Source organism: Streptomyces sp. NPDC006294 (genome assembly GCF_042870895.1).
GTDB lineage: Bacteria > Actinomycetota > Actinomycetes > Streptomycetales > Streptomycetaceae > Streptomyces.
Window position 1 is genome coordinate 279,969 of record NZ_JBIAHV010000009.1, and the last position, 88,173, is coordinate 368,141.

Below are 88,173 nucleotides of genomic sequence, written 5' to 3' on the forward strand. Positions count from 1 at the left end.
GGGCTGCACATTGGTGGCGTCGACGACGGTGAGCCGTCCGGCCGCGAGCCGCTTGCCCGCGATGTAGTGCAGGACGTCGAAGGCGTCGCCGCTGGCGCTCTGGTCGTTCTCGTCGTCCGCGACGAGTCCGCGGCAGAAGTCGGAGGAGATCACCTCGGTCGGCCTGAAGTGCCTGCGCGCGAAGGTGGACTTGCCCGAGCCGGTGGCGCCGACGAGGACGACAAGAGACAGGTCGGTCACCGGGAGCCGGCGGCCGGGGGTGGTGACCACGGCTGCTTCGGTACTGGTCATGCGGCCTTCGCCTCCTTCGAGGTCATCTCGAACACTGCCATCTGGGTGGGCGGCCCGACTTCGGGGTCCTCGGGTCCGACGGGCACGAACCGCACCGCGTACCCGTGGCGTCCGGCGACGCCCTCCGCCCACTGCCGGAACTCTTCCCGGCTCCATTCGAACCGGTGGTCGCCGTGGCGCGCATGGCCCGCGGGCAGCGTCTCCCAGCGGACGTTGTACTCGACGTTCGGCGTCGTCACGAGCACCGTGTGCGGCCTGGCCGCGCCGAACACCGCGTACTCCAGGGACGGCAGCCGGGGCAGGTCGACGTGCTCGACGACCTCGCTGAGCACCGCGGCGTCGTAGCCGGTGAGCCGCTTGTCGGTGTACGTGAGCGATCCCTGCATCAGCTTGACCCGGGCGGCCTGGCGCTCGCCGAGCCGGTCCAGCTTCAGGCGCCGGCCGGCGATCGTCAGGGCCCGTACGGACACGTCGACACCGACGATCTCGGTGAACCGGACGTCCTTCAGCAGCGCCTGCACCAACTGGCCCTGTCCGCAGCCCAGGTCGAGCACGCGGCTCGCGCCCGCGTCGCGCAGTGCGCTCAGGATGGCGTCCCTGCGCTGCTCGGCGAGCGGCACGGGGCGTTCCTCGGTGTCGGTGGTCTCGTCCACGGCGTTGTCCACGTCCTCGATCCGGAGGTCGTCGGCCTCGGCGAGGCGCACGAGTTCGAGGCGCTCCATGGCCTGGCGGGTCAGGCCCCAGCGGCGCGCGAGGTAGCGGCTGGTGATCAGCTTCTGCTCGGGGTGCTCGGCCAGCCAGCCCTCGCCGGCCCGCAGCAGCTTGTCGACCTCGTCCGGCGCGACCCAGTAGTGCTTGGCGTCGTCGAGGACGGGAAGCAGCACATAGAGCTGGCGCAGCGCGTCGGCCAGCCGCAACTCGCCCTCCAGGACCAGCTGGACATAGCGGGAGTCGCCCCACTCGGGGAACTGGGGGTCCAGCGGGACGGGTGCGGCGGTGACGGAGCTCCAGCCGAGCGGTCCGAAGAGTTTGCGGACCAGCTCGGCGCCGCCCCGCGCGGGCAGCGCGGGCACCTCGACACGCAGCGGCAGCGGGGCCTCCGCCCGCCCGGGCAGGGCGTCGCACACCCCGCGCAACGCGCTCTTGAACACCGCGCTCAGCGCTACGGCCAGCAGAGACGACGCCGCGTACGGGCGGTCGTTGACGTACTGGGCGAGTGCCGAGTCGGGCGCGCCGCCGCGGCCCTTGCCCTTGCCGCGCCGCACCAGAGCCACCGGATCCACCTCCAGGAGCAGCGCGGCCGTGCACCGCTCGGCGGACGCCTCGGGGTAGAAGACGTGCGCCGTGCCGTGCGAGGTGGAGAACGCCTGCGCGTTGTCGGGATGCTTGTGCAGCAGGAAGCCCAGATCGGTCGCGGGTCGCTCAGGGGTGCCGGTGGTACTGATCGTCAAGAACACGCGTTTGAGTATCGTCTCCCCCGGCCACGCCGACCATGGGTTTTCCTCAGGACCTGGTGCCGGTTCCGCTTTCCTGCCCCTCGTCATGCGCCAGCAGCCCGCCGAGTTCGCCGATCTCCCGCGGACCGACCCGGCAGCAGCCGCCGACCAGGCGCGCGCCCGCCGCGCGCCACTCCCGCACCCGGGCCAGGTCGTACGCGGAGCCGCCCCGCCAGGCCCGGGCCGCGGCGTCCCACCGCTCGCCGCTGTTGGGATAGACGACGGCGGGCTTGCCGGTGACGCGGGACGCGAGCGCCACCGCTCCGGCGGCCTCCCGCGGATCGCAGCAGTTGACCCCGACGGCGATCACCTCGTCCCGGCCGGCGGCGAGCCGGAACGCCCCGGCAGCGTCCTGACCGGCGCGCGTCCGGCCGCCGGCCAGGGTGTACGACAGCCACACCGGCACCCCGCATCCTTCGGCCGCCCTCAGCAGCGCCTCCGCCTCGTCGGTGTCCGGCACGGTCTCCAGCGCGAGCACGTCCGGGCCGGCCGCGGCGAGCGCCTCGATCCGCGGCCGGTGGAAGCGCTCCAGCTCCCGCACACCGAGCCCGTACCGGCCGCGGTACTCGCTGCCGTCCGCGAGCATCGCGCCGTACGGCCCGACGGAGGCGGCGACCCACACCTCGTGGCCGGCCGCCAGAGCCGCCGACCTGGCGAGGTCCACACTGCGCCCGAGCAGCCGGGCGGTCTCCGCCCGGCCGAGGCCCCGCCGGGCGAAGCCCTCGAACGTGGCCTGGTAGCTCGAGGTGATGAGCACCTGCGCCCCCGCCCGTACGTACGCGGTGTGCGCCGCCGCGATCCGGTGCGGTTCGTCAGCGAGCAGCCGGGCGGACCAGAGGCTGCCGGTCAGGTCGCAGCCCTGCGCCTGGAGCTGGTTGGACAGCCCGCCGTCGAGGACGACGGGCCCGGCGGCGAGGGCGGCGGCAAGCGTACGTACGGGTTTCACGGCGGCTCCGGGTGGATCAGCTCAGCTGGGAGCCGACCTGGGACGAGATCAGCTCCAGGTGGTCGAGATCGTCGAGGTCCAGCAGTTGCAGATAGACCCGGGAGGCGCCGGTCGCCGCGTAGCGTCCGATCTTGTCGACGACCTCGGCGGGCGAGCCCGCCAGGCCGTTGGCCTTCAGCTCCTCGACCTCGCGGCCGATCGCGGCGGCGCGGCGTGCCACCTCCGCGTCGTCCTTGCCCACGCAGACGACCAGCGCGTTGGAGTAGATCAGGTCGTCCGGGGCGCGGCCGGCCTTCTCCGCGGCGGCGCGCACCCGGCCGAACTGCCGCTCGGTGTCCTCGATCGAGGCGAAGGGGAGGTTGAACTCGTCCGCGTACTGCGCGGCGAGGCGCGGTGTGCGGGTCGCTCCGTGGCCGCCGATCAGCATGGGGACCTTGGTCTGGGCGGGCTTCGGCAGGGCGGGCGAGTCGGTCAGCCGGTAGTGGGTGCCCTCGTAGGAGAAGGTCTTGCCCACCTCCGTCGCCCACAGCCCGGTGACGATCGCCAGCTGCTCCTCGAGCCGCGCGAACTTCTCCTTGGGGAACGGGATGCCGTAGGCCTTGTGCTCGTCCTCGAACCAGCCCGCGCCCAGGCCCAGTTCGACGCGGCCGCCCGACATCTGGTCGACCTGGGCGACCTGGATGGCCAGCACGCCGGGCAGCCGGAAGGTGCCCGCGGTCATCAGCGTGCCGAGGCGGATACGGCTGGTCTCACGCGCCAGTCCCGCGAGGGTGATCCAGGCGTCGGTCGGTCCGGGCAGCCCGTCGGCGGACCCCATGCTCAGATAGTGGTCGGAGCGGAAGAAGGCGTCGAAGCCGAGGTCCTCGGCGGCCTTGGCGACGGCCAGCAGGGTGTCGTAGCTCGCCCCTTGCTGGGGCTCGGTGAAGATTCGAAGATCCATGGTTCCATCCTGCACCTTCGGCCACCGGCCCGCCGCGGTCCGAAACGGCCCCGACGGCCGTCAGGGCCCGGCACGGCCGCGGACCGTTTCGGGCGGCCGGTCCGGCTCGCGCTCCGCGAGCCGGCGCAGCATCCCCCGGACGCGGTCGCTCGACTCGTCGGCCGTGTCTATCGTCTCGATGCACTGCCAGTACAGACCCTCGTCGTCCGTGGCGCAGGCGACACCCACCAGCGCGATGCCGACGTCCCCGAGAAGCACATTCAGCGCCAGTAACGCTGCTTCCGGGTCGGTCACTTGGGACAGCTGCGCCGCCCGCACGCCACCGCTGCGCACCATGGGGTGGTCGAGCACCCCGCACCCGCGGCCCCCGATCTCGCTCAGTCCCGCGGCCTCCCCTCTGATCTCCGTCGGACCCACGATCGCCAGCCGCGCGCCGATCGCCTGCGCCAGCGCCTGGGCCTGCCAGGCCTCCGCGACGATCTCCGGCACCGCACGGCTCTGGGCCAGCGCATGGCGGCACACCTTCACGAGTCGTTCCGCATCCATCTGCACGCCCCCGCTCGTACGACTTTCTTCTTACTGAGTTCATTACCCAGAGTGAAGCTCATTGAGCCGGAAAGCCAGGGGAATTCGGAAATCTGTGGACAGCAAGGCAGTTGTGGATAACTCGGCAACTCCATAGAGTGACGAAACGCCGTTGTGCACCTCGTGGAAGGCGTCCATCGGCCTCCGGTTCCCACTTCGGGCACGTGTACCGGGCTGCCGTACCGGGCTGCCGCACCAGGCGCTCACTTCGCGGGGAAACGGATCTCGTTCCGGTCGATCTTCTCCGACAGCGCCTGGAGGACGTCGATCCCGAGCACCTCGCAGAACTGGAGCAGATACGCCAGCACGTCCGCGACCTCGTCCCGCACCCGGTGCGCGTCCCCGGCGTCGTCCATCACCCGCGCCGACTCCTCCGGCGTCAACCACTGGAAGATCTCCACCAGTTCGGCCGTCTCCACGCTCAGCGCCACGGCCAGGTTCTTCGGCGTGTGGTACGGCTCCCAGCCGCGCGCCGCCGCGAACGACGCCAGCCGGCGCTGCAACCCCTCGACATCCAGCCCGTCATCTCTCGTCACGGCACCAGGTCTACCACCGTCACGCCGCCGATCCCCCGCGCGCACGACGCGTCGGTGACCGTCCCCACCAGCCTGATGTGCCCCCGCGCGCACATCTCCGCCCCGAGCGCCACCAGCTGGCGGGCCTGCTGCGGATCGAGGCAGCGGTCGAAGCCGTCGGCGATCACCGTGAGCGACTGGTACGCCACCGGCACCTCCGCCACCTGGTCCATGGCCAGCACGCCCGGCCCGGTGAGCAGCACGAGGGCGAGCCCCAGATATCTGAGCTCGCCCTCGCCGAGCCGCCCGAGCGGCGTCGCCCCACCGGCGGCGCCGCGGTCGAGCAGGGCGCGTACCCGGCCGTTCGCCAGCTCCTCGACGGTCAGGTCGTCCACGGCTCCCGCGCACCCGGTCCGGGCCGCCGCGGCGAGCCTGGCGTGCCGCCTGGCGCATTCGCTGCGGGTGCGGTGCAGCACCTCCGCGAGGTTGTCGCAGCCGCGGCGCAGCCGCCCCGATCCGGCGGGCACCGGCGCCCGCATCCGCTCCGGCCGGGGGTCGCAGGCGAAGACCGACCGCAGTGCGACCACGACCTGTTCGGCCGCGGCGAGCACCTGTAACTGGGCGTCGGTGCTGCCCGCGACACGCAGCGGCAGCAGCGCCGTGCCGAGCCTGTCGTCGGGGAGCGGGCCACGGGTGACGATCGCCGAGCCGGCGGTGTGCCAGGCGGCCTCGAGCACGGAGCGGGAGGGGTCGCGCAGCGCCGTGGTCAGCAGGGTCCGGCCGCCGCCGGTGAGCCGTTCGCCGACCACCCGCAGTCGCGGCTCGGCCTGTACGGCGACATCGAGACGCACGGGACCGGCGGGCCCGTCGACGGTGCAGCCGATCCGGAAGCCCCGCCGCCCCTGCCGGTCGGCCACGGCCCGCTCCGGGACGCACTCGAGCGGCTGGGGGAAGGCGGTGGCCAGGTCGCGGCCGGAGCCCAGCAGCGCCAGTGCCTCGTACGCCTGCAGCGCGTTCGACTTGCCGCTGCCGCTCGCTCCGGCGAGCAGGGTCATGGGGCCGATGGGGAAGACGGCGGAGCGGTGCGACCGGAAGGCGGAGAGCCGCAGTTCGGTGACGGCGGGCCGGTCCCTGCCGCCACCGGGCGGGGTGTCCGCGGCCTGGGGGTCACTCCCTCGGCCCGGCGATGTGTCCGCGGCGAGGGCGTCGCTCCCCCGCCCCGCTGATGCGCCCCCGGCCGGAGTGTCGCTACAGGTCGATGCGTCCCGGTCGATGACCAGCGTGTTCGCGTCCATGGGCGGGACGGTACGCAGCAGCGAACACGCCGAACCGTTCCGCCTCGAGGAGCTTCCTACGAATGAGGGACGGCGGCGGCCGCGATCCCTTCGACCTCCGTGCCGACCGGCGCCAGCAGGAAGACGTTCCGGTCGACCCGGTGCATCCCGCAGCCGAGTCCGAAGACGACGCCGCTGCTGAAGTCCAGGATGCGCTTGGCGACATCGGTGTCGGCGCCGGTGAGGTCGAGCAGCACCGGCATCCCGGCGATGAGGTACTCGGCGACCTCGCGCGCGTCGGCGAAGACCTGTACCCGCAGGACGATGAAGCGGCGGTGCTCGGCCGCCTCGTACTCCCGTGGGACCGTGACGTGGTCGACCCGCGACGGCCACTCGTTGCGGCCGCGCAGCGGAACCACCTGGGCCAGGCCCTCCCACTGCTCGTCGGTGACGTCGTACCTCTCGTACCTGCTCATGGGTCCATCCTCGCTCCCCTCACCCGTTCGGCCCAACAGCGACACGGGTGAGGGGGCGGGGAACCTCAGGTGACGAACGCGGCGGTCAGCCCCGCTCGAACACGGCGACCGTACGGGCGGGAACCGTGAGGCTGCCCGAACTCCGCTCGTACTCGGACGACTTGACGGCCTTGTCCGCGCCCGCGCGCTGGACCGGGTGGAGGGCGTATCCCTTGCCGGCGAGCGCCTCGATCCGCTGCGTCTGCCGCTCCGGCGTGGCGTTGAACACCACGACCAGGTCGTCCAGGCGCATCGTGATCACTCCGGGTGTCTCGTCCTTGCCCGACAGCGGGAAGGACAGCGCCGACTGGACCTGCTCCGCGGTGGACAGGCCGAAGGCCGGCTCCCCGGTGCGGATCTTCAGCAGGTCGCGGTAGGCGGCGGACGTGCCGTTGATCTCCGCGCAGCCCGCGGTCAGCGTGGGCGCGGTGAGCAGCGGCTTCGCGAAGCCCCACTTGGGCTTGTTGTCGGCCTCCGGCGGCAGTCCGCGGCCGAAGCCGTTGCCGTCGCGGCAGTCCCAGTGGATCGCGTTGAACCAGTCGCCGCTGTCGTACGAGTTGCGGTCCAGGGACTTGGAGCGCAGCAGGTCCGACCCGGCCTGGGAGAGCGCCGGGCCCTGCGACAGCGCGGAGACGGCCATCGACAGCACCTGCATCCGTGCCCGGTCGGCCGGGGAGGTGCGGGCCGGCAGCTTGAACGCGAGGGCGTCGTACAGCGATTCGTTGTCGTGGGCGTCCGAGTAGGCGAGGGCGTCACCGGGTGCGGCGGCGTAGCCGGCCGGTGCGCCGTTGTAGTCGACCTCGGAGCCCTTGACGGTCCGGCCGGCCGTGTCGGTGAAGGAGTAGGAGGCGAGGTTGCCGGACAGCCCGACCTTGATCAGGTCCTGGTAGTGCAGCAGTCGTGCCTTCTGCTCGGCCTCGGTGCCGTTGGCCTTCTCGCCGACCGCAGGGTTGGGGTCGGTGAACAGGCCGGAGCCGAAGCCCTGCACGCCCGGGTCCTCGTCGAACGGGCCGCCGCCGCGGACGGCGTCGCGCGCCCGGTCGGAGAAGGTGGCGATGCCGGTGCCCGCCATGTGCTTCTGGGTGGCCTGGACGAAGCGGGCGTCGTCGGCGACCTCGCCGAAGTTCCAGCCCTCGCCGTAGAGAATGATCTTCTTGCCGTCCACGCCGTCCCGCTCGAGCGTCAGCTCGTCGAGCGCGGCGCGCACCGCGAGGATGTTCTCCTTCGGGTGGTGGCCCATCAGGTCGAACCGGAAGCCGTCGACCTTGTAGTCACGCGCCCAGGTCACGACCGAGTCGACGACGAGCTTGCCCATCATCGCGTTCTCCGGCGCGGTGTTGGCGCAGCAGGTGGAGGTGGCGACGCTGCCGTCGGCCAGCAGCCGCTGGTAGTAGCCGGGCACGACCTTGTCGAGCACGGACTTGTCCGACTGGCCGGCGGCCACGGTGTGGTTGTAGACCACGTCCATGACGGTGCGCAGCCCGTCCTCGTTCAGCGACTTGACCATCTGCCGGAACTCGACGGTGCGCCGGGTGCCGTCCGGATCGGTGGAGTACGAGCCCTCCGGCACGGTGTAGTGCAGTGGGTCGTAGCCCCAGTTGAACGCGTCCTTCGCCGCGGCCTTCGCGATGCACGCCTGCTGCTCGGCCGAGTCGGGCGCGAGGATCAACAGGTCGCACTCCGGCTGCTGCTGCTCCGACTTCCGCTCGGGGATGGTGCCGATGTCGAAGGCGGGCAGCAGATGCACGTACGAGGTGCCGGCGGCCGCCAGCCGGCGCAGATGCCGCGAGCCCTTGCTGTCCTTGTCGGCGAAGGCGAGGTAGGTGCCCTTGTGGTCGGCCGTGGCGTCCGCGATCGAGAAGTCGCGGATGTGCAGCTCCTGGATCTGGGCGTCCCCCAGCGGCACGGCGGCGGGCTTCTTCAGCGCCGGCCAGCCGGCCGGCATGAGCGACCTGTCGGTGAGGTCGGCGACGAGGCTCCGCTCCGAGTCGGTGGTCAGCGCGAGCGAGTAGGGGTCGGTGACCTTGTTGGTGACGACCTTCTGGACGCTGGGCGCCCAGACCTTCACGTGGTACCGGTACGCGTCGCCCTTCCAGTTCTTCCTGCCCCTGACCGACCAGACGCCGCTGGCGTCGTCGCGGCGCATGGCGACACGCCTCCCGTCGAGTTCCAGGGACACGTGCTGGGCGGTCGGCGCCCACAGCCGGAGCGTCGGCACGCCCTTGCGGTCGAAGGTGGCGCCGAGGTCGGCCTGGGTGGCCTTCGCCGCGTACAGGTCGTCGAGGACTCCGGCGATCTGCACTCCGGTGGCGCTCACCGCGGCGCCGTTCGCCGCGTACTGCGCGGCCACGAGCTGGCCGCGCAGCGCCTCGCGCATCCGGTCGCGGTCGCGCGGGTCGACGGACCACGCCGGGTACGCCTTCAGGTGGGGGTAGGCGGCCTTCTGCGCGTCGGTCAGCTCCGTCCTGTCGAGCCGCAGCACCCGGCGCTCGCCGGTGAGGGCGCCGTCCTTGACGGCGATGGAGCCGTCGCGCGCGTACAGCAGGGCGCTGGAGGCCGCGGCGTCGCTGCCCTTCCAGGCGACGGTGTCCGCGTCGATCCACACCGCCTCCGCCTTGGCGAGGTCGAGTGCGGCGCCGCCGCCCTTGGGCTGCGGCAGCAGGTGCTTCTCCTGGCCCGCGAGCAGCCACACCTCGTGGCCGGCCGCCTTGAGGTCGAGCGACCGGTCGGACGGCAGGTCCTTCTGGTCGCCCTTGTGCACGATGTAGCTGAGCGAGGTCGCTCCGGCCTCGAGCGGCACCTCGAAGACCGCGCCGTACGCGTCGGTGCGCACCGGCTCCAGCGGCTTGGACCAGTCGGTCGGGTTCGCGGCGCCGGTCCAGGTGTGCAGGCCCCAGCCGGTGTAGTCACCGTCGGGGCGCTGGTAGTGGAGCACCACCTTGCTGGTGTCCTGGGGCGGGTACGCGCCCTCCGGCGCCGTGTTGCGCACCGCCGGGTCGCCCTGCTCGATCCACACCTCGCCGGTCTTCGACAGGTCGATCGCGCGGTCGGCGTCGGTGTCCTTGACGCCGTCCTTGTTCACGGCGATGAAGCCCACCGACGAGGCGCCGGGCTTGAGCTTGACGTGGGCGAACGCGCCGTAGGCGTCGCGGCCGCCGAACGGCTTGCCGGCGGGCCAGGTGGTGCCCTCGCCCTCGGCGATGTCGCCCCAGGTGTAGAGGCCCCAGTCGGCGTAGTCTCCGTCCGCGCGCTTGTAGTGGACGATCGCGTAGTCGCGCTGGGTGGCGGTCGGGGGCTGTTCCACGGCCGGAGCGCCGCTGGTGGTGGCGGCGGTGGCGCTCGCGGTGCGGCCAGCGCTGTCGACGACGACGGCCTTGTACCGCAGGGCGGTCCCGGCCGGGGCGGTGACGCGCTGGGTGACCCTGTAGGGGGCGTGGTCGGCGGAGCCGAGGACCTGCCAGTCGCCGTTGCCGGTCTGGGCGGCGAACACGACGCGGTTCAGCTGTCCGCCGTCGACGTCGGCCATGATCTCGACGGTGCCGGTGGCGCCGGCCTCGGGGGCCTTCAGGGTGAGGCTGGGCTCCGCGGCGGGCGCGCCGAGCGGCTTGGCCGCCTTCAGCACGAGGGCGCCCAGCGCCGGGACGGTGACCTCGACGCTCTTGTCCCCGCCGCTGCGGACGGTGGCGTCACCGCCGTGGAGCGCCGCGAAGTCCATGCCCGCGGAGCCGGTGGGGATCTCGGCCGTCTTCGCCTCTGCGGCGTTGTTCACGGCGACGACGTACTCGGTGCGCGTCTTCGGGTCGGTACGGGAGAAGGCGTACACCGAGCCCTCGGCGTATCGCTGCTCCTGGATGCCGTCGCGCAGCGCCGGGTGGGCCCTGGTGAGCTTCGCCAGCGCGGCGATCTGGCGGTAGAGCGGGTGGGAGGTGTCGTAGGCGTCGGCCGCGTGGGTGCGGTCGGTGCCGAGCTGGTCGTCGTCCAGGTAGTCCGCGGTCTTCGAGGCGAACAGCGTCTGGCGGGCGTCCTTGTCGCCGCCGGCGCCGGCGTAGCCCTGCTCGTCGCCGTAGTAGACGACGGGGTTGCCGCGGCTGAGGAACATCAGCTCGTTGGCGAGTTGGTACCGCGCCAGCAGTTCGGCGTCGCCGGCCTCCGGGTTGTCCTGCGCGAGGAACATGCCGAAGCGGCCCATGTCGTGGTTGCCGAGGAACGGGACCGACTCGTAGGCGTTGGCCCTGCCGGTGGTGTAGCGGTAGTCCTGCGCGAACAGGTTCGCCAGCTTCTCGGCGGAGGCGCCCTGGGAGGCGTAGGCGCGGGCGGCGTCCTGGAAGGGGAAGTCCAGGGTGGCGTCGAGGCGGCCCTCGGTCACGTACTTCGAGGTGATGGCCGGGTCGGCCGAGTAGACCTCGCCGAACATGAAGAAGTCGTCACGGCCGCGCTTCGCCGCGTACGCGTCGAGCGCGGTGGCCCACTGGGTCCAGAACTCGGTGTTGACGTGCTTGACCGTGTCGATGCGGAAGCCGTCGATGCCGAAGTCGCGGACCCAGCGCTGGTAGATCTTCGCCATGCCCTCGACGACCTCGGGACGCTCGGTCCACAGGTCGTCCAGGCCGACGAAGTCGCCGTTCTCCGAGGACTCGCCGGCGAAGGTCGAGTCACCGCGGTTGTGGTACATCGTCGGGTCGTTGAGCCAGGACGGGACCTTGAGGTCCTTCTTGTCCTCGGGCACGACGGGGGTGCGCGGGAAGGAGTCCGTGTCGACGCGCGGGAAGCGCTTCGAGCCGTCCGCGTAGTCGCTGTCGTCGAACGGCACGCCGTCCTTGGTCAGATACGGGAAGGCGCCCTCGGAGAGGTAGTCGTACGACTTCTCCTTGTAGTCCACGACGTCGGCGGTGTGGTTGGTGATGACGTCGAAGAAGACCTTCATGCCCTTGGCATGAGCCTTGTCGACCAGCTTCTCCAGGTCGGCGTTGGTGCCGAAGTGCGGGTCGACCTGGGTGAAGTCGGTGATCCAGTAGCCGTGGTAGCCGGCGCTGGCGTCCTTGCCCTCGCCCTGCACGGGCTGGTTCTTGAAGATCGGCGCCATCCAGATGGCGGTGGTGCCGAGGCCCTTGATGTAGTCCAGCTTCTCGGTGATCCCCTTGAGGTCGCCGCCCTGGTAGAAGCCCTTGTCGGTGGGGTCGTAGCCGGTCTCGAGGCGCGAACCGGTCAGTCCGCCGCGGTCGTTCTTCGGGTCGCCGTTGGCGAAACGGTCGGGCAGGACGAAGTAGAACTGCTCACGCGTCAGGTCGTGACGTGCGGGCTCGGCGGCCAGCGATCTGTCCGACGGCGGCTTCGGCGGTTTGGGCGCCGCTGCCGCCGGAAGGGCGGACACGAGCGCCGCGACCGTCGCCGTCGCCACGGCGGCGGCCACTGCGCTGCGCAGCGGGATACGGGGGCGTATCAAGGCGGGTCTCTCCTGGATGAGGGCTGGATGAGGGTGGTGTGCCATGTGTGTGGTGTGCGATGCGGGCGGTGCGTGACGGGATGGTGTGCGATGGGGATGCGCCGCCCCGCGCCCGGGGAGGGACGCGGGGCAGCGCGGCAGGGTGGCGTCAGTCGCGCCAGGTGTCGTTCAGCGTGACCTTGCCGGAGGACGGCACGGTGGCGGTGCGGTTGGCGCCGCTCTCCCAGGTGACGTTGCCGGATCCGTCCTTGCGGATGTACTTGTACTCGAACGACGTGCCGCCGGGCAGGTTCACGTCGAGCTTCCACACCGGGTAGCTCGCCGGGTCCAGCTTGAGGGCGTTGCCGGGGCTCCAGTTCCCGAGCTCGGTGCGGTTGCCGGTGACGTGGATGTTCTGGCCCACGGCGGTGGTGGCGTTGACGGCGAAGGACGCGCCCGTGCTCAACGGTTCGGGGTCGGTGGAGCCGCCGCCGCAGTCGCGGGCACCGACGTGCAGCGCGAGGGCGGTGCCGGCGCCCAGCGTCGCGGTGAACCGACCGGAGCCGTCCACCGTGACGGCGTTGCCGCTCTGTACGTCGCAGTAGGCGCCGGAGGGCAGTGACGTCTGGAAGGTGCGGGTCAGCGTGGAGCCCTCGTGGTTGATGGCCACATAGCCCTTGTCGCCGCGGCCGAAGGCGATCGCGTCGCCGCCGTTGTCCCACCAGTCGGTGACACCGGCGCCCCGGGTGGTGTTGCGGAAGGCGACCATGGAGGAGATCTCGCGCCAGGCGTGCTGGCACTTCCAGCCGTCGCTGTAGCAGGCGTTCACCTGGCCGCCGTTCGGCGGGCCGGCGTCGTGGTCGGTGAACTCGTAGCCGGAGTGGACGTCGGGCGAGCCGTACGGCCAGGCCAGCATGAAGACGTGCGCCAGGGTGTGGGCGGCGCCGTCCTTGTAGGTGAGGGTGTCACCGACGCGCTCGGTGTCGTGGTTGGTGACGAAGACGGCGGACTTCCCGGACTCCATGAAGCCCCAGCCCTCGCCGAAGTTCTTCAGGTGGGCGAGGTTCTCGTGGTTGAACACCTGCTTGAGGCCGCGTCCGTAGCGGAACTCCTGGACGTCGCCGCTGCCGAGGTACTCGCTCGGCGAGACCGCCTCGCCCGCGCCGTGGATGACCTCGTGCTTCCAGTAGACGTTCGGGTTGCTCAGCCTGGACTTGATGGCGGTCAGGTCGTCGGCCGGCATGTGCTTGGAGGCGTCGATGCGGAAGCCGTCGACGCCGAGCGACAGCAGGTCGTTGAGGTACCCGGCGATCCTGCCCCGGACGTACTCCTCGCCGGTGTCCAGGTCCGCGAGCCCGACGAGCTCGCAGTTCTGCACGTTCCCGCGGTCCTGGTAGTTGTTGACCTCGGCGGTGCAGTTGTCCATGTCGGGCGCGGAGTACACACCGGGGTAGTCGTACTTGGTGTACGCGGACCCGCCGGTGCCGGTGCCCGACCCGGCCGACATGTGGTTGATGACGGAGTCCGCGACGACCTTGACGCCGGCCGCATGGCAGGTGTTCACCATGCTCGCGAACGCGGCGCGGTCGCCGAGGCGTCCGGCGATCCGGTAGCTGACGGGCTGGTAGGAGGTCCACCACTGACTGCCCCGGATGTGCTCCTGGGGCGGGGAGACCTGGACGAAGCCGTATCCGGCGGGGCCGAGGCTGTCGGTGCACGCCTTGGCGATCGAGTCGAACTTCCACTCGAACATCACGGCGGTGACGTCCTTGCCGCCGGGTGGCGCGGCCTGTACGGGGGTGGGGGCCGTGACGACGGCGGCGGCTCCTGCCACAACGGCAAGGGCCGCGGCCACGGTTCTGCTGGCCATGATTCCTCCTGGGCTCACAGGAAGGTGCGGATGCGAGGGGTCAGCCTCGTGCGGCAACGCGCCGTGCCCGCAAGGCCTTGGGGATTTCTTGCTGCAAGAAGTCTGAAACTCGTTGCGGACGAGACCGTAAGCCCAGCCCGGCCGGTGGTCAACCCTCCGGGCACACTCCAGCAATATGCTTGAAAACTGGCCGTTTCGTGACCGCAATCTCTTTCGCAAGTCATTGCAGCGGTGCTACGTTCAACCACGACTCCGGCCCGGCCCTCACCCGCAGCGGCTGGTCCGGCAGCGGCCGTTGGCCGTCGCCCCGAGCGGGCGGCTGCCACGGGGTCTGCCCCGGCCGGGGGTCCCGGTCAGTGCCGGGCCCCACGCGCCCGGCCGGGGCAGACCGTCACCGCACCGGCCGGACACCGCCGGAGCGCCGGAGCGCCTCAACAGGCCACCGGGCCACGGGCGTCGGCATCGCCGGCCCGGCTCACCGGCCGAGGCCCAAGAGCAGGAGGCCCGGGGCCGCCGAAAGACCCCCGCCGCGCCCCGATCCGGGGCCGGCCCCGGGACTCCCGACAACCGCGCACCCCCGGTGCGTCACCGCAAACCGGACGTCAGCGCCGCGGCGCACCCGTCGAGCCACGAACCACGAGCTCCGGCTGGAAGACGAACTCCGTCCTCTGCACCGGGTTCCCGTCGATCTCCTCGACCAGCGCGTCCACCGCCGCCGTCGCCATCGCCTGTACCGGCTGGCGCACCGTCGTGAGCGGCGGGTCGGTGAACGCGATGAGCGGCGAGTCGTCGAAGCCGACCACCGACACGTCCCCGGGCACCTCGAGGCCGCGTGCCCGCACCGCCCTGATCGCGCCGAGCGCCATCAGGTCGCTGCCGCAGACGATCCCGGTGCACCCCTGGTCGAGCAGCAGGCCGGCCGCGGCCTGACCGCCCTCCACGGAGAAGAGCGTGCGCTGGATGAAGCTCCCGGCCTCGTGCTCCGACAGACCCAGCATCGATTCGAGCGCCTCGGTGAAGCCCTCCGCCTTGCGCAGCGAGGGCACATAGCGGGTCGGCCCGATGGCCAGACCGATGCGCTCGTGGCCGAGGTCGACGAGGTGCCGTACGGCCATGCGGGCCGCGGACCGGTCGTCGGGAGAGACGAACGGCGCCTGGACGGCCTCGTTGTAGCCGTTGATGAGCACGAACGGCACGCCCCGCCCCGCCAGTTTGAGATAGCGGGACGGGTCGGCCGTCGTGTCGGCGTGCAGCCCGGAGAGGAACACCATGCCCGTGACGCCGCGCTCCTCGAGCTGCTCGACGAGCTCGTCCTCCGTGGAGCCGCCCGGCATCTGGGTGCACAGCACGGGCGTGTAGCCGTGCCCCGCCAGCACCTGCTCGATGACCTGGGCGAACGCCGGGAAGATCGGGTTCGTCAGTTCGGGGATGATCAGGCCGACGAGCCCGGCGCTGCGCTGCCGCAGCCGCATCGGCCGCTCGTAGCCGAGCACGTCGAGGGCGGCCAGCACCTTGTGCCGGGTGCCGGCCGCGACGCCGGCCTTGCCGTTGAGCACCCGGCTGACCGTGGCTTCGCTGACCTTGGCCTGGAGGGCCAGGTCGGCGAGCCTCGGGGCGGCGGAACCGTCGCCGCCCCGAGGCAGGGGTACGGTCACACCGACCACCAGACAGTGGTGTCGGCGGGCACCTCTGCCATGTCGTCCACGATCATCACCGTGTCGTTGGCGAGCAGGGTCCGGCCGGGCACCGGGATACGGACCGTGGCGCCGGTGGTGTTGGCGGTGCACAGGAAACCGTCGCGGCGGAAGGCGAGCACGCCTTCGGGGGCGTCCGTCCACTCGACCGCGTCACCTGCGCCGAGCCCGGCGTGCTCACGGCGGACGGCGAGCGCGGCGCGGTACAGCTCGAGGGTGGACCCCGGGTCGCCGGTCTGCGCCTCGACGCTCAGCGCGCCCCAGTTGTCGGGCTGCGGCAGCCAGCTGCCGCCGTCGCCGAAGCCGTACGAGGAGCCCTCGACGGTCCACGGGATCGGCACCCGGCAGCCGTCGCGGAAGCCGTCCTGGCCGCTGGCCCGCCAGAACGACGGGTCCTGACGGACCTCGTCGGGCAGGTCCGTGACGTCGGGCAGGCCGAGCTCCTCGCCCTGGTAGACGTACGCGGAGCCGGGCAGCGCCAGCATCAGCAGGGTGGCGGCGCGGGCGCGGCGCAGGCCGAGCTCACGGTCGCCGGCCTCGCGGAGCTGGGTGCCGAGGCCCGCCGGGTTGGCGAAGCGGGTGGCGTGCCGGGTGACGTCGTGGTTCGAGAGCACCCAGGTGGTGGGCGCGCCCACGGGGCGCATGGCGGCGAGCGAGTCGTCGATGACCTTGCGCAGCTCCTCGGCGTCCCAGTGGGTGCCGAGGTACTGGAAGTTGAACGCCTGGTGCATCTCGTCGGGCCGGACGTAGTTGGCGGTGCGCTCGACGGTGGGCGTCCAGGCCTCCGCGACGAGGACCCGGTCGTCGCCGTACTCCTCGAGGACCTTGCGCCAGGAGCGGTAGACGTCGTGGACGCCGTCCTGGTCGAAGAACGGCATGACGTCGTTGCCGAGCAGCTTCAGCTGGTCGTGCTCGCCGAGGTCGGGCAGGCCCGGGGCCTTGATGAGGCCGTGGGCGACGTCGACGCGGAAGCCGTCGACGCCCATGTCGAGCCAGAACCGCAGGATCGAGCGGAACTCGTCCCGGACGGCGGGGTGCTCCCAGTTGAAGTCGGGCTGCTCGGGGGCGAACAGGTGGAGGTACCACTCTCCGTCGGCGGCACGGGTCCAGGCGGGCCCGCCGAAGATGGACTCCCAGTCGTTGGGGGGCAGTTCGCCGTTCACGCCCTTGCCGGCGCGGAAGTGGTAGCGCTCCCTCAGCGGCGAGCCGGGGCCCTCGCCCAGGGCTCGCTGGAACCACTCGTGCCGGTCGGAGGAGTGGTTGGGCACGAGGTCCACGATGATGCGCAGGCCGAGCTCGTGGGCGTCGCGGATCAGCGCGTCGGCGTCGAGCAGCGAGCCGAACATGGGGTCGATGGCGCGGTAGTCGGCCACGTCGTAGCCGGCGTCGGCCTGCGGGGACGCGTAGAACGGGCTCAGCCAGACGGCGTCGACGCCGAGGTCCCGCAGATACGGCAGGCGGCCGCGGATGCCTTCCAGATCTCCCATGCCGTCGCCGTTGCCGTCGGCGAAGCTGCGCGGGTACACCTGGTAGATCACCGCGTCACGCCACCAGCCCGTGTGCGTGCCGGTGGTGGGGGCGGCGGGGGCAGCGAGGTGCTGGGTCATGTCATCCCTGGAGGTGATGGGGTGGGGTGCGGCGCCGGGCCGGGAGTCGGGCACGGACCGGCGCCGCCGCTTCATACGGCTTCTCAGCCCTTGACGGCGCCGGCGGACATGCCGGTCACCAGATGCCGCTGGGCGAAGAGGAAGACGAGCCCCGCGGGAATGGCGATGAGCACGGAGGCCGCGGTCATCGGGCCCCACTGGGCGCCGTACTGGTTGACGAACTTCTGCAGTCCGCCGGCGAGGGTCAGGTTCTCGTCGCCGATCATGAAGGCGGACGCGTAGGCGACCTCGCCCCAGGCGGTGATGAACGAGTAGAACGCGGTGACCGCGATGCCGGGCTTGGCCAGCGGCAGGATCAGCCGCCAGAAGGTGCCGAACGGGGTGAGTCCGTCCACCTGCCCCGACTCGTCGATCTCCATCGGGATGGTGTCGAAGAAGCCCTTCATCATCCACGCGCAGAACGGGACGGCGATGGTCAGATAGGTGATGACCAGACCGAACGCGTTGTTCAGCAGCCCGACGGCGGACATGATGTTGTAGATCGGCACGATGAGGACGGCGACCGGGAACATCTGGGTGATCAGCAGCGTCCACATCAGGCCGCGCTTGCCGGGGAAGCGGAAACGGCTGACCGCGTAGCCCGTGGTGGCGGCGACGAAGACGCCGAGCAGGGTGGTGAGGCCGGCGATCAGCAGCGAGTTGCCGAACCAGGTGAGGAACTCGGTGTTCTCCAGCAGGCCCCGGTAGTTCGCGAGCGTCGTCTCCTTCACGAAGTCCGTCGTGTTGGCGTACTGGGCGGGCTTGAGGGAGGTCAGGAACACCCACAGCACCGGGAAGACGGCGATCACGGAGGCGACGATCAGGGTGGCGTGCAGCGCGGTGGAGGCGAGCGGCGAACGCGCGCCACGGGGGCGGACCTTGGTCCGGCTGCGGGACGTGGGGGTCACGGCGGTGGTCACCAGACTTCTCCCTGCTTGCGGAGGACTCGCCGGTAGATCGCGGCGAAGACCATCAGGATGACCAGGATGAGTACGCCCCAGGTGGACGACTGGGCGAAGTCGCGCGGGCTGATCTCGAAGGAGAACTTGTACGCCTGCGTCACGAGGATCTGGGTCGCCTCGCCCGGTCCGCCCCGGGTGAGCAGGAAGATCACCGGGAACATGTTGAAGGTCCAGATCGTGCTCAGCAGGACCACGGTGGTGCTGACCGAACGCAGGCCGGGGAGCGTGATGTTGCGGAATCGCTGCCAGGCGGTGGCACCGTCCATCTCGGCGGCCTCGTACAGCTCGCCGGGGATCGACTGCAGCCCGCCGAGCAGGGCGACCATCATGAACGGCACACCGAGCCACACGTTCACGGCGATGACCGCGACCTTGGCCATCATGGGGTCGTTGAGCCACGGCACCGCGTCGATGCCGCCGCCCGCGAGGATGCTGTTGAGCAGTCCGCGGCGCTCGTCGTAGAGGAAGCGCCAGGCGAAGACGGAGACGAAGCCCGGCACGGCCCACGGCAGGATCAGCAGCATCCGGTAGAAGGACCGGCCGGCGATCCTGCGGTTGAGGATGTTGGCCAGCGCCATGCCGAGGCCGAAGGTGATCGAGACGCAGGCCACCGTCCACACCAGCGTCCAGCCCAGGGTGTCGAAGAACTGCCCGCCGGACAACGCCTCCTTGTAGTTGTCCAGCCCCACGAACTCGTAGGTCGCGGGGATCTCGTTGACGCCGATGGTCCGCGCGACGTTGCGCTCCGTGGCATCCGTCAGGGACAGGTAGATACCTCGGACCAGCGGGTATCCGATGATCACCGAGATCACGACCGTCACCGGAGCGACCATCGCCCACGCGTACCAGTGCGTGGAGAGGGAGCGCCGGAGCCTGCCCTCGCGCTTGCCAGTACCGCGGCTCGGGCCGCGGGCGACATCGCCCGCGGCCTTCGCCACCGACTGGCTGCTGGTGTCCACAGCCATCAGCCGGCCAACCTTCCTGTTACTTCCAGTCCTTGAGGAGCTTGCGGTACTCGTCGGCCGTGGCCTTCGCTCCCTTTTCCGGGGTGGTCTGGCCGGTGAGGACCTTGGTGTACTCGGTCACCAGCGGCGCGAAGAGGCTGCCGGTCTCCGGGATCCACGGGCGCTCGACGGCCTTGTCGACGACCGGGCGGAAGAAGTTGACGATCTCGTTGCTCGCGACACCCGGCTGCGAGTAGACCGAATTGCGGGTCGGGAGCAGGCTGAGCTCCTTGGCGACCTTGGCCTGGCTCTCGGCGGAGGTCATGTACTCGGTGAAGGCGTACGAGGCGTCCAGGTTCTTGGACCCCGCGTAGACGGCGAGGTTGTGGCCGCCCTGCGGAGCGCCCTGACCGGCCGAGCCCGCCGGGACCGGCGCGATGCCCAGGTTCGCCTTGTCGGCGAAGTCCTTGCCCGTGTAGGTGTCGGCGACGGCCCACGGGCCGTTGATGATCATCGCGACCTTGCCGTCCTTGAAGGCGGCCTGCATGTTGTCCCAGCCGTTGGTCGCGTCCGTGATCGCGGCCTTGGAGTCGACCAGGTCCTTGACGGTCCTCATGGCCTTGACGCCGGCCTCGTCGTCGACGGTGATCTTCTTGTTCTTCGCGTCGACGAGGTCACCGCCCTCGCCGTAGAGGAAGGAGAGGAACCAGTAGGCGTCGTCACCACGGAGGTAGAGGCCGGTCTTGCCGGTCTTGTCCTTGATGGTGGCCGAGACGGTCTTCAGCTCGTCGATGGTCTTGGGGACCTCGACACCGGCCTCCTTGAAGATCTTCTTGTTGTAGAAGATGCCCATGGAGTCGATGACCTGCGGAACGGCGTAGGTCTTGCCGTTGTACTCGGTGGAGGCCGCGGCCTGCTTGAGGAAGTCGTCCTCGTCCTTCAGCGCCGCGGTGCCGTCGAGCGGCGCGAGGTAGCCGAGGTCGGCGAACTCCGGGGTCCAGGCGACCTCGGAACGGATGACGTCGGGGGCGCCGGAGCCGGACTGCGCGGCGTTCTTGAACTTGTTCTGCGCCTCGCCGAACGGCACGTTGACGTACTTGACGGTGACCTTCGGGTGCAGCTTGGTGAAGTCCTCGGCGAGCTTCTTGAAGACCTTGTCCTCACTGCCGACCGTGGAGGTGTCCCACCAGGTGACCGTGCCGCTGAGCTCACCAGAGCTCTTGTTGCCGGTATCGCCGCTGTCGTTCCCACCGCACGCCGTCGCCGACACGGCCAGTGCCGAGACCAGAGCGATGGCCGCTATGCCACGCCGCATGTGAACTCCTTCAACTGATCCCGGAAGGGCGGAGGCGAAGACCTGCCTCCCGCCGTCCGCTCCCTCGCGGTGCCGGGTTGCCAGGAACGTAACAGGGCTGAAAACCATCGGAAAGACCTTGCGGCAAATTTCTGCAAGGACGGGTGATCGTTACATCCGCGTGTCCTGAGAGTTGCCGAAGGATCGCTTGACACCCCCTCCAGAGCCGGACCGTGCCCAGGGTGCGCCGCCGGCGGACGCCTCCGCAAGCACTCCGCAAGGCTTTGCAGGGATGTGAGGCGCTTCATGGCCCGCGGCGGCCGTACGGAGGCCGTACGGGGCCGTACGGGCGGGCCTGCGGCGACATGCCGCTATGAACCTGCCGATTCCCACCCCTGGTGGGCAATCCGACGCGCGCCCGGTACAGTCCACTCCCATGACCGCGCGGCTCGCCGACATCGCAGCCCAGGCGGGGGTCAGTGAAGCCACAGTCAGCCGCGTGCTCAACGGCAAGCCCGGCGTGGCCGCGGCCACCCGCGAATCCGTCCTTGCCGCACTCGACGTGCTCGGCTACGAACGGCCGGTCCGGCTGCGGCAGCGCAGCGCCGGCCTCGTGGGACTGATAACCCCCGAGCTGGACAACCCGATCTTCCCCGCCCTCGCCCAGGTCATCGGCCAGGCGCTGACGCGGCAGGGCTACACCCCGGTGCTCGCCACCCAGACCCCCGGCGGGTCGACGGAGGACGAACTCACCGAGATGCTGGTGGACCGGGGCGTCTCCGGGATCATCTTCGTCTCCGGCCTGCACGCCGACACCACCGCCGACATGGAGCGCTACGACCGGCTGCGCGCCAAGGGCGTGCCGTACGTCCTGGTCAACGGCTTCTCGCCGAAGGTCCAGGCCCCCTTCGTCTCCCCCGACGACCGGGCCGCGATGCAGCTCGCGGTGACCCACCTCGCCTCCCTCGGCCACACCCGGATCGGCCTCGCGCTCGGCCCCCGGCGGTTCGTGCCGGTCCTGCGCAAGATCGAGGGCTTCAAGGCCGCCATGGAGGAACGGCTCGGTCTGTCGCCCGACGAGTCGCAGGAGCTGATACAGCACTCCCTCTACACCCTGGAGGGCGGCCAGGCGGCGGCCGCCGCACTGATCGCCAAGGGGTGCACCGCGATCGCCTGCGCCAGCGACATGATGGCCCTCGGCGCCATCCGCGCGGCGCGGCAGCAGCGGCTCCACGTCCCCCGGGACATCTCGGTGGTCGGCTTCGACGACTCCCCGCTCATAGCGTTCACCGATCCGCCGCTGACCACGATCCGCCAGCCCGTCCAGGCGATGGGGCAGGCGTCGGTGCGCGCGCTGCTGGAGGAGATAGAGGGCACGCCCGCCCCGCACAGCGAGTTCGTCTTCATGCCGGAGCTGGTGGTACGGGGTTCGACCGCGTCCGCCACGAAGCGGGCCGCGGCCCGGGATTGAGGCCGTAGGTGAGCGAGCAGGAGTACGACGTACTGGTCGTCGGCGGCACCGGTGTGGACACGATCGTCCGCGTCGACGCACTGGAAGTACCGCCGGGCGACTCGCTGTTCGTACCCCCGGTGCGCGACTACGTGGGGCACACCGGCAACGGCGTGGCGCTGGGCTGGCACGCGCTGGGCCTCGCCACCAAGTTCATCGACTTCCTCGGGGACGACGTCCAGGGCCGCACGGTGCTCGCCGCGTACGAGGAGCGGGGCCTCGACTTCAGCCATGTGCACTCCCCGCACGGCACACCGCGCGGCATCAACCTGGTCGACCCGGCGGGCCGCCGCTTCTCCTTCTACGACGGCCGCCACCCGGCGGACCTGCGGCTGCCGCGCCCCTTCTATCTGCCGTTCCTGGAGCGCGCCCGGCACGTCCATCTCTCGATCGTCGGCCACAACCGCGACATGTACGAGGACGTCCACCGGCTCGGCGTCACCAGCTCCACCGATCTCCACGACTGGGACGGCCGCAACCCGCACCACCGGCACTACGCCCTCGCGTCCGACTACGTCTTCCTGAGCGCCGCGGCCCTCGGCGACCGGCTCGAGGAGGTCATGCACGGCATCCTCGCCGAGGGGCGGGCACGGCTCGTCGTGGCGACGGCCGGCGCCGCGGGCTGCCACCTGCTGGTGCGCGGCGACGAGAAGGCGCGGCACTTCCCCGCCGTACGGCCCGAGCGCCCCGTGGTCGACACCAACGGCGCCGGGGACGCGTTCGTCACCGCGTTCCTGCACTCGCTGTTCGAGGGCCGGAAGATGGAGGAGTGCGTGCTCGCCGGCTCGGTGGCGGGTGCCTTCGTCTGCGGGGCGGCCGGCACCCACACCGAGTTCATCGGCCTGCCGGAACTGCGCGCCGCCTGCGCGCGGGCGGCCTACGACGCGTGAATGCGCCGGGGCTCGCAAGGCGCCCCCCCACGCGCCTTGCGAGCCCCGGCTCCCCTGCGTGTCAGCTCTTGACCGCGCCCGAGGTGATGCCGCCGACGATGTGCTTGCCGAGCAGGGCGAAGACCAGGAGCAGCGGAACGGTCGCGATGAACGCGCCGGTCAGCACGATCGCGTGGTTCACGGTGTGGTTCCCCGATCCCAGACCGGCGAGTGCCACCTGAAGGGTGGGCGAGCCGTCCGGGGTGAGGGCGATGAACGGCCAGAAGAAGTCGTTCCACGACTGGACGAAGATCAGCATGCCGAGGACGGCCATCGCCGGCCGGGCTACGGGGAAGACCACGTGCCAGATGATGCGCAGGCTGTGGGCGCCGTCCATCCGGGCCGCCTCGATGAGCTCGACCGGCAGCGCCTCCAGCAGGTACTGCCGCATGAAGAACACGCCGAAGGCGGCGACCAGGCTCGGCAGGATCACCGACTGGAGCTGGTTGACCCAGCCGAGCTCGGTGATCAGCTGGTAGAGCGGGATGACGCTGAGCTGCGGCGGCACCGTCATCGTCGCCACCACGACCGCCAGAAGCACATTGCGCCCCTTGAACCGCAGCTTGGCGAAGGCGAACCCGGCGAGCGTCGCGAACAGCACGGTGCTGGTCGCGACCGCGCCCGCGACGATCGTCGTGTTGATCAGCGCCTCTCCCATGTCCACCTGGTTCCAGGCGATGGAGAGGTTCTCGAACAGCCGGCTGCCCGGCAGCAGCGGGCTCGGGGCCTGGACGACGCGTTCACCGGAGTGGGAGGCCGCGACCAGGTTCCAGTACAGCGGGAACAGCGAGACCACCGCGGCGAACACCAGCAGTGCGTAGGTCAGCGGGCCGCCGTGGTGCTGCCGCCCGGCCTTCTGCCCCAGCCGCCGGCGGCGCGCCTTCGCCGGTCCGGCGGGGGCGGGCGCCGCGGTCTTGTCCAGCACATGACTCATGAGCGTGCCGCTCCGTTCTTCTTCTGCGCGCTCGACCGGCTGAGCAGGCGCTGTACGAGGCCGATGGCCAGCAGCAGGAGCAACATCACCCAGGCGATCGCCGAGGCCTGGCCGAGCGCACCGGTGACCCAGCCCTTCTCGTACATCAGCAGGCTCAGCGTCTGGTACTGGTTGCCGCTGCCGCCGCCGATGCCCAGGCTGCCGCCGAAGATCAGCGGTTCACCGAAGAGCTGGGTGGCGCCGATGGTGGAGACGACGATGGTGAACAGGATCGTCGGCTTGATCGACGGGATGGTGATGCTGATGAACTGCCGGAAGCGGGAGGCTCCGTCGAGGGCCGCCGCCTCGTAGAGGTCGTTCGGCACCGCCTGCATCGCGGCCAGGTAGATCAGCGCGTTGTAGCCGGTCCACCGCCAGGTGATGATCGTGGAGATGGCGATCTGGGCGGGCCACTTCTCGGTCTCCCAGTTGACCGCGTCGATGCCGACGTAGCCGAGCAGTTGGTTGATCAGCCCGTAGTCGGTGTTGAACAGCTGGGCGAAGACCAGCGCGGCCGCGGCGATGGAGGTCGCGTACGGGGCGAGGATGGCGACCCGGTAGAAACCGCGGCCGCGGATGCGGTAGTTGAGCAGATGGGCCAGTCCGAGGGCCATCAGCAGCTGCGGCACGGTGGAGATGACGCCGATGGTGAAGGTGTTCGCCAGGGCGTTCCAGAAGAAGTCGCTGTCCCAGAGCCTGGTGTAGTTCTCCAGGCCCCGCCACTCGGCCGCGCCGCCGAGCTCGACCTTCTGCAGCGACAGCCAGCCGGTGTACAGCAGTGGAAAGAGACCGAAGGCGGCGAAGACGAGGAAGAACGGCGCCACATAGGCGTACGGGGTCGCCTTGAGGTCGAGGCGGTAGAGGCGGCTGCGCCAGCCGGACGGGTCCCGGTGCCGCGGGCCCTTCGGTGGGCCCGAGGGGCCGGCGATCACGTCGGCGCCCTGCTCGGGCCGGAGGGAGGTGGCCATCAGGCGACCCTTTCCCTGGTGAGTGGTGACGGAAGAACGGCGGGCGCCCGCGCGGCGTCCGCGAAGGAGCCGCCGGCTGCCGCGGGGGCAGCCGGCGGAAGGGCGTCGGCTACTGGTCGATCTTGTCCTCGACCAGCTTCCGCACGTTGTTCCAGGCCTTCTCCGGCGAGGTGCCGCGGGTCTCGATGTCGAGGATCCCGTTGTCCGTCAGGAAGGTCTTCACCTGGCCGTCCCAGCGGCCGATCGGGGCCGGCTTGATCTGCTGCGCGGCCTCGGAGTAGATCTTGCCGACCGGGACGCCGGGGAAGTACTCGGGCTGGGCGTTCTGGACGGTCTCGGACTTCAGGCCCTCGGTGGTCGAGGGGATGTTGCCGTTGACGGCGAACACCTTGGCCTGCTGCTCGGGCGCGGTCAGCCAGGCGGCGAGCTTGGCGGCCTCAGCGGTGTGCTTGCCCGCCTTGGGCACGGCGAGGAACGAGCCGCCCCAGTTCGCCGGGACCGGCGCCTGGGCGATGTCCCACTTGCCCTTGTTGGCCGGTCCGGCCTGGTCCTTGATGATGCCGGTCATCCACGACGGGCAGGCGACGGTGGCGAACTTCGAGTTCTTGAACGCCGCGTTCCAGCTGCCCTTCTCGTCGAACTGCCGCAGCTTGGCGGTCAGTCCGCCCTGGGCTGCCTTGACGGCGGTGTCCCACGCCTTCATCACGCCGATGCTGCTGTCCCAGCGCAGCTGGCCGTCCTCGCCCGAGTACTGCTCGGGCTGGCTGGAGACGACCGCGTTGAACAGACCGCTCGCCGAGTCGTGGAACGCCGCTCCGTCCGGCGCGCCGTCCTTGTACTTCTCGCCCGCCGCCAGGAACTTGGCCCAGTCACCGGCCCACAGCTTGCCGACCTCCTCGCGATCGGTCGGCAGGCCGGCCTTCTGGAACAGGTCCTTGCGGTAGCAGATGCCCATCGGACCGATGTCCGTGCCCAGCGCGACGATCTCGCCGTTCTGGGTGGTGGCCTGCTTGACCTTCCAGTCGAGGAACGCCGAGGTGTCGACTCCCTCGGTCTTGCCCAGGTCGACGAACTTCTTCGACATCGCCTCGCCGGTGGCCTCCGCGATGTAGCCGACCTCGATGGCCTGGATGTCGGCGAGGCCGCTGCCCTGCGAGAGCCTCAGCTTCAGCGCGTCCCAGTACTTCTGGCCGTCGGCGACGTTGGTCTCTTCGATCTTGATGCCGGGGTTCAGCTTCTCGTACTCGGCGTAGAGCTTGGCGCCGGTCTTGTCGTCGAACCCGAACGATCCGAAGGTGCCGACGCGGAGGGTGATCTCTCCGCCCGAGCTGTCGCTGCCCTCCTCGTCCCCCGAGCCGCCGCATCCGGTCACGAGAAGACCGAGGGACAGCAGACTCGCGGTGGTGAGGGTGACCGCGCGGCGTCTGCGCGGGACGTCACCAAAAGATATGCGCATTCGAGGCTCCTACGACTGTTTCGGCTGGTGGCGGGCCCAGAGCGACAGAGTGGGGCTGACGGCGAGCAGGACCGGTCACGGAGGGGAAGTGAGGAAGCGGTGCACAGCAATCCCGTACGGGTTAGTGGGAGCGCTCCCACTACTGCTTGGCTCGAAAGCTTCCCGGCGGCGACACCCTCTGTCAAGGTCGAACAACAGAGCTTTATCGCTCCGAGATGTCACGGGCGCGGGAATCTCCCGCTTTCAGCGCTGACAAATCACGCAAGGCGTGACATGAAGCCCAGTTGGTCGCGCCTGCGCCGCGGCGACGCCGGCGCCCCGGCATGATCCTCGACAAGCCGGACCTGATCGATCAATATTGGGAGCGCTCCCGAACTCTCCGTCCCCGAGGTCACCAGGGAGAATCGACGCACACGGCAACACCCTCACCGGAGGCACGCATGGCAGCACGGGGCCGCTACGGCCAGCCCACACTCGAGCAGGTGGCCGCCCTGGCCGGTGTCGGGCGGGGCACCGTGTCACGGGTGATCAACAAGTCCCCAGGGGTGCGCGACTCCACCCGGCACGCTGTCGAGCAGGCCATCGCGGAGCTGGGGTACATCCCCAACCACGCCGCCCGCGCCCTCGCGGGCAGCCGCACCGACGCGGTGGCGCTGGTCGTCCCCGAGACCGAGAAGCGGTTCTTCACCGAGCCCTACTTCTCGGAGATCATCCACGGCGTCGGCATCGGCCTGGCCGACACGGAGCTCCAGCTGCTGCTGACCCTGGTGCGCACGGAGCGTGAACGAGACCGCTTCCTCCAGTACGCCAAGGCCCGCCGGATCGACGGCGTCCTGCTGGTCTCCCTCCACCGTGACGACCCGCTCCCCGACCAGCTCTCCGACATGGACATGCCCACCGTGCTGGGCGGCCGCCGCACCGGCGACGAGACGGTCTCCTACGTCGACTGCGACAACGCCGGAGGAGCCCGGCTCGCCGTGCGCCATCTGGCCAAGACCGGCCGCCGCAAGATCGTCACCATCACCGGCCGCGCGGACATGTACGTCGCCCAGTGCCGGCTGCGCGGCTACGAGGAGGCCGTCCGCGGCGCGTACGGGGAGTTCGACCCCACCTGGGTCGCCGACGGCGACTTCACCGAGGAGAGCGGCCGCCACGCCATGACGGAGCTGCTGCGCCGCCATCCGGACCTCGACGCGGTGTTCGCCGCGTCCGACGTGATGGCCGCCGGCGCGCTGCACACCCTGCGCGCCGCGGGCCGCTCGGTGCCCGGTGACGTGGCCGTCATCGGCTTCGACGACTCGCCGCTCGCGCAGCACACCGACCCGCAGCTGACGACGGTCCGCCAGCCGGTGGAGGAGATGGGCCGCACCATGGCCGGCGTCCTCCTCGACCAGATGGCCTCCCCGGGCGCCGCCTGGCGGAACGTGGTGCTCCGCACGGAACTGGTACGCCGCGCCACGGCCTGACCGCGTGCCGCCTCAGCGCGGCAGCGGCCCGCGGCGGCCGGCGAGCCGAGGGCCGGAGGGTGATGGCGTGATTGACCGGTTGAAGTGCTCTCCCGGCTGAAGTGAAGCCGGGAGATTCCTGCTTACCTCGCGGCAGCGGGCTTGACGCGCTTCGCGCGCCTGACGACTGCCCTCCCGGCAGCCGGGACGAGCGCGTGGCCCGTCCGGTACAGGTGCAGGACGTTCCGGGCCGCGTTGTGGTCGGCGTTGCCCGACCAGCCGCAGTCCGGGTTCCTGCACACGAACACGGCCTGGCTCTCCCGGTTGCCGGGCGTGGTGAAGCCGCACGCCGAGCAGCGCCTGGAGGTGCCGGGGGCGGGGACCTTGTGCAGGGTGCCGCCGTGCCGGGCGGTCTTGTACGTCAGCATGGTGACCGTCCGCCCCCATGCCTCCTGAGCGATGGAGCGGTTCAGCCCGGACTTCTGGGCGACGTTCTTCCCCGGCTCCTCGATGCTCCCCTTGGCCGATGTGACCATGTTCGTGATGGTGAGTGCTTCGACCACGACGGTGCCGTAGGTGCGGGCGATGGCGGTGGTCGTCTTGTGCTGCCAGTCCAGGGCCCGGCGCTTGGCTTTCGCGCGCAGTCCCGCGATCCGGTCGTAAGTGCGGTGCAGTCGGCGGCTGGTGCGCTCGCCGGGCCTGCGGTGCCGCTTGCGCCGCGCGGCGCGCTGCTCCAGGTGCAGGAGCTTGGCCTTCTCCTTCTTGGTCAGCCACTCACCGTGCTCGTACGTCGTCCCGTCCGAGAGGGCGAGGGGCACGGTGATCCCGACGTCGATGCCGACGTCCGGCCCCGGATGGGGCGCGGGCTCGACCTCCAAGCCCTGAACACGGAAGCCGATGTGCCAGCCGAGCGCGTCCTTGGTCAGTCGCGCCCCGGTGATCCGGTTCTCCACGCCTGCCCGCTTGCCCACCGGAAGGTCTTTGGTCCACCGGAAGCGGACCCGGCCCACCTTGGGAATGTTGACCTGCCCCCACCAGCGGTGCACGCGGACGATGTTCAGGTCCCGGCCCTGCGGGATGTCCACGGACAACACCGTGCGGAGGCGGCCCTTGAAGGTGGGGGCGTCGGCGCGGCCCTCCCAGCAGTTCTTCCACGCCTGGAAGTACGCCTTGAGGACCGCTTGCGCGGCCTGAGCAGGCAATACGGTCAGGAAGTCGATGTCCTCGCGGGCCTGTCCGATCGCGGCATCCGCGAGTGCGAGAGTCCGCTTCTCCTTCGGCATCATCCGCCACCAGGCGTGGAGCAGGTTCCACATGCTGCGGGCCGCGTGCGCCTGGCCATCAGTCCTCAGCACCTCGGCAGGCGACAGTGCAAGCCGGGCACGATGCCCGAACTGCCGCTTGACAGAATGGCTTGGCTCACGATCAAGACAATAGCGTTGGCTTATGTCACCGGGCTGGGACCCAACCCCGATGCCAGAACTGGTCGCCATGTTGTCCATAACCTGCACATTCATTTGGCTTTTGTCACGCAGTACCGGCGGAACGCGTTCACCGACGCCATGCCGACCCGCGCCGAAGAGATCATGTGGAAGGTCTGCGCCGACTTCCAGGCCGACCTGAACAGTTCAGCGGCGAACGGGACCTTGCCCACCTGCTCGTCCACTACCCGCCTACTGCATGCCCTCGCGGCCCAGTTCGGGTAAGGGCCGCTTCTTGGGTGACGAAGGGCCCCCACGTAGCGGCCCCGTCGACGGTGAGCCGGTAGTTGCTCGGGGCGGATGGCAGAGGAGAAGTCCGGCTGGTGCACATGGTCGCCGGAGGAGCGGTCGTTGCCGTACAGCGGGTGGCGCGGCAAGCGACCAGGCGCCCCGCGCGGCGGCGTGGGCGGGATCGGACGGCGCGGAGCATCGTACGGGCCTCCTGGGTGGGGGACGGAAGCGAACGCGTGCGGGCGGTGTCTGAGCGCGATACGTACGGGGCCGGGCGGTGCGGAGCGGTTGGGACGGTGCCGGGCTGTCGGGGCTGTCGGGGCTGTCGGGGCGGCGAACGGGAGCGCTCCCAGCCAAGGTGGCCACCGACCGGGTCAGGACGGTCGGCGAACCCGGATACGGGAGCGCTCCCACATGGGCGGCGCGCCTCGGTCGCAACTCGCCCCCGCCGCGCCCCGACGGGCACGGCAGGTCGAGCACCATTGGTGCGGCACCGCGGACCAATGAAGCGGTTCCCCACGGCCCGTGTCAATGACCGCGACAGGACCTCGGGCCCTTGACAACCCGCGCCGGCTGCCCGAATCTCATGGGAGCGCTCCCATTCCGGCTGACGCAGCTCTGGTCTTCCGCCTGCCCCGCCGCAGAGCTGCCGGTCGTCGGAGCGGGAGCGCTTTCAGCAGCCCCGCCAAGTTCGTGCCCGGCCGCCGCGGGCCCTCGGCCCGCCGCCGGCGATCGACCGATCAGAGGATGACGATGACCGCAGAGAACGATCCGGTTCCCGCAGCGCTCGCGCGCCCGCAGGCCGCAGCGTCCTTCCCACCGGGATTCCTGTGGGGAGTGGCGACCTCGGCGTACCAGATCGAGGGCGCGGCGGGCCGGGACGGCCGTGGAGTGTCGATCTGGGACACGTTCTCGCACACTCCAGGCAAGGTGGCCAACGGCCACAACGGCGATGTGGCCGCCGACCACTACGACCGGTACGAGCAGGACGTCGCCCTGATGTCCGAACTCGGCGTCGGCGGCTACCGCTTCTCCGTCGCCTGGCCGCGCATCCAGCCGGACGGCCGGGGCCCGGCCGACCCGCGCGGCCTCGACTTCTACAGCAGGCTCGTCGACTCCCTGCTGGAGAAGGGCATCCAGCCCGCGCTCACGCTCTACCACTGGGACCTCCCCCAGGCGCTGGAGGACGTGGGCGGCTGGCGCACCCGGGACACCGCCTTCCGTTTCGCCGAGTACGCGCAGCTGGTGAGCGAGTCACTGGGCGACCGGGTGAAGCTCTGGGGCACCCTCAATGAGCCGTGGTGCGCGGCCTTCCTCGGCTACGGCAACGGCATCCACGCCCCCGGCGCCGTCGACCCGGCCGGTTCGCTGCGCGCCGCCCACCACCTGCTGCTCGGCCACGGCCTCGCGGTCCCCGCGATCCGCGGGGCGGCGGCGCCGGACGCGGAGGTGGGCATCACGCTCAACTTCTATCCGGTGGACGCCGATTCCGAGAGCACCGCGGACCTCGACGCGGCCCACCGGATCGACCTGCTGCAGAACCGCCTCTTCCTGGATCCGGTGGTCGAGGGCGCCTATCCGGCGGATGTGCGGGAGCACTTCGAGCGGGTGTGCGGCACCGGCCACATCGAAGCGGCCGACGAGAAGATCATCGGCGCGCCGGTCGACTTCCTCGGCGTCAACTACTACACCTCCTACCGGGTCGCCGGAGGCGGCGAGCCGGACGGGCCCTCCCCGTGGCCGGGCGCGGAGGACGTGCGCTTCATCGACCGCGGGCTGCCGAGGACCGGCATCGGCTGGGAGATCGACGAGGACGGCCTGCGCCGCCAGCTCGTGCGCATCCACCGGGATCACCCGGGGCTGAAGATGTACATCACCGAGAACGGCGCCGCCTTCGACGACACCGTCGAGGCGGACGGCCGGATCGAGGACGCCGACCGCACCGCATACATCGAAGGCCATCTGCGGGCCGTGCACCGGGCCATCGAGGAGGGCGCCGACGTCCGGGGCTACTTCCTCTGGTCGCTGCTCGACAACTTCGAGTGGGCCGAAGGCTACGGGATGCGCTTCGGCGTCGTCCGCGTGGACTTCGAGTCCCAGCAGCGCACGCCCAAGCGCAGCGCCCTGTGGTACGGCGGCGTGGCCCTCGCCAACGCGCTCCCCGACTGACGGCCGCGAGACCCCCTGACGAGGCCGCCCCCGCACGAGGGGGCGGGGGCGGTCCTCACAGGGCGTGTCCGTCGTCCCCCGGGCCGGCGCGTTCGGCTCCGCCCCGGCCATGCCGGCGGGGAGGGCGCGGGCCCGGAGCGGGTAGCCCCCCGCCGACGGCCGCCGCGCCCCGCAGCACCTGTGTGCTCTCCCCGTGGCACCAGACCGGCCGGGGTGGGTTCACCACGATCGCCAAAGGGGGAGGGGAGCCGTCCGCCGTGGACCGCACCGTGTGGCTCGTCGGCGAGTGCTGGCGGTGTGACCGCCGCGGCCTGCCGGTCATGTGGCTCGTCCCGTCCAGAGCGACGACCACGGTCACGGCCCGTTCTACGCGTGCGAGCCGTGCGTCCGCCGCCTCGAGGACCGGGGCGCCGCCTACGCCGCACTACGTGACTCTGCCTGACCCGATCCCCGTGTGGCAACGCAGCGTTGGCCGCGACCGGGGCACGGCGTCATCGTGGAACCTGGGCGGGACGTCTGGCACCCTCAGCCTTCCCCAAGGGCAGCACGGAGCCAGTCGAGAGAGCCGGTCTCGAGGACGGCATCAGCGAGGGCGTTCGCGGACTTCGTCGTCAACCGCCGACGGCTGTTGTCGATCCACCGCTGTGCGTTCTCGTATCCCTGGGCCTTGTACTCGACGCCTTGGATCAGGCACTCCAACTTGTCGGCGTCGCGGGCGCAGATCGCTTCGGGCGACTCCTTCGACTCGTACTCGTCGACCAGGCCGCGAATGGCGGCGGCCAGGTCCTCGGGCATGCCCTTGACTTGGTCGGCGGTGACGTCCCTCGGATCCGCCTCGCCGCTGGTGTACTTCTTCCCGAGGTGGTTCACGTCTCCCGTGCGCGTTTCCTGCGAGTCGTGCCAGACCGCGAGGAACGCGGCCTGCGCCGGGTCTGCCCCTTCGAGCTTCGCGATGATCGAGGCGAGTAGCGCGGTTCGCCAGGAGTGCTCGGCCACCGACTCGGGGTCGCGTACGCCGGCCATCCACCAGCCGGTGCGCTTCGTCTGCTTGAGCGTTCCCGCCTCGTACAGGAAGCGTGCCACCGCGGACAGGTCGTCTGCCATCGTCGGACTCCTCTCACGCCTCGGCGAGGCGGATCGCGTACCGGATGCTCTCCAACTCTCGGCGCCCGCGCGCCGACAGCTCCCGGCTATCCAACATCACGGGGAGGCGGTCGCGTAGGGCACGTGCCGCTGCACCGCTCCGCAACAGGTTCGGGCGGACTTGGAGGAGGGACCACACGGTGTGGATGTTGAGGTCGACGTATCCGTGGCGTGCGTCGAGGCCGTGGGCGAGGTGGGCGAGGAGTTTGTCACCGGACCACAAGCCGGGGGTGGGAGAGGCGATGAAGTCGTCGGAGAGTTCGATGTGCGGGGCCTCTCCGATCCAGTAGGCCCAGTAATTCAGGTTCGCTGCTTCGCCGGCGTCGTCCGCGAGAGCGGTGCCGATGAAGTAGCCCATGCGGTCGCGGTCGCCGTGCCGGGCGGAGACGGCGGCGACGGAGCGGGAGTTGAGCCAGAGAGTGAGCCAGTCGTCGGGCCGCTCGGTGCGCTGCTGGTGGGCGACCCATTCGCCGGTGTCGTCCTGGTCGTCGTATCCGGCCAGATAGAGCGCCTGACGGCGTAGAAGGAACTGGCCGTCGCCGCGTGCCTGTTCGGCGGTGCGCCGCATTCGGGTGAAGAACCGGGCGCGGTCGGAGGTGGTGAGTTCCGGTCCTGCGGGTGCGGGGCCTCGCCGGGTTCGTGGTGGGGGCGGCAGGTCGCGGACATACTGCGGGGCCACGCCGCTGAGTGGCCACGTGAGGACTTCTACGAGTTCCCGCTGCGTCACCATCGAGCCGAGCGGGCTTTCGTCGACCGGTGAGTCCTCGGTGAGCACGCTGCCGAGGAGTACGTCTGCCTCAAGGGCGCGCTCGAGGGCTTGCAGGAGTGCCGGGGCCGTGCCCATCTGCATGAGTCGGTGTCGGTGCACGAGCATCTGCCCGACGGGCATGGCGGTGAGGGGGCGCCGACCGGACTCCCAGCCGGCGATCGTGTCCGAGGAGACCCGCAGGCGTTCAGCGGCCTCGTACTGCGTGTAGCCCTGCTGCTCCCGTATGACGCGGAAGACGTAGCCCGAGATGACGCCCTCGCGGGGGCGTGACCCGGTTCCCTGACCGCCGGTCAGGGATTCTCGTGAGCTCGGCCGCATGGGCGCTCCATTCCCGACAGATCGCATCCAACCACCTGTACTGGCGGTCACTTCAGGGCATGACCGCGGATCCATACCGTTGTATGCGTTCCCAATCGAGCCTATGAGGGAGGCCGTCACCGTGGGCCGCGTTCCGCAGGAACTTGATCTGAATTGGTGCACGGTTCGGCTGCGCCTGACTTGGGAGGTGACGCTGTGAGCAGCGTGCAGGCACCGGTCGAGCCGCTTCCCGGCGTGCTGGTGCATACACGGAGGGACCGTGAAATGGCCGTCGCCCACTGGCTTCTCGCGGCGGCGACGGACATCCCGGCAGCCCGTACCGAGTGGGCGACGACCTACACCGCTCTTCTTCGCTGCGGCGGCGGCTTCGCAGCGGTCCGGATTCCTGCCACGATCGTCCAGGCCGCCGCCGGAACTGCTGACCCCGCGGAGACCGACGCATACCTCACGGGAGCGCTCGACGGGCCGGTGTTCGTCGACCAGCACAGTCAGCAGTACTACGCCCTCGTGCCGGCGAGCATGGCCCAGCTCCCGAAGTGGGTCATGCTCCTCGGAAGGGACGCGCAGTGCCTGGGGCGTAGCACCTTCGTGGGCGTGCCTCACCCCGGCCAGACCGATCCGCGAGCTGCCCGGTCGTACTGGTGCGTCCCGATGAATGGCCCTGGTGTCCTCTGCGGCCCGCACGCCGTCGTGGCGCTCGTCGCTCGTGGCCGCGACCAGCAGCGTGCGTTGGTCAGGGGGACCGACGAATGAACTGTTTGTGGACGTCGAAACGATCCGGCAGACCTCGCAAGCGATCCCGTTGTTCACCAGCATCGGCGAGGCGGAGGAGTACGCATTTCGGCTCCGCGAGAGGACATCCGTCTCGTCCATGTGATCGAGACCGGCAGCGGGCCAGGAGGCACCGTCCACGCTTGCGGGCTGTGCCGCACGCTCCATGGCCCGAGGCCGTTCGCCGAGCAGCTTCCAGGCGCGGAGTGGGCTTCGCCCGCCGTGCTGTGACTCACGACTCCCCGGGGCTTGTGCCTTGTCCTCGGGGTGCTCCGGCCGCTCTTCGCTCCCCCGTCGAGGGGCGGCCGGGGCTTCGACACCGAAGGGAGGGCCGCCGTGCAACGGCTATGGGTCACTGGTGACTGCTGGCTCGGGTGCGAGCGCATCAACCTGCCGGTGATCTGGCTCGGTCCTGTGCAGTGGGATGGCCGGCACGCTCCCCTCTACTCGTGCGAGAACTGCCTCGCCCGTCTCCAGCGCCAAGCACTCGACTACCTCCTTGAGCGACGGCCCGCCGTCGCTTGACCAAGCTCCCGCCTGGTCGCGTTGCACTACGTCGTGATCGTCGCCGTGGTCCTGGCAGCGCTCATCGTCGGCGTGACGAGCGGAAAGCCGCCGATGGAGAGGGCGTGGGCTACCGGCCGGTGCTGGCGATGCGAAGCCACAGACATGCCCGTTCTGGTGGACCGGCCCCATGCGAAGCGTGGGGCCGGGGAGACGCCGGCGGTGTGCTCCTGCCCGCGCATCGGGTGCCTGGAGGACCTGGTCCCACCACACAACGTCCCACGCTGACCGAGCTCGACAACTGCCTGAATCGTCCGACCGAAGGAAGACATCCATGCATGAGCTGATCGCCAGTCCGTTCCTGGGACAGCATGTGCTCGTCCGTCCTGGAAGCCCCGGTGGGCTCCTCCTCCCGGAGGCCAACTACGAGGAGCTGCGCACCCGCGCGACAGAAGCCGCCGTCCCGGCCTGGCTGGCTGACTCCGTCCGCGAGCAGTGGGGCACGGACATCACCGGCCGGCCCCTGCCGGACGTCCTACTCGTGCGGCAGCCGTCGACGTGGGGCTACGGCAAGGCGTCCTGGGAGGTCAACCTCGGCTGCAACTACAAGTGCAAGCACTGCTACCTGGGCCTCAAGGTCAATTCGGGTATGCCCCTCGACGACAAGCTCCGCAGCCTCAACATCATGGCCGAGGCCGGTGTGCTGTGGCTCCAGGTCACCGGGGGCGAGCCCACGGTCGACAAGGACTTCATGCCCTCGTACCGGCACGCGTGGGACCACGGCATGATCATCACGCTCTCTACGAACGGCTCCCTCCTCTGGAGGGAGAACCTGCTCGCGATGCTCCGGGAGCGCCCGCCCTACCGGGTCACGGTGTCGATGTACGGGGCGACAAAGCGGAGCTATGACGAGCTGACGCAGCGTGCCGGGGCATGGGACCTGTTCATGCAGGGCATGGGCGCCGCCCGGCGGGCGACGCTCCCGCTGCGGATGAGCATCATCGTCACCGAGGACAACGCCCACGAGGAACAGGCGATGATCGGCCTCTGCGAACAGTGGGGCCTGGACTACGCCGTCTTCACGAACATGACGCCGACGATCTACGGCGGCGGCGAAGTCCTCACCGCGCAGTCCAAGGAACACCTGCGGATGCGGAAGCCCTTCGGGGGGTGCAACGCCGGCCACACGTTCTTCCACATGGACCCGCACGGCTTCGCGACGATCTGCAAGATCGGCCGCGATGACCAGATCAGTCTCCCCGACGAGGGGATCGACGGTCTCGCACGGCTCGGCGCCATCGCCGACCGCCTCATGCTTCGCACCGGTGGGTGCTCTGGCTGTCAGCTCTCTGGGGCCTGCACGGTGTGCAGGCCGCTGGCCAAGCACTACCAAGAGGCGAAGGCACCACTCGCAAGTTACTGCCAGCATGGAATGAAGAAAGCAGGCTGACCATGACCGCTGTCGCTGTCGAGATTTCCCCCAGGCGTCCCCTCCCCGGGGACATGCCGGGCCAGGGGCTGCCGTACCTCACGCGGCCTGTCGAGCGGCCCACCGCGCCGATCCTCACCATCACCCCCGTCGCGGACCTGGACGACGTGATGGAGGCCGCGAAGTGCTCGTGCGCGGCTGGTGACGACAATCCCCACTGACCTGATCTGCGTCTGATCCGGTCATGAACGTGCAGGCCCCGGTGCTCGCGCACCGGGGCCTGTGGCGTGTGTGTAGCGTGCGGCCATGCACCTGAACTGGGACTGGATGCAGCCCGTGATGCCCGTGCCGTTTGTGCCGACGCTCGGCCCCGTGCACCCCGCCGGCCCGCTCCCTCGCCTCTTCACCGCTGCGGCAGGCGTCGCGGACAACGGGAAGTTCCTGCCCTACGACAAGGACCGGCGCTGGTCGCAAACCAAGACGGAGCGGATCCTCACCGGCGCCGTACGCCACAATGCGCGGCAAACACTCATCCCGACTCTGTCGGACCCAGGCCGCCGGGGGGCGGTGAAGGTCCACGTGTATGGGATGCCCGACGCCCTGGCCGACGCAGCCGAACTCGCCCGCGAGCTCGCTGCCGCTCACCGGGTCGGGGCCGCACGCATCGTGTGGTTCCTCGGGCCCGACCAGCCCGAGCAGTCTGCCGCCGCGGTGGGCACACGGGTCCAGATGAAGGACTTCACCAGCCCCGGCCCGGAGGCCCTTCCGACCGCCGCCGTACGGCCGTACGACGGGCAGCCCGAAACCGTGAAGGCGACGTTCGGCGCATTCGCCGAGGACATGAAGGCCGACGGGCTCGAATTCCTCCACGAGCAGATGACCGCTGGAACAGTAGGGCCGGTCCTCACCGTCGCGCGGGACGGGCACGTGGCCGGTGCCATCGGCCCCATGGAGACGATGAGCGACGAGGCAGGACGGACCCGACTGCTGCCCCAGTACTTCGCCGTCCTGCCGCAGTACCGCGGCCACGGCTACGGCCGCGCACTGTGGCGGGCAGCGATGGCATGGGGCCGCGCGAGCGGGGCCGCCTACCAGTTGCTCCAGACCGAGGTCGGCGGAGCGTCTGACCGGCTCTGCCAAGCCGAGGGCCTGACGTCTCTCGGGTTCGTCTGCACCCGACCTGCCTGACCCAAGGCACCGCATTGCTCTGAGGTCGATACGACCAGTGGAGAGACATGAACGGCGCGAACCACAGCGACCCACACGGCGGGACGTGGGAGCGGGTCGGGCACATCCGCACATGGCTGACGAGAACGCCGGCGAGCTGACCGAGCGGGAGCGCGTCATGATGCGCATGCTCAAGATCAGCGAGGAGTTCGGCGAAGTCTCCGAAGCGATGCACGGCGCGACGGCGGATGAGCATGGTGGTCGGCGCGCGGCGCGGTCGGGCGGCGGCTCCCCGGGCAGCCACGGCGGTCTGCATCGCTGCATGACCGGGGCTGCGCACATGGTCAGCCGGCGGCAAGCGCGGCGTTCCACACGGGGCTGTCGACGTAGTGGTTGTCGAAGCGCTCCGAGGACGCCTTGATTTCCTCGAAGTCGGCTTCGCCTCGCATCACACGGCCCAGGAGTCTCAGGTAGTCGAAGCGAGCCATCCCCGGAGTGAAGGTGAACAGCACGTCGGCCGTGCACCCCGGGGCGGCAGCGAAGGCGTGCGGGGTGTGCGGTGGTACGAGCAGGAAGTCACCCGCGCTCAGCACGGTGATCGCCTCCCCACGAGAACGCGCAGGGATCCGTCGATGACGTAGAACGTCTCCGCGGCCCGGGTGTGGAAGTGGGCCGGTGCTCCCACAGCTCCCTCGGCGAAGGTGGATCGGTAGCTGGTCAGCAGCCCACCCGTCGCCTCGGAGTCTGCCAGCAGCGTCATCGTGCTGCTGGGGTCGCTCGTCGTCTCGGCCTCGGCGGCCCGAGTCACGACCGGCGCCGGGTTGGTGCGGATGCTGCTCATCGTGTGCGCTCCCCTTGGTAGCCGACGTCTCCATCGCCCCTGTGATCACTATCCTGGACGGTGAGTTGACCGGAAGCGTGGTGCAATCTGCCCGTGCTTTCCTGGGCCAATCTCACAACGCCCCTTCCCGGGAAGCCCGGCACGCGGCTTCACCGGCTACCACCCTGCGCCCGCCGACACGGCCCGGCCGGAAGACTCAGGGCCGGCGCCAGGAGTCGTCCTGGAGGTGGGAGCCCGCCATGGGCCCCATGCGCAGCATCCCGCCGTCGATGGACCACGACGCCCCCGTGACGTATCCGGCGTCCGGACCGGCGAGGAAGGCGATCACGGCGGCGACCTCCCGCGCGTCACCGGGACGGCGCATCGGGATGCCGGGGCGTTCGGCCGCCCTGGGGTCCTCGTCCTCCTGGCCGGTCATGGGCGTCGCGATCTCGCCCGGTGCGACGGAGTTGACGGTGATGCCGTGTTCGGCGAGTTCGAGCGCCATCACCTGGGTGAGCAGTCCGAGACCGCCCTTGGCCGCGCAGTAGGGCGCTGCGCCGACCCGCGGCTGGTGCTCGTGGACCGAGGTGACGTTGACGATCCGGCCTCCGTCGCCCTGGCCGATCATCCGGCGGGCCGCCCGCTGGCCGCACAGGAACGGGCCGACGAGATCCACGTCGACGACCTGGCGGACCGTGCCGAGGTCCAGGTCGAGGAACGGGGTGGCGGTGCCGGTGCCCGCGTTGTTGACGAGCACGTCGAGCCGGCCGAGCTCGCCGGCGAGCCGGTCGATCACGTCCGCGGCGTCCGGGAGGACGGTGAGGTCCATGTGGGCGACGGCCGCGCGCCTCCCGTGGGCGCGTACCTCCTCCGCCGTGGCCTCCGCGCCCTCCCGGTCCGTGTGGAAGGTGATCCCGATGTCCATGCCGGCCTCGGCGAGCCGGACGGCCGTGGCCCGTCCGATGCCGGAGTCGGAGCCGGTGACGACGGCGACGCGGGCGGGCGCGGGGGTGTCGGGGGTCACGGCCATGAGGGTTCCTTCCTGGGCACGACGACCAGCTCGGAGACCGCGCTGGTGTCGGGGACGGACAGGGCGTAGAGGACCGTGTCGGCCACGATGTCCGGGCTCTGCAGCATGCCGAGGTCGGCGTCCGGGAAGCGTTCGAGGATGAAGGGGGTGGCCATGCCGCCCGCGATGATGCCGGTGACGCCGATCCCCGGGCAGTCGCGCTGCGCCTCCTGGAAGAGCGTGTGGGTGAAGGCGCGCAGCCCGGACTTCCCGGCGGCGTAGGGCCCCGCCTCCGTCCAGGTGCGGTTCGCGGCGGTGGAGAGGATGTTGACGATGTGACCGCCGCCACGGGCGACCATCCGGCGGTAGGTCTCCAGACAGAGGAACATCGGCCCGAGCAGGTTGGTGGTGATCACCCGGGTCACCTCCGCGGCCGTCAGGTGCTCGATCGGCTTGGAGACGTCGACGGCCGCGTTGTTGACCAGGATGTCGATGTGACCGCCGTCCTCCTCCAGCTCCCGGAAGACGTCGGCGACCGCTTCCGCGTCCCGCACGTCCAGCAACACGAAGTCCGCCTTGCCCCCGTCCGCCGCGACCTGCTCGCACAGCTCCTCGGCCAGGTCGCGGCGTACGTCCGCGACGAGTACGGACGCGCCGGCGCCCGCGAGTCTGCGGGTGATGGAGGCTCCGAGCCCACGCGCGCCGCCGGTCACCAGGGCCTGCCTGCCGTCGAGGTCCACCTGCACTCCGCCGTTCAATGGTCTGCCTTCCTTCGGTGCCTTCGTGCGTTCTCACTGTGACGCGCGCAACTGGGGACGGCACTTGGGGCGGGGGCCGTCCGGCGGGGTCCGGGGCCTGTGAGCAAGCCCACCAGAAGTACGCGATCCCAGTCGGCACAAGGGTTCGGGTGCCCGGCGGGATCCTGGACACGCACGGGTGGGAGTACTTGTCCTGAGCCGTCTGCCACGATGGTCAGCGCCATTGAGGTGGAGCGGCCGTGCAGTGCAGCCGGCGTCACAAGCTTCCACCGCGTTCCGCCACATGGGTCCCTCGGGGGCTCGTCACCCGAGTGATCTCACTGTGCCTGCTTCCTCCTCCGCTGCCCCCGCGGCCGGCCCGTCCGGCCGCCTCGCACGTCGCCTGCTGGGCGACAACTCCCCCTGGCGCTGCTTCACGTACCCGAGCATGCGCTGGTGGTCCGTCGCCAACTTCGTCTCCAACGCCGGTACTTGGATGCAGCTCACCGTGCAGAACCTGCTGGTGCTGCAGATCACCGGGTCGGCCGCCGCGACCGGACTGTCGATGTCGGTGCAGGCGGCGCCCGGCCTGCTGATGAGCCTGGTGGGCGGCGCCGCCGTCGACCGCTGGCCCCGCAAGCTGACCGCCTCGGTCAGCCAGGCGCTGCTGGGCGCCGTCGCGTTCCTGACGGCGTTCCTGGTGGCGATGGACCAGCTGAACCTGGGCGTCCTGATGGCGCTGGCCGCTGTGACGGGCGTCATCGCCACCGTGGACGGCCCGGCGTGTGCCCTGCTCGGCAACGACCTGGTCCGTACCGAGGACGTGCCCTCCGCGATCGGCGTCGGTTCGCTGGTGCACAACGCGGGGCGGCTGGCGGGCGCGGCGCTCGCCGGTGTGACCGTCGGCTTCTTCGGCACGGCCGCCGCCTACGCGGCCAACGGCGTCTCGTTCCTCTTCGTCACCGCCGTCATCCCGTTCCTGCGCCCGGTGGCCCGGGCGGTCCGCGTCCGCTCCTCTAAGGACGCGACCCGGGAGCCGGCCGAACCGGCCGCCGAGAACGACATGAGCATGCGGGAGGGGCTGCGGTACTTCGCGCGCCGGCCGCGGCTGGTCGCGCTCGCCGGGATCACCGGGCTCAGCGCCGTCTTCGGACGCAACTACCAGCTCACCCTGGCCGTGCTCGTCGTCGGACCGCTCGCGGGCGGCGCGGGGGCGTTCGGCACCGTCTCGACCGTGCTCGCCGTCGGCGGCATCATCGGCGCGGTGTTCGGGGCCCGGCTGCGCAGGCCGTCGGTGCGGCTCGTGGGCCTGCTCGCGGCGGCCGGCGGTGTGCTGCAGATCGTCGCGGGCCTGTCGCCGTCCCTGGCCGTGCTGCTGGTCGTGGTGCTGCCGATGGCCCTCGTGGAGTCGGTGTCCGACACCGCGGGGACGACCGTGCTCCAGACCGATCCGCCTCCGCACATGAGGGGACGCGTCCTGGGCGTCTGGGGCACCATCAGGACGGTGTGGAGCCTCGCCGGGCCGCCGATGCTGGGCCTGCTCATGGAGCTGGCCGGTGCGCGCGGCGCCCTGGTCACCGGTGGCCTGCTGGTCGCGGGCGCGATCGGGGCCGGATACGTGCTGCGGGAGCGCCGTACGACGAAGCCGGTGGCCGTGCCGGCCGCGAAGCCCGCTCTGGCCGGTCAGCCGGCGCTGGAGACCGCGGCCTGAGCCGTACGCACGCTGCCCCCGTACCCGCCCGGGTACGGGGGCAGCGTGCGTACCGCGTCGAGCACCTCCTCGGTGGTGATGCGCAGCAGCCGCTCGTCGGGCCGGTCGCCGTGGGCGTCCCCGGGGCGGGGCGCGTCGTCGGCGTCGGGGTGCCACAGCACCCGGTGGTACGGCCGGGGCGGCGGCCCCCACAGACGGGGGGCCACGGGCCCGAACAGGGTGACGGACGGAGTGCCGAGGGCGGTCGCCAGGTGGGCGAGGCCGGTGTCCCCCGCCACCACGCAGCGGGCCCGGGCGACCAGGGCCATCAGCACGTCGAACGGCACGTCGCCGCCCGTCCCGCCGAGGACCGCGTCCGGTGGGAGCCCCGCCGGTCCGGCCACCTCCGCCGCGAGCCGGCCCTCCGCGGCCCCGGCCGTCACGACGACCCGGTGCCCGGCGCGGCTCAGCGCCCGCGCCACGGCCGCGAACCGCTCGGCGGGCCAGCGGCGGGCCGCGGCGTCCGCGCCCGGATGCAGGACGATCGCCCCGGGTGCGGGCGAGGGCGTGTCCGGTGCGGGGACGAGCAGGTCGGCGGGGTCGGCGGGCACGCCGTACCGGTCGAGCAGCCGGCACCAGCGCTCCCGTTCGTGCTCGTCGTCCCGCCATTCGGGTCCGTCCGGCTGCGCGTACGCGTACAGGCGGCGCGGGCAGAGCCGGGCCAGCGGACGGCGGCTGTCGGGGCCGCTGCCGTGCAGATCGACGGCGAGGTCGGGCGCGGGCCCCGTCCAGGCGAGCGCGGCGGGCACCGCCCGGCCGGGGGCGGCGGCCGGCAGCAGCCGGTCGACCAGTCCGGTCGCCGCGGCGGCCGCCGCGAGCCGCCCGGGCGCTGCCAGCACGGTCTCGTGTCCGGGGAGCCCGCGCCGCAGGGCGCGCAGCGCGGGGACCGCGGTCAGCAGGTCCCCGAGCCCCAGGGCCCGCAGCACCAGGATCCGCGGCCGCTCGGTACCGCTCGGTTGCTCCGCGCTCGTGGTCATCCCGGTCTCCTTCCGGCGGGTCCGCGAGTCAGGGGTCAGGGGGACGCGGTCCGGGCGGCGGCCTGGGCCTGCGCCTGGGCCGCGCGGCGGGCCAGCAGGGTGGTCGAGCGGCCGTCGAGGTACGGCAGCACGACGGCCTGTCCGCCCCACGCGCGCACGACGTCGGCCTCCGGGAGTTCCTCCACGGCGTAGTCGCCGCCCTTCACCCACACGTCGGGCCGCAGCCGGTTCAGCAGCGCGACGGGGGTGTCCTCCTCGAAGACGGCGACGGCGTCGACGCTGCCCAGGCCCGCGAGCACCCGGGTCCGGTCGTGCAGCGGGGTGAGCGGGCGGCCGGGGCCCTTGCGGCGGGTGATCGACTCGTCGGAGTTGACGCACACGATCAGGCAGTCGCCGATGCGCCTGGCGCTCTCCAGCAGCCCGACGTGGCCGGCGTGCAGCAGGTCGAAGCAGCCGCCGGTGGCGACCACCGTCCCGCCGCGCGCCCGGACGCGTTCCGCCAGCTCGAACGGGTCGCTCTCGACGGCCCGGACCGGGTGGGAGGGGCCCGCCGTGCGCCACAGTCCCGGGTTGCCCGCGCCGCCGGCGGCCACGAAGGCCGCGGCCCGGGCGACGGCCCGCTGCACCGCCTCCTCCGGCAGGGCGCCGTCGGCCAGCTCGGTGGCCGTCGCCGCCGCGAAGCAGTCGCCGGCGCCGCACGTGTCGCCGTCGGCCCGGTACGGGGCCGGGACCAGCATCGGCGTCCCGTCGCCCGGCCGGGTCAGCAGCACGCCGCGGTCGCCGAGGGTGACGGCGACGGCCGCCGCCCGCCAGCGCTCCGCGAGCTCCCGGCCGTGCTCGGCGAAGTCCCGCAGCGACCGGCCCGTCCCGGACGCCGGTTCCGCGGTCAGGGCGGAGACCTCCGCCGCGTTGGGGGTGACGATCCGGGCCCCGGGCACGGGCGTGTCGCCCCTGGGATGCGGGTCCCACACCAGCGGCACCCGGCGGGCGGCGGCCGCCAGATACTCCCGTACGGCGCTGACCGTGTGACGGCCGTAGTCGGCGACGAGGACGGTGTGCGCCCCGGCCAGCGCGTCGCGCACCGCGTCGCCCGGCTCGCCGGGCGTGCCGCCGCCGCGGTCGATCCGCACGAGCGGGCGGCCGCCCGCCATGACCCGGGTCTTGACCGGCAGCGTGCCGTTCAGCGGCACCTCCACCAGCCGGACCCTGCCGTGCAGCGCTCGCCGTACGGCCTCGCTCGCCGCGTCGTCGCCGAGCGCGGTGACGAGGACCACCTCGCGGCCCGACCGGGCGGCCAGCGCCGCGGCGAGTCCGGCGCCGCCGGGGTGGCGCAGCTGGCTGCGTACGTCCACGACCGGCGCGGGGGCGTCCGGGGCGAGCCGGTCGGCGACGCCCTCGATGTCCTCGTCGAGCAGGACGTCCCCGACGACGACCAGCGGTCCCCGCGTCCGCCGCCCTCCCCGGGCACTCATGACAGCCTCCGGCGGGCGACGGCGGCCTGCGTCGCGGCCGCTCCCGGGGCCCGCCGTACGGCCGCCGGTGCCGCGGGTGCGGCGGTCGCCAGGTCGAAGACCTCGCAGAGCAGATGGACGGCGACGAGGTGCGCCTCCTGCACGGTCGCGGTGGAGTCCGCGTCGACGCACAGCGTCTCGTCGGCGGCCTCCGCCAGCGGGTTGGGGCCGGGTCCGGTCATCGCCCACACCCGCAGTCCCGCCGCCCGTCCCGTCCTGGCCGCGTTGACGAGGTTGGCGCTGCCGCCGGAGGTGGACAGCAGTACGAGGACGTCGCCGGGGCGGCCGTGCGCCTCGACCTGCCGGGCGAAGACCTGGTCGAAGCCGTAGTCGTTGCCGATGGCGGTCAGGCTGGACGTCTCCGCGTGCAGGGCGACGGCCGAGTGGGCGGGCCGTTCGTCCCGGTAGCGGCCGACGAGTTCCGCGGTCAGGTGCTGTGCCTGGGCCGCGCTGCCACCGTTGCCCGCGGCCAGCAGCCGGCCGCCGACGGGGAGGACCGCGGCGAGGTGGCCGCCCCACGCGGTGATCTGGCCCAGGTTCTGCCGGCGGAACCGGCCGAGGGCGTCCTGGAGGGACTGGCAGTGCCGGTGCGCGGCCTCGCTTGCAAGTGCTTCGTTCATGCTGGTCGGGGCGTGCCGGGCGTCCCTGGGGACGGTGGCCGTTCCCGCACCTCCTTCGAACGTCGGTGCTGCGCGGTCTCGTTGGCGGTCGGCGGTCCTGCCGGCGGTCACATCACCCCGGTCGCCCACGCCCCTCCGGGGGCCCGCTGCAGGGCGGGCCTGGCGGCGAGCACACCGAAGTACACGGCCTCGGTGGCGGCGGCGACCTTCGTCCAGCCGTACGTGCCGAGCACCCGTCGCCGTCCCGCCTCCCCGCACGCCTCCCGCGCCGCCGGATCGGCGAGCAGTTCGGCCACGGCCCTGGCGAGCGCGTCCGGGTCGCGGGGCGGCACGAGCCGCCCGGTGGCGGGGTCCGCGACGGTGTCGAGCTGGCCGCCGACGGCGGTGGCGACGACGGGCCTGCCGCACGCCATGGCCTCCAGCGGGACGATCCCGAACGGCTCGTAGTCGCCGGGGCAGAGCACCACGTCGGCGCTGCGCAGCAGTGGCGCGACGTCCTCGCCGGCGACGGCTCCGGTGAAGCGGACCCGGTCGGCGACGCCGAGGCCGTGCGCCAGGTCGCGCAGCCGGCGCACTTCCGGGTCGTCGTCGAGGCGCCCGGCCGGCGGGCCGCCGACCACGAGGAGTTCGACGCCGGGCAGCCGGGTCAGCGCGGTGACGGAGACGGCCGCGCCCTTGCGCGGGACCACCCGGCCGACCTGGATCAGCCGGTGGCGGTACGCGCCGCGCTCGGCGGCCGGCCCGTGCGGGGTGAACGCGTCGGTGTCCACGCCGCACGGCACGACGTCCACCCGCTCGGCGGAGAGGCCCATGGCGGCCAGCTCCCCGACCTCGTCGCGACAGGTGGCGATGATCCGGTCGCAGCCGACGCCGACCTCCTTCTCGCAGGCGATCCGGGCCGGCGGGCTGGTGTCCGCATGGCGCTGGTGACGCCGCTTCACGGTCCCGAGGGCGTGGTACGTGTGCACCAGCGGCAGTCCCGACTCCCGTACGGCGTGCAGCGAGGCGAGACCGGACATCCAGAAGTGGGAGTGCACCACGTCCGGCGGGACGGTCTGCCACTCGCGCGCCAGATGACGGCCGAAGCCGAGCATGTGGGGCAGCAGCTCGTCCTTCGGGATCGCTTCCGGCGGTCCGGCGGGCACATGGCGGACGTCGACACCCGGCCTCAGCGGCACCAGGTCGGGCAGGTCCCGCGCGTCGCGCCGCGTGTAGACGGTGACCCGGTGGCCGCGGTCGGCGAGGGCGCCCGCCAGGCGCGCGACATGGACGTTCTGGCCGCCCGCGTCCACCCCGCCGAGTGCGGCGAGCGGGCTCGCGTGCTCGGACACGAGCGCGATGGACAGCGCTTCCGTGCCGATGAGGTCGCGGTCGGTCATGAGCACACCTCCGTCATCAGGCGCTCCCAGTCGTCGAGGAAGCGTTTGAGTCCGTAGCGCCGCAGCGCCGCCTGGCGGGCCCGGGCGCCGTCCTCCGCCGCCGCCTCCGGTTCGTGGAGATACCGGCGGGCGGCGGCGGCGAGGACCTCGGGGCGCGTCGACAGGGTTCCGGTGCCCTCGGGGACCGCCTCGACGGCCTCCGTGGTGGCGAGGGCGACGACCGGCATGCCCAGGTGCATGGCCTCCAGCAGCGACAGGCCCAGGGAGGTCCAGCGGACCGGATGCAGATAGAGCCGGCGCTCGGCCATGGCCCCGTGCAGCTGCCGCTGGGGCAGATCGGCGGTGCGGCAGCGGTCCTCGGGCAGGCCGAGGTGTCCGGCGAGCCCTTCGGTGCCCATGCCGAAGACGTCCAGCGGGACGGCCCGCGCCAGCGCGGGCAGCAGATCGGTCCCGGTGTACCGGCCGCGCCGTACGGGCTCGTTGACGACGACCGCCGCGCGGTCGAGCCGGCCGCTGTAGAGGTGGCCGGGGTCGACGATGCCGTGCTCGACGACCTCCGTGCGGGTGGACCCGTTGTCCCAGAACAGCCGGTTGAAGTGCGTGACGTGGACGAGGGTGAGGTCGTCGCGGTCCGCGCAGGGGTGCCGGGTGCCGGGCACGTCGCCGTCGGGCGCGTTGTGCTCCAGGTAGACCGCGGGCACGTCGCGGCCGGGCCGCCGGCCGCCGAGCCATCGCTCGGCGAGTTCCGCCTCGTGCGGCCGCTGCAGGACGACCAGGTCGACGGCGGCGTCGCGCAGCTGCTCCGGCGTCACCTCGCGCACCGAGTCGGGCCAGGAGAAGGTGCGGGCCCGGCCGAGCCCGTCGGGGCCGCGGTCGGGGGTGACCGGGACGAGATACGTGTGCGGGCCCTGCACGAACGCCGTCGTCCAGGAGCCGTGCACATGCCACAGCAGGATGTTCATCGTCACGCTCCTCGCTCCTTCGTCTCGGCCGCGGCCGAGCCGAGGGCCGCCACGGCGGCGAGCACCTCGGCGTTGCCGATGCCGTCGAGGCAGGGGTGCCCCGGGACGGGACAGCTGCGGGCCCTGCTGCCGGCGCACTGTGCGTGCTGGTCGCCCAGCAGCACGTGCGGCACGTTGTAGGGGCGCCAGCGCTCGGCCGGCACCACGGGGGCGAAAAGGCAGACGACCGGCGTGCCGACGGCGGCGGCCAGGTGGCCGGGGCCGGTGTTGCCGACCACGGCGGCCCGCGCCCCGGCGAGGACACCGGCGAGCTGGTGGAGGTCCGTCGCGCCGCCGAGGTCGAGCGCGTGATCGGCCGCGACCGCCGCGGTCAGGTCCTTCTCGGCCCGGCCGCCGGTCACCACGACCCGGTGCCCGGCCGCCGACAGGGCGGCCGCGGCGCGCGCGGCCCGGTCGGCGCTCCAGGCGCGGGCGGGGACGGCGGCGCCGGGGTGCAGCACGACGTACGGCTCGGGTCCGGTCAGGTGCGTCGTCTCGGGGGGCGCGGAGATCCGCAGTGAGCCGTCGTCGCCGGGCGGCAGGGCGAAGCCCGAGTCCAGGGCGAGGTCGAGGGCGGCCAGCGCCTCGTGGCGGTGCGGCTGCCTGCGGTGCCTGAGGTCGAGCAGCGCGCCCGGGTAGTCCTCGCTGTCGGCGGCGGTCCAGCCCACGCCGGCGAGCTTGAGCAGCAGCGCGATCGGCAGCGGGCTCTGGTGGTACGACACCAGGACCAGGGCCCGGTCGTACCGTCCGGCCCGGAGCGTCTCGAGCAGCCGCTCGGTCTGCTCGTACGACACCGGAGCGGGCTCGAGGCCGACCCACGGCGCGTCGTGGACCAGCACCTCGTCCACGCCGGGCAGCAGTTGGGCCGCGTGCACGCCGTGCGGGCCGCAGAGCAGGGCCGTGTGCGAGGAGCCGGCGGCGACGGCCCGCACCGCGGGGCCGGCCAGGAGTACGTCACCGGCGCTGTCGAGCCGCACCACCAGGGTCCTGGGCCGCCTGCTCATCGCCCCTCCTCCACCACGACGCCGTCGCCGGGCCACACGGGGCCGGCCATCCCCCCGATCACGGACGGACCGTCACCCGGCGCACCGGCCGGTACGGCAACCGCCGGGTCCGGCGCGGCGGCCCGGACCACGGCCGGCGAACCGGGCCCGGCGGCGCGGACGGTGGCGGGGTGTCCGGCCGCCGTCGTGCTGCCGCAGCGGGCCGGGCCGGACGCCGGGCCCGGTGCGGCGCCGGGCCGGGCCGCCGCCGCACCGCCCCGGTGCGGCGGCGGGGCCGCCGTGCGGTGGCAGCGGGCGGTGGGGTCCAGTACGAGGCGGACCGCCCGGAGCAGGTCCGGGGCCGTGTCGGGGGCCGCGGCGATCTCCTCGGGACGGGTCGCGGGGGTGGGCACCAGGACGCCGCGCGCGCCGGCGGCCAGCGCGGCGGCCACGTCGGAGCCGATGTCGCCGATGACCGCGGTGCGCGCGGGGCACACGCCGAGCCGTTCGCAGGCGGCGAGCACCAGGCCGGGCGCGGGCTTGCGGCAGCGGCAGCCGTCGTCCGGTCCGTGGGGGCAGACCGCCCAGACGTCGATCGGTCCGAGGAACGCGTCGACACGGCGTTGCACGGCCGCCACCTGACGGTGCGTCAGTATTCCGCGGGCGACGCCGGACTGGTTGCTGACGACGCCCACCGGTATCCCGAGCGCCCGCACGGCGGCGAGCGCCTCCACGGCGGACGGCATCGGCACCACCCGCGCCGGGTCGCCGTTGTAGGGCACGTCGACGACGAGGGTGCCGTCGCGGTCGAAGAGGACCGCGTCCGGCAGGCCGACGGCGTCGGGCGGCAGCGCCGCGGCGCGCGGGGCGGCCGGGCCGTGGAACAGCCAGGGGTCCTGCTCGGCCCCGGCCGCGAAGGGGCCGCTCATGGCAGCACCGCCTCCCTGGCCGGCCGGTCGGCGATGTCGGCGGCGGCGGCCGTCAGCGGCGGCCGGAGCGGCGGCGCGGCGCGGTGCCGCAGCTGCGCCCCCAGCCAGTGCCAGGCCGCCACCGGCGGGATGGCCACGCTGGTCAGCGCCATCGAGACGATCTCGTCGCGGGTCCTCGGCCCGGGCGCGATCCGGGCCCAGGCGAACTCGGCGGTCCCGGCCAGCCACAGCGCGGCGCAGGCCGCGGCGGCGGCCGGCCTGGCCGTCACGGCGCAGGCGACCGCGGCCGCCCCGGCGGCGGTCACCGCGAGGTGGCGGGGCAGGCGCCCCCGTGGCGCGTCCGCGCGCCGCCACCAGTCGCGGCCGTGCAGCCGGTTCATGAGGACGTCGTCGGCGTTGCCCGCCTGGACGCGCACGGAGACCCAGCGGCCCGCCGGGCGCACCGGGTGGGTGGTCGTACGGGTGCCGGCGGCCAGCGACCACCCGGCGGCCTGGACGCGCAGCGCGAGGTCGGCGTCCTCGCGGAAGGCGCGGGGGAAGCGCTCGTCGAAGCCGCCGACGGCGTCCAGCGCCTCGCGCCGGTAGGCCATGTCGGCCGTGATCCAGCGGGCGGTGGCCAGTCCCGCCGTGTTGCGCTCCCAGTCGGTCGGGGCGCGGTCGACGGGCAGCGGCACGTCGATACGGGCGGTGACCCCGCCGGTGCGGCGCCCGGCGGCGGCGAGGTCGCGGGCCAGGTCGTCGCACCAGGTGGGTCCGGGCACCACGTCGTCGTCGAGGAAGACGACCCAGGGCACGGGCCCGGCGACCCGCAGTCCGGTGTTGCGGGCCGCGGCCGGTCCCCGGGCGCGGCCCGGCACGACCGAGGTGACCGGCCGCAGGGGCGCCGGCATCTCCACCGGGAGCGGGGCGCGCGGGGCGCCGCGGCGGTCGTCGACGACGACCACCCGGACCGGTCCGGGGCCGCCGGCGGCGGCGAGCGCCCGCAGGCAGTCGTTGAGGCAGGGCCGGCCGATCGTCGGGATCACCACCGTGTAGCGCGGGGGCCGGTGCCCGCTCCCGTTCACCGCCCCGCCGGCGTTCTCCGTACCGTTCCGGTTCACCGCGCCGCCCCCGTCCCCGCGTCGTCCGCGTCGTCGCAGTGGCGGAAGAAGTCGCCGCGCCGGATGGCGTACGGGCCGATGGCCAGCAGGTCGACGGGCGAGGAGCCGAAGCATTCGAGGGCGTCGCGCGGGTCGTCGACCATGGGCCGGCCGGCCGTGTTGAGGCTGGTGTTGACGACGACCGGCAGCCCCGTGCGCTGCTCGAACTCGCGCAGCATCCGGGCCACCAGCGGCTCGCGGCCCGGGTCGACGGTCTGGATACGGGCCGTGCCGTCGACGTGCACGACCGCCGGGATCCGCTCCCGCCAGGCGGGGGCCACGTCGTGGACGAAGAGCATGTACGGGCTGGGCATGGGGCCGTCGAAGATCTCGGGAGCCCGGTCGGCGAGCACCATCGGGGCCACCGGCCGGAACTGTTCGCGGCCCTTGACGTCGTTGAGGCGTTCGAGGTTGCCCGCGTGGCCGGGGTGGGCCAGCAGCGACCGGTGGCCGAGCGCCCGCGGCCCGTATTCCGAACGCCCCTGGAACCAGGCGACGACGGCGTTGTCGGCGAGCGCCTCGGCCACCGTCGCGGCGATGTCGGCCGGCCGGTCGAACGGGACGGCGGCGGTCTTCAGCCAGGCGCCCAGCTCCGCGTCGGACCAGTCGCGGCCGAGGTCGGCGCCGTTCATCGGCTCCGGGTCGTCGCCCTCGCCGGCCGCCAGCAGCAGGGCGCCGCCCAGGGCGGTCCCCGCGTCGCCGGCAGCGGGCTGCACCCACACCCGGGAGAAGGGACCCTCGCGGGCGATCCGCGAGTTGGCCACGCAGTTGAGGGCGACGCCGCCGGCCAGGGTGAGCAGGCTGTCGTGGGTCTGTCCGTGCAGCCACCGGACCAGGTCGAGCATGGTCTCCTCGAGCACGGCCTGGGCGCTGGCGGCCACGTCGGCGTGCTCCTGCGTCCACGCCTCGTCGGGGCCGCGCGGCGCGCAGAACTGGTGCCAGGGCACGCCGGTGGCGCGGAAGCCGCCGTCGCCGGTGGGGTGGACGTACTTGCGCAGTTCGGCCAGCATCCGCGGCCTGCCGTGGGAAGCGAGGGCCATCACCTTGAACTCGTCGGACGAACGCAGGAATCCGAGATGCTCGGTCAGCTCCTCGTAGACGAGTCCGAGCGAGTGCGGCAGGTCCTGTGCGTGCAGGGCCTCCAGCCGTCCGTGGACCCGTCGGGCGGCGAGGTGCGAGGCACGCTCGCCGCGGCCGTCGAGGACGAGGACGGAGGAGGTGCCGGCGTCGGTCGCGGCGAACGCGGCGGACGCGGCGTGCGCCATGTGGTGCGGCACGAAGCGGACACGGTCGGCGTCGAGTCCGGGCAGCGCCGTCTGCAGAAAGCCGGGCGCCTCCCGCGCGTACGCCAGCCGCAGATGGTCCCAGGGGTCGTCGAGGCCCATGGCGTCGGCCGGCCTGGCGAGCGACGGGTCGAAGGAGTAGGCCACGGCGTCCAGGTCCTGGGGCCGCAGTCCGGCCCGCTTCAGACACCAGGCGGCGGCCTGCTCCGGCAGCTCCCACGCGGCGAAGGGCACCGGGCGCTTGCCGTGCTTGCGCCGGGAGAAGCGTTCCTCCTCCGCCGCGGCGACGGTCGTGCCGTCGATGACGAGGGCGGCGGCGGGGTCGTGGAAGAGGGCGTTGATGCCGAGAATGCGCATGTCAGTCACAGACCTTTCGACGGGTCGCGTCAGGGCCGGCGGCACAGGGAGGGGGTGTCCGGTGTTCGCTGTCCGGGCGCTCGCCGCGGACCGTCAGTCCGGGTGGGCGCGGAACCAGTCGATGGTGCGCAGCAGGCCTTCCTCGGCGCTGACGGCCGGCTCCCACTCGAGCTTGTCGCGGGCGAGCGTGATGTCGGGGCAGCGCACGGCCGGGTCGTCCGTCGGCCGCTCGATGAAGCGGATCTCGGAGGTGGAGCCGGTGAGTTCGACGACGAGCCGGGCCAGGTCGAGCATGGTGATCTCGGTCGGGTTGCCGATGTTCACCGGGCCGCGCAGGCCGTGGGCGGCGGCGGCCAGAATGCCGCGCACGGTGTCGTCGACGTAACACAGCGACCGGGTCTGGTGGCCGTCGCCGGTGACGGTCAGGGGCTCGCCCGCCAGCGCCTGGCGGATGAACGTGGGCACGGCGCGGCCGTCGTAGCCGCGCATCCGGGGGCCGTAGGTGTTGAACAGGCGCACGATGCCGGTGTCGGTGCCGTGGGTGTCGGCCTGCGCGGTGGTCAGCGCCTCTCCGAAGCGCTTCGCCTCGTCGTACACGCTGCGCGGGCCGACGGGATTCACGTTGCCCCAGTACCGCTCGTTCTGCGGGTGCTGCTGCGGGTCGCCGTAGACCTCGGAGGTGGAGGCGAGCAGGAACCGGGCGCCGGACTCGTGGGCGAGGGCCAGGGCGTTGCGGGTGCCGAGGCTGCCGGCCTCCATCGTGTGCAGCGGCAGCCGCAGATAGTCGGCCGGCGACGCCGGGGACGCGAAGTGCAGCACCAGGTCGGGGGGACGGTCGACGGTGAAGGGTTCACTGACGCTGGCCGTCACCAGTTCGAAGCCGGGGCGGTCACGCAGCCCGGCTGTGTTCTCCGGCCGGCCGGTGCTGAAGTCGTCGACGCAGGTGACCGCGGTGCCGGAGTCCAGCAGCGCCGTGCACAGGTGCGAACCGACGAAACCGGCGCCGCCGGTGACGACGGCGTGCTTCCAGCTGCGTGAGAAGGCGGCGTTCATTCGTATCCCTCCGGTCGGTGCCGTGCCGGCGGGTGTTCCCTCCACCGGCGAGGCGGCGGCCCACCGGCCCGCCGCCCCCTCGGGCCGGAATCACCGGCCCTCGACAAGCGTCGGCCGGTCCCGGCCGCGGCACCTCGTTCACGTACTGCATTCGAGTGACTGACGGAGCGTGAAAGCGGCTCCTGCCCGTACCGCGTCCGGTGAAAGGCCGGAGCATGGGTACCCGGCGTGGCATGACCGACACCAGACCTTTGGCCGTCGTCACCGGGGCGTCCAGCGGCATCGGCCTCGAACTGGCGAGACAGCTCGCCGAGCGCGGCTTCGATCTGATCGTGGCCGCCGAGGACGACGCCCGGCTCCAGGAGACGGCGGAACGGATCCGTGCCACCGGCGCGGCGGTTCAGGCGGTCCGGGCGGACCTGCGTGACTACGACGAGACCGAGCGGCTGTACGCGGCGGTCACGGCGACGGGCCGGCCGGTCGCGGTCGCCGCGCTGAACGCGGGCATCGGCAAGGGCGGCCCGTTCGTCACGAACGAGCTCGCCGACGAGCTCTCGATCGTGGACCTCAACGTCCGCTCGACCGTGCAGCTCGCCAAGCGGCTGCTGCGGGACATGACCGCCATGGACGAGGGCCGGATCCTGATCACGTCGTCGATCGCCTCGACCGCCCCGGGCTCCTTCCAGGCCGTCTACAACGCCTCGAAGTCCTTCCTCCAGTCGTTCGCCCAGGCGTTGCGGAACGAGCTCGAGGACACCGGCGTCACCGTCACCGCGCTGATGCCGGGACCCACGGAGACGGACTTCTTCCGCCGTGCCGGCATGGGCGGCACCAAGGTCGGCCGGCAGGAGAAGGACGATCCGGCGCAGGTGGCGAAGCAGGGGCTCGACGCGCTGATGGCCGGCGCCGACAAGATCGTCGCGGGCTCGGCGAAGACCAGGGCCACGGGGCTCGTGAGCAAGGTGGTCCCGGACCGGCTCAAGGCCGCCGCCCACCGCTCCATGGCCGAACCCGGCTCCGGAGAGCGGCAGCGGGACGCGGACGAGGAGGCATGATGAAAGCACTGACCTGGCACGGAAAGCGCGACGTGCGCGTGGACTCCGTCCCCGATCCACAGATCCGCGATTCCACGGACGTGATCGTCCGGGTGACGACGAGCGGACTCTGCGGTTCCGACCTCCATCTGTACGAACTCTTCGGGCCGTTCCTCGAACAGGGCGACATCCTCGGGCACGAACCGATGGGCGTCGTGGAGGAGGTCGGCTCCGAGGTCACCCGCGTCGCCGTGGGCGACCGGGTCGTCGTCCCCTTCAACGTCTCGTGCGGCACCTGCTTCATGTGCGGCCAGGGACTGCACTCGCAGTGCGAGACCACCCAGGTCCACGACCACGGCAAGGGCGCGTCGCTGTTCGGCTACACCAAGCTGTACGGGCAGGTGCCCGGCGGCCAGGCCGAGTACCTCCGCGTCCCCTTCGGCAACACGCTGCCGATCAGCGTCCCCCACGGCCCGCCGGACGACAGGTTCGTCTATCTGTCCGACGTGCTGCCCACCTCCTGGCAGGCGGTCGAGTACGCCGCCGTGCCGCCCGGGGGCTCCGTGGCGGTGCTGGGCCTCGGCCCGATCGGCGACATGTGCACCCGGGTCGCCGCCCACCGCGGCGCGGACCTCGTCATCGGCATCGACCTGGTGCCGGAACGGCTCGCGCGGGCCGGGGAACACGGCGTGCACGCCCTGGACATGGAGGAGTACGGCGACAAGATCGTCGACGCGGTCCGCGACCTGACGGACGGCCGCGGACCCGACGCCGTCATCGACGCCGTCGGCATGGAGGCCCACGGCGCGCCCGTCGCCAAGGGCGCGCAGCAGATGACGACCCTGCTGCCGGGCACGCTGGCCGCCCGGATGATGGAACGCGTCGGCATCGACTGCCTGTCCGCGCTCCATCTGGCGATCGAGCTCGTACGCCGGGGCGGCACGATCTCGCTCTCCGGTGTCTACGGCGGGATGGCCGACCCGATGCCGCTGCTGACCATGTTCGACAAGCAGGTGCAGCTGCGGATGGGACAGGCCAACGTGTGGCGGTGGGTGGACGACCTGCTGCCGCTCGTCACGGACGGCGACCCGCTGGGCGTCGAGCAGTTCGCCACCCACCGGGTGCCGCTGGCCGAGGCGCCGCAGGCCTACGAGATGTTCCAGAAGAAGCGGGACGGGGCGGTCAAGGTGCTCTTCACCCCCTGAGCACGCTCAGCACGCCGCGCGCGGTGAACACCCCGGCCGCCCCGGACTCCCGCCGCTCTGCCCGCCGTCAGACGAGCCCCTGCGCGAGCATCGCGTCGGCGACCCGCTCGAACCCGGCGATGTTGGCGCCCGTCACCAGGTCGCCGGGAGCGCCGTAGCGGTCGGCGGTCTCGTGGCACACCCGGTGGATGTCCCGCATGATCGTGGCGAGTTCGGCCTCGACGCGGTCCGCGGGCCAGCTGTCGCGGGCCGCGTTCTGCCGCATCTCCAGGGCGCTGACGGCCACCCCGCCCGCGTTGGCCGCCTTGCCGGGCCCGAAGGCCGCACCGGCCTCCTGGAGCACGCGGACGGCCTCCGGGGTGGTGGGCATGTTCGCGCCCTCGGCGACGGCCTTGATCCCGTTGCGTACGAGGGTGAGCGCGTCCTGCTCGCCGAGCTCGTTCTGCGTGGCGGACGGGAAGGCGAGGTCGGCGGGCACGTCCCAGACCCGGCCGCCGGGGACGTAGCGCGCGGAGGCGCCGCGGCGCGCCGCGTACTCGCTGACGCGGGCCCGATCGACCTCCTTGATCTGCTGGAGCAGTTCGAGGTCGATGCCCTTCTCGTCGACGACGTACCCGCCCGAGTCGGAGCAGGTGAGCGGGTGGGCGCCGCTGCGCAGCAGCTTCTCGATCGTGTAGAGCGCGACATTGCCGGAGCCGGAGACGACGGCGGCCTGGCCTTCGAGGTCCTCGCCGCGCGTCTTCAGCATCTCGGCGGCGAACAGCACGCTGCCGTAGCCGGTGGCCTGGGTGCGGATCGCGGACCCGCCCCAGTTCTGCCCCTTGCCGGTGAGGACGCCCGCCTCCCAGCGGTTGGTGATCCGGCGGTACTGGCCGAAGAGGTAGCCGATCTCGCGCCCGCCGACGCCGATGTCGCCCGCGGGCACGTCGGTGTACTCCCCGATGTGCCGGTGCAGTTCCGTCATGAAGGACTGGCAGAACCGCATCACCTCGTCGTCGGACCGGCCGCGCGGGTCGAAGTCGCTGCCGCCCTTGCCGCCGCCGATGCCGAGACCGGTCAGGGCGTTCTTGAAGACCTGCTCGAAGCCGAGGAACTTCACGACGCCGAGGTTCACCGACGGGTGGAAGCGCAGCCCGCCCTTGTAGGGGCCGAGCGCGCTGTTGAACTCGACGCGGAACCCCCGGTTGACGTGGACCGCGCCGCGGTCGTCCTGCCAGGGCACCCGGAAGATGATCTGCCGCTCCGGCTCGCAGAGCCGCTCGACGATGCCCGCCCGCGCGTACTCCGGGCGCGCGGCGAACACGGGCGCGAGGGTGTCGAGCACCTCCCGTGCCGCCTGGTGGAACTCGGGCTGCGCCGGATTGCGCTGCTCGATCTCGGCGCGGAGCGAGGCGAGTCGGTCCTTCGGGGATGACAGTGTCACAAGCATGTCCCTTCCTGCCCTGACGCGGGATGCGGCCGGTTCAGCGGCGACGGTGTTCCGGGTGCCGCTGCTGCGACGAGTACGGCCGGACACCCGTCCGCCGTTCACTTCGCCGCGGATCCGCTCGACGGTCCGGTTCGGCTGTCCGGTTCGACGACGCTGTCGAACTGTTCGGCCCTCAGTGTGTCGTACGCCTCGGCCGGCCCGGTCAGGCCCCGGCCCCCGCACCGCGTGCTGCACGCGGTGCGGGGGCCGGGGCCGCCACCGGGTCATTCCCTCCGCAACAGCGACGTCAGCGCCGCGAACAGGGCCGCCTCGCGGTCCGGTTCGGCGTCCGCGCCCGTCGCCCGCCACGCGACGAAGCCGTCGGGGCGGACGAGCACCGCGCCGTCGGGGGTCGTGCCGTGCACGCCGGCCCAGTCGGCGCCCGCCTCGGGCGTCAGGTCGGCTTCCGGGCCCTCGCCGATCCGGTGGACGGCAAGGTGCACGCCCAGCCTCGCGGCGACGAGTTCCGCCGCCGCGTACCAGTCCTTGCCGCCCGCACCGGTGCCGGTCAGCAGCACGAAGGACCGCTCGTACAGGTCGAGCGCCGACAGCCGGTCCCCGCCGCCCGGCCGGTGCAGCCACATGTGCGGGGCACGGGTGCCCGGCGCTCCCGACAGTTCCATCTGCTGGGGCACGACGGGGAGTTCGGGGTCCGTGCCGAGGACCGCGCCGCGCGGGTAGCGGTAGCCCAGCACGACGGGCAGCAGCCCGCCCCGCGGCCCGCCGAGCCCGGCCGCCGCGCCGGGGGCGGGCTCGTAGCCGGGGTGGCTGTGCTCCAGCGACCGGGCGGAGGCGCGGGCGCTGGTGGCACGGGCCACCGGCAGGCGCTCGGCCTCGTACGTGTCGAGCAGGCCCGGACCGGCCGTGCCGTCGAGCACGGCGGCGAGCTTCCAGGCGAGGTTGTGGGCGTCCTGGATACCGGTGTTGGAGCCGAAGGCGCCGGTGGGCGACATCTCGTGCGCGGAGTCGCCGGCCAGGAAGACCCGGCCCCGCGCGTAGCGTTCGGCGACGCGTTCTGCCGCGTGCCACGGCGCCTTGCCGGTGATCTCCACGTCGAGGCCGGGGTCGCCGACCGCCGCTCGGATGATGTCGGCGCAGCGCTCGTCGGTGAAGTCCTCGAGCGTCTCACCGCGGTCGTACTTCCAGGGCGCGTGGAAGACCCAGACCTCCGCGTTGTCGACGGGGAGCAGCGCGCCCTCCGCGTCGGGCCCGGTCAGGTAGCAGACCACGAAGCGGCGGTCGCCGACGATGCCGGCGAGGCCCCGGGAGCGGAAGGTGACGCTCACGTTGTGGAACAGGTCGCCGGGGCCGGTCTGCCCGATGCCGAGCCGTTCGCGCACGGGGCTGCGGGGCCCGTCCGCGGCGATCAGGTAGTCGGCGCGGACGGTGCTGTCCCGGCCGCTCGCGCGGTCGCGGACGACGGCGGTGACGCCGTCGTCGTCCTGCTCGAAGGAGCGCAGTTCGGTGCCGAAGCGCAGCTCGCCGCCCTGTTCGACGGCGGCTCGGAGGAGGACGGGCTCGAGGTCGTTCTGACTGCACACGCACCACGCGGAGGGGCTGAGGCGGTGGGCCGGCGGGCCCTTCTCGTCGATCTGCCTGACCAGCCACTCGCCGGCGTCGGGCGCGGCGAGTTCCGGCGTCTGCAGGATGCCGTGGTTGCCCGCCAGCACGGACGCCGCGGCGCGGATGCGCTCCTCCACCCCGGCCGAGCGGAACACCTCCATCGTGCGCAGGTTGTTGCCGCGGCCGCGCGGGTGGACCGAGGTGCCCGCGTGCTTCTCGACCAGTGTGTGCCGGACGCCGAGGCGGCCCAGGAACAGGGACGCGGACAGGCCCACGAGGGAGCCGCCCACGATCAGGACCGGTACACGGTGTTGTTCGGCGTTGTCTTCCATGAGTGCTCCAGCTCCAGCCGGCGGTGGGAAATTGCCCTTGTCCATGCCCGCGTTTCCTGCCCGCGCACGACGGCTTCGGCTCGCCCCTTCACTCGCGTGGTGCACAGATCTCGCGCCACCCGTGTTACCGACACAGGATCGGAGCCGGACCACCACATCGCGTCAAAGGTGGATTGCCGTCCGCATACGCCGGATCTTCACGCTCGGATCCCCCGAGGGCCGGCGCTCGTGCCGCAGGCGGCCTCACTGACAAGGAGATGCGTGGAACATGACAATGCTGTCCGAACGTGTGTCTCAGTCCGCATTCGACGGCTCCCGGCTCCGGGTCGTACTGCTGCTTGATCTCCAGGACGGCGCCCAACAGCGCTTCCTCACGGCGTACGAGCACATGCGCAACCAGGTGGCCGCCGTGCCGGGGCACCTCAGCGACCAACTGTGCCAGTCGATCGAGAACCCTTCGCAGTGGCTGATCACCAGCGAATGGGAGAGCGCTCCGCCCTTCCTGGCCTGGGTGAACAGCGAGGAGCACGTCGAGACCGTGCGGCCGCTGCACGACTGCGTGCGCGACACGCGCTCGCTGCGCTTCAGCGTCCTGCGCGAGACGGCGGGAGTGAACGCGTCGCAGTCCCCCGCGCTGAAGCCCGGCGGCCTGCAGCCCTCGCCCCGGGTGGGTGACGGTGTGGTCCGCCACGCCCTCACCTTCACCGTCAAGCCCGGCAGCGAGGAGACCGTGGCCGGGATCCTCGCCGGCTACACCTCGCCGCAGGCGCAGGTCGACGACACCACCCGGCTGCGCCGCACCACGCTGTTCATGCACGGCAACCGCGTCGTGCGGACCGTGGAGGTGCAGGGCGACCTGCTCGCGGCGCTGCGGCACGTGGCCCGGCAGCCCGAGGTCAGGGCGGTCGAGGAGGCCATCAACCCGTATCTGGAGCAGGACCGGAACCTCGACGACCCGTTGTCGGCACGGCTGTTCTTCACCCGCGCCGCCCTGCCCGCCGTGCACCATCTGGCTCCGCCCGGCGAGGAGCACGGGCAGCGGGAGCGGCACGCCCTCCTCTACCCGGCCAAGCCCGGCTGCGGGATGGCGCTCGCCAAGCTGCTGGCCGGCCAGGACGAGGCGGCCGCCGAGAGCCCCGGCTGCCACGTCGAGAGCAGCACCGTCTTCCAGCGCGACGACATCGTCGTACGGCTCGTCGACGTACGCGGCCCCCTCGACACCGACCCGGCGGCCGCCATGGGCACGCACGGCCTGCACAAGGCCGGCGTACTGGCGCGGCTGCTGGACACCGAGGCGCTCGGCATCGACGACTCGCTCCCCGACGAGAAGGCGGTCACCCGACTGCTGGAGAGCGCCCGGATGCGCCTGATCACCGACCGTCGTGCCCGCTGATGTGCCCGGCCGCCCGACGGCGGCCGGCAGCCGCGCGACACCCCGAAGCCCCGCGGCCGTGCGGCGCCCCGGAGCCCGCGCGCCGGAGAGTCAGGGCCCAGGCCCTGTGGAGGAACCAGTCATGACCACGACCCATCGCATCGTCGACCTGAGCGAGACCCAGCCCAACCGCAGGCGTGGAGGCGACCTGCGCGCCATGCTCACCCCCACCGCGGTGGGCGCCACCAGCGGCTTCATGGGGCTGGCGCTCGTCGAGCCCGGCGACCGCATCGGCGAGCACTACCACCCGTACTCCGAGGAGTTCGTGTACGTCGTCGCCGGTGAGCTCGAAGTGGACCTGGACGGCGAGCCGTTCGCGATCCGCCCCGACCAGGGCCTGCTCATCCCCCCTTATGTGCGGCACCGGTTCCGCAACGTGGGCAGCACCCAGGCCCGGATGGTGTTCCACCTGGGCCCGCTGGCGCCGCGGCCGGAGCTCGGCCACGTCGACACGGAGGAGACCCCCGCGGCACAGGACGCCGGTGCGCAGCGGCCGCCGGAGCGAACGGGGTCGGTGTCGTGACCCGGCGTGTGGCGGTGACCGGCGTCGGCATCGTCGCACCCGGAGGTGTGGGCGCCCGGGCGTTCTGGGACCTGCTGTCGAGCGGGCGGACAGCGACCCGCGGGATCACGCTGTTCGATCCGACCGGCTTCCGCTCACGTATAGCCGCCGAGGTCGACTTCGATCCGCAGGCCCATGGTCTCGGCGCCGCCGACGCCAGGCGCGCCGACCGTTACGTGCAGTTCGCCCTGGTCGCCGCCCGGGAGGCCATGGCCGACGCCGGTCTCGACGGAGGGACGCCGGAGCCGTGGCGCACCGCCGTGTCGATGGGCACCGCCGTGGGCGGCACCACCCGGCTGGAGCGCGACTACGTGCGGGTCAGCAGCGAGGGCCGGCGCTGGGACGTGGACCACAGCGAGGCGGCGCCCCATCTGCACCGCGCCTTCTCGCCCAGCGCCCTCGCCTCCGAGGTGGCCGAGCAGATCGGCGTACGGGGACCCGTGCAGACCGTGTCCACGGGATGCACGTCCGGTCTCGACGCGATCGGCTACGCCTTCCACACCATCGAGGAGGGCCGGGCCGACATCTGCGTAGCCGGAGCGTCGGACTCGCCGATCTCCCCGATCACCGTGGCCTGCTTCGACGCGATCAAGGCGACCTCCGCCAACAACGACGACCCGGCCCACGCCTCCCGCCCCTTCGACGCGCACCGCGACGGATTCGTGATGGGCGAGGGCGGCGCGGTGCTGATCCTCGAGGAACTCGAGCACGCCCGGGCCCGCGGTGCGCGGGTGTACTGCGAGATGGGCGGCTACGCCACCTACGGCAACGCCCACCACATGACCGGGCTGACCCGTGAAGGGCTGGAGATGGCCCGGGCGATCGACGACGCGATGGACCACGCCCGGCTCGACCGGACGGACATCGACTACGTCAACGCCCACGGTTCCGGCACCCAGCAGAACGACCGGCACGAGACGGCCGCCGTCAAGCGGTCCCTCAAGGAGCACGCTTACGACGTGCCGATGAGTTCGATCAAGTCCATGGTCGGCCACTCGCTGGGCGCCATCGGGGCGATAGAACTCGTCGCCTGCGTGCTGGCCCTGGACGAGCAGGTCGTACCGCCCACGGCCAACTACGAGACCCCCGACCCCGAGTGCGACCTCGACTACGTGCCGCGCACCGCACGCCCCCTGAAGCTGCGCAGCGTGCTGTCGGTGGGAAGCGGCTTCGGCGGCTTCCAGTCCGCGGTCGTCCTCACCCGACCAGGCGGGAGTGCACGATGAGCCACGGCAACCGCCGCGGACGGCCCCCGGTCGTCACCGGCATCGGCGTCGTCGCCCCCAACGGCGTGGGCGCGGAGACCTTCTGGAAGTCGACCGTCGAAGGCGTCAGCGCCCTCGACCACGTCACCCGCGAGGGCTGTGGGCATCTGCCGCTGCGGGTCGCCGGCGAGGTGCGGGGCTTCGACCCCGAGTCGATGGTCGAGCAGCGCTTCCTCGTCCAGACCGACCGGTTCTCCCACTTCGCGATGGCCGCGGCCGATCTGGCGCTGACCGACGCGGGCATCGCCGGCGGGGCGTACGACGAGACGCCGTTCGCCGTCGGTGTGGTCACCGCCGCCGGGTCCGGCGGCGGCGAGTTCGGGCAGCGGGAGCTGCAGCGCCTGTGGGGCCAGGGGTCGAGCCATGTCGGCCCGTACCAGTCCATCGCCTGGTTCTACGCGGCGAGCACCGGTCAGATCTCCATCCGCGGCGGCTTCAAGGGCCCCTGCGGTGTGGTCGCCAGCGACGAGGCCGGCGGTCTCGACGCCCTCGCGCACGCCGCGGGCGCCGTACGGCGCGGCACGGACGTCGTCGTCGTCGGCGCGGCGGAGGCGCCGCTGGCCCCGTACTCGATCGTCTGCCAGCTCGGCTACCGGGAACTCAGCACCTGCGAGGACCCGGCCCGCGCCTACCGGCCGTTCACTCCGCAGGCCTGCGGCTTCGTGCCCGGCGAGGGCGGCGCCATGCTCGTCGTCGAGGACGAGGAGACGGCCCGCGGACGGGGCGCCAGGATCCGCGCGACGCTCGCGGGCCATGCCGCCACGTTCACCGGGGCCTCCCGCTGGGAGGAGTCACGGGAAGGGCTGGCGCGCGCGATCGGCGGAGCCCTGGACGCCGCGGGGTGCGCGCCCGAGGAGATCGACGTGGTCTTCGCGGACGCGCTGGGCCTGCCGGACGCCGACCGCGCGGAGGCGCTGGCGATCGCCGACGCGCTCGGCGCGCACGGCACGCGGGTGCCGGTGACCGCTCCCAAGACCGGGACCGGCCGCGCGTATTGCGGTGCTCCGGTGCTCGACACGGCCGCCGCGGTACTGGCCCTGGAACACGGCCTGGTGCCGCCCACCCCCCATGTCCTCGACGTGTGCCACGACCTGGCCCTGGTGACCGGGACCGCCCGGCCCGCCGAGCTGCGCACGGCCCTGGTGCTGAGCCGGGGACTGATGGGTTCGAACTCGGCGCTCGTGCTGCGGCGCGGCGCCGGCACCCCCTCGTAAGACCGCGCAAGATCCCGCAAGAAGGAGAACGTCGCCATGACGGATCGACTGCACGTCGCTGAACTGGCCGCCCTCATGAAGAAGGGCGCCGGCATCACCGTCGACCCCGACGAGATGGAGCAGCGGCCCGACACGCCCTTCGAGGTCTACGGCCTCGACTCGCTCGGCCTGCTCGGCATCGTCGGCGAGCTGGAGAACCGGTACGCCCGGCCTCTGCCGCCCGACGCGGACCGCTGCAAGACGCCGCGCGAGTTCCTGGACCTCGTCAACAACTCACTGATGGCTGGAGCCTGACATGCCTGGACACACCGAGAACGAAGTGACCATCGACGCCCCGCTCGACCTGGTGTGGGACGTGACCAACGACCTCGACCACTGGCCGCAGCTGTTCAGCGAGTACGCCTCGGTGGAGGTCCTGGAACGCGAGGGCAACCGGACCACGTTCCGGCTGACCATGTACCCGGACGAGAACGGCCGGGTGTGGAGCTGGGTCTCCGAGCGCGTCGCCGACCGCGAGGCCCTGACGGTCACCGCCCGCCGCGTCGAGACCGGCCCCTTCCAGTACATGAACATCCGCTGGGAGTACGAGCAGACGCCGCGCGGTGTCCGGATGCGCTGGACGCAGGACTTCGCGATGAAGCCCGACGCGCCGGTCGACGACGAGTGGATGACGGCCAACATCAACCGCAACTCCCCCATCCAGATGGACCTCATCCGCAACAAGATCGAGCAGCGCGCCCGGCTCGGCCGGTCGGCGAAGGACACCGCTTCCGTCAACGCGGTGTGACCGCCCGGTCCTGTGACGGCATCCGAAGGGACGCCCCCGATGCACCACGCCCTGATCGTCGCCCGGATGGCACCGGGCTCCGCCCCCGACATCGCCGACGTGTTCGCGGCCTCCGACAGCGGTGAACTGCCGCACCTCGTCGGAGTGAAGCGGCGCAGTCTGTTCCAGTTCGGCGACGTCTATCTGCACCTGATCGAGTCGGACCGGCCGCCGGGCCCGGCGATCGCGAAGCTGACGGAGCACCCGGAGTTCCGGGGCATCAGCGAGCGGCTCTCCGCCTTCGTCAGTCCGTACGACCCGCAGACCTGGCGGAGTCCGAAGGACGCCATGGCGCAGCAGTTCTACTCGTGGCAGAGCGACTGACCGGTCCCGGTCCGCCGCACAGCCACCGGCCCCGCGGGAGACCCGCGGGGCCGACGGCTTGCCCGGCGCCCGGCCTCAGCCGGGGACCACGCTCTCGAAGAGATGCAGATAGGCGTTGACGGGACGGACGTCGCCGACGACCAGTCCGGCGTCCGCCATCCTGCTGATCATGCTGTCCTTCGTGTGCTTGGCGCCGCCCACGTTGAGCAGCAGCATCAGGTCCATCGAGGTGGTGAACCGCATCGACGGCGTGTCGTCGACGAGGTTCTCGATGACGGCCACCCGGGCGCCCGGGCGGGCCGCCGCCACGATGTTGCGCAGCGTCCTGCGGGTGCTCTCGTCGTCCCACTCCAGGATGTTCTTGATGATGTAGAGATCGGCGGACACCGGCATGGCCTGCCGACAGTCGCCGGGGACGATGTCGGCCCGGTCCGCCAGCGAACCGCCCTCCAGCAGCCGCGGGTCGGCGGCGGCGACGACCCGGGGCAGATCCAGCAGGGTGCCCCGGATGTCGGGGTACTTCTCGAGCAGCCCGGCCAGTACGTGCCCCTGGCCGCCGCCGATGTCGGCGACCGTCTTCGCGCCGCCGAGGTCGAGCACCTCGGCGACGTCCCGGGCGGACTGCGTACTGGAGGTGGTCATGGCCCGGTTGAACACATGGGCCGACTCCGGGGCGTCGGCGTGCAGGTAGTCGAAGAACTCCTTGCCGTAGAGGCCGCCGAACACGCTGTCGCCGGTCCGCACCGCCTCGTCGAGGAGCGGCCAGGCGTCCCAGGTCCACGGCTCCGTGCACCACAGGGTGATGTACCGGAGGCTGTGCGGGTCGTCCTCGCGCAACAGCCGGGACATCTCGGTGTGGCCGAACCTGCCGTCGCCGTCCTCCTCGAAGACGCCGTAGCAGCTCAGGGCGCGCAGCAGTCGCCGCAGGGGCCCGGGCTGCGCCTTCACCTCCGCCGCGAGCTCCTCCGCGGTCGCCGGCGCCTCTCCGAGCGCGTCCGCGACGCCGAGCCGGGCGGCCGCGCGCAGGGCGGCGGCGCCGGCCGCGCCGAAGACGAGTTCCCTCAGCCGCATGGCGGGCGGGGTGGTGGGGCTTGCAGTGGTCATCGCCGCATCGGTCTTTCGTGAGGGGCCGGGGCCGGACGGCTCCGGCCGGGCGGTCAGCACAGGCCCGCGGGCTCGGACGACTGGCACATGTTCCCGGCGAAGCGGTTGCCGGTGCCCAAGGTGTCGCGGTTGGCCAGGTCGGCGGCCCCGTTGCCGAGGACCACGTTGTTCCTGATGACGTTGTCGGTGCCGGCGGCGCCCACGATGGACTTGAAGAGCACGATCCCGCCCGACATCGGTGCGGTGCCCACGTTGCCGCGGATCACGTTCCACTCCACCACGGTGTCCTCGGTGCCGGTGAGGACGATGCCGGTGCCCTGGATCTCGGGCAGCCTGGCGGTCTTGTCGCAGTGCTTGTTGTTCTCGTGCACGCGGTTGAAACGGACCGTCAGGGCCCCGGCCCGCGGGGTGGTCTCGTCACCGACGAGGAACGCGCCGGCGCAGTTCCCGGTGATCTCGTTGCCCTGGACCGTCAGGTTCCGCACGCGGCGGACGGTGGTGCCGATGCGGTTGTCGACCATGAGGTTGTCGGAGACGACCGTGCCCATGGTGTCGATGGCCCCGGCCTCCTGGCTGATGGTGTTCGCCACGAAGATGCCGGCGTCGCCGTTGCCCCGGACGAGGTTGCTCCGCAGGACCGACCGGGTGGAGCGCTCCTGGGCGATGCCCCAGGTGCCGTTGTTCTCCGCGGTGACCTGGTGCACCGTCAGCCGGTCGGTCCGCTGGGCCCAGATGCCGTTCTTCTCGAATCCGCTGAGGACCAGGGAGCGGATCTGTACGTCCTCGACGGGCTGCTTCTCGGTGCCGAGTACGCAGATGCCGTTGCCCGCGGCCGCGCAGGAGCCGGCCTCGGCGGCGGACGACGACGGCTTGAACACCGTCCGGCTGCCCGCGCCGCGCAGGGTGAGGCCGGAGGTGGTGATCCGGACGCTTTCCGTGTAGGTGCCGGCGGCGATCTCGATCGTGTCGCCGGGTTTCGCGGCGTCCACGGCTGCCTGGACGGACTCGCCCGGCTGGACCTGGTGGGTGACGGCGGCGCGGGCGGGAGCCGCCGCGCCGAGGCCGGACACGACGAGCAGAGCCGCGCATCCGAGCAGGGTCGTTTGTCGCTTTGTCATAAAACGAAGCTATGCGCATTCGCGGCAAAATCGACACAAACCACGCCTGGGAGAGCCTGTGTCGCGCCCACCCAGACGTGGCCCTGCGGCCATCAGGACGGCATTCAGCCCTCTTCGAAGTAGGCGTCGAGGACCGCGTCCAGCTCTTCGGCCCACTCCTTCAGCCGTCCCCTGGCCGGCGCCTCGACGTCGGCGTTGAACCAGCGGTTGGCCGCCACATGGACGGTGACCGTGAACCGGCGGCCGAAGCGGGCCGGCTTCACCTCGACGGCGCCGATCTCGGCCCAGGTGAATTCCGCCGCCTGGTCGTCCAGGGTGAAGCGGACACCGGACCGGTCGGCGGCGATCGACCCGCGGCGGTCGCTCGCCTCGAAGACGGGCCCTTCGGCCGCGGCGTCTTCCGGCGCGGTGTCCTGCGGGTCGGTGTCGGTTTCCGATTCCGCGTCGGGGGCCGCCTCCGCGTCCGGCGCGGTGTCGGCGTCGGCCGCCGGCTCGGACTCCGGCTCCGGCTCCGGCTCCGGCTTCTCGTCCTCCGGCTCGGCGGCCTCCTCGTTCCCCTCCTTCACGGCAGGCGGGGGCCCGGTGAGGCCCGGCACGAACGCCGGGTCCGTGCCCGCGGCGATGTCGATCTTCGGCTTCGGATCTATCTGCTGCTCCACGGCGGGCAGTATGGACGACGAACCTGTACGAGACCAATGCACCGGCGCGCCCGACGCCGGAACCCGGCGCTCAGGGCCCCTGGCCCCGCCGGACGGGCAAGTGATCGCTGTAGCCTCCGGGACATGACAACGGACACGGAATGCCTGACGCTCACACAGAATCTGCGCCGTCGTGGGGCGACAGTGCTCGCCGCGTTCGCCCTGGTGTGGGCGTTCGCCGCCGGTTCCGGGATCGCCTCGATGCCGGTGGCCGTCGCCGTCGGTGCGGTCGGGGCCGTACTGACCGGCGCGGCCGTGGCCCTGGCGTTCCGCGGGGCGGCGGGGCCGGCCCGGCGCGTGGTGCGGCTGCCGGAGAAGTGGAACCGCGGGGTGGGGCTGGTCAACGGGCTCGAGGTCGTCGCCGTGTTCGCGGTGATCGCCACGGCGAACGCGACGGGGCACGCGGAGCTGATCCCGCCGGGGATCTGCCTCGTGGTGGGGCTGCACTTCTTTCCGCTCGCCCGCCTCTTCGACCAGTGGCAGTACACGTGGACGGGCGTGCTGCTGACGGCCGTCGCGGTCGTCGGCGCCGTGGTCGCCGCGGCCGGGTCGCCGGGCGAGACCGTGCGTGTGGTGGTCGGGGCGGGGGCCGCCGTCGTGCTGTGGCTCTCCTCGTTCCATGTGGCCCTGCGGGGTTGAGCGGCGAGGCACACGGCAAACGCCGGTGCCCGGGACGCGTGGGGGACGCGTCCCGGGCACCGGCCCGGTGAACCGGGGCGACGGATCAGCCGTCGCGACGGTTCTGTCAGTAGGGGCCGTTCACGTTGTCGATCGAGCCGTACCGGTCGGCGGCGTAGTTGCACGCGGCGGTGATGTTGGCGACCGGGTCGTACAGGTCGTAGGAGGTGCCGGGGACGTGGTAGGCGTCGAAGGTCGGCTGGATGACCTGGAGCAGGCCCTTCGAGGGCGTGCCGTTGATGGCGTTGATGTCCCAGTTGTTGATGGCCATCGGGTTGCCGGAGGACTCACGCATGATGTTGCGGTGAATTCCGTCGTAGCTTCCCGGAATTCCGTGCTGGGCCATGATGTCCAGCGATTCCTTGATCCAGCCGTCGAGGTTGTTCGCGTAGGACGCGGGCTTCGCGGCGGCCTTCTCCGTCTTCGCCGCGGCGGCCTTCGCCACCGGCGCGCTCTTCCGCTCCGAGCGGTCCGCGCGGTCGGTCTCCGCGGTCCGGTCGGCCTTCTTGGGCGCGGCCTTTTCCTTGGCTTTCGAAGCGGCGCCGATCGTCAGCTCGAGACCCGGGTGAATCAGCGACGGGTCGTCACCGACGGCCTTCCGGTTGTCCCTGTAGAGCTGCTTCCAGCCGCCGTCGACGGAATGCACGTCGGCGATCTTGGAAAGGGAGTCACCCGCGACCACGGAATAGATCACGGGGCCGGACTTCGCGGCGGCGGCAGGCGTGGCCACGGCGGCGGGCGCCACGGCCCGCTCGGCGACGACGGGCTGCGCCGGGGCGGCCTGAGCAGTGGTGGCGCCCACGATCGGCAGGGCGAGGGCCGCGCCGCCGGTGCTCGCGGCGATGATCCCGCGGGTGAGCGAACGGGACTTGGTACGACGGTGCTTACCCTTTGCGGGCATGGCGAATTCCTCTCCGTCGCCTGCGAGGTGAGCTGTCGGGTTCGGGCTGGAGATGCCCGGCCGCATGGGAATGCGGCTTCACCCCGAGCCGTTCCGGATCCCGGATCGGCGACTTACCTGGTTCCCCCGCTCCTGCCGTACGTGAGTCGTTGCGGTCTGGTTTCCGGACGGCGGCAGGATTCGGCGGTCCACCCGGATTGACGGTGACCGTAAGCGAGAGCATCCCGGCGAAACAAGTGGCGAATTGTCGATCACCGCCAGAAAGAGGCTTTCGCGGGGGTGATTTCCTATTGTCATTGCCGCGTCAAAGAACTCAAATCCCCGCCCGGCAAAGGGAAGTGGCGGTCGGGTGACATTGCCGTCGCACAGTGCCAGGTGACTGACGTCACGGAACGGCTGTGCAACCGCGCATATCGCGGCACCGTCTCCGCGGCGCCAACTCGCAACAATCGCCCGGAATTCACCTTCCGGTGCGAGTTCGCCTAAATCCTTCATAACGGACATTAACGCCAAAGCGCCGCGAGGTTCCCGGTGTCGGCCAGGAACCCCACGGCGCCGCCCTCGGCCCGTCTCAGCCGACGGTGCAGATCTCGTCCCCCAGGGCGAAGGCGTCGGGGCTGCCGTTCTCGCCCGGCCACTCGCCCGTGAAGCCGAAGCTCACGGAAGCGCCGGCGGCCACCGTTCCGTTCCAGGAGACGTTGCCGGCCGTCACCTCAGCGCCGGTCTGCCGGTGTGTGGCATTCCACATCTGGCCGACCTTCTGCCCGTCGGGGAAGGTCCAGCGCAGCTGCCAGCCGTTCAGGGCCGCGGCGCTCGTGTTGGTGAGCGTCACATCGGCCTGGAAGCCGCCCGACCACTGGTTGGTGACCTTGTACGTCACCGTGCAGTCCGCGTCCGCGGGCGGCTCGTCCGGGTCGGGACCCGGACCGGGGCCCGGGTCGCCGCCGCCGTCACCGTCCGACGACTCCCCGTAGATGATGCCGCGCCCGTTGGTGGCCACGTACACCCGGCCGAAGACCCGCGGGTCGCCGGTGATCGCCGCGCCGGTCCACCCCCACTGGTGCGCGTCGTCGTTGATCCGCGTCCAGCTCGCTCCCGCGTCCGTGGAGCGGAAGATGCCGCGGACTCCGCCGATCTTCGCGCTGGCGAAGAGCGTCTGGTACGAGGCGCCGGCCGCCGCCTTGCCGAAGCCGACCGCGTCCGCCTCTTCCACGCCGGAGACCTTCGCGAAGGTCGCGCCGGAGTCCGTGGAGTGCCACAGCCCGTACGTCCCGGTCGCCGCGCCGCCCGCGAGCCAGATGTCCCCCTCCGCGCCCGGAACCGCCTTGAAGCGGACATTGCCCTCTGCCGGAAGGCCGGACGCCTTGGCGGTGAAGGTGGCTCCCCCGTCGGCCGACACGTAGAAGGTCCCGGCCTTGAAGCCGTAGAACTTGTTCGGGTTCTCGCGGTCCGATTCGACGATCGCCCCTGCCGGGATGCCGCTGGACGCCGCCCATGAGCTGCCGAAGCCGGTCGTGTGGTGCACTCCGGCGCCGTCCGGGCTCCAGACGAAACCGCTGCCGTCCGCCGCGGCGGCGACCGTGCCGCCGCCCGTCACGCCGGCGGGCTGCGAGCCCTGGAACCAGTTGGCGCCGTTGTCCGTGGAGAACGCGACGTGCGGGGCGGCGTCGGCGTTGCCGACCCGTACGACGGTGTCGGGAGCGGCCTCCGCGAAGTCCAGGCTCGTGGTCGCCGACATGTTCGGCCGGGTGAACATCAGCTCGGGCACGGCGTCGAGGTCGGTGTGGCGGAAGCCGCCGATGTCGAGCAGGCCGCTGAGCAGCGGCGCACCCGACGGCGGGCTCGCCAGGTCGTTGACGGCCGTCTCCTCGAGCCCCTTGACCATCGGCGTGATCAGGATCTTCCCGCCGCTGTCCCAGGTGCGCAGATTCTGGGTGCCGTAGATCGTCGCGCCCGTGCCGTACATCATCCGATCGGAGTCGAACGGGTCGATCTCCAGCGCCTCCGTCATCCAGCCGAGCTTGGGTGCGACCTCCGGGGGTGACGGGTTCGCGCCCCAGGTGAGCCAGGGGACGGCGGAGACGTCCTGGGTGTAGCGGAAGGACCGGTTGGGATAGCCCGTGTAGTCCCAGGCCCTGGTCCAGGTCGCGCCGCTGTCCGTGGAGCGGAAGATCTGGGTGTCGGGCCACCAGGAGCTGTACGCCGTGGCCATCAGGGTGCCGGGCCGCTGCCGGTCCACGCTGAGGCCGCTGAAGCCGGAGTAGGTGTCGGCCTCCGCGGTCGGGCTGATGTCCGTCCACTGCCCCGTGGCGGTGTCGTAGCGGGCGATCCGCCCCGTGGAACCGTCGTACGGGCCGCCGGTGTCGCTCAGGGTCAGATAGAGGTGGCCGGTGGCGGAGTCGAGGACCCCTTTGTGGGCCAGGTGTCCGGTCGGCTGTCCGGCGATCCGGGACCAGGTGGCGCCCGCGTCGGTCGAGCGGTAGACGGTGTTCTCCTTGTCGGCGACGCCGACGTAGATGTCACGCGTGGCGCTGCCCGCGCTGCCGGACCTCTCGTCGAAGGTCACCCACACGACGCCCTGGTTGTCACTGGCGTACCCGCTGGTGTCGGTCGGGTCCTGGGCGTAGTTCCCCGGGTTCGGGAAGGCGGTGACCTCCGACCAGGTCACGCCGGAGTCGGTGGACCGCCAGAGGCCGTTGCCGCTGGGCGCGCCCAGGTAGAGCACGGAGTTCTTGTGGGGGTCCACCGCGAGGCGCTCCCCCATGGCGCGGCCCGGCATGTTCCCGCCGAGCTTGAAGGGGAGGACGGCCGCCTTCCAGGTCGCGCCGCGGTCGGACGAGCGCAGGACGGCGCCGTTGGTGGGGTCCCAGCTGTTGGTGTACGTGCCGACGGCGGCGTACACCTTGTCCGGGTCCACCGCGTCGGAGGCGAGGCTCGCGACGCCGGTCCAGCCCCATCGGTCCCAGTCGACCCAGTCGAGCAGCGGGGTCCATTCCTTCGCCGCCTGGTTCCAGCGGTAGGCGCCGCCGATGTCGGTACGGGCGTACGCGAGGTTCTTCTCCGACCGGTTGAAGACGATGCCGGGCACGAAGCCGCCACCGTCGATGCGCACGTTCTTCCACGTGTAGGTGTCCGCGGCGGTATGCGTGGCCGTGTTCGCGGAGGCGGACACATCGGATGGCTCTGCGGCCGGCGCGGGTGCCGTGGGGCGGGCCGCGGCCGGAGTGCCGGTGGCGAACAGCCCGGCCGTCAGGGTCAGGGCCGCCAGTAGGGCGGCGAATGGTCTGGCGCTTCTGCGCACGGAAACGTCCTCTCCGAGCGGGACCGCCAGGATGGCGGTACGAGACGGGGTGCGGAGTGGTGCACGGAGTGGGAGCGCTCCCAGTGCGGACGATGGTAGCGGGGCGGACCGCCGGGGAGAAGGGGTGCCGCAGGGCTGCCGCACCGGACAGCGCCGCACTCATCCGATGAATGCCGTGCCCGGTGTCCGGTGTCCGGTGTGCTCAGTCGACCGGCCAGGTGTGCGCCGGGGCGTTCAGATGCATGTAGTCGAGGTACTGCCGTGTCATCAGGCGCAGCGCCTCATGATGGTCGACGCGGGACGTGGCATCGATGTGGTGGTACATCTCCGCCTGCCACACCGCCCCGTTGCGTCCGGTGACACAGCGCTGCTCGATGATGCCCAGCAGCGGCTCCCGCCACGCCGAGTCCATGCCGGAGACCTCGAGCCCCCGGTGGGCCAGGGGCAGCAGGCGTCGCAGTACGAGTTCGGCCACCGGGACCTCGCCCATCCCGGGCCAGTACAGGAGGGCGTCGATGCCGTGCCGGGCGGCGGCGTGCAGATTGTCCTCCGCCGCCTGGAAGGACATCCGCGACCAGACCGGCCGTTCCTCGTCGACGAGGGCGCGGGTGAGGCCGTAGTAGAAGGCGCCGTTGGCGAGGGTGTCGGCGACGGTGGGCCCGGCCGGGAGCACCCGGTTCTCGACGCGCAGATGCGGCTTGCCGTGACTGACGGCGTACACGGGGCGGTTCCAGCGGTAGATGGTGCCGTTGTGCAGGGTGAGTTCGGAGAGGTCGGGGGTGTCCCCGCCGTCGAGCGTCTCACGCGGGTCCTCGTCCTCGCACAGGGGCAGCAGGGCCGGGAAGTAGCGCACGTTCTCCTCGAAGAGATCGAAGACGCTCGTGATCCACCGCTCGCCGAACCACACCCGCGGCCGCACCCCCTGCACCTTGATCTCCTCCGGCCGGGTGTCGGTGGCCTGCTCGAACAGCGGGATACGGGTCTCGCGCCACAGCTCCTTGCCGAAGAGGAACGGCGAATTCGCCGCGAGCGCGACCTGCACCCCGGCGATGGCCTGCGCGGCGTTCCAGTAGCCGGCGAACTCGTCGGGCGCGACCTGGAGATGGAACTGCGTACTGGTGCACGCCGCCTCCGGCGTGATCGTGTCCGCGTACGTGCGCAGCCGGTCCACCCCGTCCACCGCTATCCGCAGGTCCTCCCCGCGGGCCGCGAAGATCTGTTCGTTGAGCAGCCGGTAGCGCGGGTTCTCCGACAGCGCCGCCTCCCCCACGTCCCGCTGCCGCAGCGTGGGGAGGATGCCGACCATGGCCAGATGGGCCCCGACCTTGGCCGCCCGCCGCTCGGCGTGGTTGAGGGCGTCGCGGATCTCCTGCTCCCAGGCGTAGGGGCCGCCCGCGGTCAGAGTCCGCGGCGGGATGTTGATCTCCAGGTTGAACCGGCCCAGCTCGGTGTCCCAGGCCGGGTCCGCGATCGCCTCGAGCACGTCGGTGTTCCGCATCGTGGGCTCGCCGGCCGCGTCGACCAGGTTCAGTTCGATCTCGAGACCCACCTGCGGCCGCTCCGACTCGAACCGTGCCTCGCGCAGCATCTGCGCGAACGTGTCGAGGCAGGCCTGCATCTTGTCGCGGTACCGGCGGCGGTCGTCCCGGGTGAAGACGAGCGCCGGGACGTCACGCCCCATGGGCCCTCCCGAGTCTTGTGCGTCTCGTCGGGCAGACGGCTTCCCCTTCAGCGTCCCACTCCCCGGCAGGGCCTACCAGCGGTGGGCACGCGGTGTGCCCGCGGGCGGATGCAGTGGTGTCGGCCCAGTGGTGTCACCCCGACGGCGCAGCACCGGGGCCGTCCGCCTCATCCCCGGGCGCGGGCCGCCCGAAGACAAGAGCGTGACACATCGACGCAGGACGCCGAGGGACATGACCGCACACGACACGACGGAGGGGTACGGGCCCATGCGCACTGACGGGGGCGACCGGGGGAAGCTGATCGACCGGGCCCGCGACAGGGTCGACCGCTTCGGCCGGGGCACGGCGCTGCGGCGGCCGGTGCTCTGCGCGCTGGTGCTGCTGGCGCTGACCGGGCCGTTGCTCGGCAGCGGCACCGGCGCCGCGTCGGCCGACGCCCCGCCGCCGCAGGGACCGCAGGCGGCGGGGGCCACCCGCTCCAGCGTCACCTGGGACGTGGAGCTGGACGGGACCGCGGAGGGCGCGGGCCCCGACGACGACGCCAACGTCGAGCACTCCGGCACCGCCCTGCGCATCCGCGACACGGGCCTCGCCGCCGCGTCCGGCCGCACCGGCCGCGGCCAGGGCTCCGCCGTACTGCCCGTGCGTCACCTGGCACACGGGGTCGACCGGGTCGCCGCCGAGGTGACGGCGGAGGTGCCGCCGGGAGCGCAGGTGCTGGTCGACATCCGCGGCCGTGACGCCGGCGGTCGCTGGACCGAGTGGCGCGAGGCCGCGCCCGGGGCTCCGGCCGAACTGCCGCGCACGGTCATGGACGTACAGGCACGGCTCCTGCTCCGCAGCGGTCCTGACAAGGCCGGCCCCACCGTCTCCGCGCTGCGGCTCACCGCCGACTCGGCGGGCGTGGCCGAACCCGCGCCGGAGGCCGCCGCCCCGTTCAGCGCCCGTGTCTTCGCCACCCGCGAGGGCCTGGTCGGCGGCACCACCGCCAACGGGCATGTGATCCGGCCGAACGACCGTTTCGTCGCGCTGCCCTCACGCCGCGGCCTGTCCGCCAAGGGCAGCGCCGAGTACTCGGTGCGGGTCTGCGGTCCGGCCCGCTGCGAGACGGCGCCGGTGTGGGACGTCGGCCCGTGGAACATCCGCGACGACCACTGGAACCCGTCCTCGGTACGCGAGATGTTCAAGAGCCTGCCGCAGGGCCTGCCCGAGGCCCAGGCGGCGTACGAGGACGGCTACAACGACGGACTCGACGGCTTCGGCCGGCGCGTTCTCAACCCGGCCGGCATCGACCTGGCCGACGGCACGTTCTACAACGTCGGTCTGAACGACAACGGCTGGGTGACCGTCACCTATCTGTGGACCGGCGACGACTCCGCCGCGCGCGGGTCCGGCGACGCGCGCACGGCTTCGGACTCCGCTTCCTGAGCGGGCCGGTCAGCGGCCCTGGGGCGAAGTCACCGGCTGCCGTGGGGCGTCGGACCTTCGGGACAGGGCCGACCCGCGCCGCTGCCGGCCGACTTCGGTGACGACGACGGTGCCGTCGTCACCGACCCGGACCGTGTCCTCCGCCGCTGCCGGGGGCGGCTTCGCGGGCCGTTCCCCCGGAACCAGACCACGACCCCGTCGGCGACCTGGACGAAGGCGCCGGTCGGGGCGAGCTCGGTGACCCGGCCGTGCAGCGTGCTGCCGGCCGGGGTCGCGTCGGCGAAAGCCTGGAACGGGTCCGGCTGCGTCGCGCGCAGGGAAAGCTCTGGCCTCTCCGTGCCAGGTGTCGAACTGGAGGAACGCGCACGACACACGCTGCCCGACCTCCACGACGTCCGACAGGGCGTCGATGTGCCGCCAGGACAGCTCGGCACGGTGCTGAACCCGACGCCGGGGAAGACCGGGTGATCGGGGCCGTCGTCCGGGGCCACGAACACGCCGAACCGCTCGATCGCGGCGACCGTGCCGGAGAGGATGTCGCCGCGGTGCAGTCCGTTCAGGAACATCCAGAGCTCCGGGTGCCGGGCGGCGGCCATGGACAACCGGACCACGCCCTCGTCCCTGTCGACACCGGTCACCTGGGCGGTGATCCGCCGGCCGACCAGGGGTGTTCACCCCGGAGAAGGTCCAGTGGCCCCACCGTGCCCAGCGGCCGGCCGGCGAAGCCGTCCAGAACCACCAGCGCCACATCGGAAGGCGCCATGTCTGTGAGGGTCCCCGTGCGGATGTCGCCGACGCGGACCGTCGACAGGGACGCCCGGGAAACCTGACCAAGGGACACATCACCCAGGACGCCAAGTGTTTCACGGGCGGCTGTGCGATGCGGACCGCCCGCCGCGCCGGGGCCGCCTGGCGGCCGGGGCGAACTCGGCCGGGCGGAAAGGGCAGTTGGTGGGGATCGGCACATCGGTGGATCGGGCGCCGATACCGTGACGGGATGAGCGACGACAGGATCAGGCCGGAGGACGAATGGCCGCTGCCGCCCGTCTGGATGTGGGCCTGCAAGGACTGCGCCGGCCTGTACCGGACCATGAAGCACGTCCAGGACGAGACGGAAGAGGCCCGGCTCACCTGCGGGCCGGGCATCGACTTCGACCCGATGGACAGCGCCATCGGCACGCAGATCGCCCTCGCGCAGCACATGGCCACCGCGCACCCGGACCAACTGCCCGACTGGGACCGGGCCTGCGCCGGCTGCAAGAGCCACCGCGACGCGATCGCCCGTGACCCCGGCACCGCCCCGCGTGCCGCCTCGGCCGCCCACTTCGGCAACGAGCACCGGGCGCGGCACGTGTTCGCGCCGCCCAGCATCGTCGGACTGTACTGACGGGCGCGTCCCGGGCGCGTTCTCCCACACCGCACGACAGCGGGTTTGCCGGAAACCGGCAATGTCCGGCTCGCCGGTCTGCCGCGCGGCAGTGACGCGCCGGGCGCGCCTGTCGATCACCATGGCCGGGGGCGCGGGCAGGGTCCGCGGCTCGGGAGGGGAAGGGAGGGGCGAGTGGGCATGTCCGTGTTCGACAGCCTCATCGACGTGGTCCCGCTGCTGATGGGACCGCTGATCGCGTATTCGGGGTGGCAAGCGTGGCGCAAGCCGGACGCGGCCCCCCATCTGGCGTCGGGCAGTCCGCGGTGGGGCCTTTTCTGCTGGTCCGTCGGTTTCGTACTGCTGGGCGTCACGGTCACGACTCTTGGCGGCTTCGGCCTGGCGGGCCAGGAGGAGCCCCGGCCTCTGGTCCTCGTACGTATGGCGGCCGCAGGGCTGGTGGCTGTCGCGATCGTGGTCGCGGCGGGGTGCCGTGTCCGGAGGCGTCACGGCCGACCGCGTCGTGCGTCGGGGACCGGAGGCGGATGAACGCGCGCGGCGTCACGGTGTGACAGCGCCGCGGCTGTTACTCCGGACGCCGCTCATACGCGCCGTGGATCGGGGCCGCCTGCGGGGACGGCCCAGGGTGCGGAGCCTGCGCTCGGCCGAACCATTCGGTGAGCGCCGCGCCGCCCTGCAGGCCCAGGGCGAGGAACATCAGGGCCGGGAAGAGTACGGGCAGGAAGAGGTCGGCGACCTCGCGAGGCACATCCGACAGCCGGACGACCGGGTGCACCATGGCCGCGACGTACAGGACGAGCATCGAGACGCCCTGGACCTGGATCCGGGCACGTGTCCTGCGTCCCCGTGTCCACCGGGGCATCCAGCCGCGCATCGCGGCGACGGCGAGGGGCAGCACGGTCGTCGTGAGCAGTCCCGTCCAGCACCAGAGGAAGATCTTCACCAGCGGCTCCTGTCGGTCGTAGTGAGGCTGGAGCCGTCGGCCGTCGGAGTCGATGCCGGACTCCGGCAAGGAATCGCCATCGCGGCAGCCGGTGCGCGCCCTGGATGTTCGCCGCCGGTCCCGTCCAGGCGGCCACCCACGGAATGAGGCGACCGCTGCGGTCGGTTGACAATGCCGCTCCGCGCCGCTGGTTTCCCGCTCGTTTCCCGCTGGACCGGCCGCCTTCGCGAAAGAGGCTCGGAACTAAACTTTACTCAACTAAACTAGTTTACTAGACAACGTTGTCAGCGCCATGCACAGTGTCCCCCGCAGGGTGGGACCGATTTCTACTGCCGGGAAAGGCTGACGCGATGGTTGTGTACGGGGCACTCGACATCGGCGGTACGAAGATCGCCGGAGCGCTCATGGATACGCGGGGCCGTCCTGTGGTCCGGGCGCAGCGGGCGACGCCCGCCAAGGAGTCGGCCGAGGTGCTGATGGGGGCCGTCACCGCCGTGCTCGACGAGCTGGCCTCGCACGCCGCGTGGGAGGCATTGGCCTGCATGGGCGTCGCCAGCGCCGGGCCCGTGGACACGGCCGCCGGCACCGTCAGCCCGGTCAACATCCCGGGGTGGCGCGGCTTTCCGCTGGTGGAGCGGGTCGCCGGGCATCCGCGGATGCCCGCCGGCATCCGGCCGGCACTGGTCGGCGACGCCGTCGCCATGACCGCGGCCGAGCACTGGATCGGCGCCGCCCGAGGCGTGGACAACGCGCTCTGCATGGTGGTCTCGACGGGCGTCGGCGGCGGGCTGGTCCTCAACGGGGCGCTGCACGCCGGGATTTCGGGGAACGCCGGGCACATCGGCCACATCACGGTCGACCTCGACGGCCCCCTGTGTCCGTGCGGCGCCCGTGGCTGCGTCGAGGGCTTCGCGAGCGGTACGGCCATCGCCGCTCACGCCCTGGCCGCCGGCTGGGCCCCTCCGCCGGGCGCCGCGCCGACGTCCGCCGCCGTCGCGGCGGACGCCCGCCGAGGGGACGCCCGCGCCCGGGCCGCCTACGACCGGGCCGCCCGGGCGCTGGCCGCGGCGATCGCGGCGACGATCACGCTCGTCGAGCTCGATCTCGTGGTGATCGGCGGCGGCGTCGCGCAGGCCGGCGAGACCCTCTTCGCTCCCCTGCGCCGCCGCCTGCCGGAATACGCGGCGCTCGCCTTCGCGCGCGACGTGCCGGTCGTGCCGGCCCGGCTCGCCCTGGACGCGGGGCTCGTAGGGGCTGCCGCGGCGGCGGCCGCAGGGCTTGTTCCGGGCATCCCGTGACCGCGGACACAAAGCCAGGAAGAGCACTTCCTTCGCTTCCCGTCATATGAACCGGCACTAAACTTAACCGGTTTGGCTCGAACCGTTGTCCCGGCCTTCCACTGCCTCTAGCCTCTCCTCCAGTCGCAGAACTCCGGGCGGACTTCCACCGCTTGCCCGGAAGACCTCGCCTCTGCGCCTCAATTCACGGGGAATACCTGTGCGCGCGCCGGAATTCCGGCGGCGGCGCAGGCGACGGCCGGCCGTGTCCGGCAGAACAGCATCCGCAGTGAACCGGCAATGCCGCATGTCCGGAAACACCTTCCGGGCGTGCGGGCGACCATGTTGGGAGAAACGATGAGAAGGAAACTGGCCACCGCGGCGGGAGCGCTGCTGGCCATGGCCGCGTCCGTGTTCGCCGCCCCCGGCCCCGCGCAGGCGGCGGAGGAGGCGGCACAGGGGTTCCACGTCAGCGACGGCCGCCTGCTCGACGCGAACGGCAACGACTTCGTCATGCGCGGCGTCAACCACGCCCACACCTGGTACCCCGGCCGTACCGAGCAGGCTCTGCGGGACATCAAGGGACTGGGCGCCAACACGGTGCGCGTGGTGCTCAGCTCGGGCGACCGCTGGACGAAGAACGACACCGCGGACGTCGCGAACGTCGTCGGCCAGTGCAAGGCGAACCGGCTCGTCTGCGTCCTGGAGGTGCACGACACCACCGGATACGGCGAGCAGGCCGGCGCGACGACGCTGGACCGTGCGGTCGACTACTGGATCGGGGTCCGGAGCGCGGTCGAGGGCCAGGAGAAGTACGTGATCCTCAACCTCGGCAACGAGCCCCACGGCAACACCGGTTACACCGCCTGGACCGCCGACACCGCCGGGGCGATCGGGCGGATGCGCTCGGCCGGCTTCGACCACACGCTGATGGTGGACGCGCCGAACTGGGGCCAGGACTGGTCCCACACGATGCGGGACAACGCGGCGGGCGTCTTCGCCGCCGACCCCGACCGCAACACCATGTTCTCGATCCACATGTACGGCGTCTTCGACACGGCGCCCGAGGTCCGAGACTACCTGAACCGCTTCGTGGCGAACGGCCTGCCCATCCTGGTCGGTGAGTTCGGCGACGCGCACTCGGACGGCAACCCCGACGAGGACACCATCATGGGCCACACCCAGCGGCTCGGACTGGGGTACCTGGGCTGGTCCTGGAGCGGCAACGGCGGCGGCGTCGAGTACCTCGACCTGGCCGTCGACTTCGACGCCGCCCGGCTGAGCGACTGGGGCCGGCGCCTGTTCGACGGGCCCGACGGCATCAAGCAGACCGCCCGCGAGGCGAGCGTCTACTCCGGCAGCGGCGGCGACACCCAGGCCCCCACCACGCCCGGCAGGCCCACCGCCTCCGACGTACGCGCGAACAGCGTCGCGCTGTCCTGGCCGGCCGCCACGGACGACACCGGCGTCACCGCGTACGACGTCGTGCGCGTCGACGGCACGCGGGAGAGCGCCGTCACCACGACCGCCGCCACCAGCGCCACGGTCAGCGGTCTGACCGCGGCCACCCCGTACAGCTTCGCCGTCTACGCCCGGGACGCCGCCGGGAACCGCTCCCCGCGCTCCGCGGCCGTGAGCGTCACCACGGCCGACGGCACGGCCGCGGGCACGTGCGCGGTCACGTACCGCCTCAGCGACTGGGGCACGTCGTTCAACGCCGACGTCACCATCCGCAACACCGGGACCACGGCGGTCAAGGGCTGGCAGCTCGACTTCGCCTTCCCAGGCGGTCAGACGCTCAACTCGGCCTGGAACGCCAGGGTCACCCAGCAGGGCACGCAGCTGCGCGCCACCCATGAGCCGTGGACGGAGACCATCCCCGCCGGCGGCAGCGTGAGCTTCGGCATGAACGGCTCCTCCACCGGAGGCAACGGCGTCCCCGCAGCCTTCACCCTCAACGGCGCGAGCTGCGCCAAGAGCTGACGCACCGCCGGAGCACAACACCGAGGGCCGCGACACGACCCGTCGCGGCCCTGCGGATCCACCTGGAACGGTGCTACGGGGAGTGCTGCGGCGCCGGGGCGGTGGAACCCCGCGGTGTGAGCGACGGGGTCGGCACCTGGAGCGAGCCGGTGTGCGTCCCCTCGATCACACCGAACAGCGTGCGCGCCACCTCCGCACCGAAGTGGTGCACATCGTGGCTCATGGCCGACAGGGTGGGATGCGTGATCCGGCACAGCTGGGAGTCGTCCCAGGCCAGCAGGGAGACGTCGTCCGGGACGACGAACCCCATCTCGGCGGCGACGCCCGCCCCCGCGACGGCCATGATGTCGTTGTCGTAGACGATGGCGGTGGGTCGGTCGGCGGACAGCAGCAGGGAACGGGTGGCCCTGGCGCCCTCCTTCCCGTCGAACCCGGTCGGGATCTGCCGGCCCTGCTCGAGTCCGAGCTGCCGCATCGTCGTCTCGAACGCAGCCGCCCGGATGGCGCTGTGCCCGAGCCCCGCCGGGCCGCCGACGCGGGCGATCCGACGGTGTCCCAGCGCGGCCAGATAGCGGACGGCCTCGGCCGCCGCGGTGGCGTCGTCCGTCCACACCGCCGGGAAGGAACCGGTCAGGGACGGATGGCCCACGGCCACCGCCGGCAGGCCGACGGCCTGCAGCGCCGGGACCCTCGGGTCGTTCTCGTGGAAGTCCACGAGAACGGCGCCGGCGATCGTCTGGCTGCGCCACCAGGACTTGTAGAGGGCGATCTCCTCGTCGAGGTCGCGCACCAGCCGGAGCAGCAGGGAGCACGAACGGTCCACCAGGACGCTCTCGATGCCCGAGATGAACTCCATGTAGAACGGTTCGAGACCCAGCAGCCGCGCCGGCCGGCACAGGGCCAGGCCGATGATGTCGACCCGCTGGCTGGAGAGGCTGCGTGCCGTGAGGTTCGGTGACCAGCCCAGCTCCCGGGCGGCTGTGAAGATCCGCTCGCGGGTGGCCTGCGAGACACCCGGCTTGTTGTTGAAGGCGAGCGACACCGCGCCCTTGGAGACTCCGGCCCGTGCGGCGACGTCCTTGATGGTGACGCGTTCGGTGGGGCTGTTGGCGCTGCTGGGGCCGGTCACACCACGTCCACGCTGAACAGGGCGGCCTGTGCGGCCGGTACGTCCACCGGGCCGCAGCCGCGGACCCGGATACGGGCCTGCTCGCCGGGCAGGAGCGTCCGCAGGCCTTCGTCGGACACGGCCAGGGGGCCGAGCCGGTCGGCCTGGAGCAGAAGGTCTCTCACCAGCGTGTGCGCGCTCACCACGATGTCGACTCTATCCTCCGGTCCGGCGACCGGTTCCACGGCGACGTCGAACCGGGGCCGCGGATAGGCGAAATCCTTGTCGGGTACGGGGAAGTGCACGGCGCGCAGCCCGTCGGCGTCGGCGACGAGGAACTCCTTCGCCGATCCCTCCGGCGGCGCCAGCTCGTCGGGCACGGGAAGCCTGACGACCGACCGGGGACCGGCGGCCACGTCGAGGACCGCCTCGCGCACGGTGGCGCCGTCGGCCTCCAGCCGGCGCAGCCGCACCGAGGTCCGCCACGCGGCGCCGGACTGGTTGACCACCGCGAGGGTGGGGCCGTCCGTACCGGGCTGCACGGTCAGCAGCCGGTCGGCGTAGACCCGCCGCAGCTCGTGGAGGAGGGGCTTCGGCCTGCCGTCGCCGTCGATCGCGGCCCAGGAGCTGACCGGCCAGCAGTCGTTGAGCTGCCACACGACGGTTCCCGCGCAGACCGGCCAGTGGGAGCGCCAGTGCTCGATGCCGGCGGCGACGGCGCGGGCCTGGACGAGCTGGGCGAGGTAGTGCCAGCGGTCGAAGTCGCCCTCGGGGGACGTGAAGTGGCGCGCGATGCCGCGGTCGAGCTTGCCGTTGCCGTCCTCGGCCTTCTGGTGGTGCAGCATCCCCGGGGAGTCCGGCGCCAGCCGCTCGCCGGGCAGCGCGCGGTGGAGGGTCGCCGTCGCGGGGGGCGCCTGCCAGCCGAACTCGGCGACGAACCGGGGCACGTTCGCCCGGTACTCGGCGTAGTCCTGCCGGTTCCACACCTCCCAGGAGTGGTGGGTGCCGTGGGCGGGGTCGTTGGGGTGGTGGTCCCAGGAGCCGGACCACGGGCTGCCCGCGGTGTACGGGCGGGTGGGGTCGAGCTCGGCGACGACGCGCGGAAGGAGGCCGAGGTAGTAGCCCTCGCCCCAGGAGTCGCCGGCCAGCGCCGGTTCCCAGTCCCAGTCGCGGAAGCCCCACAGGTTCTCGTTGTTGCCGTTCCACAGCACCAGGCTGGGGTGCGCCATGAGCCGGACAACGTTGTCACGCGCCTCGGCCTCGACCTCCCCGCGCAGCGGCTGCTCCTCCGGATAGGCGGAGCAGGCGAAGAGGAAGTCCTGCCAGACCATGAGCCCCAGTTCGTCGCAGGCGTCGTAGAAGGCGTCGTCCTCGTAGATCCCGCCGCCCCACACCCGTACGAGATCGATGTTGGCGTGGGCGGCCTGGGCGAGCCGGGTGCGGTAGCGCTCGGGGGTGACGCGGGACGGGAAGGCGTCGTCGGGGATCCAGTTGACGCCGCGGGCGAAGATCCGCACCCCGTTGACGACGAGGGTGAAGCCGGTGCCGTGCTCGTCGGGCGACTGGTCGAGCCCGACCGTGCGGAAGCCGATCCGGCGCTGCCAGGTGTCGAGGGGGCCGTCGTCGCCGGACAGCGTGACGTCGAGGTCGTACAGGGGCTGGTCGCCGTAGCCGCGGGGCCACCACAGCCCGGGCCGTTCGACGTCGAGGCGCAGCACGGCCTCGTCGCCGTCGAAGCGGACCTCGGTCTCGGCGCCCGCCACCGAGGCGCGTGCCGACAGGGCGCGGTTCGCGCCGCCGGCGGTGCGCTCCACCCGGAGGCGTACCTCGACGTGGCCGGTGCGGGTGCCGGTGCCTTCGTCGGCGACGGTCACCAGGGGCCGCGCGGAGGCGATGCGGGCCGTGGACCAGTGCTCCAGCCGCACCGGCCGCCAGATGCCGGCGGTGACCAGCGTCGGGCCCCAGTCCCAGCCGAAGCTGCACGCCATCTTGCGGATGTACTGCGACGGTTCGGGGTACACATTGGGCCGCTCGCCCGTCACCGCCCGGACCGCCTCCGCCTCCTCGTACGCGGAGGCGAAGTCGACGGCCAGGGCGCCGGTGCGGCCGGTGACGTCGAACCGGTAACGGCGGTGCATGTTGCGGGTACGGCCCAGCTCCTCGCCGGCGAGGGTGATCCGCGCGGCGGTGTCGAGGCCGTCGAAGACCAGGTCGGTGCGCTCGTGGGGACTGTCGTGGCGCAGTTCGGTGACGTAGCTCCATGCGCGGCGGCCGACCCAGGCGACCTCCGTCTCGTTTCGCCCGATGAACGGATCGGGGATCACCTGGGCGGCCAGCAGATCGGTGTGGACGCAGCCGGGGACCCGGGCCGGAAGCAGCGCCCCGTCGTGGCGCAGGCTCCAGCCCTCGGTGAGCGGGGTGACGTCCTTCATGGTGCGGCTCCAATCGCCTGACTCAGGCCGGATCGATGTACGACGCCGCACAGCGCTCGCCCGGTCGGGGCGGGAACGATGTACGACGCCGACAACCTAGCCCGCTGATCAGGCCGTGTCCATAAACCGGTCTAGTCCGGTTCCGGTTCCACCTCTCGGCATGAAGAGACCCCACGAGCTGGCGACTTGGCATCCTGCGGTAACGATTCAGCATCACGCTCGAAATCGGAGCTTTACCGGTTCACATCCGGCTGACATAGTGCCGACATCCCACCCGTAGACCTGAGCCGCAATCCTGAAGGAGTTGGGCACATGGGGAAGAAGAAGACGCTCGCGGGCGCGTTTCTCACCGCCGCGATGCTGACCGTCGCGGGGTGCAGCGGCGGAGGCGCCGCCTCCACCGAGACGGCGGCGGCTCCGGCCGGTCCGGACGACGCCTCCGGCGAGATCAAGGTCCTGACCCACCGCACGGACCTCGTCCAGAGCGGTGCGATGGACGCGTACGCGGCCGAGTTCAACAAGGTCTATCCCGATGTGAAGGTGAAGTTCGAGGCGCTCACCGACTACGAGGGTGAGGTCAGGATCCGGATGAACACCGAGAACTACGGTGACGTCCTGATGATCCCCGGGGCCGTCGCGAAGAACGACTACCCCAAGTTCTTCGCCCCGCTCGGCACGACGGAGGAGCTGGGTTCCAAGTACCGCTTCAGCGACAAGACCGACGTCAACGGGAAGGTCTACGGCATCGCCCAGTTCGGCACGGCCAACGGCTTCGTCTACAACAAGGCCGTCTGGGAGAAGGCCGGGGTCGGCGAGTGGCCGACGTCGCCCGGGGAGTTCCTGGCCGGCCTCGAGGCGATCAAGTCCAGGACCGACGCCGTGCCGTACTACACCAACTTCAAGGACAACTGGCCGCTCACCGCCTGGAGCAACAACATCGGGTCGGTCAGCTGCGACGCAGAGGCCAACGACAAGCTCGCGGGCCCGGTCTCGCCGTGGCAGCAGGGCAGCGAGCTGAACGTGATCGACACCCTGCTCCACGACATCGTGAAGCAGGGCCTGTCCGAGAAGGACCCGAGCACCACCAACTGGGAAGCCTCCAAGGGGATGATCGCCAAGGGCGAGATCGCCTCCATGCAGCTGGGCTCGTGGGCGATCACCCAGATGCGGGACGCCGCCGAGAAGGCGGGCACCGACCCGGAGGACATCGGTTTCATGCCGTTCCCCGCGCAGCAGGAGGGGAAGTTCTGCGCGACGCTCGCCTCCGACTACCAGCAGGCGGTCAACGCCCACTCCGACAACAAGACGGCCGCCCGGGCCTGGATCGACTGGTTCACCGAGAAGTCCGGCTACTCCCAGAAGGAGGGCGCCGTCTCCGCGGTGAAGGCGGCGGCGATGCCCGGCACCCTCAAGGCCTTCGCTGACAACGATGTCACACTCGTCGAGCGGTCCGAGGCGAAGACCGGTGAGGTCAACACGATCGACAACGCCGCCGAGATCGGTCTGGCCAAGCCGGACTACCGCCAGCAGCTCATCGATCTGGCCCGGGGCGCGCGGAAGGGCAGCCTCGAGGACTTCTTCGCCGACCTCGACAAGAAGTGGAACGAGGCAGCGAAGACCGCCGGTTCCTGACGACCGGCGGACACGACCGCCGTCACCTGACGGACGGCGGACGCGGGCCCCGGCCGCACCACACCGGCCGGGGCCCCACGCCCGCCGCCGCGCATCAGCGGACGACGAAAGGCCCGACATGACCGAGACGACCGACATGGCGTCCGCGCAGCCGCCGCGGACCACGACGACCTCGCCCGGCAGCAGCGCAGGCGGAAGCACCCGCGGGAACACATGGACCGGGACCGGAAAGGACCGGCAGGCAGGCCCGCCGCGCGGTCGGCTGCTCCGCCGCGTCACCCCGTGGCTGTTCCTGGCCGTGCCCCTCGCGCTGCTGATCACGTTCACCTACGTCCCGGTGGCGAACATGGTCTTCTACAGCTTCACCGACTGGGACGGCATCAGCCCCGACCGCTCCTTCACGGGCGTCGACAACTACAGCCAGATCTTCACCCGGCCCGAGCTGTTCCGGGTGTTCTACGTGAGCTTCTACTACCTTGCCGCCTCGGCCGTGCAGATCGTGATCGCCCTGTACTTCGCGACGGTGCTCAGCTTCGATCTGCGCTTCCGCAACCTCTTCAAGGGGATCCTGTTCTTCCCCTACCTGGTCAACGGCGTCGCCATCGGCTTCGTCTTCCTGTACTTCTTCCAGGACGGCGGCACGCTCGACTCCGTCCTGTCCTGGTTCGGCGCCGGCACCGACCACGCCTGGCTCGGCGACCCGACCTCGGCGAACACCTCCCTGGCGGGCGTGTCCGTCTGGCGGTTCACCGGCCTGAATTTCGTCCTGTTCCTCGGCGCGATCCAGTCGATCCCCGGTGAGCTCTACGAGGCGGCCCAACTGGACGGCGCCACACGGTGGCAGCAGTTCCGGCACATCATCGCCCCGAGCATCAAGCCCGTGCTCAGCCTGAGCGTCATCCTCGCGATCTCCGGGTCCCTGTCGGTCTTCGAGATCCCCTACATCATGACCGGCGGTGCGACGGGCACGTCGACGTTCGTCATCCAGACGGTCAAGCTCGCCTTCCAGTTCAACAAGACGGGTCTGGCCTCCGCGGCCGCCGTCGTGCTGCTGCTGATCATTCTGGTGATCACCTGGATCCAGCGACGTCTCGTACCCGATGAGAAGGTTGATCTCGTATGACCACGGCCCTGCCCACCCGACGCCGGCGCCCGCTCGGACCGGCCCTCACCTATCTGTCGCTGATCATCGCCTCGCTGGTGGTCCTCGTCCCGCTCGTCGTCGTCTTCCTGACCTCGCTCAAGACATCCCGCGAGGTCTCCGACGGCGGAGCGCTCTCCCTGCCGGGGAACTGGCTGAACTTCGGCAACTACGTGACGGCGTTCTCCGACGGGCGGATGCTGACCGCGTTCGGCAACACCACGTTCATCCTGCTGTTCTCGATCACCGGCACCGTGCTCATCGGCTCGATGACGGCGTACGCCATCGACCGCTTCCACTTCCGGGGCCGGAAGCTGGTGATGGCCGGGTTCCTCGTCGCCACCCTGGTCCCGGGCGTCACCACGCAGGTCGCCACCTTCCAAGTGGTGAACAGCTTCGGGCTGTTCGACACCCGGTGGGCCCCGATCCTGCTCTACATGGGGACCGACATCGTCTCCATCTACATCTTCCTGCAGTTCATCCGGGGCATCCCGGTCTCCCTCGACGAGGCCGCCCGGCTGGACGGCGCGAACGCGTTCACCGTCTACCGCAAGATCATTCTGCCGCTGCTGAAGCCGGCGATCGCGACCGTCGTGATCATCAAGGGGATCACCGTCTACAACGACTTCTACATCCCGTTCCTCTACATGCCGTCCCAGGAACTCGGCACCATGTCCACGGCCCTCTTCCGCTTCAAGGGCCCGTTCGGCGCGCACTGGGAGAACATCTCGGCCGGCACGATCCTGGTGATCGTCCCGACCCTCGTCGTCTTCCTCTTCCTGCAGCGCTACATCTACAACGGGTTCGCGCAGGGCGCGACGAAGTGACGGCGGGGGGGTGCCTCTATGTCTTTCGTCAAGGCATCTCTGTCGGGTTTGGGGTGGTTCGGGGTTGCTGGTGCTATGCGGCGAGTTCGACGTCCGCGGG

At 71.7% G+C, this 88,173-nt stretch carries 74 protein-coding genes, 1 pseudogene and 1 riboswitch (1 of these 76 cut by a window edge); of the genes and pseudogenes, 28 read left to right on the forward strand and 47 right to left on the reverse strand.

Annotation, left to right across the window (positions count from 1 at the left end):
* From ACFYOP_RS18590 to ACFYOP_RS18660, 15 genes are all read right to left on the reverse strand, one after another.
* Positions 1–291, reverse strand: the start of a protein-coding gene (locus ACFYOP_RS18590; protein ID WP_356894876.1) for a polynucleotide kinase-phosphatase. Its footprint begins 2,277 nt before the window's first position; only the first 291 of its 2,568 coding nucleotides appear in the window; its start codon is at positions 289–291; its stop codon lies beyond the left edge, outside the window.
* Positions 288–1,748, reverse strand: coding sequence for a 3' terminal RNA ribose 2'-O-methyltransferase Hen1 (locus ACFYOP_RS18595; protein WP_356894878.1), 1,461 nt, complete (start codon positions 1,746–1,748; stop codon positions 288–290). Before ACFYOP_RS18595 ends, ACFYOP_RS18590 begins: the two co-directional genes overlap by 4 nt.
* A 46-nt stretch (positions 1,749–1,794) precedes the next feature.
* Positions 1,795–2,733: a homocysteine S-methyltransferase gene (gene mmuM / locus ACFYOP_RS18600; RefSeq protein WP_356894880.1), complete on the reverse strand. Its 939-nt coding sequence runs from the start codon at positions 2,731–2,733 to the stop codon at positions 1,795–1,797.
* A 16-nt stretch (positions 2,734–2,749) separates the two neighbouring features.
* Entirely contained in the window at positions 2,750–3,673 is a 924-nt protein-coding gene (locus ACFYOP_RS18605) for an LLM class F420-dependent oxidoreductase (RefSeq protein ID WP_356894882.1), read from the reverse strand.
* 60 nt (positions 3,674–3,733) lie between these two features.
* On the reverse strand, positions 3,734–4,219 hold the full coding sequence (locus ACFYOP_RS18610) for a DUF6099 family protein (RefSeq protein ID WP_356894920.1): 486 nt from the start codon (positions 4,217–4,219) through the stop codon (positions 3,734–3,736).
* A gap of 242 nt (positions 4,220–4,461) precedes the next feature.
* Complete coding sequence (locus ACFYOP_RS18615; RefSeq protein ID WP_356894884.1) at positions 4,462–4,794, reverse strand: nucleotide pyrophosphohydrolase; 333 nt, start codon at positions 4,792–4,794, stop codon at positions 4,462–4,464.
* Positions 4,791–6,068: an AAA family ATPase gene (locus ACFYOP_RS18620; protein WP_388452032.1), complete on the reverse strand. Its 1,278-nt coding sequence runs from the start codon at positions 6,066–6,068 to the stop codon at positions 4,791–4,793. Before ACFYOP_RS18620 ends, ACFYOP_RS18615 begins: the two co-directional genes overlap by 4 nt.
* A 56-nt stretch (positions 6,069–6,124) precedes the next feature.
* Entirely contained in the window at positions 6,125–6,523 is a 399-nt protein-coding gene (locus ACFYOP_RS18625; RefSeq protein ID WP_356894886.1) for a cell division protein SepF, read from the reverse strand.
* 85 nt (positions 6,524–6,608) lie between these two features.
* Complete coding sequence (gene pulA / locus ACFYOP_RS18630; protein WP_356894888.1) at positions 6,609–12,005, reverse strand: pullulanase-type alpha-1,6-glucosidase; 5,397 nt, start codon at positions 12,003–12,005, stop codon at positions 6,609–6,611.
* A 148-nt stretch (positions 12,006–12,153) separates the two neighbouring features.
* Entirely contained in the window at positions 12,154–13,854 is a 1,701-nt protein-coding gene (locus tag ACFYOP_RS18635) for a carbohydrate-binding module family 20 domain-containing protein (RefSeq protein WP_356894890.1), read from the reverse strand.
* A gap of 602 nt (positions 13,855–14,456) precedes the next feature.
* A complete protein-coding gene (locus ACFYOP_RS18640) occupies positions 14,457–15,518 on the reverse strand; it encodes a LacI family DNA-binding transcriptional regulator (RefSeq protein ID WP_356894892.1) in 1,062 nt (353 codons plus the stop codon).
* The gene (locus tag ACFYOP_RS18645) at positions 15,506–17,155 is read right to left on the reverse strand and encodes a glycoside hydrolase family 13 protein (RefSeq protein WP_356894894.1); all 1,650 of its coding nucleotides are present in this window, start codon (positions 17,153–17,155) and stop codon (positions 15,506–15,508) included. Before ACFYOP_RS18645 ends, ACFYOP_RS18640 begins: the two co-directional genes overlap by 13 nt.
* 83 nt (positions 17,156–17,238) lie before the next feature.
* Complete coding sequence (locus ACFYOP_RS18650; protein ID WP_356894923.1) at positions 17,239–18,117, reverse strand: carbohydrate ABC transporter permease; 879 nt, start codon at positions 18,115–18,117, stop codon at positions 17,239–17,241.
* Complete coding sequence (locus ACFYOP_RS18655; RefSeq protein ID WP_356894896.1) at positions 18,111–19,121, reverse strand: sugar ABC transporter permease; 1,011 nt, start codon at positions 19,119–19,121, stop codon at positions 18,111–18,113. The genes ACFYOP_RS18650 and ACFYOP_RS18655 overlap by 7 nt, the downstream gene beginning before the upstream one ends.
* A gap of 19 nt (positions 19,122–19,140) precedes the next feature.
* Entirely contained in the window at positions 19,141–20,415 is a 1,275-nt protein-coding gene (locus ACFYOP_RS18660; RefSeq protein ID WP_356894898.1) for an extracellular solute-binding protein, read from the reverse strand.
* Positions 20,416–20,830: 415 nt separating this feature from the next.
* Between ACFYOP_RS18660 and ACFYOP_RS18665 the strand changes: the two genes are divergently transcribed.
* A complete protein-coding gene (locus ACFYOP_RS18665) occupies positions 20,831–21,865 on the forward strand; it encodes a LacI family DNA-binding transcriptional regulator (RefSeq protein WP_356894900.1) in 1,035 nt (344 codons plus the stop codon).
* Positions 21,866–21,873: 8 nt separating this feature from the next.
* A complete protein-coding gene (locus ACFYOP_RS18670) occupies positions 21,874–22,794 on the forward strand; it encodes a carbohydrate kinase family protein (RefSeq protein WP_356894902.1) in 921 nt (306 codons plus the stop codon).
* Between the two features lie 61 nt (positions 22,795–22,855).
* Here the strand turns inward: ACFYOP_RS18670 and ACFYOP_RS18675 are convergent, their stop codons facing one another.
* From ACFYOP_RS18675 to ACFYOP_RS18685, 3 genes are all read right to left on the reverse strand, one after another.
* Positions 22,856–23,767: a carbohydrate ABC transporter permease gene (locus ACFYOP_RS18675; protein WP_356899048.1), complete on the reverse strand. Its 912-nt coding sequence runs from the start codon at positions 23,765–23,767 to the stop codon at positions 22,856–22,858.
* The gene (locus ACFYOP_RS18680; RefSeq protein ID WP_356899047.1) at positions 23,764–24,774 is read right to left on the reverse strand and encodes a sugar ABC transporter permease; all 1,011 of its coding nucleotides are present in this window, start codon (positions 24,772–24,774) and stop codon (positions 23,764–23,766) included. The genes ACFYOP_RS18675 and ACFYOP_RS18680 overlap by 4 nt, the downstream gene beginning before the upstream one ends.
* 109 nt (positions 24,775–24,883) lie before the next feature.
* Positions 24,884–26,230: an ABC transporter substrate-binding protein gene (locus ACFYOP_RS18685; protein WP_356899046.1), complete on the reverse strand. Its 1,347-nt coding sequence runs from the start codon at positions 26,228–26,230 to the stop codon at positions 24,884–24,886.
* Positions 26,231–26,670: 440 nt separating this feature from the next.
* Here ACFYOP_RS18685 and ACFYOP_RS18690 point away from each other — a divergent pair, with 440 nt between their 5' ends.
* Entirely contained in the window at positions 26,671–27,696 is a 1,026-nt protein-coding gene (locus ACFYOP_RS18690) for a LacI family DNA-binding transcriptional regulator (protein ID WP_356899045.1), read from the forward strand.
* A gap of 122 nt (positions 27,697–27,818) precedes the next feature.
* Here ACFYOP_RS18690 and ACFYOP_RS18695 read toward each other — a convergent pair whose 3' ends face one another.
* A complete protein-coding gene (locus ACFYOP_RS18695) occupies positions 27,819–28,991 on the reverse strand; it encodes an RNA-guided endonuclease InsQ/TnpB family protein (protein ID WP_388452089.1) in 1,173 nt (390 codons plus the stop codon).
* Between the two features lie 12 nt (positions 28,992–29,003).
* Between ACFYOP_RS18695 and ACFYOP_RS18700 the strand changes: the two genes are divergently transcribed.
* Together ACFYOP_RS18700 and ACFYOP_RS18705 are read left to right on the forward strand one after the other, a co-directional pair.
* Entirely contained in the window at positions 29,004–29,381 is a 378-nt protein-coding gene (locus tag ACFYOP_RS18700) for a transposase (protein WP_388452043.1), read from the forward strand.
* Between the two features lie 759 nt (positions 29,382–30,140).
* Positions 30,141–31,556 (forward strand): GH1 family beta-glucosidase, encoded by a 1,416-nt coding sequence (locus ACFYOP_RS18705; protein WP_356899043.1) that lies wholly within the window; start codon positions 30,141–30,143, stop codon positions 31,554–31,556.
* A gap of 525 nt (positions 31,557–32,081) precedes the next feature.
* On the opposite strand, the gene ACFYOP_RS18710 is transcribed toward ACFYOP_RS18705, so the two are convergent.
* On the reverse strand, positions 32,082–32,660 hold the full coding sequence (locus ACFYOP_RS18710; protein WP_356899042.1) for an HD domain-containing protein: 579 nt from the start codon (positions 32,658–32,660) through the stop codon (positions 32,082–32,084).
* Positions 32,661–32,673: 13 nt separating this feature from the next.
* Positions 32,674–33,786, reverse strand: coding sequence for a helix-turn-helix transcriptional regulator (locus ACFYOP_RS18715; protein WP_356899041.1), 1,113 nt, complete (start codon positions 33,784–33,786; stop codon positions 32,674–32,676).
* Between the two features lie 264 nt (positions 33,787–34,050).
* Here ACFYOP_RS18715 and ACFYOP_RS18720 point away from each other — a divergent pair, with 264 nt between their 5' ends.
* From ACFYOP_RS18720 to ACFYOP_RS18735, 4 genes are all read left to right on the forward strand, one after another.
* Complete coding sequence (locus ACFYOP_RS18720) at positions 34,051–34,539, forward strand: hypothetical protein (RefSeq protein WP_356899040.1); 489 nt, start codon at positions 34,051–34,053, stop codon at positions 34,537–34,539.
* An 856-nt stretch (positions 34,540–35,395) separates the two neighbouring features.
* On the forward strand, positions 35,396–36,511 hold the full coding sequence (locus ACFYOP_RS18725) for a radical SAM protein (protein WP_356899039.1): 1,116 nt from the start codon (positions 35,396–35,398) through the stop codon (positions 36,509–36,511).
* A 2-nt stretch (positions 36,512–36,513) separates the two neighbouring features.
* The gene (locus tag ACFYOP_RS18730; RefSeq protein WP_356899038.1) at positions 36,514–36,711 is read left to right on the forward strand and encodes a hypothetical protein; all 198 of its coding nucleotides are present in this window, start codon (positions 36,514–36,516) and stop codon (positions 36,709–36,711) included.
* A gap of 85 nt (positions 36,712–36,796) precedes the next feature.
* Positions 36,797–37,678 (forward strand): GNAT family N-acetyltransferase, encoded by an 882-nt coding sequence (locus ACFYOP_RS18735; protein ID WP_356899037.1) that lies wholly within the window; start codon positions 36,797–36,799, stop codon positions 37,676–37,678.
* A 323-nt stretch (positions 37,679–38,001) separates the two neighbouring features.
* Here the strand turns inward: ACFYOP_RS18735 and ACFYOP_RS18740 are convergent.
* The 3 genes and pseudogenes from ACFYOP_RS18740 to ACFYOP_RS18750 all read right to left on the reverse strand — a co-directional run bounded on the left by ACFYOP_RS18740 (position 38,002) and on the right by ACFYOP_RS18750 (position 40,247).
* A pseudogene (locus tag ACFYOP_RS18740) lies at positions 38,002–38,498 on the reverse strand (cupin domain-containing protein).
* Positions 38,499–38,694: 196 nt separating this feature from the next.
* Complete coding sequence (locus ACFYOP_RS18745) at positions 38,695–39,510, reverse strand: SDR family oxidoreductase (protein ID WP_356899036.1); 816 nt, start codon at positions 39,508–39,510, stop codon at positions 38,695–38,697.
* Positions 39,501–40,247: an SDR family oxidoreductase gene (locus tag ACFYOP_RS18750; protein WP_356899035.1), complete on the reverse strand. Its 747-nt coding sequence runs from the start codon at positions 40,245–40,247 to the stop codon at positions 39,501–39,503. The genes ACFYOP_RS18745 and ACFYOP_RS18750 overlap by 10 nt, the downstream gene beginning before the upstream one ends.
* 427 nt (positions 40,248–40,674) lie before the next feature.
* Between ACFYOP_RS18750 and ACFYOP_RS18755 the strand changes: the two genes are divergently transcribed.
* Positions 40,675–41,937: an MFS transporter gene (locus ACFYOP_RS18755; RefSeq protein WP_388452092.1), complete on the forward strand. Its 1,263-nt coding sequence runs from the start codon at positions 40,675–40,677 to the stop codon at positions 41,935–41,937.
* On the opposite strand, the gene ACFYOP_RS18760 is transcribed toward ACFYOP_RS18755, so the two are convergent.
* The 10 genes from ACFYOP_RS18760 to ACFYOP_RS18805 form a co-directional block, all read right to left on the reverse strand.
* Positions 41,910–42,953, reverse strand: coding sequence for a glycosyltransferase family 9 protein (locus ACFYOP_RS18760; RefSeq protein WP_356899034.1), 1,044 nt, complete (start codon positions 42,951–42,953; stop codon positions 41,910–41,912). The genes ACFYOP_RS18755 and ACFYOP_RS18760 overlap by 28 nt on opposite strands.
* A 35-nt stretch (positions 42,954–42,988) precedes the next feature.
* A complete protein-coding gene (rfaE2, locus tag ACFYOP_RS18765; protein WP_356899033.1) occupies positions 42,989–44,425 on the reverse strand; it encodes a D-glycero-beta-D-manno-heptose 1-phosphate adenylyltransferase in 1,437 nt (478 codons plus the stop codon).
* The gene (locus ACFYOP_RS18770; RefSeq protein ID WP_356899032.1) at positions 44,422–45,084 is read right to left on the reverse strand and encodes an SIS domain-containing protein; all 663 of its coding nucleotides are present in this window, start codon (positions 45,082–45,084) and stop codon (positions 44,422–44,424) included. Before ACFYOP_RS18770 ends, rfaE2 begins: the two co-directional genes overlap by 4 nt.
* Positions 45,085–45,191: 107 nt before the next feature.
* Positions 45,192–46,463 (reverse strand): glycosyltransferase, encoded by a 1,272-nt coding sequence (locus tag ACFYOP_RS18775; RefSeq protein WP_356899031.1) that lies wholly within the window; start codon positions 46,461–46,463, stop codon positions 45,192–45,194.
* On the reverse strand, positions 46,460–47,425 hold the full coding sequence (locus tag ACFYOP_RS18780; RefSeq protein ID WP_356899052.1) for a glycosyltransferase: 966 nt from the start codon (positions 47,423–47,425) through the stop codon (positions 46,460–46,462). The genes ACFYOP_RS18775 and ACFYOP_RS18780 overlap by 4 nt, the downstream gene beginning before the upstream one ends.
* 2 nt (positions 47,426–47,427) lie before the next feature.
* Entirely contained in the window at positions 47,428–48,468 is a 1,041-nt protein-coding gene (locus ACFYOP_RS18785) for a glycosyltransferase family 9 protein (RefSeq protein ID WP_356899030.1), read from the reverse strand.
* Positions 48,465–49,376 carry a D-glycero-alpha-D-manno-heptose-1,7-bisphosphate 7-phosphatase gene (locus ACFYOP_RS18790; protein WP_388452054.1) on the reverse strand — a complete coding sequence of 304 codons (912 nt, stop codon included), beginning with the start codon at positions 49,374–49,376 and terminating at the stop codon, positions 48,465–48,467. Before ACFYOP_RS18790 ends, ACFYOP_RS18785 begins: the two co-directional genes overlap by 4 nt.
* On the reverse strand, positions 49,373–50,440 hold the full coding sequence (locus ACFYOP_RS18795) for a glycosyltransferase (protein ID WP_356899051.1): 1,068 nt from the start codon (positions 50,438–50,440) through the stop codon (positions 49,373–49,375). Before ACFYOP_RS18795 ends, ACFYOP_RS18790 begins: the two co-directional genes overlap by 4 nt.
* 32 nt (positions 50,441–50,472) lie before the next feature.
* Positions 50,473–52,155, reverse strand: coding sequence for a carbamoyltransferase C-terminal domain-containing protein (locus ACFYOP_RS18800; RefSeq protein WP_356899029.1), 1,683 nt, complete (start codon positions 52,153–52,155; stop codon positions 50,473–50,475).
* Positions 52,156–52,248: 93 nt separating this feature from the next.
* Complete coding sequence (locus ACFYOP_RS18805; RefSeq protein ID WP_356899028.1) at positions 52,249–53,208, reverse strand: NAD-dependent epimerase/dehydratase family protein; 960 nt, start codon at positions 53,206–53,208, stop codon at positions 52,249–52,251.
* A 233-nt stretch (positions 53,209–53,441) separates the two neighbouring features.
* Here ACFYOP_RS18805 and ACFYOP_RS18810 point away from each other — a divergent pair, with 233 nt between their 5' ends.
* Entirely contained in the window at positions 53,442–54,263 is an 822-nt protein-coding gene (locus ACFYOP_RS18810) for an SDR family NAD(P)-dependent oxidoreductase (RefSeq protein WP_356899027.1), read from the forward strand.
* Positions 54,263–55,447, forward strand: a complete 1,185-nt coding sequence (locus tag ACFYOP_RS18815) for a zinc-dependent alcohol dehydrogenase (RefSeq protein WP_356899050.1) — start codon at positions 54,263–54,265, stop codon at positions 55,445–55,447. Before ACFYOP_RS18810 ends, ACFYOP_RS18815 begins: the two co-directional genes overlap by 1 nt.
* 67 nt (positions 55,448–55,514) lie before the next feature.
* On the opposite strand, the gene gdhA is transcribed toward ACFYOP_RS18815, so the two are convergent.
* Entirely contained in the window at positions 55,515–56,876 is a 1,362-nt protein-coding gene (gdhA, locus tag ACFYOP_RS18820; protein ID WP_356899026.1) for an NADP-specific glutamate dehydrogenase, read from the reverse strand.
* 263 nt (positions 56,877–57,139) lie between these two features.
* Positions 57,140–58,810, reverse strand: a complete 1,671-nt coding sequence (locus ACFYOP_RS18825) for an FAD-dependent monooxygenase (RefSeq protein ID WP_356899025.1) — start codon at positions 58,808–58,810, stop codon at positions 57,140–57,142.
* 268 nt (positions 58,811–59,078) lie between these two features.
* Between ACFYOP_RS18825 and ACFYOP_RS18830 the strand changes: the two genes are divergently transcribed.
* The 7 genes from ACFYOP_RS18830 (at position 59,079) to ACFYOP_RS18860 (ending at position 64,433) form a co-directional block, all read left to right on the forward strand.
* Positions 59,079–60,203, forward strand: coding sequence for a SchA/CurD-like domain-containing protein (locus ACFYOP_RS18830; RefSeq protein ID WP_356899024.1), 1,125 nt, complete (start codon positions 59,079–59,081; stop codon positions 60,201–60,203).
* Positions 60,204–60,324: 121 nt separating this feature from the next.
* Positions 60,325–60,765 carry a cupin domain-containing protein gene (locus ACFYOP_RS18835; RefSeq protein WP_356899023.1) on the forward strand — a complete coding sequence of 147 codons (441 nt, stop codon included), beginning with the start codon at positions 60,325–60,327 and terminating at the stop codon, positions 60,763–60,765.
* Positions 60,762–62,030 (forward strand): beta-ketoacyl-[acyl-carrier-protein] synthase family protein, encoded by a 1,269-nt coding sequence (locus tag ACFYOP_RS18840; protein WP_356899022.1) that lies wholly within the window; start codon positions 60,762–60,764, stop codon positions 62,028–62,030. Before ACFYOP_RS18835 ends, ACFYOP_RS18840 begins: the two co-directional genes overlap by 4 nt.
* Entirely contained in the window at positions 62,027–63,283 is a 1,257-nt protein-coding gene (locus ACFYOP_RS18845) for a ketosynthase chain-length factor (protein WP_356899021.1), read from the forward strand. The genes ACFYOP_RS18840 and ACFYOP_RS18845 overlap by 4 nt, the downstream gene beginning before the upstream one ends.
* A 36-nt stretch (positions 63,284–63,319) precedes the next feature.
* On the forward strand, positions 63,320–63,577 hold the full coding sequence (locus ACFYOP_RS18850) for an acyl carrier protein (RefSeq protein WP_356899020.1): 258 nt from the start codon (positions 63,320–63,322) through the stop codon (positions 63,575–63,577).
* A gap of 1 nt (position 63,578) precedes the next feature.
* Positions 63,579–64,070: an SRPBCC family protein gene (locus ACFYOP_RS18855; protein WP_356899019.1), complete on the forward strand. Its 492-nt coding sequence runs from the start codon at positions 63,579–63,581 to the stop codon at positions 64,068–64,070.
* Between the two features lie 39 nt (positions 64,071–64,109).
* Complete coding sequence (locus ACFYOP_RS18860; protein ID WP_356899018.1) at positions 64,110–64,433, forward strand: TcmI family type II polyketide cyclase; 324 nt, start codon at positions 64,110–64,112, stop codon at positions 64,431–64,433.
* 75 nt (positions 64,434–64,508) lie between these two features.
* Here the strand turns inward: ACFYOP_RS18860 and ACFYOP_RS18865 are convergent, their stop codons facing one another.
* The 3 genes from ACFYOP_RS18865 to ACFYOP_RS18875 all read right to left on the reverse strand — a co-directional run bounded on the left by ACFYOP_RS18865 (position 64,509) and on the right by ACFYOP_RS18875 (position 67,314).
* On the reverse strand, positions 64,509–65,537 hold the full coding sequence (locus tag ACFYOP_RS18865; protein ID WP_356899017.1) for a methyltransferase: 1,029 nt from the start codon (positions 65,535–65,537) through the stop codon (positions 64,509–64,511).
* 53 nt (positions 65,538–65,590) lie between these two features.
* The gene (locus tag ACFYOP_RS18870; RefSeq protein WP_356899016.1) at positions 65,591–66,655 is read right to left on the reverse strand and encodes a right-handed parallel beta-helix repeat-containing protein; all 1,065 of its coding nucleotides are present in this window, start codon (positions 66,653–66,655) and stop codon (positions 65,591–65,593) included.
* A gap of 104 nt (positions 66,656–66,759) precedes the next feature.
* Positions 66,760–67,314, reverse strand: coding sequence for a hypothetical protein (locus ACFYOP_RS18875; protein WP_356899015.1), 555 nt, complete (start codon positions 67,312–67,314; stop codon positions 66,760–66,762).
* Positions 67,315–67,437: 123 nt separating this feature from the next.
* Between ACFYOP_RS18875 and ACFYOP_RS18880 the strand changes: the two genes are divergently transcribed.
* The gene (locus ACFYOP_RS18880; protein ID WP_356899014.1) at positions 67,438–67,992 is read left to right on the forward strand and encodes a hypothetical protein; all 555 of its coding nucleotides are present in this window, start codon (positions 67,438–67,440) and stop codon (positions 67,990–67,992) included.
* Between the two features lie 106 nt (positions 67,993–68,098).
* Here the strand turns inward: ACFYOP_RS18880 and ACFYOP_RS18885 are convergent, their stop codons facing one another.
* The 3 genes from ACFYOP_RS18885 to ACFYOP_RS18895 all read right to left on the reverse strand — a co-directional run bounded on the left by ACFYOP_RS18885 (position 68,099) and on the right by ACFYOP_RS18895 (position 73,914).
* Entirely contained in the window at positions 68,099–68,932 is an 834-nt protein-coding gene (locus tag ACFYOP_RS18885; protein ID WP_356899013.1) for a LysM peptidoglycan-binding domain-containing protein, read from the reverse strand.
* Positions 68,933–68,936: 4 nt separating this feature from the next.
* Positions 68,937–69,094: riboswitch (cyclic di-AMP (ydaO/yuaA leader) on the reverse strand.
* Between the two features lie 409 nt (positions 69,095–69,503).
* Positions 69,504–72,233 carry a cellulose binding domain-containing protein gene (locus tag ACFYOP_RS18890; protein WP_356899012.1) on the reverse strand — a complete coding sequence of 910 codons (2,730 nt, stop codon included), beginning with the start codon at positions 72,231–72,233 and terminating at the stop codon, positions 69,504–69,506.
* Positions 72,234–72,435: 202 nt separating this feature from the next.
* The gene (locus ACFYOP_RS18895) at positions 72,436–73,914 is read right to left on the reverse strand and encodes a glutamate--cysteine ligase (protein WP_356899011.1); all 1,479 of its coding nucleotides are present in this window, start codon (positions 73,912–73,914) and stop codon (positions 72,436–72,438) included.
* A gap of 232 nt (positions 73,915–74,146) precedes the next feature.
* On the opposite strand from ACFYOP_RS18895, the gene ACFYOP_RS18900 reads away from it, so the two are divergent.
* Complete coding sequence (locus ACFYOP_RS18900; protein WP_356899010.1) at positions 74,147–75,343, forward strand: hypothetical protein; 1,197 nt, start codon at positions 74,147–74,149, stop codon at positions 75,341–75,343.
* A 29-nt stretch (positions 75,344–75,372) separates the two neighbouring features.
* On the opposite strand, the gene ACFYOP_RS18905 is transcribed toward ACFYOP_RS18900, so the two are convergent.
* Together ACFYOP_RS18905 and ACFYOP_RS18910 are read right to left on the reverse strand one after the other, a co-directional pair.
* On the reverse strand, positions 75,373–75,981 hold the full coding sequence (locus ACFYOP_RS18905; RefSeq protein ID WP_356899009.1) for a hypothetical protein: 609 nt from the start codon (positions 75,979–75,981) through the stop codon (positions 75,373–75,375).
* Positions 75,978–76,106 carry a hypothetical protein gene (locus ACFYOP_RS18910; protein ID WP_356899008.1) on the reverse strand — a complete coding sequence of 43 codons (129 nt, stop codon included), beginning with the start codon at positions 76,104–76,106 and terminating at the stop codon, positions 75,978–75,980. Before ACFYOP_RS18910 ends, ACFYOP_RS18905 begins: the two co-directional genes overlap by 4 nt.
* Positions 76,107–76,340: 234 nt before the next feature.
* Between ACFYOP_RS18910 and ACFYOP_RS18915 the strand changes: the two genes are divergently transcribed.
* Both ACFYOP_RS18915 and ACFYOP_RS18920 read left to right on the forward strand, forming a co-directional pair.
* The gene (locus tag ACFYOP_RS18915; protein ID WP_356899007.1) at positions 76,341–76,730 is read left to right on the forward strand and encodes a hypothetical protein; all 390 of its coding nucleotides are present in this window, start codon (positions 76,341–76,343) and stop codon (positions 76,728–76,730) included.
* 180 nt (positions 76,731–76,910) lie between these two features.
* Positions 76,911–77,258: a hypothetical protein gene (locus ACFYOP_RS18920; protein WP_356899006.1), complete on the forward strand. Its 348-nt coding sequence runs from the start codon at positions 76,911–76,913 to the stop codon at positions 77,256–77,258.
* Between the two features lie 37 nt (positions 77,259–77,295).
* Here the strand turns inward: ACFYOP_RS18920 and ACFYOP_RS18925 are convergent, their stop codons facing one another.
* Positions 77,296–77,673 carry a hypothetical protein gene (locus ACFYOP_RS18925; protein ID WP_356899005.1) on the reverse strand — a complete coding sequence of 126 codons (378 nt, stop codon included), beginning with the start codon at positions 77,671–77,673 and terminating at the stop codon, positions 77,296–77,298.
* Positions 77,674–78,023: 350 nt separating this feature from the next.
* Between ACFYOP_RS18925 and ACFYOP_RS18930 the strand changes: the two genes are divergently transcribed.
* Together ACFYOP_RS18930 and ACFYOP_RS18935 are read left to right on the forward strand one after the other, a co-directional pair.
* Positions 78,024–78,971: an ROK family protein gene (locus tag ACFYOP_RS18930; RefSeq protein WP_356899004.1), complete on the forward strand. Its 948-nt coding sequence runs from the start codon at positions 78,024–78,026 to the stop codon at positions 78,969–78,971.
* A 336-nt stretch (positions 78,972–79,307) separates the two neighbouring features.
* Positions 79,308–80,933: a cellulase family glycosylhydrolase gene (locus ACFYOP_RS18935; RefSeq protein WP_388452072.1), complete on the forward strand. Its 1,626-nt coding sequence runs from the start codon at positions 79,308–79,310 to the stop codon at positions 80,931–80,933.
* A 73-nt stretch (positions 80,934–81,006) separates the two neighbouring features.
* Here the strand turns inward: ACFYOP_RS18935 and ACFYOP_RS18940 are convergent, their stop codons facing one another.
* Together ACFYOP_RS18940 and ACFYOP_RS18945 are read right to left on the reverse strand one after the other, a co-directional pair.
* On the reverse strand, positions 81,007–82,062 hold the full coding sequence (locus ACFYOP_RS18940) for a LacI family DNA-binding transcriptional regulator (RefSeq protein ID WP_356899003.1): 1,056 nt from the start codon (positions 82,060–82,062) through the stop codon (positions 81,007–81,009).
* Positions 82,059–84,473 (reverse strand): glycoside hydrolase family 2 protein, encoded by a 2,415-nt coding sequence (locus ACFYOP_RS18945; RefSeq protein ID WP_356899002.1) that lies wholly within the window; start codon positions 84,471–84,473, stop codon positions 82,059–82,061. The genes ACFYOP_RS18940 and ACFYOP_RS18945 overlap by 4 nt, the downstream gene beginning before the upstream one ends.
* Positions 84,474–84,785: 312 nt before the next feature.
* On the opposite strand from ACFYOP_RS18945, the gene ACFYOP_RS18950 reads away from it, so the two are divergent.
* The 3 genes from ACFYOP_RS18950 to ACFYOP_RS18960 all read left to right on the forward strand — a co-directional run bounded on the left by ACFYOP_RS18950 (position 84,786) and on the right by ACFYOP_RS18960 (position 88,073).
* Positions 84,786–86,105, forward strand: coding sequence for an ABC transporter substrate-binding protein (locus ACFYOP_RS18950; protein WP_356899001.1), 1,320 nt, complete (start codon positions 84,786–84,788; stop codon positions 86,103–86,105).
* Positions 86,106–86,223: 118 nt separating this feature from the next.
* Positions 86,224–87,228 carry a sugar ABC transporter permease gene (locus tag ACFYOP_RS18955; RefSeq protein WP_356899000.1) on the forward strand — a complete coding sequence of 335 codons (1,005 nt, stop codon included), beginning with the start codon at positions 86,224–86,226 and terminating at the stop codon, positions 87,226–87,228.
* Positions 87,225–88,073, forward strand: coding sequence for a carbohydrate ABC transporter permease (locus ACFYOP_RS18960; RefSeq protein WP_356898999.1), 849 nt, complete (start codon positions 87,225–87,227; stop codon positions 88,071–88,073). The genes ACFYOP_RS18955 and ACFYOP_RS18960 overlap by 4 nt, the downstream gene beginning before the upstream one ends.
* The last annotated feature ends 100 nt before the right edge of the window (positions 88,074–88,173 follow it).

Excerpts from the sequence above, each read along its gene's own strand:
- ACFYOP_RS18605 (WP_356894882.1), bottom strand. The coding sequence starts at position 3,673 with ATGGATCTTCGAATCTTCACCGAGCCCCAGCAAGGGGCGAGCTACGAC.
- ACFYOP_RS18610 (WP_356894920.1), bottom strand. The coding sequence starts at position 4,219 with ATGGATGCGGAACGACTCGTGAAGGTGTGCCGCCATGCGCTGGCCCAG.
- ACFYOP_RS18620 (WP_388452032.1), bottom strand. The coding sequence starts at position 6,068 with ATGGACGCGAACACGCTGGTCATCGACCGGGACGCATCGACCTGTAGC.
- ACFYOP_RS18625 (WP_356894886.1), bottom strand. The coding sequence starts at position 6,523 with ATGAGCAGGTACGAGAGGTACGACGTCACCGACGAGCAGTGGGAGGGC.
- ACFYOP_RS18635 (WP_356894890.1), bottom strand. The coding sequence starts at position 13,854 with ATGGCCAGCAGAACCGTGGCCGCGGCCCTTGCCGTTGTGGCAGGAGCC.
- ACFYOP_RS18645 (WP_356894894.1), bottom strand. The coding sequence starts at position 17,155 with ATGACCCAGCACCTCGCTGCCCCCGCCGCCCCCACCACCGGCACGCAC.
- ACFYOP_RS18655 (WP_356894896.1), bottom strand. The coding sequence starts at position 19,121 with ATGGCTGTGGACACCAGCAGCCAGTCGGTGGCGAAGGCCGCGGGCGAT.
- ACFYOP_RS18660 (WP_356894898.1), bottom strand. The coding sequence starts at position 20,415 with ATGCGGCGTGGCATAGCGGCCATCGCTCTGGTCTCGGCACTGGCCGTG.
- ACFYOP_RS18665 (WP_356894900.1), top strand. The coding sequence starts at position 20,831 with ATGACCGCGCGGCTCGCCGACATCGCAGCCCAGGCGGGGGTCAGTGAA.
- ACFYOP_RS18675 (WP_356899048.1), bottom strand. The coding sequence starts at position 23,767 with ATGAGTCATGTGCTGGACAAGACCGCGGCGCCCGCCCCCGCCGGACCG.
- ACFYOP_RS18680 (WP_356899047.1), bottom strand. The coding sequence starts at position 24,774 with ATGGCCACCTCCCTCCGGCCCGAGCAGGGCGCCGACGTGATCGCCGGC.
- ACFYOP_RS18685 (WP_356899046.1), bottom strand. The coding sequence starts at position 26,230 with ATGCGCATATCTTTTGGTGACGTCCCGCGCAGACGCCGCGCGGTCACC.
- ACFYOP_RS18690 (WP_356899045.1), top strand. The coding sequence starts at position 26,671 with ATGGCAGCACGGGGCCGCTACGGCCAGCCCACACTCGAGCAGGTGGCC.
- ACFYOP_RS18695 (WP_388452089.1), bottom strand. The coding sequence starts at position 28,991 with ATGTGGAACCTGCTCCACGCCTGGTGGCGGATGATGCCGAAGGAGAAG.
- ACFYOP_RS18705 (WP_356899043.1), top strand. The coding sequence starts at position 30,141 with ATGACCGCAGAGAACGATCCGGTTCCCGCAGCGCTCGCGCGCCCGCAG.
- ACFYOP_RS18710 (WP_356899042.1), bottom strand. The coding sequence starts at position 32,660 with ATGGCAGACGACCTGTCCGCGGTGGCACGCTTCCTGTACGAGGCGGGA.
- ACFYOP_RS18715 (WP_356899041.1), bottom strand. The coding sequence starts at position 33,786 with ATGCGGCCGAGCTCACGAGAATCCCTGACCGGCGGTCAGGGAACCGGG.
- ACFYOP_RS18720 (WP_356899040.1), top strand. The coding sequence starts at position 34,051 with ATGGCCGTCGCCCACTGGCTTCTCGCGGCGGCGACGGACATCCCGGCA.
- ACFYOP_RS18725 (WP_356899039.1), top strand. The coding sequence starts at position 35,396 with ATGCATGAGCTGATCGCCAGTCCGTTCCTGGGACAGCATGTGCTCGTC.
- ACFYOP_RS18730 (WP_356899038.1), top strand. The coding sequence starts at position 36,514 with ATGACCGCTGTCGCTGTCGAGATTTCCCCCAGGCGTCCCCTCCCCGGG.
- ACFYOP_RS18735 (WP_356899037.1), top strand. The coding sequence starts at position 36,797 with ATGCACCTGAACTGGGACTGGATGCAGCCCGTGATGCCCGTGCCGTTT.
- ACFYOP_RS18745 (WP_356899036.1), bottom strand. The coding sequence starts at position 39,510 with ATGGCCGTGACCCCCGACACCCCCGCGCCCGCCCGCGTCGCCGTCGTC.
- ACFYOP_RS18755 (WP_388452092.1), top strand. The coding sequence starts at position 40,675 with ATGCGCTGGTGGTCCGTCGCCAACTTCGTCTCCAACGCCGGTACTTGG.
- ACFYOP_RS18760 (WP_356899034.1), bottom strand. The coding sequence starts at position 42,953 with ATGACCACGAGCGCGGAGCAACCGAGCGGTACCGAGCGGCCGCGGATC.
- rfaE2 (WP_356899033.1), bottom strand. The coding sequence starts at position 44,425 with ATGAGTGCCCGGGGAGGGCGGCGGACGCGGGGACCGCTGGTCGTCGTC.
- ACFYOP_RS18770 (WP_356899032.1), bottom strand. The coding sequence starts at position 45,084 with ATGAACGAAGCACTTGCAAGCGAGGCCGCGCACCGGCACTGCCAGTCC.
- ACFYOP_RS18775 (WP_356899031.1), bottom strand. The coding sequence starts at position 46,463 with ATGACCGACCGCGACCTCATCGGCACGGAAGCGCTGTCCATCGCGCTC.
- ACFYOP_RS18780 (WP_356899052.1), bottom strand. The coding sequence starts at position 47,425 with ATGAACATCCTGCTGTGGCATGTGCACGGCTCCTGGACGACGGCGTTC.
- ACFYOP_RS18785 (WP_356899030.1), bottom strand. The coding sequence starts at position 48,468 with ATGAGCAGGCGGCCCAGGACCCTGGTGGTGCGGCTCGACAGCGCCGGT.
- ACFYOP_RS18790 (WP_388452054.1), bottom strand. The coding sequence starts at position 49,376 with ATGAGCGGCCCCTTCGCGGCCGGGGCCGAGCAGGACCCCTGGCTGTTC.
- ACFYOP_RS18800 (WP_356899029.1), bottom strand. The coding sequence starts at position 52,155 with ATGCGCATTCTCGGCATCAACGCCCTCTTCCACGACCCCGCCGCCGCC.
- ACFYOP_RS18805 (WP_356899028.1), bottom strand. The coding sequence starts at position 53,208 with ATGAACGCCGCCTTCTCACGCAGCTGGAAGCACGCCGTCGTCACCGGC.
- ACFYOP_RS18810 (WP_356899027.1), top strand. The coding sequence starts at position 53,442 with ATGACCGACACCAGACCTTTGGCCGTCGTCACCGGGGCGTCCAGCGGC.
- ACFYOP_RS18815 (WP_356899050.1), top strand. The coding sequence starts at position 54,263 with ATGAAAGCACTGACCTGGCACGGAAAGCGCGACGTGCGCGTGGACTCC.
- gdhA (WP_356899026.1), bottom strand. The coding sequence starts at position 56,876 with ATGCTTGTGACACTGTCATCCCCGAAGGACCGACTCGCCTCGCTCCGC.
- ACFYOP_RS18825 (WP_356899025.1), bottom strand. The coding sequence starts at position 58,810 with ATGGAAGACAACGCCGAACAACACCGTGTACCGGTCCTGATCGTGGGC.
- ACFYOP_RS18830 (WP_356899024.1), top strand. The coding sequence starts at position 59,079 with ATGACAATGCTGTCCGAACGTGTGTCTCAGTCCGCATTCGACGGCTCC.
- ACFYOP_RS18835 (WP_356899023.1), top strand. The coding sequence starts at position 60,325 with ATGACCACGACCCATCGCATCGTCGACCTGAGCGAGACCCAGCCCAAC.
- ACFYOP_RS18845 (WP_356899021.1), top strand. The coding sequence starts at position 62,027 with ATGAGCCACGGCAACCGCCGCGGACGGCCCCCGGTCGTCACCGGCATC.
- ACFYOP_RS18850 (WP_356899020.1), top strand. The coding sequence starts at position 63,320 with ATGACGGATCGACTGCACGTCGCTGAACTGGCCGCCCTCATGAAGAAG.
- ACFYOP_RS18855 (WP_356899019.1), top strand. The coding sequence starts at position 63,579 with ATGCCTGGACACACCGAGAACGAAGTGACCATCGACGCCCCGCTCGAC.
- ACFYOP_RS18860 (WP_356899018.1), top strand. The coding sequence starts at position 64,110 with ATGCACCACGCCCTGATCGTCGCCCGGATGGCACCGGGCTCCGCCCCC.
- ACFYOP_RS18865 (WP_356899017.1), bottom strand. The coding sequence starts at position 65,537 with ATGACCACTGCAAGCCCCACCACCCCGCCCGCCATGCGGCTGAGGGAA.
- ACFYOP_RS18870 (WP_356899016.1), bottom strand. The coding sequence starts at position 66,655 with ATGACAAAGCGACAAACGACCCTGCTCGGATGCGCGGCTCTGCTCGTC.
- ACFYOP_RS18880 (WP_356899014.1), top strand. The coding sequence starts at position 67,438 with ATGACAACGGACACGGAATGCCTGACGCTCACACAGAATCTGCGCCGT.
- ACFYOP_RS18885 (WP_356899013.1), bottom strand. The coding sequence starts at position 68,932 with ATGCCCGCAAAGGGTAAGCACCGTCGTACCAAGTCCCGTTCGCTCACC.
- ACFYOP_RS18895 (WP_356899011.1), bottom strand. The coding sequence starts at position 73,914 with ATGGGGCGTGACGTCCCGGCGCTCGTCTTCACCCGGGACGACCGCCGC.
- ACFYOP_RS18900 (WP_356899010.1), top strand. The coding sequence starts at position 74,147 with ATGACCGCACACGACACGACGGAGGGGTACGGGCCCATGCGCACTGAC.
- ACFYOP_RS18910 (WP_356899008.1), bottom strand. The coding sequence starts at position 76,106 with ATGGCGCCTTCCGATGTGGCGCTGGTGGTTCTGGACGGCTTCGCCGGC.
- ACFYOP_RS18915 (WP_356899007.1), top strand. The coding sequence starts at position 76,341 with ATGAGCGACGACAGGATCAGGCCGGAGGACGAATGGCCGCTGCCGCCC.
- ACFYOP_RS18920 (WP_356899006.1), top strand. The coding sequence starts at position 76,911 with ATGTCCGTGTTCGACAGCCTCATCGACGTGGTCCCGCTGCTGATGGGA.
- ACFYOP_RS18930 (WP_356899004.1), top strand. The coding sequence starts at position 78,024 with ATGGTTGTGTACGGGGCACTCGACATCGGCGGTACGAAGATCGCCGGA.
- ACFYOP_RS18935 (WP_388452072.1), top strand. The coding sequence starts at position 79,308 with ATGAGAAGGAAACTGGCCACCGCGGCGGGAGCGCTGCTGGCCATGGCC.
- ACFYOP_RS18945 (WP_356899002.1), bottom strand. The coding sequence starts at position 84,473 with ATGAAGGACGTCACCCCGCTCACCGAGGGCTGGAGCCTGCGCCACGAC.
- ACFYOP_RS18950 (WP_356899001.1), top strand. The coding sequence starts at position 84,786 with ATGGGGAAGAAGAAGACGCTCGCGGGCGCGTTTCTCACCGCCGCGATG.
- ACFYOP_RS18955 (WP_356899000.1), top strand. The coding sequence starts at position 86,224 with ATGACCGAGACGACCGACATGGCGTCCGCGCAGCCGCCGCGGACCACG.
- ACFYOP_RS18960 (WP_356898999.1), top strand. The coding sequence starts at position 87,225 with ATGACCACGGCCCTGCCCACCCGACGCCGGCGCCCGCTCGGACCGGCC.